The 115343-nt window shown below is 51.0% G+C and carries 109 protein-coding genes and 2 tRNA genes (1 of these 111 running past the window's edge); 23 read left to right on the top strand and 88 right to left on the bottom strand.

Going from position 1 to position 115343, the window contains the following annotated elements:
- A protein-coding gene (locus tag QWY82_RS18940; RefSeq protein WP_290265471.1) for a 2-hydroxyacid dehydrogenase crosses the window boundary here: on the top strand, nucleotides 1-11 show its 3' portion. Its footprint begins 976 nt before the window's first position; only the last 11 of its 987 coding nucleotides appear in the window; its start codon lies beyond the left edge, outside the window; the stop codon is at nucleotides 9-11.
- A 23-nt stretch (nucleotides 12-34) separates the two neighbouring features.
- Here QWY82_RS18940 and QWY82_RS18945 read toward each other — a convergent pair whose 3' ends face one another.
- The 16 genes from QWY82_RS18945 to ftsH form a co-directional block, all read right to left on the bottom strand.
- Nucleotides 35-574, bottom strand: coding sequence for a tRNA-uridine aminocarboxypropyltransferase (locus QWY82_RS18945; protein ID WP_290265472.1), 540 nt, complete (start codon nucleotides 572-574; stop codon nucleotides 35-37).
- A 400-nt stretch (nucleotides 575-974) separates the two neighbouring features.
- On the bottom strand, nucleotides 975-3113 hold the full coding sequence (gene pnp, locus QWY82_RS18950; RefSeq protein WP_290265473.1) for a polyribonucleotide nucleotidyltransferase: 2139 nt from the start codon (nucleotides 3111-3113) through the stop codon (nucleotides 975-977).
- A gap of 534 nt (nucleotides 3114-3647) precedes the next feature.
- Complete coding sequence (gene rpsO / locus QWY82_RS18955; protein WP_290265475.1) at nucleotides 3648-3917, bottom strand: 30S ribosomal protein S15; 270 nt, start codon at nucleotides 3915-3917, stop codon at nucleotides 3648-3650.
- A gap of 146 nt (nucleotides 3918-4063) precedes the next feature.
- A complete protein-coding gene (gene truB / locus QWY82_RS18960; RefSeq protein WP_290265476.1) occupies nucleotides 4064-5011 on the bottom strand; it encodes a tRNA pseudouridine(55) synthase TruB in 948 nt (315 codons plus the stop codon).
- 13 nt (nucleotides 5012-5024) lie between these two features.
- Entirely contained in the window at nucleotides 5025-5417 is a 393-nt protein-coding gene (gene rbfA / locus QWY82_RS18965) for a 30S ribosome-binding factor RbfA (protein WP_290265477.1), read from the bottom strand.
- Between the two features lie 27 nt (nucleotides 5418-5444).
- Entirely contained in the window at nucleotides 5445-8132 is a 2688-nt protein-coding gene (gene infB / locus QWY82_RS18970) for a translation initiation factor IF-2 (protein WP_290265478.1), read from the bottom strand.
- Nucleotides 8133-8147: 15 nt separating this feature from the next.
- Nucleotides 8148-9653 carry a transcription termination factor NusA gene (gene nusA / locus QWY82_RS18975; protein ID WP_290265738.1) on the bottom strand — a complete coding sequence of 502 codons (1506 nt, stop codon included), beginning with the start codon at nucleotides 9651-9653 and terminating at the stop codon, nucleotides 8148-8150.
- Between the two features lie 37 nt (nucleotides 9654-9690).
- A complete protein-coding gene (rimP, locus tag QWY82_RS18980; RefSeq protein WP_290265479.1) occupies nucleotides 9691-10146 on the bottom strand; it encodes a ribosome maturation factor RimP in 456 nt (151 codons plus the stop codon).
- Nucleotides 10147-10428: 282 nt separating this feature from the next.
- A tRNA-Met gene (locus QWY82_RS18985) sits at nucleotides 10429-10505 on the bottom strand.
- A 561-nt stretch (nucleotides 10506-11066) separates the two neighbouring features.
- Nucleotides 11067-11151, bottom strand: a tRNA-Leu gene (locus QWY82_RS18990).
- Between the two features lie 23 nt (nucleotides 11152-11174).
- Nucleotides 11175-11528 carry a preprotein translocase subunit SecG gene (gene secG / locus QWY82_RS18995; RefSeq protein WP_290265480.1) on the bottom strand — a complete coding sequence of 118 codons (354 nt, stop codon included), beginning with the start codon at nucleotides 11526-11528 and terminating at the stop codon, nucleotides 11175-11177.
- Nucleotides 11529-11563: 35 nt separating this feature from the next.
- On the bottom strand, nucleotides 11564-12307 hold the full coding sequence (gene tpiA, locus QWY82_RS19000) for a triose-phosphate isomerase (protein WP_290265481.1): 744 nt from the start codon (nucleotides 12305-12307) through the stop codon (nucleotides 11564-11566).
- A gap of 158 nt (nucleotides 12308-12465) precedes the next feature.
- Nucleotides 12466-13806, bottom strand: coding sequence for a phosphoglucosamine mutase (gene glmM / locus QWY82_RS19005; protein ID WP_290265482.1), 1341 nt, complete (start codon nucleotides 13804-13806; stop codon nucleotides 12466-12468).
- A 101-nt stretch (nucleotides 13807-13907) separates the two neighbouring features.
- Nucleotides 13908-14750 carry a dihydropteroate synthase gene (gene folP, locus QWY82_RS19010; RefSeq protein WP_290265483.1) on the bottom strand — a complete coding sequence of 281 codons (843 nt, stop codon included), beginning with the start codon at nucleotides 14748-14750 and terminating at the stop codon, nucleotides 13908-13910.
- Nucleotides 14751-14803: 53 nt separating this feature from the next.
- Nucleotides 14804-16135 (bottom strand): IS4 family transposase, encoded by a 1332-nt coding sequence (locus QWY82_RS19015; RefSeq protein WP_290259347.1) that lies wholly within the window; start codon nucleotides 16133-16135, stop codon nucleotides 14804-14806.
- Nucleotides 16136-16251: 116 nt separating this feature from the next.
- Nucleotides 16252-18159, bottom strand: coding sequence for an ATP-dependent zinc metalloprotease FtsH (ftsH, locus tag QWY82_RS19020; RefSeq protein WP_290265484.1), 1908 nt, complete (start codon nucleotides 18157-18159; stop codon nucleotides 16252-16254).
- A 323-nt stretch (nucleotides 18160-18482) separates the two neighbouring features.
- Here ftsH and yhbY point away from each other — a divergent pair, with 323 nt between their 5' ends.
- Entirely contained in the window at nucleotides 18483-18785 is a 303-nt protein-coding gene (yhbY, locus tag QWY82_RS19025; RefSeq protein ID WP_290265485.1) for a ribosome assembly RNA-binding protein YhbY, read from the top strand.
- A gap of 199 nt (nucleotides 18786-18984) precedes the next feature.
- Here yhbY and greA read toward each other — a convergent pair whose 3' ends face one another.
- The 9 genes from greA to grpE form a co-directional block, all read right to left on the bottom strand.
- Nucleotides 18985-19461: a transcription elongation factor GreA gene (greA, locus tag QWY82_RS19030; protein ID WP_290265486.1), complete on the bottom strand. Its 477-nt coding sequence runs from the start codon at nucleotides 19459-19461 to the stop codon at nucleotides 18985-18987.
- A complete protein-coding gene (gene carB / locus QWY82_RS19035) occupies nucleotides 19458-22679 on the bottom strand; it encodes a carbamoyl-phosphate synthase large subunit (RefSeq protein WP_290265487.1) in 3222 nt (1073 codons plus the stop codon). The genes greA and carB overlap by 4 nt, the downstream gene beginning before the upstream one ends.
- 55 nt (nucleotides 22680-22734) lie before the next feature.
- Nucleotides 22735-23871 carry a glutamine-hydrolyzing carbamoyl-phosphate synthase small subunit gene (gene carA, locus QWY82_RS19040; RefSeq protein ID WP_290265488.1) on the bottom strand — a complete coding sequence of 379 codons (1137 nt, stop codon included), beginning with the start codon at nucleotides 23869-23871 and terminating at the stop codon, nucleotides 22735-22737.
- A 307-nt stretch (nucleotides 23872-24178) separates the two neighbouring features.
- The gene (locus tag QWY82_RS19045; RefSeq protein ID WP_290265490.1) at nucleotides 24179-25729 is read right to left on the bottom strand and encodes a methyl-accepting chemotaxis protein; all 1551 of its coding nucleotides are present in this window, start codon (nucleotides 25727-25729) and stop codon (nucleotides 24179-24181) included.
- A gap of 65 nt (nucleotides 25730-25794) precedes the next feature.
- Nucleotides 25795-26367, bottom strand: a complete 573-nt coding sequence (locus QWY82_RS19050) for a YfiR family protein (protein ID WP_290265491.1) — start codon at nucleotides 26365-26367, stop codon at nucleotides 25795-25797.
- Between the two features lie 166 nt (nucleotides 26368-26533).
- Nucleotides 26534-27340 (bottom strand): 4-hydroxy-tetrahydrodipicolinate reductase, encoded by an 807-nt coding sequence (gene dapB, locus QWY82_RS19055; RefSeq protein WP_290265492.1) that lies wholly within the window; start codon nucleotides 27338-27340, stop codon nucleotides 26534-26536.
- An 86-nt stretch (nucleotides 27341-27426) separates the two neighbouring features.
- On the bottom strand, nucleotides 27427-28554 hold the full coding sequence (gene dnaJ / locus QWY82_RS19060) for a molecular chaperone DnaJ (RefSeq protein WP_290265493.1): 1128 nt from the start codon (nucleotides 28552-28554) through the stop codon (nucleotides 27427-27429).
- An 84-nt stretch (nucleotides 28555-28638) separates the two neighbouring features.
- Nucleotides 28639-30561, bottom strand: a complete 1923-nt coding sequence (gene dnaK / locus QWY82_RS19065) for a molecular chaperone DnaK (RefSeq protein WP_290265494.1) — start codon at nucleotides 30559-30561, stop codon at nucleotides 28639-28641.
- 181 nt (nucleotides 30562-30742) lie between these two features.
- Nucleotides 30743-31303 (bottom strand): nucleotide exchange factor GrpE, encoded by a 561-nt coding sequence (gene grpE / locus QWY82_RS19070; RefSeq protein ID WP_380736143.1) that lies wholly within the window; start codon nucleotides 31301-31303, stop codon nucleotides 30743-30745.
- 153 nt (nucleotides 31304-31456) lie between these two features.
- Here grpE and recN point away from each other — a divergent pair, with 153 nt between their 5' ends.
- Complete coding sequence (recN, locus tag QWY82_RS19075; protein ID WP_290265495.1) at nucleotides 31457-33118, top strand: DNA repair protein RecN; 1662 nt, start codon at nucleotides 31457-31459, stop codon at nucleotides 33116-33118.
- Nucleotides 33119-33308: 190 nt separating this feature from the next.
- Here the strand turns inward: recN and fur are convergent, their stop codons facing one another.
- Nucleotides 33309-33716 (bottom strand): ferric iron uptake transcriptional regulator, encoded by a 408-nt coding sequence (fur, locus tag QWY82_RS19080; protein ID WP_290265496.1) that lies wholly within the window; start codon nucleotides 33714-33716, stop codon nucleotides 33309-33311.
- Nucleotides 33717-33788: 72 nt separating this feature from the next.
- On the opposite strand from fur, the gene QWY82_RS19085 reads away from it, so the two are divergent.
- Nucleotides 33789-34184, top strand: a complete 396-nt coding sequence (locus QWY82_RS19085; RefSeq protein ID WP_290265497.1) for an outer membrane protein assembly factor BamE — start codon at nucleotides 33789-33791, stop codon at nucleotides 34182-34184.
- Nucleotides 34185-34216: 32 nt separating this feature from the next.
- On the opposite strand, the gene QWY82_RS19090 is transcribed toward QWY82_RS19085, so the two are convergent.
- Complete coding sequence (locus QWY82_RS19090) at nucleotides 34217-34537, bottom strand: RnfH family protein (RefSeq protein ID WP_290265498.1); 321 nt, start codon at nucleotides 34535-34537, stop codon at nucleotides 34217-34219.
- A gap of 12 nt (nucleotides 34538-34549) precedes the next feature.
- Entirely contained in the window at nucleotides 34550-35023 is a 474-nt protein-coding gene (locus QWY82_RS19095) for a type II toxin-antitoxin system RatA family toxin (protein ID WP_290265499.1), read from the bottom strand.
- Between the two features lie 153 nt (nucleotides 35024-35176).
- Here QWY82_RS19095 and QWY82_RS19100 point away from each other — a divergent pair, with 153 nt between their 5' ends.
- From QWY82_RS19100 to QWY82_RS19110, 3 genes are all read left to right on the top strand, one after another.
- Nucleotides 35177-36610 carry a sodium-dependent transporter gene (locus QWY82_RS19100; protein WP_290265500.1) on the top strand — a complete coding sequence of 478 codons (1434 nt, stop codon included), beginning with the start codon at nucleotides 35177-35179 and terminating at the stop codon, nucleotides 36608-36610.
- Nucleotides 36611-36751: 141 nt separating this feature from the next.
- Entirely contained in the window at nucleotides 36752-37228 is a 477-nt protein-coding gene (smpB, locus tag QWY82_RS19105) for an SsrA-binding protein SmpB (protein WP_290265501.1), read from the top strand.
- Between the two features lie 91 nt (nucleotides 37229-37319).
- Complete coding sequence (locus QWY82_RS19110; RefSeq protein ID WP_290265502.1) at nucleotides 37320-38669, top strand: sodium-dependent transporter; 1350 nt, start codon at nucleotides 37320-37322, stop codon at nucleotides 38667-38669.
- Between the two features lie 167 nt (nucleotides 38670-38836).
- Here QWY82_RS19110 and QWY82_RS19115 read toward each other — a convergent pair whose 3' ends face one another.
- The 11 genes from QWY82_RS19115 to QWY82_RS19165 all read right to left on the bottom strand — a co-directional run bounded on the left by QWY82_RS19115 (nucleotide 38837) and on the right by QWY82_RS19165 (nucleotide 49391).
- Nucleotides 38837-39247 (bottom strand): ExbD/TolR family protein, encoded by a 411-nt coding sequence (locus QWY82_RS19115; protein ID WP_290265503.1) that lies wholly within the window; start codon nucleotides 39245-39247, stop codon nucleotides 38837-38839.
- 341 nt (nucleotides 39248-39588) lie between these two features.
- Nucleotides 39589-39921, bottom strand: a complete 333-nt coding sequence (locus QWY82_RS19120; RefSeq protein ID WP_290265504.1) for a YajD family HNH nuclease — start codon at nucleotides 39919-39921, stop codon at nucleotides 39589-39591.
- A 109-nt stretch (nucleotides 39922-40030) separates the two neighbouring features.
- Nucleotides 40031-40270 carry a TIGR02647 family protein gene (locus QWY82_RS19125; RefSeq protein ID WP_290265505.1) on the bottom strand — a complete coding sequence of 80 codons (240 nt, stop codon included), beginning with the start codon at nucleotides 40268-40270 and terminating at the stop codon, nucleotides 40031-40033.
- Nucleotides 40271-40395: 125 nt separating this feature from the next.
- Nucleotides 40396-41649, bottom strand: a complete 1254-nt coding sequence (locus QWY82_RS19130; RefSeq protein ID WP_290265506.1) for a DEAD/DEAH box helicase — start codon at nucleotides 41647-41649, stop codon at nucleotides 40396-40398.
- Nucleotides 41650-41880: 231 nt separating this feature from the next.
- Nucleotides 41881-42936 carry a lipase secretion chaperone gene (locus tag QWY82_RS19135; RefSeq protein WP_290265507.1) on the bottom strand — a complete coding sequence of 352 codons (1056 nt, stop codon included), beginning with the start codon at nucleotides 42934-42936 and terminating at the stop codon, nucleotides 41881-41883.
- A gap of 84 nt (nucleotides 42937-43020) precedes the next feature.
- Nucleotides 43021-44007, bottom strand: a complete 987-nt coding sequence (locus QWY82_RS19140; RefSeq protein WP_290265508.1) for a lipase family alpha/beta hydrolase — start codon at nucleotides 44005-44007, stop codon at nucleotides 43021-43023.
- 540 nt (nucleotides 44008-44547) lie between these two features.
- Nucleotides 44548-45249 carry an esterase/lipase family protein gene (locus tag QWY82_RS19145; RefSeq protein ID WP_290265509.1) on the bottom strand — a complete coding sequence of 234 codons (702 nt, stop codon included), beginning with the start codon at nucleotides 45247-45249 and terminating at the stop codon, nucleotides 44548-44550.
- 234 nt (nucleotides 45250-45483) lie between these two features.
- Complete coding sequence (locus QWY82_RS19150; protein WP_290265510.1) at nucleotides 45484-46164, bottom strand: hypothetical protein; 681 nt, start codon at nucleotides 46162-46164, stop codon at nucleotides 45484-45486.
- 110 nt (nucleotides 46165-46274) lie between these two features.
- Nucleotides 46275-48062 (bottom strand): amidohydrolase, encoded by a 1788-nt coding sequence (locus tag QWY82_RS19155; RefSeq protein ID WP_290265511.1) that lies wholly within the window; start codon nucleotides 48060-48062, stop codon nucleotides 46275-46277.
- 38 nt (nucleotides 48063-48100) lie between these two features.
- Nucleotides 48101-48724, bottom strand: coding sequence for a 5'-deoxynucleotidase (yfbR, locus tag QWY82_RS19160; protein WP_290265512.1), 624 nt, complete (start codon nucleotides 48722-48724; stop codon nucleotides 48101-48103).
- A complete protein-coding gene (locus QWY82_RS19165; protein ID WP_290265513.1) occupies nucleotides 48708-49391 on the bottom strand; it encodes a class I SAM-dependent methyltransferase in 684 nt (227 codons plus the stop codon). The genes yfbR and QWY82_RS19165 overlap by 17 nt, the downstream gene beginning before the upstream one ends.
- Before the next feature lie 641 nt (nucleotides 49392-50032).
- Here QWY82_RS19165 and QWY82_RS19170 point away from each other — a divergent pair.
- The 3 genes from QWY82_RS19170 (at nucleotide 50033) to QWY82_RS19180 (ending at nucleotide 55051) form a co-directional block, all read left to right on the top strand.
- Nucleotides 50033-51856 carry a glycosyl hydrolase family 18 protein gene (locus QWY82_RS19170; RefSeq protein WP_290265514.1) on the top strand — a complete coding sequence of 608 codons (1824 nt, stop codon included), beginning with the start codon at nucleotides 50033-50035 and terminating at the stop codon, nucleotides 51854-51856.
- An 82-nt stretch (nucleotides 51857-51938) separates the two neighbouring features.
- The gene (locus QWY82_RS19175) at nucleotides 51939-53294 is read left to right on the top strand and encodes an isoprenylcysteine carboxylmethyltransferase family protein (RefSeq protein WP_290265515.1); all 1356 of its coding nucleotides are present in this window, start codon (nucleotides 51939-51941) and stop codon (nucleotides 53292-53294) included.
- Nucleotides 53295-53395: 101 nt separating this feature from the next.
- Nucleotides 53396-55051 (top strand): glycosyl hydrolase family 18 protein, encoded by a 1656-nt coding sequence (locus QWY82_RS19180; protein WP_290265516.1) that lies wholly within the window; start codon nucleotides 53396-53398, stop codon nucleotides 55049-55051.
- A 159-nt stretch (nucleotides 55052-55210) separates the two neighbouring features.
- Here the strand turns inward: QWY82_RS19180 and QWY82_RS19185 are convergent, their stop codons facing one another.
- A complete protein-coding gene (locus QWY82_RS19185; RefSeq protein ID WP_290265517.1) occupies nucleotides 55211-55882 on the bottom strand; it encodes a YceH family protein in 672 nt (223 codons plus the stop codon).
- A gap of 51 nt (nucleotides 55883-55933) precedes the next feature.
- Complete coding sequence (locus QWY82_RS19190; protein WP_290265518.1) at nucleotides 55934-56956, bottom strand: AraC family transcriptional regulator; 1023 nt, start codon at nucleotides 56954-56956, stop codon at nucleotides 55934-55936.
- A gap of 194 nt (nucleotides 56957-57150) precedes the next feature.
- On the opposite strand from QWY82_RS19190, the gene lpxC reads away from it, so the two are divergent.
- Nucleotides 57151-58095, top strand: coding sequence for a UDP-3-O-acyl-N-acetylglucosamine deacetylase (gene lpxC / locus QWY82_RS19195; protein WP_290265519.1), 945 nt, complete (start codon nucleotides 57151-57153; stop codon nucleotides 58093-58095).
- Nucleotides 58096-58233: 138 nt separating this feature from the next.
- Nucleotides 58234-58854 (top strand): hypothetical protein, encoded by a 621-nt coding sequence (locus tag QWY82_RS19200; protein WP_290265521.1) that lies wholly within the window; start codon nucleotides 58234-58236, stop codon nucleotides 58852-58854.
- A 267-nt stretch (nucleotides 58855-59121) separates the two neighbouring features.
- Here the strand turns inward: QWY82_RS19200 and QWY82_RS19205 are convergent, their stop codons facing one another.
- The 14 genes from QWY82_RS19205 to QWY82_RS19270 form a co-directional block, all read right to left on the bottom strand.
- On the bottom strand, nucleotides 59122-59673 hold the full coding sequence (locus QWY82_RS19205; protein WP_290265522.1) for a hypothetical protein: 552 nt from the start codon (nucleotides 59671-59673) through the stop codon (nucleotides 59122-59124).
- Between the two features lie 322 nt (nucleotides 59674-59995).
- Complete coding sequence (locus tag QWY82_RS19210; RefSeq protein ID WP_290265523.1) at nucleotides 59996-60652, bottom strand: DUF998 domain-containing protein; 657 nt, start codon at nucleotides 60650-60652, stop codon at nucleotides 59996-59998.
- Between the two features lie 74 nt (nucleotides 60653-60726).
- Nucleotides 60727-60960, bottom strand: coding sequence for a hypothetical protein (locus QWY82_RS19215; RefSeq protein WP_290265524.1), 234 nt, complete (start codon nucleotides 60958-60960; stop codon nucleotides 60727-60729).
- Nucleotides 60961-61405: 445 nt separating this feature from the next.
- Complete coding sequence (locus tag QWY82_RS19220; RefSeq protein WP_290265525.1) at nucleotides 61406-62269, bottom strand: extracellular medium-chain-length polyhydroxyalkanoate depolymerase; 864 nt, start codon at nucleotides 62267-62269, stop codon at nucleotides 61406-61408.
- A 19-nt stretch (nucleotides 62270-62288) separates the two neighbouring features.
- Nucleotides 62289-63893 carry a long-chain fatty acid--CoA ligase gene (locus tag QWY82_RS19225; RefSeq protein WP_290265526.1) on the bottom strand — a complete coding sequence of 535 codons (1605 nt, stop codon included), beginning with the start codon at nucleotides 63891-63893 and terminating at the stop codon, nucleotides 62289-62291.
- A gap of 60 nt (nucleotides 63894-63953) precedes the next feature.
- On the bottom strand, nucleotides 63954-66209 hold the full coding sequence (locus QWY82_RS19230) for a TonB-dependent receptor (RefSeq protein ID WP_290265527.1): 2256 nt from the start codon (nucleotides 66207-66209) through the stop codon (nucleotides 63954-63956).
- A gap of 23 nt (nucleotides 66210-66232) precedes the next feature.
- Nucleotides 66233-67039, bottom strand: a complete 807-nt coding sequence (locus QWY82_RS19235; protein WP_290265528.1) for an alpha/beta fold hydrolase — start codon at nucleotides 67037-67039, stop codon at nucleotides 66233-66235.
- Nucleotides 67040-67297: 258 nt separating this feature from the next.
- The gene (locus tag QWY82_RS19240; RefSeq protein WP_290265529.1) at nucleotides 67298-67954 is read right to left on the bottom strand and encodes a TetR/AcrR family transcriptional regulator; all 657 of its coding nucleotides are present in this window, start codon (nucleotides 67952-67954) and stop codon (nucleotides 67298-67300) included.
- A gap of 295 nt (nucleotides 67955-68249) precedes the next feature.
- On the bottom strand, nucleotides 68250-68924 hold the full coding sequence (locus tag QWY82_RS19245) for a class I SAM-dependent methyltransferase (protein ID WP_290265530.1): 675 nt from the start codon (nucleotides 68922-68924) through the stop codon (nucleotides 68250-68252).
- A 244-nt stretch (nucleotides 68925-69168) separates the two neighbouring features.
- Complete coding sequence (locus tag QWY82_RS19250; RefSeq protein ID WP_290265532.1) at nucleotides 69169-69594, bottom strand: LysE family translocator; 426 nt, start codon at nucleotides 69592-69594, stop codon at nucleotides 69169-69171.
- A 90-nt stretch (nucleotides 69595-69684) separates the two neighbouring features.
- Nucleotides 69685-70302 (bottom strand): LysE family translocator, encoded by a 618-nt coding sequence (locus QWY82_RS19255; RefSeq protein WP_290265533.1) that lies wholly within the window; start codon nucleotides 70300-70302, stop codon nucleotides 69685-69687.
- A gap of 92 nt (nucleotides 70303-70394) precedes the next feature.
- Nucleotides 70395-70784, bottom strand: a complete 390-nt coding sequence (locus QWY82_RS19260) for a hypothetical protein (protein ID WP_290265534.1) — start codon at nucleotides 70782-70784, stop codon at nucleotides 70395-70397.
- Between the two features lie 126 nt (nucleotides 70785-70910).
- Nucleotides 70911-71360: a hypothetical protein gene (locus QWY82_RS19265; protein WP_290265535.1), complete on the bottom strand. Its 450-nt coding sequence runs from the start codon at nucleotides 71358-71360 to the stop codon at nucleotides 70911-70913.
- Between the two features lie 21 nt (nucleotides 71361-71381).
- On the bottom strand, nucleotides 71382-71783 hold the full coding sequence (locus QWY82_RS19270) for a hypothetical protein (protein ID WP_290265537.1): 402 nt from the start codon (nucleotides 71781-71783) through the stop codon (nucleotides 71382-71384).
- Nucleotides 71784-72482: 699 nt separating this feature from the next.
- Here QWY82_RS19270 and QWY82_RS19275 point away from each other — a divergent pair.
- The 3 genes from QWY82_RS19275 (at nucleotide 72483) to QWY82_RS19285 (ending at nucleotide 76075) form a co-directional block, all read left to right on the top strand.
- Nucleotides 72483-73115, top strand: a complete 633-nt coding sequence (locus QWY82_RS19275; RefSeq protein WP_380736146.1) for a UPF0149 family protein — start codon at nucleotides 72483-72485, stop codon at nucleotides 73113-73115.
- 21 nt (nucleotides 73116-73136) lie between these two features.
- On the top strand, nucleotides 73137-74096 hold the full coding sequence (locus QWY82_RS19280; protein ID WP_290265539.1) for an AEC family transporter: 960 nt from the start codon (nucleotides 73137-73139) through the stop codon (nucleotides 74094-74096).
- A 464-nt stretch (nucleotides 74097-74560) separates the two neighbouring features.
- Entirely contained in the window at nucleotides 74561-76075 is a 1515-nt protein-coding gene (locus tag QWY82_RS19285) for a family 16 glycosylhydrolase (RefSeq protein ID WP_353958716.1), read from the top strand.
- Between the two features lie 107 nt (nucleotides 76076-76182).
- Here the strand turns inward: QWY82_RS19285 and QWY82_RS19290 are convergent, their stop codons facing one another.
- Together QWY82_RS19290 and yghU are read right to left on the bottom strand one after the other, a co-directional pair.
- Nucleotides 76183-76806, bottom strand: a complete 624-nt coding sequence (locus QWY82_RS19290) for a glutathione S-transferase family protein (RefSeq protein WP_290265540.1) — start codon at nucleotides 76804-76806, stop codon at nucleotides 76183-76185.
- Between the two features lie 307 nt (nucleotides 76807-77113).
- The gene (yghU, locus tag QWY82_RS19295; protein WP_290265542.1) at nucleotides 77114-77974 is read right to left on the bottom strand and encodes a glutathione-dependent disulfide-bond oxidoreductase; all 861 of its coding nucleotides are present in this window, start codon (nucleotides 77972-77974) and stop codon (nucleotides 77114-77116) included.
- A gap of 201 nt (nucleotides 77975-78175) precedes the next feature.
- On the opposite strand from yghU, the gene QWY82_RS19300 reads away from it, so the two are divergent.
- Both QWY82_RS19300 and QWY82_RS19305 read left to right on the top strand, forming a co-directional pair.
- Nucleotides 78176-79111: a TIGR01777 family oxidoreductase gene (locus QWY82_RS19300; protein ID WP_290265543.1), complete on the top strand. Its 936-nt coding sequence runs from the start codon at nucleotides 78176-78178 to the stop codon at nucleotides 79109-79111.
- A 126-nt stretch (nucleotides 79112-79237) separates the two neighbouring features.
- A complete protein-coding gene (locus QWY82_RS19305) occupies nucleotides 79238-79408 on the top strand; it encodes a DUF6435 family protein (RefSeq protein WP_290265544.1) in 171 nt (56 codons plus the stop codon).
- 172 nt (nucleotides 79409-79580) lie between these two features.
- On the opposite strand, the gene mmsB is transcribed toward QWY82_RS19305, so the two are convergent.
- The 5 genes from mmsB to QWY82_RS19330 all read right to left on the bottom strand — a co-directional run bounded on the left by mmsB (nucleotide 79581) and on the right by QWY82_RS19330 (nucleotide 85214).
- On the bottom strand, nucleotides 79581-80501 hold the full coding sequence (mmsB, locus tag QWY82_RS19310) for a 3-hydroxyisobutyrate dehydrogenase (protein ID WP_290265545.1): 921 nt from the start codon (nucleotides 80499-80501) through the stop codon (nucleotides 79581-79583).
- A 49-nt stretch (nucleotides 80502-80550) separates the two neighbouring features.
- Entirely contained in the window at nucleotides 80551-81657 is a 1107-nt protein-coding gene (locus tag QWY82_RS19315) for an enoyl-CoA hydratase/isomerase family protein (protein ID WP_290265546.1), read from the bottom strand.
- Complete coding sequence (locus QWY82_RS19320) at nucleotides 81657-82433, bottom strand: enoyl-CoA hydratase (RefSeq protein WP_290265547.1); 777 nt, start codon at nucleotides 82431-82433, stop codon at nucleotides 81657-81659. The genes QWY82_RS19315 and QWY82_RS19320 overlap by 1 nt, the downstream gene beginning before the upstream one ends.
- A gap of 44 nt (nucleotides 82434-82477) precedes the next feature.
- Nucleotides 82478-83644, bottom strand: coding sequence for an acyl-CoA dehydrogenase family protein (locus QWY82_RS19325; RefSeq protein ID WP_290265548.1), 1167 nt, complete (start codon nucleotides 83642-83644; stop codon nucleotides 82478-82480).
- Between the two features lie 157 nt (nucleotides 83645-83801).
- The gene (locus QWY82_RS19330) at nucleotides 83802-85214 is read right to left on the bottom strand and encodes an aldehyde dehydrogenase family protein (RefSeq protein WP_290265549.1); all 1413 of its coding nucleotides are present in this window, start codon (nucleotides 85212-85214) and stop codon (nucleotides 83802-83804) included.
- Nucleotides 85215-85443: 229 nt separating this feature from the next.
- Here QWY82_RS19330 and QWY82_RS19335 point away from each other — a divergent pair, with 229 nt between their 5' ends.
- Nucleotides 85444-86316, top strand: a complete 873-nt coding sequence (locus QWY82_RS19335; protein WP_290265550.1) for an AraC family transcriptional regulator — start codon at nucleotides 85444-85446, stop codon at nucleotides 86314-86316.
- A 174-nt stretch (nucleotides 86317-86490) separates the two neighbouring features.
- Here QWY82_RS19335 and QWY82_RS19340 read toward each other — a convergent pair whose 3' ends face one another.
- Nucleotides 86491-87336, bottom strand: a complete 846-nt coding sequence (locus QWY82_RS19340; RefSeq protein WP_290265551.1) for a S1 family peptidase — start codon at nucleotides 87334-87336, stop codon at nucleotides 86491-86493.
- 621 nt (nucleotides 87337-87957) lie between these two features.
- On the opposite strand from QWY82_RS19340, the gene QWY82_RS19345 reads away from it, so the two are divergent.
- On the top strand, nucleotides 87958-89922 hold the full coding sequence (locus QWY82_RS19345) for a TonB-dependent receptor plug domain-containing protein (RefSeq protein ID WP_290265553.1): 1965 nt from the start codon (nucleotides 87958-87960) through the stop codon (nucleotides 89920-89922).
- Nucleotides 89923-89977: 55 nt separating this feature from the next.
- Here the strand turns inward: QWY82_RS19345 and QWY82_RS19350 are convergent, their stop codons facing one another.
- From QWY82_RS19350 to QWY82_RS19400, 11 genes are all read right to left on the bottom strand, one after another.
- Nucleotides 89978-90703, bottom strand: coding sequence for a type 2 periplasmic-binding domain-containing protein (locus QWY82_RS19350; protein WP_290265554.1), 726 nt, complete (start codon nucleotides 90701-90703; stop codon nucleotides 89978-89980).
- Nucleotides 90704-90985: 282 nt separating this feature from the next.
- Nucleotides 90986-91471 carry a hypothetical protein gene (locus QWY82_RS19355; protein ID WP_290265555.1) on the bottom strand — a complete coding sequence of 162 codons (486 nt, stop codon included), beginning with the start codon at nucleotides 91469-91471 and terminating at the stop codon, nucleotides 90986-90988.
- A 6-nt stretch (nucleotides 91472-91477) separates the two neighbouring features.
- Nucleotides 91478-91993 (bottom strand): lipocalin family protein, encoded by a 516-nt coding sequence (locus tag QWY82_RS19360; RefSeq protein WP_290265556.1) that lies wholly within the window; start codon nucleotides 91991-91993, stop codon nucleotides 91478-91480.
- A 170-nt stretch (nucleotides 91994-92163) separates the two neighbouring features.
- Nucleotides 92164-92940, bottom strand: a complete 777-nt coding sequence (map, locus tag QWY82_RS19365) for a type I methionyl aminopeptidase (protein ID WP_290265557.1) — start codon at nucleotides 92938-92940, stop codon at nucleotides 92164-92166.
- On the bottom strand, nucleotides 92933-93139 hold the full coding sequence (locus tag QWY82_RS19370) for a ParD-like family protein (RefSeq protein ID WP_290265558.1): 207 nt from the start codon (nucleotides 93137-93139) through the stop codon (nucleotides 92933-92935). Before QWY82_RS19370 ends, map begins: the two co-directional genes overlap by 8 nt.
- Nucleotides 93140-93394: 255 nt before the next feature.
- Nucleotides 93395-93946, bottom strand: a complete 552-nt coding sequence (locus QWY82_RS19375; RefSeq protein ID WP_290265559.1) for a DUF2878 domain-containing protein — start codon at nucleotides 93944-93946, stop codon at nucleotides 93395-93397.
- On the bottom strand, nucleotides 93939-95258 hold the full coding sequence (locus QWY82_RS19380) for an SAM-dependent methyltransferase (protein ID WP_290265560.1): 1320 nt from the start codon (nucleotides 95256-95258) through the stop codon (nucleotides 93939-93941). Before QWY82_RS19380 ends, QWY82_RS19375 begins: the two co-directional genes overlap by 8 nt.
- A 10-nt stretch (nucleotides 95259-95268) precedes the next feature.
- Nucleotides 95269-96099: a DUF1365 domain-containing protein gene (locus QWY82_RS19385; RefSeq protein WP_290265561.1), complete on the bottom strand. Its 831-nt coding sequence runs from the start codon at nucleotides 96097-96099 to the stop codon at nucleotides 95269-95271.
- Complete coding sequence (locus QWY82_RS19390) at nucleotides 96099-97349, bottom strand: NAD(P)/FAD-dependent oxidoreductase (RefSeq protein WP_290265563.1); 1251 nt, start codon at nucleotides 97347-97349, stop codon at nucleotides 96099-96101. Before QWY82_RS19390 ends, QWY82_RS19385 begins: the two co-directional genes overlap by 1 nt.
- A gap of 53 nt (nucleotides 97350-97402) precedes the next feature.
- Complete coding sequence (locus QWY82_RS19395) at nucleotides 97403-98200, bottom strand: SDR family NAD(P)-dependent oxidoreductase (RefSeq protein ID WP_290265564.1); 798 nt, start codon at nucleotides 98198-98200, stop codon at nucleotides 97403-97405.
- On the bottom strand, nucleotides 98197-98661 hold the full coding sequence (locus QWY82_RS19400) for a nuclear transport factor 2 family protein (RefSeq protein WP_290265565.1): 465 nt from the start codon (nucleotides 98659-98661) through the stop codon (nucleotides 98197-98199). The genes QWY82_RS19395 and QWY82_RS19400 overlap by 4 nt, the downstream gene beginning before the upstream one ends.
- Nucleotides 98662-98932: 271 nt before the next feature.
- Between QWY82_RS19400 and QWY82_RS19405 the strand changes: the two genes are divergently transcribed.
- Both QWY82_RS19405 and QWY82_RS19410 read left to right on the top strand, forming a co-directional pair.
- On the top strand, nucleotides 98933-99511 hold the full coding sequence (locus QWY82_RS19405; protein ID WP_290265566.1) for a sigma-70 family RNA polymerase sigma factor: 579 nt from the start codon (nucleotides 98933-98935) through the stop codon (nucleotides 99509-99511).
- Nucleotides 99512-99539: 28 nt separating this feature from the next.
- Nucleotides 99540-100187, top strand: coding sequence for a ChrR family anti-sigma-E factor (locus tag QWY82_RS19410; protein ID WP_290265567.1), 648 nt, complete (start codon nucleotides 99540-99542; stop codon nucleotides 100185-100187).
- On the opposite strand, the gene QWY82_RS19415 is transcribed toward QWY82_RS19410, so the two are convergent.
- The 13 genes from QWY82_RS19415 to QWY82_RS19475 form a co-directional block, all read right to left on the bottom strand.
- Nucleotides 100174-100638 (bottom strand): PaaI family thioesterase, encoded by a 465-nt coding sequence (locus QWY82_RS19415; RefSeq protein WP_290265568.1) that lies wholly within the window; start codon nucleotides 100636-100638, stop codon nucleotides 100174-100176. The two genes, QWY82_RS19410 and QWY82_RS19415, sit on opposite strands and share 14 nt — an antisense overlap.
- Before the next feature lie 171 nt (nucleotides 100639-100809).
- Entirely contained in the window at nucleotides 100810-101406 is a 597-nt protein-coding gene (locus QWY82_RS19420; RefSeq protein WP_290265569.1) for a Yip1 family protein, read from the bottom strand.
- A 232-nt stretch (nucleotides 101407-101638) separates the two neighbouring features.
- Nucleotides 101639-102367, bottom strand: a complete 729-nt coding sequence (locus QWY82_RS19425; RefSeq protein WP_290265570.1) for a sulfite exporter TauE/SafE family protein — start codon at nucleotides 102365-102367, stop codon at nucleotides 101639-101641.
- 1 nt (nucleotide 102368) lies between these two features.
- Nucleotides 102369-102542, bottom strand: a complete 174-nt coding sequence (ccoS, locus tag QWY82_RS19430) for a cbb3-type cytochrome oxidase assembly protein CcoS (RefSeq protein WP_290265571.1) — start codon at nucleotides 102540-102542, stop codon at nucleotides 102369-102371.
- Nucleotides 102543-102573: 31 nt separating this feature from the next.
- A complete protein-coding gene (locus QWY82_RS19435; RefSeq protein ID WP_290265572.1) occupies nucleotides 102574-104982 on the bottom strand; it encodes a heavy metal translocating P-type ATPase in 2409 nt (802 codons plus the stop codon).
- Nucleotides 104983-104996: 14 nt separating this feature from the next.
- Complete coding sequence (locus QWY82_RS19440; protein ID WP_290265573.1) at nucleotides 104997-105545, bottom strand: FixH family protein; 549 nt, start codon at nucleotides 105543-105545, stop codon at nucleotides 104997-104999.
- Nucleotides 105546-105571: 26 nt separating this feature from the next.
- Nucleotides 105572-106993, bottom strand: coding sequence for a cytochrome c oxidase accessory protein CcoG (gene ccoG, locus QWY82_RS19445; protein ID WP_290265574.1), 1422 nt, complete (start codon nucleotides 106991-106993; stop codon nucleotides 105572-105574).
- A 90-nt stretch (nucleotides 106994-107083) separates the two neighbouring features.
- On the bottom strand, nucleotides 107084-108004 hold the full coding sequence (gene ccoP, locus QWY82_RS19450; protein ID WP_290265575.1) for a cytochrome-c oxidase, cbb3-type subunit III: 921 nt from the start codon (nucleotides 108002-108004) through the stop codon (nucleotides 107084-107086).
- 2 nt (nucleotides 108005-108006) lie between these two features.
- Nucleotides 108007-108201 (bottom strand): cbb3-type cytochrome oxidase subunit 3, encoded by a 195-nt coding sequence (locus QWY82_RS19455; protein WP_290265743.1) that lies wholly within the window; start codon nucleotides 108199-108201, stop codon nucleotides 108007-108009.
- 2 nt (nucleotides 108202-108203) lie between these two features.
- Nucleotides 108204-108815, bottom strand: a complete 612-nt coding sequence (gene ccoO, locus QWY82_RS19460) for a cytochrome-c oxidase, cbb3-type subunit II (RefSeq protein ID WP_290265576.1) — start codon at nucleotides 108813-108815, stop codon at nucleotides 108204-108206.
- A gap of 10 nt (nucleotides 108816-108825) precedes the next feature.
- Nucleotides 108826-110271: a cytochrome-c oxidase, cbb3-type subunit I gene (gene ccoN / locus QWY82_RS19465; protein WP_290265577.1), complete on the bottom strand. Its 1446-nt coding sequence runs from the start codon at nucleotides 110269-110271 to the stop codon at nucleotides 108826-108828.
- A gap of 220 nt (nucleotides 110272-110491) precedes the next feature.
- On the bottom strand, nucleotides 110492-111712 hold the full coding sequence (locus QWY82_RS19470) for an argininosuccinate synthase (protein WP_290265578.1): 1221 nt from the start codon (nucleotides 111710-111712) through the stop codon (nucleotides 110492-110494).
- 131 nt (nucleotides 111713-111843) lie between these two features.
- Nucleotides 111844-112740 carry a flagellar protein MotY gene (locus tag QWY82_RS19475; protein ID WP_290265579.1) on the bottom strand — a complete coding sequence of 299 codons (897 nt, stop codon included), beginning with the start codon at nucleotides 112738-112740 and terminating at the stop codon, nucleotides 111844-111846.
- A gap of 166 nt (nucleotides 112741-112906) precedes the next feature.
- Between QWY82_RS19475 and pyrC the strand changes: the two genes are divergently transcribed.
- Complete coding sequence (gene pyrC, locus QWY82_RS19480; RefSeq protein ID WP_290265580.1) at nucleotides 112907-113944, top strand: dihydroorotase; 1038 nt, start codon at nucleotides 112907-112909, stop codon at nucleotides 113942-113944.
- A gap of 56 nt (nucleotides 113945-114000) precedes the next feature.
- On the top strand, nucleotides 114001-114651 hold the full coding sequence (gene rnt, locus QWY82_RS19485; RefSeq protein WP_290265581.1) for a ribonuclease T: 651 nt from the start codon (nucleotides 114001-114003) through the stop codon (nucleotides 114649-114651).
- Nucleotides 114652-114727: 76 nt separating this feature from the next.
- Here rnt and QWY82_RS19490 read toward each other — a convergent pair whose 3' ends face one another.
- The gene (locus tag QWY82_RS19490; RefSeq protein WP_290265582.1) at nucleotides 114728-115174 is read right to left on the bottom strand and encodes an EF-hand domain-containing protein; all 447 of its coding nucleotides are present in this window, start codon (nucleotides 115172-115174) and stop codon (nucleotides 114728-114730) included.
- Between the last annotated feature and the right edge of the window lie 169 nt (nucleotides 115175-115343).

Here is a 115343-nt window from a genome sequence, read left to right on the forward strand (position 1 = left end):
ACCGTGTTTAACGGGCGAATGGGCCATTGCCTGATCAATCCGCCTGGCTGGCAATTCTAGGCAGGCTCATAAAGTGAATAAAGGTCGCCTCCAGTTGATCCGCCACGGATCGCTCACCGCATAGGCGTAACAGTTCAATAGCGCACTCTACCGTACAGAGCCCAGCCTTTTTTTGATTGCGGCGCAGGCGAAACAGCGACGGGCGCTCACGGCTTAGTTCCAAGCGAGGAATGTGCTGCAGATAGGGGCTTTGATTAAACATTTTTTGCGCTTGCTGCCAGGTGGCATCAATAAGCACTATCACAGGGTTTTCAACGAGTAATACAGACAACTTATTGTCTGTATTGCGCTGCTCGCTCTCTTCTAAACAGCGCAACTTCTGGCCAGAGGCACCCAGCAGCGGATATACCAAATAGGCTCGCGACGCGGCAATAGCCTCGAGCAACTCGAGATCTGGCGCTTTTCGTGCCCAGGTTACCGAACGTGCGCAGATACCACTGCACTGATGTAACAACTGACCGGTATTTGAGGGCTTCAGCAGCTCGCGCTCGTGACACAATAAGACAATATTCATCGCGGGATTCTAGCAACCATTCTGGGTTTCAAATAATAGCTTGTAGGGGAAGCCCCCGGCTTGTGGCTTGTGGCTTGTGGCTCGTAGGGGGCGGCCATCCGTCTTGTAGCTTTGTAGGGGGCGGCCATCCGTCTTGTAGCTTGTAGGGGACGGCCATCCGTCTTGTAGCTTGTAGGGGACGGCCATCCGTCTTGTAGCTTGTAGGGGGCGGCCATCCGTCTTGTAGCTTGTAGGGGACGGCCATCCGTCTTGTAGCTTGTAGCTTGTAGCTTGTAGCTTGTAGCTTGTAGCTTGTAGCTTGTAGCTTGTAGCTTGTAGCTTGTAGCTTGTAGCTTGTAGCTTAATAAATTTAGCCATAAAAAAACCCGGCAGCGCCGGGTTTTTCTACAACGCCTGAAACTTACTCAGGCTGCTGCTCTTCAGCGGCTGGCGCTTCGGCCGGCGCTGGGTTTTCATCGCGCTGGGCTTCTTTGATAGACAGCTTGATACGGCCACGCTGATCTACATCCAAGCACTTCACACGAATAACCTGGCCTTCTTTCAGGTACTCATTCACATCATTCACGCGCTCATCGGCGATTTGTGAAATGTGAACTAAACCGTCTTTGCCTGGCAGGAAGTTAACAAAGGCACCGAAGTCTACGATACGCACCACTGTGCCTTCGTAGATAGCGCCAATTTCTGCTTCGGCCGTGATTGCGCCGATGCGATCCAACACATCGCGAATCACCTCGCCGTTAGCACCAAAGATACGCACGGTGCCGTCGTCTTCGATATCGATAGACGCGCCAGTTTCTTCGGTCATAGAGCGGATTACAGCGCCGCCCTTACCGATGATGTCGCGAATCTTGTCTGGATCGATTTTGATAACTTCGAAGCGTGGTGCATTGTCAGAAATTTCACCGCGTGCGGTGGCAATCACTTTATTCATTTCGGCAAGAATATGCAGACGTGCATGTAGAGCTTGCTCTAGTGCAATGTCCATAATTTCTTCGGTGATGCCTTGGATTTTGATGTCCATTTGCAGTGCGGTAACACCGTTGGCTGTACCGGCTACTTTGAAATCCATATCGCCGAGGTGATCTTCGTCGCCGAGGATGTCGGTTAATACGGCAAAGCCATTTGGCTCTTTAACCAAGCCCATGGCAATACCAGCCACTGGCGCTTTCAAAGGCACACCCGCATCCATTAACGCAAGGCTAGTACCACACACAGAGGCCATAGAAGACGAACCGTTAGATTCGGTAATTTCGCTCACAACGCGCAGGCTGTAAGGGAAATCTGCCATGTTTGGCAATGCAGCGGCAACACCGCGACGCGCCAAGCGGCCGTGACCGATTTCGCGACGGCCAGTGGCACCCATACGACCACACTCACCCACTGAGTAGGGTGGGAAGTTGTAGTGCAACATGAAGGGGTCTTTGCGCTCGCCTTCGAGGGCGTCGATGATTTGTGCATCGCGCGCTGAACCAAGGGTGGCCACAACCAACGCCTGAGTTTCACCACGGGTGAACAACGCAGAGCCGTGAGCCTTACCTAACACACCCACTTCACAGCTAATGCCGCGAACGGTTTTGTTGTCGCGACCATCGATACGGGGCTCGCCAGCAACAACGCGAGTACGCACGATGTTCTTTTCAATTTTGCCGAACATTTCGCGCACGTCATCTTTGCTCACACCAGACTCTGCATCAACCAGCTCTGCGATTGCCTGGGTGCGCAATTCGTTTAAGCGATCGTAACGCTTGGCTTTATCGGTAATGCGGTAAGCAACACCAATAGAATCTTCAAAGCCTTTGGCTAAAGCCGCTTTCAGATCAGCATTTTCAACCGGTGCAGCCCAATCCCAAACGGGCTTGGCGGCATCGCGCGCTAATTCGTTGATGGCTTGAATAACCGCTTGCTGCTCTTGGTGGGCAAAAAGCACGGCGCCTAACATGATGTCTTCAGGCAGTTCGTTAGCTTCAGACTCAACCATCAATACGGCGTCGGCAGTACCGGCAACAACCATGTCTAACTCGGAGTTTTTCAACACACTGTAGTTAGGGTTCAACAGGTAGCCTTCCGCTTGGGTATAACCCACGCGTGCACAGCCGATAGGGCCAGCAAACGGAATACCAGAGATAGACAACGCTGCTGAGGTACCAATCATCGCGCAGATATCGGGATCGACATCTTTATCGGCAGAGATAACCGTACACACAACCTGAACTTCATTTTTGAAGCCTTTTGGAAACAGTGGACGGATGGGGCGATCGATTAGGCGCGAGGTTAAGGTTTCTTTCTCGCTTGGGCGACCTTCGCGCTTGAAAAACCCACCAGGAATTTTACCGGCAGCGTAGGCTTTTTCTACGTAGTGAACTGACAGCGGGAAAAAGTCGATGCCGTCTTTAGCATCTTTGGCACCCACAACAGTACACAATACTGAGGTATCGCCAATGCTAGCGATGACCGCACCGCTCGCTTGACGAGCAACACGACCGGTTTCTAAGGTTACAGTTTGATTTCCGTATTGGAAGGATTTGATTACAGGATTCACTTATTTCGTCCTTTTCTCTTTGCTTTCATTTTGATTCATTGATAATTCTTTCTGTAGGCCAATGCCCACTCTCTTTACTTACTTGAGACTACCCCGACATGCTTTACGTCCGACATGCCGATTGGCTTCGCTCTTTTCTAACTTGTTGAATGCTCATTTACAGTCAACATCATCTGACCCGCTCGATAGGTTCGAGCTAGCCCTATAATTTCTTAAATTTAAAATTGCTCGCGCAATTTTTGGCCCATTTGCCTTGGGTATTGTTGCTAGCGGCTTCTACCTTGGGCAACTGTTACCGCCAGTAAAACTTCGCTGTAGACTCCTGTCTCTCGAAGCTTTTACGTCCTGGACATCGTCGCTACCGGCGCCCTGCCTCTCGCGACATTAGTACATCCTGTACATCTCCACTACCGGCGTCCTGCCTCTCGTGGAATACGACCGCCACGGATGGCGGAAGTGCCTAAAATGCAGGAGCAATTTTAGGCCCGTACATCCTGTACATAAAAAAGCGCCCGCTTGCGCGGGCACTGGAAACTAGCGGCGTAGGCCTAGCTTCTGAATCAGAGCAATGTAACGCTGTGCGTCTTTGCCCTTCAGGTAATCCAGCAGCTTGCGACGCTGGTTTACCATGCGGATCAAACCACGACGTGAGTGGTGGTCTTTCTTGTTGTCAGCAAAGTGGCCTTGCAGTTTGTTGATGTTGTGCGTCAACAATGCAACCTGTACTTCTGGTGAACCAGTGTCACCTTCAGCTTGCTGAAACGATTTTACGATGTCCGCTTTTTCAATTGCACTTAGTGCCATGTCAATCACCTATTACTGAGAATATGCAAATTGCCAAAGTGCTCTTTAAGGGAGAACAATAACAACCGGTTATAAAAGGCCTGCCCGTGCATATTTACAGACAGGTCCTGTGCCCCATCGGGGCTACAGCGGTCTAAGGTATGACCTCAGTCCGCTGAATTCGTTGCAACGAGACGCTTGGGCGCTACCCGGCCGTCGTCGCTTAATTCGCCAATGCCTAAAAATTCACCAGCTTGATCAAAGACACGCACCTTATCACCTTCGCCCCCTAAGGCAAAGGCCTGCGCGTCCATCACGGGATTGCCCTGGCGGAAATAGTAGGCCGTAGCTTCCGGTAATGCCAACTTTGGCATGTTCGCCACAGGGGCGTCTACCGGTAACAATAAAGGGTCTAAAACCTCCGGCTCAGCCTCGGCCCGAAGTTCTTCCAATTTATCGATACTGACGCTTTGAGCAAGGGTAAAAGGCCCTGCTTGGGTACGGTGTAAGCGCGACACATGGCCGCCAACCTTGAGTGCCTGACCTAGGTCTTCGGCAATACTTCTAATATAAGTGCCTTTGGAGCAGCTGACGCGAACGTCAACCTCGGCCACGACGCCGGGCCTAAAGGCCAGCAGATCGAGTGCATAAACCGTGACTTGGCGGGCTTTGCGCTCAACTTCTATGCCTTGGCGCGCGAGCTTGTACAGTGGCTGACCATCCTTTTTTAGCGCCGAGAACATCGACGGCACTTGGCTAATCTCGCCTTTAAACGCCATTAAGCCCGCTAACACCATCGCTTCAGTGATATGCAACGCAGAATGAGTTTCAACGATTTCGCCGTCGGAATCACTGGTATCGGTGCGCTCACCCAAACGAAAGGTGCTTTCGTAGGTTTTATCGGCATCTAACAAGTATTGGGAAAATTTGGTGGAATCACCGAAACACAGCGGTAAAACACCGGTGGCCAGAGGGTCTAGACTACCGGTATGACCCGCCTTCGCAACATAAAACAGCCGCTTAGCAATTTGCAAAGCCCGGTTGGAAGTCATTCCGCCCGGTTTATTTAGCACCAAGACGCCGCTAATAGGGCGCCCTTTCGGTTTTCTCGCCATCCGCCGTTATAACCTACTGTTCGATATCGTCGTCGACATGCTTAGACTTATCATCAGCCACCGCACGCTCGATCAAATTGGCGAGCTGATTGCCTCGCACAGTGGTGGTATCGTAGACAAACTGCAAACGCGGCGTGGTGCGCAAATCTAAATCTTTGGCCACCAGTGTGCGCAGAAAGCCCGAGGCTTTATTAAGTACGGCTAACGCCGCCTTACATTCCTCATCGGTTTCACGCCCAACAAAGGTGACAAAAATTTTGGCGTAGGCAAAGTCGCGGGTCACGGTGACGTCGTTGACGTTCACCATGCCTATGCGCGGGTCGCGGATTTCCTGCTGGATAAATTGCGAAATTGATCGCTGCAGTGCATCGCCGACCCGGTCGGTACGTTTAAATTCACGTGCCATAAAATATCTACTCGCTAGAAGAGCTCCTTAGAGCTCTCTTGCAACCTCTTTGACGTCGAACACTTCGATCTGGTCACCGACCTTCACGTCGTAGTTCTTAACACCGATACCACACTCGGTACCGTTGCGAACTTCTTTAACGTCGTCTTTAAAGCGACGCAGAGATTCCAATTCACCTTCGAAAATAACCACGTTGTCACGCAGTACACGAATCGGCTTATTACGGAAGACGGTACCCTCGGTTACCATACAGCCAGCAACCTGACCGAACTTAGGCGAGCGGAACACTTCGCGTACATCGGCAATACCAACAATTTCTTCGATGCGCTCTGGCGACAACATACCCGCCAAGGCTGAACGAACTTCATCTAACAATTGGTAAATGATGCTGTAGTAACGAATCTCAACACCTTCGCCTTCGGCTAAACGGCGAGTGGTTGCATCGGCACGAACGTTAAAACCAATTACGATGGCGCCAGTGGCCATGGCCAAGTTAACGTCGCTCTCGGTAATTCCACCGACACCAGAAGACACAACATTCACTTCAACTTCTTCGTTGCCGATATCGGCAAGTGAACTCAAAATGGCTTCCAATGAACCGCGTACGTCTGCCTTGGCAACCACAGAGAGAACTTTCTTCTCTTCTGCGCCCATGTTGGCAAACATATTTTCGAGCTTAGCGGCCTGCTGACGCATCAGCTTTTCGCTACGCTCTTTTTCGGCACGGTGTTCGGCAACTTCACGGGCTTTACGCTCGTCCGGCACAACCGCGAAATCATCGCCAGCGCCCGGTGCATTGTTAAGACCTAAAATTTCAACCGGCGTAGACGGACCCGCTTCAGTAACTTGCTGGCCTTGCTCGTTGGTCATGGCGCGAACGCGACCGTAAGACTGGCCGGCGAGCAGCATGTCGCCACGCTTCAAGGTACCCTGCTGAACCAAGACGGTTGCAATGGCACCGCGGCCTTTATCAACGCGCGATTCAACCACGACACCTTTAGCCGGAACGTCGATCGGAGCCAACAGCTCTAACATTTCTGCCTGCAGAGAAATTGCCTCTAGCAATGCTTCAACGCCGTCACCGGTATGCGCCGACACTTCGATAAACTGTGTGTCGCCACCCCAATCTTCTGGAATAACTTCGTGCTGAACCAATTCGTTTTTAACGCGATCGGGATCGGCGGATTCTTTATCGCACTTGTTGATAGCAACAACAATTGGAACGCCTGCAGCCTTTGAATGCTGAACCGCTTCAATGGTTTGCGGCATAACGCCATCGTCGGCTGCAACCACGAGAATAACCACGTCAGTTGCCTGAGCACCACGAGCACGCATGGCGGTAAACGCAGCGTGACCTGGGGTATCCAAGAAGGTAATCTCACCCTTCGCTGTGCTTACACGGTAGGCGCCAATGTGCTGGGTAATACCACCGGCTTCACCGGCTGCAACCTTGGCTTTACGGATGTAATCGAGCAGCGATGTTTTACCGTGGTCAACGTGACCCATAACGGTAACAACCGGTGCACGGCTAACCATTTCACCATCGTGAGAGATAGACAGCTCCAACGCTTCTTCAAGCTCGTTGCCGCTCTTCAAGCGATAAGCGTGACCCAGCTCTTCAACAATCAACTGCGAAGTTTCCTGATCAAGCGGATCGTTCAAGGTAGCCATAACGCCCATCTTCATCATACGCTTGATGAGTTCGTTGGCCTTGATGTTCATTTTTGCAGCCAACTCACCTACGGTAATAAGCTGTGGCAGTTCAATTTCTAGCACTTGTTTCGCCGTCGGCTTCTTAAAACCGTGTTTGTTATTTAGCTTCAAAGAGCCGCGGGCGCGACGTGTTTTGTTGAGCTCGTCGTCGAGTTCATCCAAGCGCTTAAGGTCGATACGAGCACCTTTTTTCGGTGCCGCTGGCGCCGTAGCTTTCTTGGCGGCGCGATGACCAGCCTTTTTGTTGTGACGGCCAGCTTCGTCGCCTTCGTCAGCTTCAGAGTGACGAGGCTTCTTAGGCGCATGACCATGCTTGCCCTTAGACTCCTCTTCTTTCTTAGCTTTAGCTTCAGCATCCGCGCGCTTTTGACGCAGCTCTTCTTCAGCTTTGCGTTTTTCTTCCGCTTCTTCTGATTTGCGACGCTCATCTTCTTCTTGCTTGCGACGACCTTCTAGCGCGGCAATACGACGCTCTTCCATGTCATCAACACGGGTGCTCGCTACTTTAGGCGCAGCAGGCGCAGCTTCTTCCGCCGCAGGTACAGCTACTTTAGCTTTTGCAGCTTGCTCGGCAGCCTTGGCGGCTTCCTCAGCAGCTTTCGCCTCGGCGGCCGCTTTGGCTTTCGCTTCGGCTTCAGCTGCGACCTTAGCCGCTAGTTCCGCTTCATCGGAAACGTGAGTATCAACTTCTTCAACATCAGAAGGGTCTCGTTTCACGTAGGTGCGCTTTTTACGCACTTCCACGTTGACAGTTTTGCGTGAAGCGCCCGACCCGGTCTTTAACGTGGTTGTGGTTTTGCGCTTTAAGGTAATTTTGCGCGGTTCCGCCACTTCTTCGCCATGACTCGTCTTTAAAAAACGCAGCAACGTTTGTTTCTCATCATCAGAAACGGATTCGTCTGCTTTCTTGTGCTTCAAACCAGCTTCCTGCATCTGCTTTAACAGACGCTCAACGGGAGCACCGACTGATTCGGCGAGTTCGCTTACAGTTACTTCAGCCATTCTCTTTCCTCGGTTTTATTGCTCGCCTGCGCTGTCTGACTCATCAGCAAACCAGGGTTCACGTGCTTTCATAATCAACGCGGCAGCGCGCTCTTCATCCATACCTTCGATATCAAGCAAGTCATCCACGGCTTGCTCTGCTAGATCTTCCATGGTGATAACACCAGTGGCAGCCAGCAAATAAGCGAGATGTTTATCCATGCCTTCCATGTTTAACAAATCTTCGGCAGGCTCAGTATCAAGCTTTTCTTCAGTGGCCAAGGCTTGTGTCAACAATGCATCTTTTGCGCGCGCACGTAGTTCTTCAGCGATGGCCTCATCGAAGCCTTCAATCGCTAACATTTCTTCCAACGGTACATAGGCCACTTCTTCAAGTGTGGTGAAGCCCTCTTCAACCAGAACCTCTGCCACTTCTTGATCGACATCCAGTGCCGCCATGAAGTTTTCCACAAAGCTGCCAGATTCTTGCTGCTGCTTAGAGCTCCAATCTTCTTCGCTCATGACGTTGATAGTCCAGCCGGTAAGCTCGGAAGCCAAGCGTACGTTTTGACCGCCGCGACCAATGGCCTGCGCCAAATTATCATCGGCTACAGCAACATCCATGGAGCCGGCATCTTCATCAACAACGATGGATTCAATTTCAGCGGGCGACATGGCGTTGATAACAAATTGCGCTGGGTTATCGTCCCACAACACAATATCAACGCGCTCGTTACCTAATTCGTTAGATACCGCTTGCACACGCGAACCACGCATACCAACACAGGCGCCAACGGGATCAATGCGACCATCGTTAGTTTTCACGGCAATTTTCGCACGTGAACCTGGGTCGCGCGCGGCGCCTTTAATTTCAATAACTTCTTCGGATATTTCTGGCACTTCAATCTTAAACAGCTCTACCAACATTTCTGGGCAAGAGCGGCTCAAATAAAGCTGAGGGCCACGTGCATCTGGACGCACATCCAACAACAAGGAACGCACGCGGTCGTTCATTCTAAAAACTTCGCGGCCAACTAGCTGGTCGCGCGGCAACAAGCCTTCGGCGTTATTACCCAGATCGACGATCACCGCATCGCGCGTCACTTTCTTAACGGTACCGTTAATAAGCTCACCAATGCGATCGCGATATTCTTCAACAATTTGAGCGCGCTCGGCTTCGCGCACTTTCTGCACGATAACCTGCTTAGCCGTTTGCGCAGCAATGCGACCAAAGCCAACGTTCTCTACTGTTTCTTCAAACACATCGCCGGCTTTCAGAGTTGGGTCTTTTTCAGCCGCTTCTTCTAGAGTGAACTGGGTTCCAAGCTCAGCCAGAACATCATCGGCAACCACCAGCCAACGACGAAATGTTTCATAGCTACCATCTTTGCGATTAATCACAACACGAATGTCAGATTCTTCTTCATAGCGCTTTTTCGTGGCAGTAGCCAAAGCGATTTCTATGGCTTCAAAGATTACATCCCGATCGACGCCCTTTTCATTAGATACCGCTTCGGCGACCAGTAAAATCTCTTTGTTCATCATGGGTTAGCCTCTTAAATTCCACCTAATCGCTGCATTAAAATTGCGCGACGATGTTAGCCTTATCAATCGAATCAATTGTAAATAGATACTCTTCGTTATCTACACGCACAATAACTTCATCGGCTTCTACCCCGGCAATAACACCGGTAAATCTGCGACGCCCTTGAAATGGCACGCGCAAACGCAGCTCTACTTTTTCACCGGTAAAACGCTGGTAGTGATCCAATGTATACAGCGGGCGATCCACGCCGGGCGAGGACACTTCTAAGGTGTACTCTCCAGTAATGGGATCTTCAACGTCCATTACCGCACTCACCTGACGACTCACTTTTTCGCAGTCTTCAAGTTGCACGCCGTCTTCGCGCTCAATAAAAATACGCAGTGTGGTATGGCGACCTTGTGACAGGTATTCAATACCCCACAATTCGCAGTCTAATGCTTCGACAACAGGCGCAATGAGCGCCTGTATAGTTTCTTGCTTGGTAGCCATATCGCCTTTCGTAATCTAAAAAAACAAACAAAAAATGGGCACTAAGCCCATTCTTATTATCGCCGCCCGAAGGGCAGCTATTCTTTGCGCAGATGAGCTAAATCTACTTAGCCCAGGCAAACCGCACATACAAAAAAACCCCATTTAGGGGCTTCTCGGCACGCCGTAAGGCGCAGTTCGATAGCCAAAAGCCGATTCTGGTAATTCGGCCTTCGCCCGGCATTGCCGGCCATTTGTAGCACACTATAACCCAGTGACACTACGGGTACCAAACTTCAAAATTGGTAGCGGGGGCTGGATTTGAACCAACGACCTTCGGGTTATGAGCCCGACGAGCTACCAGGCTGCTCCACCCCGCATCAACAACTTGATTCCGCGTGACCGCTCAACCAAGGCCGCGAATTATAGGGACGCACCTATAGTCGGTCAAGGGGTATTTGAGTTTATTTTATAAAAACAGATACTTAGCGTAGTTTTCCAGCTTTATGGTCGAAATAGCAGCGCAAAGGGGGGCTGCAAGACGGGCCGCAAGAGAGATGGCTGGAAGCTGCAAGACGGAGGGCCGCCCCCTGCAAGCTGCAAGCTACAAGCTACAAGCTACAAGCTACAAGCTACAAGCTACAAGCTACAAGCTACAAGCTACAAGCTACAAGCTACAAGCTACAAGCTACAAGCTACAAGCTACAAGCAATTATGCTTGCGCTTAGATATTTATACCCGCAAGAACTATTTTTGTTTTTGCTTTTGCTTGAGGCTTGAAGCTTGCAGCTTGCAGCTTTTTTTACCCCACTCATTTGCCCGGAGCAAATGAGGACCGCAACGCGGCCCGAAGGGTGGCGCGCAGGACGCGCGCTATCCACCCGGATGTAATCCGGCCTAACAAAAAGCAAAAACCCGCGTAAACGCGGGTTTTTTCGTATTGGTGCCCAAGGCCGGATTTGAACCGGCACGACTTGCGTCACTACCCCCTCAAGATAGCGTGTCTACCAATTTCACCACTTGGGCTAAAACTCTAAGACTAAAGCTCCTTATTGCTCTGGAACTTCAGGTACATCAGAAGGTGCGTCATCAACCACGGGAACTTCTGCGCCCAAATCGGGTGACACTTGCTCAACTACCGCAGGAATTCCCACGTTAGCCTGAACTTCAGCCTTATTTTTAGCAACGATCGCCAAACCAAAGCTGGTAACAAAAAAGATCAAAGAGAAAATACCGGTTGCACGGGAGAAAAAGTTACCCGTGCCCTTGCTGCCAAATACCGTTTGCGCAGCACCGCCGCCGAAGGACGCGCCAGCCTCTGCACCTTTACCCTGCTGTAGCAGAATGAGACCAATGATGGCCAATGCAGCCAACACGTGTACGATAATAATCAACTGTTCCATAACGGTCTCTTACTTATTCACCACAGCAAAGCTAATTAAAAAGCGGCCTGGCAAATTTGAAAAAATTCTTCCGCATGTAATGCGGCTCCACCCACAAGGGCTCCATCTATATCCGCTTGCGCGAACAACTCTTCGGCATTAGACGCTTTTACGCTGCCACCATAGAGCAATCTAACCACAGCACCCTGCTCACCTAGGCGCGCCCGAATAAAATGGTGCACCGCTTGGGCTTGCTCAGGGCTCGCTGTCTTACCTGTACCTATTGCCCAAACCGGCTCATAGGCAATAACAATATTCTTTAGCTGGGCAGGTTCCAGTACATTCAGTACCGCGTCCAGCTGCGACCCTATTACCGCCAAGGTCTCGTCTGACTCGCGCTGCGCCAGCGATTCACCAACACAAATTACGGGGGTCAAACCTATGGCCAAGCAAGCCAAGGCTTTAGCCGCAACTTGCTGATCTGATTCACCATGATAAGCACGGCGTTCAGAGTGACCAACAATGGCGTATTGGCAACCAATATCCACCAACATTGCACCCGATAACTCACCGGTAAAGGCACCAGCATCAACATGCGCACTGACGTCTTGCGCCGCTAAAACCACCTTGCTGCTCGCCAGCAATGCCGCAACTTGGGGCAGGTAGACGGCCGGCGGTGCAAATGCAACCTCAAGCCCTTCAACACTTTGCCACAGGCTCAAAAAGGTCGACACTAACTGCTCGTTAGCGGCTCTCGAGCCATTCATCTTCCAGTTACCCATTACGAGCTGACGCCGCATAAAACCGTCCCGTACTGCTGTCCGATGTATTTTAGCGCGCTTATCGGGAGGCTTAAAAAGACCCTCGATTCAGCGGGCGCCAATGGTAGCGAAGTCGCCGCTCAAGTACAACGGCTTTTCGCCTTACATTTCAATCTCTTGCCAAGTTTAATTGGCAACTAAGCGCCAATTTCTTCCTGCACCAGCGCCGCCAGCTCAGTGGCTAACTTCTTGACGAGCGCGGCGTCGTCGCCCTCAATCATAACGCGAACCACTGGCTCGGTGCCGGAAGGCCTGAGCAGCACCCGCCCCTTTCCGGCCAAGGTCGACTCAACCTCCTGCACAGCGGTTTTAATTCGCACATTGCTGGCCAGCAACGACTTATCCTTCAAGCGCACGTTAATCATGGTTTGCGGGCATTTTGTCATGGCCGACTTAAGCTCGTGCAAGCCCTTGCCGGTGGACACCATCGCCAATAGCACCTGCAGCGCGGCTACAATCCCGTCGCCGGTGGTGGTCAAATCACCGCAGATAATATGGCCGGAGGATTCGCCACCGAGATCCCAGCCGTGTTTACGCATTGCCTCTATCACGTAGCGATCACCGACATCGGCACGGATTAGCTTGATACCAAGGTCTTTTAGACCCAGCTCAAAACCAAAGTTGCTCATCAAGGTACCGACCACACCGGGGCAGTCTTTGCCTTGCTCTAAGCGATGGGCGGCTATGATAAATAGTATTTCATCGCCATCGATGATCTGACCGCGATGATCAACAAAACACACGCGATCGCCATCACCATCGAAGGCAACACCCAAATCGGCGCCCAACTCCATCACCTTCTCACGCAACACATCGGGCTTGGTGGAGCCACAGGCGCGGTTGATGTTGGTGCCATTGGGGTCATTGGCAATGGGCACGACTTTGGCACCCAGCTCTCTAAACACATCGGGCGCAACATGGTAAGTGGCGCCATTGGCGCAGTCGACCACAATGGTTAAGCCTTGGAGGCTAAAGCCCCAGGGCAAGGTACCCTTACAGAATTCGATGTAGCGACCGGCGGCGTCAGCGATGCGACGCGCCTTGCCAAGCCGCTCCGAGGTAGTCATGGGCACGTCTAGCATCTGCTCAATTTTTAATTCGACGCTATCGGGCAACTTAGTGCCGGCGCCACTGAAGAACTTAATGCCGTTATCGCCAAAGGGATTGTGCGAGGCACTGATGACGATACCCGCTTGCGCCTGAAAGGTGCGAGTCAAATAGGCGATGGCAGGCGTTGGCATAGGCCCCAACAAACCCACATCCACACCGGCATTAATCAGGCCGGCCTGCAATGCAGACTCAAACATATAGCCGCTGATGCGCGTGTCCTTACCGATTAAAATCTGCTTGGGGCCATCGAAGCGCTCACCCAACACATGGCCCGCGGCCCAACCCAGCTTAAGCATAAAATCCGGGGTAATGGGGTATTCACCGACAGCGCCACGAATGCCATCGGTACCAAAATATTTGCGTGTCATAGGGAGAAAACCTCAATCAGCGTCCATGCGGTTAAGCGCAGCCTAACCAAATTCAAATTCACGGCATTTTAAACCAGTTTAGGCGGGCAGCGGTAACAATCTCAGTGCGAGCGCACCGCGTCGAGCACGCGCAATACGTCGGCAGTTTCCGCCACATCGTGCACGCGCAGGATCGACGCCCCAGACTGCGCCGCCAGCAAGGCCAAAGCCAAACTGCCAGGAAGACGCTGCTCAATACCGCGTTGGCAGATATCACCAACCATGGATTTACGGGACACACCCACCAGCACCAAGCTGTCTTTCGCGAATTCCGGCAGCGCTCTAAACAAGTCGATGTTATGCGCCAAGGTTTTACCGAAGCCAAAACCCGGATCGAGGATTAATTGATCGCGCGCAATGCCGGCCGCCGTGCATGCCTGAATACGCTGAGCTAAAAATGCCCGCACGTCGCTCACCACATCGCCATACTGAGGCCCATGCTGCATCACCTTTGGCTCGCCCCGCATATGCATCAAACACACCGGCAAACCCGTGGCCGCTGCGGCCTCGAGCGCACCTGGGCGCTGCAGCGCCCTCACATCATTAATTAATCCCGCACCAGCGGCGGCCGCAGCGGTCATGACGCTGGCCGTGCTGGTATCGACGGAAATCACCGTATCAAAGCGAGTGGCAATGGCCTGCACCACCGGCAACACGCGATCCATCTCCTGCTGCACACCGACCGATTCCGCCCCTGGGCGGGTCGACTCGCCGCCGATATCGAGCATGTTGGCGCCATCGGCAAGCATTTGCTCGGCGACCTGTAAGACTTTATCGAGATCTAGTTCACCGGCAAAAAAGCGCCCGCCATCACTGAAAGAGTCGGGCGTAATATTGAGAATACCCATGATCTGAGGCCGATTCAGATCGAGGCTTTTTTGCCCGAAGGCGACTAACTTACTCATAAAAACGTCTTTTAATTGATTAAAAAAAAAGACCGGTAAAACCGCAATGCTGTTCACTTAAGAGGAGCGGCATTGCGATTTACTGGGTATCGGGTCTTTGATATTTTAACGGTCCGAGGGGTTGTTGGCCTCGGACGCCTCTCTAAAAACAGGCTGCCAATACCTGACCTCAGCTCTGACAGTCGTCGACCCGTTCCAGATATAGGATTAGAAGCCGCCATCACAATCAACTGAACCGCTATATAATCACATACCGGTTTGAAGCGGATTTCAGACGGGGCGCGATCAAAACTTACCGCCGCCATCGAGGCTTCCCGCCTAATTATGTTGTAGCTCAGTAACAACCCCCAGAGCTCTTGGTACACCAGATCAACTTTCTTACTTCGCAACGTAATCGCATTGTTTTGCATAGCGCTTTTGATGTCTCGGAATCCAAGCTCTATTTCCCATCGCTCTTTGTAAAGCTCTGAGATGTGAGCCGCGCTGAATCTCTCAACAGGTAAAGAGGTCATCACCGATTTAACACCAGACTTGACCTTGTAAGTAACTCTTCGAGCCTGCCATGTTTCTGGCAGCTCGGGATTCTTCTTTCTAGCCTGTGGGGAAACCTTCATTTGAATAAGCTCATCACCATCGCCATAGGTTTCAATGACTTCATGTACGAGCCCTTTTCTCTCTGGTATTAGCCAGTGGCGGTCAGAGCCTTGCTGGCTGAGTGTTAGCATGAAGTTTGCACTCCAAAAACCTTTATCAAACAAGGTCACAGAGCTTTCCGGAATGCTTGATAAGAAGGTCTCAGCAAGTGGGATTTCGCCTCGACGATAAGGACTAATTTGAGCGTCAACCATGATATGAGAGCGCACGTTCATCAAGGCGACAAGTCTCAACATGGGAAACGGCGTTTGCCGCGTAGATGACGTATTACCCGAACCAAAGTGCTCTCGAAGCTCTGGTGTATCCTGGGTGCGAAATAGCGCCCCATCTACCGCCATCACCCTCAAACCGTTCCATTCATCTTCCGAATAGCGTTCGCGCCCCCAGTGCGTACCTGTTTGTCGAAACAACCACTCTACGGGCTCGGAGCCCAGTCGTTTCCGGGCATTAGTGACACCACTTCGAGCTAACAGACTGTCAGAGGCCAGGCCTTGTGCGCATATATTTAAACGTCTAGCCACTTCATGCACAGGTTCATTGCGAAACATCGCCATACCTAAGACAAGCCAGAGCACTTGGTCTGATGGTAGTCGGCGTCGTCTAATCGTCGCGGAGGCACTCAAGCGCAGTGCAGACTCAATCCACTCGATAGGTATGTTTTGCGTGAATGAGCTAACGTCAGAGAAGTTAAAGAGGTCACTTAGGTCGAGCAGATCTCTCTGAAAGTCCATAAAAAAATCCGATGATGTTCCCATCACCGGATTTTCTACAAAGCCCTGCTCTAATTCAATTGCTTAAGTGAACAGCATTGCGGTAAAACCGGCCTTTTTCTAGCATCGGAAGGAAATCAATGTTCCTTCGCAGGCCCACCGATAGGACTATCCGGCTTGCCCTCATCTTTCTTGTCGCCAGAACCACCCTTCATCCGGCCGATAAAGTCATTGTCATCCCACTCCTTCGGCGGTCGCACTTTACGGCGCTGCATCAGGTCGTCCACCTGCTCGGAGTCAATGGTTTCATACTCCATCAGCGCATCTTTCATGGCCTCAAGAATATCGCGATTGGCGAGCAAGGTGTCCATGGCGGTTTTATAGCAATCGTCGCTAATGCGCTTAATTTCTTCATCGATAATTAAGGCCGTAGCGGGTGAGTAATTGTTTGAACCCGTGCCGGGGTAAGAACCCTCTTCAATACCGTATAACAAGGGGCCGAGCTTATCTGACAAGCCCCAACGCATCACCATGTTACGAGCGTAGTGACTGGCCATGCGGATATCGCTAGAAGCACCGGTAGACACTTGATCCGGGCCGCCAACAATTTCTTCCGCTGCGCGACCGCCATAGGCCATGGCAATGCGGCTTAATAAGTAGCGACGGCTGGAGCTGTTCTTATCTTCCTCGGGCAAAATCATGGTAACGCCAAGCGCATTGCCGCGGGGAATGATGGTGACCTTATGCACAGGATCGTGCTCGGGCATCAGGTAACCAATGATGGCGTGACCCGCTTCGTGGTAGGCCGTCATTAACTTATCTTTCTCCGACATCACCATGGACTTGCGCTCGGCACCCATGGTGATTTTATCGCGCGCCTTTTCAAACTCTTCCATGGTAACCACGCGCTTATTGGCGCGAGCGGCAAACAGCGCGGCCTCGTTAACTAAATTAGCGAGATCGGCACCAGAAAAACCTGGGGTACCACGGGCGATAATTAATGCTTCCACCTTTTCATCGAGCGGCACTTTGCGCATATGCACTTTAAGGATCTGCTCGCGACCGCGAATGTCAGGTAAACCGACAAACACTTGGCGATCGAAGCGACCGGGACGCAACAACGCTTTATCGAGTACATCGGAGCGGTTGGTCGCCGCCATCACGATGATGCCTTCATTACCTTCGAAGCCATCCATCTCCACCAACAGCTGGTTCAAGGTTTGCTCGCGCTCGTCGTGACCACCGCCATGGCCGCCGCCACGGTGACGACCCACAGCATCGATTTCATCGATAAATATAATACAGGGCGCCTGCTTTTTGGCTTGATCGAACATATCGCGCACGCGCGAGGCGCCAACACCGACGAACATTTCGACGAAATCGGAACCTGAAATAGAGAAGAAAGGTACCTTGGCTTCACCGGCAATGGCTTTGGCCAAGAGAGTTTTACCAGTACCCGGCGGGCCAGACATCAACACGCCGCGAGGGATTTGACCGCCTAGACGCTGGAAGCGGCTCGGGTCGCGCAAAAACTCAACCAGCTCTTGCACTTCCTCTTTGGCTTCATCGACACCAGCCACATCGGCAAAAGTGGTCTTGATCTGATCTTCACCCAGCAAACGCGCCTTGCTCTTGCCAAAGCTCATCGGGCCGCCCTTACCACCGGCGCCACCCTGCATTTGGCGCATGAAAAACATGAACACGGCAATAATTAACAGAATGGGGAAGCTGGCGAAAAACAGCTGCTGCCAAAAGCCAGCTTGCTCGGGCTTTTGGCCTTCAACCACAACATTATGGTTGAGCAGGTCATCCATCAACTTGCCGTCCATCAGCTGCGGGCGCACCGTCTCGAAGCGGGTGCCATCGGAGCGCGTACCCTGAATGATCAAGCCATCAATATTGACCTCTTTCACCCGGTCAGCTTGAACTTCCATGACGAAGTTCGAATAAGGAAGTGTTTCCTTGGCGCTGGGGCTATTAAAGTTCTGGAACACCGACAACAGCACCACGGCGATGATGAGCCACAGAACTAGATTTTTTGCCATATCATTCAAAGGGTTACCCTCACATCTTAAAGTCAGCCATGAACTTTGGCGCCGCTCACAACCCGGATACACAGTCTATTACCAGCATGATACAGGTTCAGATCACTGTAAATGCCGGTTTGTCGTAAATTTTGTGCTGTTTCACTTATATTGGGCTCGAATGGTCAATTGCAAGCACCCTTAACATTTAGCACGCCAAGCGAGGCCCGAAAAACCTAACCTGCTCACGCAGGAAGACGAGGCTGAATGCCAAGACATGCGTTACAATAGACCATTGCGCTTGGCGCCCCACGATTCATCGCTCCGTTAGTTCAGGAATTTTTATGCCCATTAGTTCAGACCGCAAGAAACAATTTCGCCAAATTGGCCACAATTTAAAACCTATTGTCATGGTAGCTGAAAAGGGCCTGAGCGAAGGTTTACTGGGCGAAATAGAGCGCGCACTCGAAGACCATGAACTGATTAAGGTAAAAATTGCCATCAACGATCGTGAATCGCGCAAACTCGCCATCGCCGAGCTGTGCAAATTAGCACGAGCGGAAGTGGTGCAAGAGATCGGCAAGGTCGCCCTGATCTTTCGCGCAGCGCGCGAGCCCAATCCAAAACTGTCCAATATCATGCGCTAACCTAGCGCCATGATAATCTTTGGCGCACAAAAAAGCCGGCACTGGTGCCGGCTTTTTTTGTGCGGGCCTTTTTAAAGGCGCCTACTTATAAACGTCTACCTATAAACGTCTACCTATAAACGTCTACCTATAAACATCTACCTATAAACATCTACCTATAAACGTCTAGTTATAGCCGCCTACTTACCGATAACGAAGCTTAGCAATAACGCACCGCATCAATCTCGTACTCCACTTCACCGGCAGGCGTGCGCACGAGCACCACATCACCGACTTCTTTTCCGATTAACGCGCGCGCAATCGGCGAAGAGACAGAAATCATATTGGCTTTCACATCGGCTTCATCATCGCCAACAATTTTATAGGTCTGCAGCTGATCGGTATCCAAATTGAGAATATCAACCGTTGAGCCAAAGATGACTTTATCGCCAGCCGGCATTTTTGAAATATCGATAATCTGGGCATTACCCAATTTACCTTCGATCTCCTGAATACGGCCCTCGCAAAAACCTTGTTGTTCACGCGCGGCATGGTATTCGGCGTTTTCTTTTAAATCGCCGTGCTCGCGCGCTTCGGCAATGGCAGTCACAATGCGCGGGCGGTCAACTTTTTTCAGCTGTTCTAACTCGAGGCGCAATTTTTCTGCACCTTCAACGGTCATTGGAAATTTTGTCATGCCACAATCCTCTTGTGCAGATCCTGCAGGCGACGGACATCTGTATTAATACCAAACCGCAAGGCGACACATAGGGCTTCGGCAGCGGCCAAGGTAGTTGTGTAATAAACACGACGACCTTCGGCGCCTCGGCGAATGGAGGCGGAATCTTTAATCGCGCTCTTGCCTTCTGTGGTATTGATAATTAAATCGATTTCGTCATTTTTGATCATATCCACAATGTGCGGACGACCTTCGGTGACCTTATTGACGACTTGAACGGCTAATCCCGCAGCAGAAATTACCGCCGCCGTGCCGCGCGTTGCCACTAAGTCGAAACCCAAATCGGCAAGCTCTTTCGCCACGGTGATCATGGCGTCCTTATCGAAGTCGCGCACAGAGATAAAGGCGCGGCCCTCAGTTGGAATAACATCGCCAGCACCTAACTGCGCCTTGGCAAAGGCTTCGGCAAAAGTATCGCCTACACCCATTACTTCACCAGTCGAGCGCATTTCTGGGCCCAGGATTGGATCGACGGAAGGGAACTTGTTGAACGGGAAAACCGCTTCTTTAACACTGTAATAATTGGGCACGATTTCTTTCGTGAAGCCCTGATCCGCCAAGGAGCGACCAGCCTGACAGCGCGCCGCCACTTTTGCCAAAGACACACCGATGCACTTAGACACGAATGGCACAGTGCGCGAGGCGCGTGGGTTGACTTCTATCACATAAATCTCGCCGTCTTGGTAGGCCAGCTGAACATTCATCAAGCCAACCACGCCCAACTCGAGCGCCATTTTCTTCACTTGCTCGCGCATATCGTTCTGCACGTCTTTAGCCAGCGAGTAAGGTGGTAATGAACAGGCCGAGTCACCTGAGTGCACACCACACTGCTCAATGTGTTGCATGATGGCGCCTATGACCACTTCTTTGCCGTCGGATACCGCATCGATATCAACTTCGATAGCATTATTTAAGAAGTGATCTAACAACACCGGCGCATCATCAGAAGCCTGCACCGCATCGCGCATATATTGCTTGAGTTCGGCTTCGTTATAAACGATTTCCATGGCGCGACCACCCAACACATAGGACGGGCGAACCACCAACGGATAGCCAACACCTTCGGCGGCGCGCAAGGCCTCTTCGGTAGAGCGCACAATGGCATTTGAAGGTTGTTTCAAACCGAGACGGATAACCATTTGCTGGAAGCGCTCGCGATCTTCGGCGCGATCGATAGCATCAGGCGAGGTACCGATAATCGGCACGCCAGCTTCTTCCAGTGCACGGGCAAGTTTCAGTGGTGTTTGACCGCCGAATTGCACAATCACGCCCTTGGGTTTTTCCAGTTCGACGATTTCAAGCACATCTTCAAGGGTAACCGGTTCAAAAAACAGGCGATCACTGGTGTCGAAATCGGTGGACACTGTCTCGGGGTTACAGTTAACCATGATGGTTTCGTAGCCATCTTCGCGCATAGCTAAGGCCGCGTGTACGCAGCAGTAATCGAACTCGATACCCTGGCCAATTCTGTTTGGACCACCGCCTAAAACGAGAATTTTATCGCGATTGCTCGGCCGCGCCTCGCACTCTTCCTCGTAGGTTGAGTACATATAGGCGGTATCGGTGGCGAATTCCGCCGCGCAGGTATCGACGCGCTTATACACAGGGCGAATGTTCAAACTATGGCGATGCTTTCTAAAGGTTTTTTCACTCACGCCCAGTAAAACAGACAGGCGCTTATCGGAAAAGCCTTTGCGCTTTAAGGCAAACATTTTGTTTGCATCTATCGAGGTCAAAGCCGCTGATGACATCTCTTTCTCGGTGTTAACCAAGTCTTCAATCTGCACTAAAAACCATGGGTCGATAAACGATGCATCAAAAACTTCTTGCACCGACATACCGGCGCGGAAGGCGTCGGCCACGTACCAAATACGCTTGGCACCAGGCGTGGTTAAATCGCGGCGAATGTGAATCATCGCCTCGGGATCAGCCAGATCGACGATCGGCTCAAAACCGGCAGAGCCTACTTCTAAGCCGCGTAATGCTTTCTGCAAAGATTCTTGGAAGGTGCGGCCAATAGCCATCACTTCGCCCACAGATTTCATCTGCGTGGTCAAACGGGCATCGGCTTCGCCAAATTTTTCAAAGGTGAAGCGCGGCACCTTGGTAACCACGTAATCGATAGAGGGTTCGAACGAAGCCGGCGTCGTGCCGCCGGTAATTTCATTTTGCAACTCGTCGAGGGTGTAACCCACGGCCAACTTGGCGGCAATTTTTGCAATCGGGAAACCCGTTGCCTTCGATGCCAACGCCGATGAACGCGACACGCGCGGGTTCATTTCGATAACCACTAAGCGACCGGTTTTCGGATCAACCGCAAACTGTACGTTTGAGCCACCGGTTTCAACACCAATTTCACGCAGTACGGCCACCGAGGCATTACGCATGATTTGGTATTCTTTATCGGTCAAGGTTTGCGCCGGCGCTACGGTGATCGAGTCACCTGTATGCACCCCCATGGGGTCGAAGTTTTCAATAGAGCAAACAATAATGCAGTTGTCGTTTTTGTCGCGCACAACTTCCATTTCGTATTCTTTCCAGCCAATCAGCGACTCATCGATGAGCAGCTCATTGGTGGGCGAGAGATCCAAACCGCGGGTACAAATCTCTTCAAACTCTTCCCAGTTGTAGGCAATACCACCACCGGAACCACCCATGGTGAAGGACGGGCGAATGATACAGGGGAAGCCAAACTCTTTCGGCACTTCGCGCGCTTCGTCCATGGTGTGGACGATTTTTGCGCGCGCACATTCCAAGCCGATGCGCTTCATAGCCTGGTCAAACAGCTCGCGATCTTCCGCCATGTTAATGGCAGTTTCGTTGGCGCCAATCAGCTCCACATTGTACTTTTCTAAAACGCCGTGCTTGTGCAACGCCAGTGCGCAGTTCAACGCGGTTTGGCCACCCATGGTGGGCAACACCGCATCGGGGCGCTCTTTTTCAATGATGGCAGCAACAGTTTGCCACTCGATCGGCTCGATGTAGGTGGCGTCCGCCATGGACGGATCGGTCATGATGGTCGCGGGATTGGAGTTAACCAGGATGACTCGAAAGCCTTCTTCGCGCAGCGCTTTACAGGCCTGCGCACCTGAGTAGTCAAACTCACAGGCCTGGCCAATAACGATGGGGCCGGCACCGAGTATCAGGATACTTTTAATGTCAGTTCTTTTTGGCATTGTGGTTTCGCCTGAATCCTAAATATTTAAATACGTGGGTTACAGCGCGCTCGAATTAGGCGCGCGCGGTCATCAATTCTATAAAGTGATCAAATAAGGGCGCAGCATCGTGCGGGCCTGGGCTCGCCTCTGGGTGCCCTTGAAAACTAAAGGCCGGCTTATCGGTGCGGTGTATGCCCTGTAGCGAGCCATCAAACAAACTTTTGTGGGTCGCACGCAAGTTACTCGGCAAACTCGTTTCATCAACTGCAAAACCGTGGTTTTGTGCCGTGATCATCACGCGCTTATTGTCCAAGTCTTGCACTGGGTGGTTGCCACCGTGGTGGCCGAACTTCATTTTCAAGGTCTTGGCACCGCTGGCTAGGGCCAACAGCTGGTGACCGAGGCAAATGCCAAACACGGGAATGTCGGTTTCTAGCAGTGATTGAATCGCGCTAATGGCGTAGTCGCACGGCTCTGGATCGCCCGGGCCGTTAGACAAGAACACACCGTCTGGCTTGAGCGCTAACACGTCGGCGGCAGAGGTTTGCGCCGGCACCACGGTCAATTCACAACCCCGATCCACGAGCATACGCAGGATATTGCGCTTAACGCCGTAGTCATAGGCAACCACTTTGAACTTGGTGGTATCCGGTTTAGTAAAGCCCTGACCAAGCGCCCATGAACCCTCGGTCCAAGTGTAAGACTTAGCCACAGTCACTTCTTTGGCCAAATCTAGGCCTTTGAGCCCACCGAAGGCTTTGGCTTGCGCCAAGGCGGCATCTTCATCTATGTCGCCGGCCATGATGCAGCCATTCTGGGCACCCTTGTCGCGCAAGATACGAGTGAGACGGCGGGTATCGATGTCGGCGATGCCAACGATGTTTCGCGCGCTTAAGTAGTCTTCTAGTGACTGCTCGCTGCGGAAATTGCTGGCTAACATGGGCAGGTCGCGAATCACCAGGCCGGCGGCCCAAATGCGATCACACTCTTCATCCTCGGCGTTAGTGCCGGTATTGCCGATGTGCGGGTAAGTTAAGGTCACTATCTGACGTGCGTAGGAAGGGTCGGTTAGGATCTCCTGGTAGCCTGTCATGGCGGTGTTGAACACCACTTCACCTGAAGATGAACCGGAAGCGCCGATGGCTAAACCACGGAATATACTACCGTCTTCAAGAACGAGTATGGCGGGACGTTGGGCACCAGTAGACAAGTCGACCTCCTAAGCATTGGCTGGCATTTTGACTTTTTTCAGGCTGAGCAAAACAACCATGCTTTTCAGCATGTTGTGCGACGTTCGCATCATTTTCCGTTAAGGAGTGCACCGCAGGTCGTAAAAAAGCGAGATGAAGCAGCTGCTTCATCTCGCTTATTCACAGTGTCTATTCAGACAACATCTCTGCGGCCGATTAGGCGTCTTTTCGCCCAGCTCTGACCATAAGCAACTTAACCGCGCATTTTACGGAAAGCGGCCTGCGCTGTCCACGCGCAATTGCGCCAATTTACGCAAGCTCTACTCCTCAAACCTTAAACTGCTTCACGATCTTGGCCATGCTCGCTGCCATTTCTGCCAATCGTGCTGTACTGGTGGCAATTTCAATCGAGCCTTCCGATGCTTGGCGCGCCACGCCGGCAATATTTTCCATATTGCGCTCCATTTCGCGGGTTGCCGCCGACTGCTCCTCAGAGGCGCTAGCAATTTGATTGGTTTTATCTTTAATAGAACCAACACCAGCAGTAATGGCGTCCAGCGCACGGCTGGCCTCCTCCGCCTGAGTAACAGACTCACCGGCCTGACCAGTGCCCTTCTCCATTTTCGACACAGCTTCGCGCGCGCCGGCTTGCAAGCGTTCGATCATGACTTGAATTTCCTGGGTCGAGGTTTGCGTGCGCGACGCCAAGGTTCGGACCTCGTCGGCAACCACAGCAAAACCACGGCCTTGCTCACCGGCACGGGCGGCTTCAATGGCGGCATTGAGCGCCAGCAAGTTAGTTTGCTCGGCAATGCCACGGATCACGTCGAGTACGCTGCCGATGTTATCGGTTTCGGCGCGCAGCTTATCAATCACCTCGGCCGCGGCGTTAATATCGCTCGCCAATCCTTCAATTTTTATCACGGTGCTAGACACCACACTCTTGCCGTTATTCGCCTGCCGATCAGCTTCCTCGGCATTAGCCGCTGCCTGCGACACATTGCTGGCGACATCGCCCACAACCGTGGCCATTTCCCGCACCGCGGTAACCACTTGTTGAATTTCAGTTTGCTGCCGTACCACGCCGCGCTCGGTTTCTTTAGCTGTCGCTGATAGTGAGGTCGCTTGTGCGTTGAGATCCGTTGCCGTGACAGAGAAATCGGCGATGATGTTGTGAACCTTATCGACGAAAGTGTTGAATGCGGTCGAGAGCCGTCCCACTTCGTCATCGGAATTTATCGGCAGACGACGGGTCAAATCACCGCCACCGCCGGCAATATCTTCCAGTGCCTCGGCGACCGAGTTGATAGGGCCAACAATGCCCGCCTGCAGGAAAAAGGAGATGATCACGGCCAAAATACCAATGATTACGACCGTTGCCGTAGCACTCCAAACGGCATCGGCCACCGCTTGATTCAGCTCTTCCAAGCTGGCTACCAAGTAAATTGTGCCCACTTTATTGCCATCGGATTGAATGGCCACTGTGATATCAACACGATTATCCCGCGTATTAACACCTAAATTACCGGGCGATCGCGGCGCCATGGCAGGTAAATCTTCCGAACCTTTTCTGCCGCGCTCATACCAAACAAACGGCTGGCCATTATCGCCGTAAATAACGGCGCTCATGACTCGCGTTTGCAGCTCCAAGCTACTCAAAATATCTCTGGCTGACGCGGCATCGCCAAAGGCGATAGCGCCGACTGTGGCATTGCCAATAATCTTGGCAAGATCCCCCGTGTCTGATTGTATGGTGTGCTCAACTCGCCCAACCTCAGCCCTAACGGCCAAGGTGCTCGAGACGATAACCGCCAATAAGCTGGTGACAGTAATCCCTAAAAACACCTTCCATTTCAAAGACATGCTGAACATATTCATTAAGTAAGCACCTTCCAATAACTGTGTCATTCGGCCCATTTGGGCCGAACCTTTTCGCGCTGCTGCTAACGACCCAACCTTAACAGCGCCGGCGCAACTTCCAGCCCACTCGTGAGCAGCCTCGTTCTATTGATCTGCATAGCAATTAGATTGCCTGAACCCACAAATCCAATCATTCCTCCCGCCGCCGCAAAGCCTTCCATATCACTCAGCGATAGCACTGACAGGTTATCGAGCCGATGGAGAATTTCTTTAACCCTTGATTTTTCTCCGGCGGAAATAAATACCTGATGACAGCCCAAGCCTATAGCCTCGAGATCAGATCCCAGTTGCCTTACCGCCAACTGGCGCCTCGCCACATTTCTTTCTTTGAGTTTAGCTTCTAACCCACCGTTAAACGGATCTGCACCAAAAACACAAATGACAATCGGATCTTTTCCATCTCGAAAGGTCGAATCCGGCCAAGTAACATGTTTTGCCAAGCTCGCGATATAGCTCACTAACGCCTTGCGGCCACTGTAGTTATCACTCAGCCTATCAGCCTGCGCACTCAGCGGTAGAAAAATCACCGCCCAAGCGATACAGCACCGAACTAGCGCCATCAGAATCGTATTCGCCCACATGAATTGTCGCGTCAAAAGCTTCCCTTACTGAAATAGCACTAACTTTCAGCCACACGAAACTCAGCCGAACACCATTGAGCATAGTCAGGGCACGGGAAATAACCAAATAGAAGCGTACTTATGGACAGGGGAACACTAAAGCGAGGTGACGGGCGGCACGAGGGCTGCCGCCGTCGGGAAACTAGCGCAGAGACAGGACGTCTTGCATATCGAACAGGCCAACTTCTTTGCTTTTTATCCAAGCGGCAGCGCGCACGGCGCCACGAGCAAAAGACATACGCGACGAGGCCTTGTGGCTGATTTCCACCCGCTCGCCATCGGCCATAAACATCACCGTGTGATCGCCAACCACATCGCCGCCGCGAACCGTGGCAAAGCCAATGGTATCGCGCTCGCGCGCTCCGGTTTGGCCTTCGCGCCCATACACGGCTACTTTGCCCAAGTCGCGCCCGAGTGCACAAGCTAGGACTTCGCCCATGCGCAAGGCCGTGCCCGAGGGAGCATCAATTTTATGCCGATGATGAGCCTCATAGACCTCGACATCGTAATCGTCACCTAGAATTTTGGCGGCAGATTCAAGCAATTTGAAGCACAAATTCACACCGGAAGAATAATTTGCCGACATGCACATAGCCGTCGCGTCTTTAGCCTCTAACAAGTAAGCCTTTTGATCTTCGTTGAAACCGGTGGTGCCAATCACGATTTTTTTATGGGCATCGGCGCAAATTCTGGCGTTTTCAACGGTCGCAGCTGGCACAGTGAAGTCGATCAACACATCAAAATCTTCAACCACTTCGTGCAAGTCGCTAACCACCGCCACGCCATTCTTACCGATACCGGCAAGCTCGCCGGCATCGGCACCGATCAAGCTAGAACCGGCACGCTCAATAGCGGCGGTAAGCTCAACGCCAGGCGCGGCGGCAATGGCTTCAATTAACATTTTACCCATGCGCCCACCGGCGCCGGTTACGGCGAGTCTAACCGTCATATTCTGTCCTTATTACGCGGGTAATACCCCTGCAATCTATTGTGATGAATTCAATGCCGTTACGCCTAGCGCAAGCACTGACTCCATTAAATTTTCATGTCGCCAAAAAAGTTCTTCATGCCTTCAAACCAACTGGACTGCCGCGGCGAGTGCTTGCTACTACCCATGGTGTCGTGAAAGTTACGCAACAACTCTTTCTGCTTATTGCTCAAGTTAACCGGGGTTTCCACCACTACTTTGCACATCAAATCGCCAGCGGTGCCGCCGCGCACCGGTACCACACCTTTGCCGCGCAACCTGAACATTTTGCCGGTTTGGGTTTCAGCAGGCACTTTCAACTTCACCCGGCCATCCAAGGTGGGTACTTCGAGCTCGCCGCCAAGGGCCGCATCGACGAAGCTAATGGGCACTTCGCAATAGAGGTTGCGACCGTCGCGCTCAAAAATACTGTGCGCGCGCACGTTAACTTGCACGTAAAGATCGCCCGCTGGGCCACCGGCTTCGCCAGCCTCACCTTCGCCGGTTAAGCGAATACGGTCGCCAGTATCGACACCCGGCGGCACTTTGACCGACAGGGTGCGCGTCTCTTCCTTGCGACCTTGACCATGACAGCTGGTGCAAGGGTCGGTAATAATCGTGCCGCGGCCACGGCAATTAGGGCAAGTTTGCTGGACCGAGAAAAAGCCCTGCTGCATCCGCACTTGGCCGACGCCGCCGCACGTTGTACAGCTACTCGCCTTGGTGCCTTTTTTGGCGCCCGTACCATCGCAAGGTTCACACGCCACCAGCGACGGCACTTTAATTTTTACCGTGGTGCCTTTTACGGCATTTTCTAAATCGAGATCTAAGGTGTAGCGCAAATCCGAACCTCTGGCTGGCCCACCGCGACGACCGCCGCCGGCGCCGCCAAAGATATCGCCAAACACATCGCCAAAAATATCCGAGAAATTACCAAAACCTTGACCGCCACCACCGCCGCCAGCCATGCCCTCAACGCCGCGATGACCGTATTGATCATAGGCTGCGCGTTTCTGGCTATCGGACAAAACCTCGTAGGCCTCGCTGGCCTCTTTGAATTTATCCTCGGCATTTTTATCTTCGGAGTTGCGATCTGGGTGATACTTCATCGCAATGCGACGATAAGCCTTTTTCAGCTCTTTTTCATCAACGCCGCGCTCGACACCCAGGACTTCGTAATAATCACGTTTTGACATACGTTTAACTTCAATATTTAACTGAGTTCAGACAACAACGCGGCCTTGCGGCCGCGTCATGCTTTTAGCTACTAACAGATTCTCTTACTTCTGCTCGTCTTTCACTTCTTCAAACTCGGCATCGACAACACCGTCATCGGCTGCCTTGCCGGCGTCCGCTTGCTCGCCACCGGCCTGCTGCGCCTGTGCCTGCTCGGCGTAAAGTTTCTGCGCCAATGAGCCGGAAGCTTCGGTCAGTTTTTGAGTTGCCGCTTCCATCGCCGCTTTGTCATCGCCCTTCACCGCCACTTCGGCTTCCGCCAAGGCAGCTTCGATAGCGGTTTTTTCTTCCGCTGTGGCTTTGTCGCCGGCTTCGGTCAAGGTTTTCTTGGTGGCTGAAATCAGGCCATCCAAGGTGTTGCGCGCGGTCACAACCTCTTCGAATTTTTTATCGGCTTCGGCATTAGCCTCTGCATCTTGCACCATTTTTTCAATTTCTTCGTCAGACAAACCTGATGAAGCTTTGATGACAATGGACTGCTGCTTGCCGGTGGCTTTATCAGCCGCTTTCACATTCAAAATACCGTTGGCATCGATATCAAAGGTCACTTCAATTTGCGGCATGCCGCGCGGCGCTGGTGGAATATCCGCCAAGTCGAAACGACCCAGCGACTTATTCTGTGACGCCTGCTTGCGCTCGCCTTGAACCACGTGAATAGTTACAGCGGATTGGTTGTCATCCGCAGTGGAAAACACTTGCGACTTCTTGGTTGGAATCGTGGTGTTTTTGTCGATCAACGGCGTGGCAACACCACCCATGGTTTCAATACCCAAGGTCAAAGGTGTTACGTCCAGCAGCAGTACGTCTTTCACATCGCCAGACAACACCGCTCCTTGAATCGCAGCGCCCATGGCAACCGCTTCATCGGGGTTTACGTCTTTGCGTGGCTCTTTGCCGAAAAACTCGGTGACATACTTCTGCACCAGTGGCATACGGGTTTGACCGCCCACTAAAATCACATCTTGAATGTCGCTCACCGACAGATCCGCATCGGCAATTGCCTGCTTCACTGGCTCCATAGAGCGCTTCACTAACTCTTCAACCAAAGATTCCAGCTTGGCGCGAGTCAGCTTGATCACCAAGTGCTTAGGACCAGTGGCATCTGCCGTGATGTAAGGCAGGTTAACTTCGGTTTGCTGGCTTGAAGACAACTCAATTTTTGCTTTCTCGGCCGCTTCTTTCAAGCGCTGCAAGGCCATGGCGTCGTTGTGCAAATCGATGCCGTTGGTCTTCTTGAATTCTTCGGCGAAGTATTCGATCAAACGCGAGTCAAAATCTTCACCACCGAGGAAGGTGTCGCCGTTGGTAGCCAACACTTCAAACTGGTGCTCGCCATCCACATCGGCAATTTCGATGATGGAAATATCGAAGGTACCACCACCGAGGTCGTACACAGCAATAGTGCGGTCGCCCTTAACTTTATCCATACCGTAGGCCAAAGCCGCGGCAGTTGGTTCGTTAATGATGCGTTTAACTTCGAGACCGGCAATTTTACCGGCGTCTTTAGTGGCTTGACGCTGAGAGTCATTGAAGTAGGCCGGTACGGTAATGACCGCTTCGGTCACCGCTTCGCCCAAATAGTCTTCGGCGGTTTTCTTCATTTTCTTCAACACTTCCGCAGAAATTTGCGGCGGTGCTTTGCGATCGCCCTTAACTTCTACCCAAGCGTCGCCATTGTCGGCGCCAACAATTTTGTAGGGCACCATTTTGATATCTTTTTGAACCACATCGTCTTTAAACTTACGACCGATCAAACGCTTAACCGCGAACAGGGTATTGTTTGGGTTGGTGACCGCCTGACGCTTGGCGCTCTGGCCTACCAGCACTTCGCCATCGTCGGTAAAGGCAACGATAGACGGTGTTGTGCGATCGCCTTCAGCATTTTCGATAACCCGTGCTTTGTTACCTTCGAGCACAGATACACAGGAGTTTGTTGTGCCTAAATCGATACCGATGATCTTACCCATGGAAATTCTCCAATCTCTAAACTTGTACTGTTAATTTGCTGTCGCTGGATAGGGCGCTACCCAACCAACTTTGTCTGTTTACTCGAGGCCAAACTGAAACGTCCGACCTCAATGTCTTGTCATCTATATTGGCGCTTTTGGCGAAATTTCAACCCTTAAAGGTCGCATTTAGCCGCTATTTTTACGGCGCCTTGGAAACTACGACCATCGCAGGGCGCACTAAACGACCATGCAAGGTATAGCCCTTCTGAAACACGTCCATCACCGTATTGGGCTCCAGCTCCGGATTCGGCACTTGAGTCATAGCCTGATGAAATTGCGGATCAAAGGGCTCGCCCTTAGGATCTAACTGCATCACGTTGTGGCGCTTTAAGCCGTCAATCAAGGATTTCAGGGTTAGCTGTAAGCCTTCAACCACCGTGGCAAACTGCGCGTCGCTGGCATCCACCGAGGCCAGGGCGCGCTCGAGGTTATCCGCGACCACCACCATGTCCTGAACAATCTTTTCCTGGCCGAACTTATGCGCTTTCTCAACATCTTGCTCGGCCCGACGGCGGGTATTTTGCGCATCGGCTGCAGCGCGTAGCGCGGTCTCCTGCGCTTGCTGCAGCTCAACCTGTAGGCGCTCGATTTCAGCCTCTGGGCCAGTCGTCGATTCAAGCTCTACTTCCACATCCGGCGAGGCGGCGGGAATTTCGTCAGCTAAAGGTGGGTTTTGTTCGGTCGTCACTGTCTGCTCCATTCACTTTCTCGGCGGCCCATCGGCCGGCCCGCTTTTTAATACCTGCAGCCTATATGGGGCCTAGGCGCGCACATTCAAGGGATTTTTCGCAGGGGATTGCAAAGCAAAATAATTACTGTATAAATAGACAGCATTAATCGGAGGGCCTTTCCTATGCTAACCCACCTCAGCATTCATCACTTCACCCTTGTTGAGCATCTCGAACTGGAGCTAGAGCAAGGCCTCACCGCGCTCACTGGCGAAACCGGTGCGGGCAAGTCCCTTTTGCTTGACGCCCTCGGCATGACACTGGGCGACAAGGCCGATGCCGACAAGGTGCGCACCGGTGCAGAGCGCGCCGATATTAGCGCCACCTTCGATGTGGCCAAGCTACCCAAGGCGCGCAAATGGCTAAAAGCGCAGGAACTGGAGGCGGAAAGTGAGTGCATACTCAGGCGTACCATCAGTGCAGACGGGCGCTCGCGCGCTTATATCAACGGTCAGAGTGCAACCCTCAGCCAACTGCGCGCTCTGGGCGAACTGCTCATCGACATCCACAGCCAACACGCGCACCAAAGCCTACTGAAGAAAGATCACCACCGCGCCTTAATTGACCACTACGGCGGCCATACCAGCCTGTATCAAGCGGTGAAATCCGCTTGGCGCGAATGGCAGGCCTACGCCGAGCAACTGCAAAAAAGACAGTCTAACGACGCCGAAATTAGCGCCCGGGTGCAGCTACTGCGCTACCAGGTGGACGAGCTAGACCAGCTTGGCCTAGAACAAAATGAACTCGACGCACTGGAGGCCGAGCATCGAATTCAAGCCAATGCCGAAACCGTAATGGCCACCAGCTACCAGTTGGCCAGCCTGTGCCAGGGCGAAGACCAGAGCCTGCAAGACGGTATCAATAAAGGCCTACAGCTGCTGCGCGACCTGCCAGAGAAATCCGAGCCTCTGCTCGAGGCCGAGCAACTATTGATCAACGCGCAAATTCAAATTGAAGAGGCGGCTCGCGCCATAGATCACCATATCGACAGCTTCGACGCAGACCCAGAGCGGCTGCAATGGCTGGATGGACGCCTAGATGCGATCTACCAAATTGCCCGCAAACACCGCATCAGCCCACAGCAGCTGCACGAGTTACATCAAGCCTTAGCCAATGAACTAGAGTCTCTGGACGGAGGCGAGGCCGATCTCGATCTACTCGCCAAGCAATCGGCCAAGGCCGAGGCGCAGTACCGGCAACTGGCGCAGGAGCTAGGCCAGCAGCGCCGTCAAGTTGCTCTGCATCTGGGTAAAGCCATCAACCGACAATTACAACAACTGGCCATGGGCAATGCCAGTGTCGAGCTTTGTATCAGCGAGATCGCCCCCGCCGCCACAGGCCTAGAGGAAGTGGAAATATTGGTGAGCACCAACCCAGGCCAGCCGCACCGGCCACTGGGCAAGGTGGCCTCGGGCGGCGAACTGTCGCGCATCAGCCTCGCCATTCAGGTATGTATCGCCAACAAATCGACCATTCCCACACTTATTTTCGATGAAGTGGACGTTGGTATCGGCGGCGCCACAGCCGATATCGTCGGGCGCCTGCTCCGGCAACTAGGCAAAGACGGCCAAGTGCTCTGTGTCACCCATCTAGCGCAGGTGGCCAGCAAAGCCCATCAACACTTGCAAGTCAGCAAATCGGTGCGCAAAGGCGCCAGTGAATCCACCCTGATAGCACTAGAAGGTGAAGCCAAAGTGGAAGAGATTGCCCGGATGCTAGGGGGCCTAGAGCTGACCGAACAAACCCGCGCCCACGCCAAAGAAATGCTCACCATGGTGGGCAGCTAGAGGCACAAAAAACGGGCGAATTACAGTATCGAGTAAAGGCCAGCTTGCGGGGGCTGGCCATCCATCTTTCGGACTCTGAGCCTAGTTATCCGGCTTGCGACGCGTGCTTACGGGGTCCGGCCATCCGGCTTGCAGCTTGCAGCTTGGCCAGTATCTATGCCTCGCCGCAAGGGTTAAGCTCAGTCAAATCCTACTTCTTAGGCTTAACGTACAACACCAAATTGTGATCGGTTAGCTCGTAGCCATGCTCTTCGGCAATGCGCTTTTGCAGCTCTTCAATTTCATCGTTATGAAACTCGATAACCTTGCCGCTTTCCAAGCACACCATGTGGTCGTGGTGCTCACCGCGATCAATTTCAAACACCGAATGGCCGCCATCGAAGTTATGGCGCGTCACCAGGCCGGCTGATTCAAACTGGGTCAGAACGCGGTAAACCGTGGCTAAACCCACGTCTTCACCCTGCTCTAACAGCGTCTTATAAACCTCTTCAGCGCTGTAGTGGTGGGTGCCGTCCGATTCCAGAATCTGCAATATTTTCACTCTCGGCAAAGTGACCTTGAGTCCGGCCTTGCGAAGTTCTTGATTTTCCGATGTCATCTAGCATCCTCTATGCAGTGTCTGGCGAGTCCGGTATTATCCCCGTTCGCTCAAGTTTGTGGAACCCCTAAGATGTATTCGCCCAACCGCTTCAACCTTACCCTCAAAGCCAGCCTGTTAAGCGCTTTGCTGCTCCTTGGCGGCTGCGGCTACTTTCAATTTCCCGGGGTTTACCGAATCTACGTCCAACAGGGCAATATTGTTACCGACGAAATGGTCAATCAGCTAGAAGCTGGCATGACCAAGCGCCAAGTGCGCTTCGTATTGGGCACGCCCTTGATTGAAGACACCTTTCACGCCGAGCGCTGGGACTATATCTGGACCTTAAAAGATCCCCATGGCGACACCCAAAAACAGCTGTTCACCGTGTATTTCGACGGCGATAACCTTGCTCGCTTCGAGGGTGACTATAAGAAGGGCCAAGTGCAAGAAGGCACAGACGCGGCACCGGAAGTAAAACCTATCTAATTTTTATCGGCCCTTGCCTAGCCTAAAAACGGCTAGTCGGCATCTTTGGCCTTATCTGCCCGCTTGCGACGCGCCTCTTTCGGGTCGCATATCAGCGGGCGATATATCTCTACCCTATCGCCCTCCTGCAACTCGTGTTCGCGCGCTTGCTTCATGCCCTTGGTGCCTAAACTTTGGCCAAAAATACCCATTTTCGCGGTTTCGATATCTAAATCTCTGAACACGTCGGTAATTTTTGAGCGCACCACCGCCTGAAACGCGGTAGTGCCTGGCTCCACCAGCAACGCAATAATCTTCTGTTGATTAGGTAGCGCGTAGGCCACTTCCACCCGAATTAAATCTCTATCTGGCATGGCTGTTTACCCCTATTGGCCGTATAACTGTTGTGCGCGCAAGCACAGGCTATCCACCTGCTGCGACGCCACTTTTTCGAAGAGTTTACTGGCGGCGACGGCTAATAAGCGACTGTCAAATTCGAAACACAATTGAAAAGACACCTTGCAACCCAAATCGCCCAAGGCCTTAAAGCGCCAATAACCGTCAAAATGCTTAAACGGTCCTTCGACCAGCTGCATGTGCATTTCATGGGGCGGCTCCAGGCGGTTCCGGGTCACGAAGCTGTGCTGGAACCCAGCCTTGGAAAGACTCAAGCGCGCGGTCAATGTGTGCTCATCCTGCGCCAAAATTTCCGCACCCGAACAACCCGCCATAAATTCCGGGTAGCGCGCCACATCATTCACCAGTTCATACATTTGCGCACAACTAAAACCCACTAGCGCGCTGCGCTCAATCGTCACCATAAAATGCATTCTTGTAATTAAGCGGGGTATTTTAGCCATTGCGCTCGGCTCAAGCCAGTGCCGACTTGTGGCAAAGACTGTTAAGATCGTCTTTTAGCGTGACAGTGATAGCGTCTGCGGTGCGAATTTACGCGTGCTAACGCGATGCAGCGCAAATCACATCCAAAAATAATGATGAAGAAGTGACATATTATGGCGGCATCTAGAGAGCAGTTTGGTTCCCGTTTAGGGTTTGTGCTTGCGGCAGCGGGGTCTGCGGTAGGCATAGGCAACTTGGTGGGTTTTCCCGTCAACGCGGCAAAAAACGGCGGTGGGGCTTTCTTGCTTATGTACGCCATTTTTGTATTTACCATCTGCGTACCGGTGATGATGGCCGAGCTGGCCGCTGGCAGAAACAGCGCCAAAGGCCCCTTGGGCGCTTACGCGAGCCTAACCAACAACAACAAATTTTGGAGTATTGCCGGTTGGCTCTCCACCATTACCCCATTCATGATCGCCGTGTTCTACACCGTTATCACCGTATGGATATTTGAATACCTGTATAACGCTCTCACCGGCGATCTGGCCGAGCTAGCGAAACCCGAAACCTTTGGCTCCTTTATTAACGGCGGCAATATCTTCATTCACCTAGCCGTGGTTATTGGCATCGTCAATCTCATTTTGGTGGGCGGTGTTAAAGAAGGCATTGAGCGCAGCGCAAAAATTCTTATGCCGGCACTGTTTTTAATGCTCATCGGCATGGTGATTTTTGTACTGACGCAAGAAAACGCCATGGCTGGCGTGAAATTCTATCTCATTCCGGACTTCAGTAAGCTCACTGGCCCAGTGGTCAGCGGCGCGCTCGGCCAGGCGTTTTTCTCTTTGAGCCTCGGCATGGGCATCCTCATCACCTACGGCTCCTATATGGACAAACAGAGCTCCATTGCCAGCTCGGCCAAGATGGTCGCCATTGCCGACACCAGCGTCGCGTTTTTTGCCGGCCTCATGATTTTGCCGGCGATTTTCAGCTTCAACCCGCAAACAGACCCCACTGAGCTATCGGACTCGTCGGTTAGCCTAATCTTCTCTTTTCTACCAAAAATATTTTTAGCCCTGCAGGGCAGCATCGGCTACTTTGGCGCCAGTGTGGTGGCCAGTGTCTTTTTTCTATTGGTCTTTTTCGCGGCGCTCACTTCTCTTGTTTCGATCATCGAAGTCCCTGCCGCAAGTTTGGTTGACCAGAAGGGCTACAGCCGCAAGAAGTCACTGTTAGTTTTAAATTTGGGCATGATTTTGTTCACCATCGCCTGCACCGCCTCTTTCGGCATGGTCGGCTGGCTGACTGAATTTGTCGTCTACTCCGGTGCTAACAAATCCTTATTCGACGTGGTGTACGACGTGTTTTACGACACTATTCTGCCGCTCAACGGCTTGCTCATTTGCCTGTTCGTGATTTATCGCTGGCAAAAACACAACTTAGATGCCGAACTCGAAACCGGTGACGACGGCTTCAAAGGTTCGTTCCTAGAGCGCTATATGCACTTCTCTTTGGGTACCTTCATTCCCGTCATCTTGGCACTGATTTTCATCAATACCGTGGCGATCAAATTCTTCGGCGCGTCGCTCTTAGCCAGCATTGGCTTCTAGCTAAACACGCTTATCCCTCAGCAAGGTGCCGTCACCCTCAGAGCGGCGCCTTTACGCCACGCACAGCACCCACCACGACACTTTTATTATTAACCGATGACTCTGGCTCCCAGTCGCCAGCCTCTATATAATCGCGCCCCTATGGCAAAAGCAAAGAAACCCCTCGACAACACCATCGCGCAGAATAAAAAGGCGCGCTTCGACTATCACTTGGTAGACAAGTTTGAAGCCGGTATTGCCCTGCAAGGCTGGGAACTAAAAAGCCTGCGCGACGGCCGCATCCAGCTGGTGGATAGCTTTGTCGAACTACACCGAGGCGAGGCTTGGCTGCACGGCGCGCTGATAACACCGCTGAATACCGTATCCACCCATTTCGTGGTCGACGCCAAGCGCAAACGCAAGCTGCTGCTGAACCGGCGCGAGTTGGACAAACTACAAGAAGGCGTCAATCAAAAAGGCTACACCTGCGTCTGTACCGCGCTTTATTGGAAAGGCCACCTAGTCAAAGCCGCCATCGCGCTGGCCAAAGGTAAGGCCGAGCACGACAAGCGCAATGTGGAAAAAGAACGGGACTGGAACCGCGAAAAACAACGCGTGGTGCGAGATCACAACCGTTAACTTGTGGATTTTCCCCGCTGAGCCGTTCTATACCTAACTGAGTAGACCCATTACCTACTCACACAATAATAACGGATAGATGGACGCGTTCATGAGTGCACCTAGAGGTCAATTTACTACCCGCTTTGGTTTTATCATGGCTGCCGCTGGTTCAGCGGTAGGCTTGGGCAACATCTGGGGCTTCCCCACCCAAACCGCAAGCAATGGCGGCGCCGCCTTTGTTGTGGTTTATTTAGTGTTAGCGTTTTTACTCGCCTACCCAGCGCTCATGGCCGAACTGGTAATTGGTCGCCACGCCCGCGCCAACATCGTCACCGCCCTTAGTAGCCTGTCGGACAAACCCATCATCAACAGCATCGGCCGCGCCACCGGCTTTTACGGCGTGATTGTCGCCAGCCTGATTCTAAGCTTTTACACCATCGTTGCCGGCTGGATGATTTGCTACCTATTTGCCTCCGCCACCGACCTCGTCAGTGCCGATACCGCTACCCAATGGCTCACCACCGACTCCATCGACCGAAACTTATTTTCCAGTTTCATCTTCGCCGCACTCACCTTGTTCATTATTTCCAGTGGTGTGCAAAACGGTATTGAGAAATGGTCTAGCCGTTTGATGCCCGTGCTCATGGGCCTGCTCTGCCTGCTCATTGCCTACGTTGTCGCGCAACCCGGTGCCATGGAGGGTTTAAAAGTCTACTTGCTGCCCGACATGAGCCGGGTGTTCGAACCTTCGCTGATCATCAGTGCCATGGGCCAAGCGTTTTTCTCGCTGTCCCTCGGCGTGGGCACCATGTTGGTGTACGGTTCCTACCTTTCCAAGGACGACAGCCTGCCGCGTTTAGGCGCCATCGTCACCGTGGTGGACGTCGGTATCGCCTTTATTGCCGGGTTACTCATATTGCCCGCCATGTACGTGGCACAGCACGCAGGCGTCACAATATTGGATGAAGCGGGCAACCTCATCGGCGGCCCAGACATGATCTTCCAAGTGCTGCCCGCCCTATTTAACACCATGGGCGGCGCCGGCGGCTTCGTTGCGCTAGCCTTTTTCGCGCTCATGACCATCGCCGCGCTCACCTCCTCTATCAGCATGCTAGAAGTGCCTGTATCTCTGGCGGTCGAGCGTTTCAATATTCGCAGACCCGTGGCCGCGATCGCCATTGGCTCGAGCATCTTTGCCATCAGTGCGCTGATTATCTTCAACTTCGGCACTCTGTTTGGGTTTGTGATCGACCTCACCACCAAATACTCCGAACCGTTACTGGGCGTTGCTATTTGTCTTTACTGCGGCTGGATTTTTAAGCGCAACTTGCTGCTTAAAGAACTCAAAGAAGGTCATGAAGATATCGAAGACAGTTTGTTTTGGAAAGTTTGGCCGCTCTATGTAAAGGTGATTTGCCCACTGCTCATTTTGGCCACTTTTTGGCATTCGTTGAGCTAGAGGTCCGACACTTCGGGTCCCTGCAAGCTGCAAGGCGGGGGGCCTGGTCCGACACTTCGGCCCCCTGCAAGCTGCAAGCTGCAAGCTGCAAGCTGCAAGCTGCAAGCTGCAAAAGTTTAGCCATAAAAAAACCCGCAAGTGCGGGTTTTTTTATGGCTTTTCTTTATCTAAATAGAATCACTTACCGGCATTAACGCCACTGAGTTAACTTTCGCCTCGCGTGCGGCATCTGCTACGGCCACGTACATTTTGGCAGTCGACTTTACGTGCGCCTGGATAACCACGGGCGAATCTGCGTTCTCTGCATGCATGCGTTCGATATTGGCGCGCACTGCGCGAATGTCCACCCGCCGCTGCTCCATCCATATTTCATTGTTAGCACGTACTTCGACGATTATCGATGGCGTTTCAGTGATTTCAGTCACTGGCGGCTGGTCCGGAATATCTGTGTCAATCACCGATTCCTTTACGAAAGAGGCGGTGACAATAAAAAAGATCAACATGATAAACACCACATCCAACATGGGTGTTAGATCGATGTCGCCCGAATCTTCGGCTAGCGCGGCTTGTTTTCTCATAGAACACTCCTTTGATTAGACGCTTTAAGCATAGATCAGCAGAGACAAGATCGAGCGGGAAAAACAGAAAGAAAAAACAAACAAATGTTTACTTGTTACTTAAATAAGACAGGGATATTGAATCGGCTTCGCAGGCAGCAAGTAAATAGTTCTAATCGAAACTGCGTAAAAAACCTATTCTCTTGATCAACCACTGAAGGCGTTTCCGCGAGGTAATAATAGCAATTACTTGAACAAAAAATGGCCTCAACCTTTACATACAAGCTTCAAACACCCACAGCGGTCACCCTTGGCCTGGAGCTTGGGGCTTGAGGCTTGAGGCTTGAGGCTTTTCACTAAGCCTACTTCTTATCCATCAAGTCTTTCAAATTGGCAAAAGGGTTGTGGGTCGCCGGCGCTATTTCTTTGGGCTTGGTTGAGCCATAGAGAATATGCTCGTGAAATTTGGCGTGTTCCATGTCGTGGCAATAGATACACAACAATTCCCAGTTGCTGCCATCGGACGGGTTGTTGTCGTGATTGTGGTCGCGGTGATGTACGGTTAACTCGCGCAAGTTGGAGTAAACAAACTCGCGGGTACAGCGTCCACACACCCAAGGGTACATTTTTAAGGCGCGATCGCGATAGCCTTTTTCTTGCTGAAGATAACTCGATGGGGGTTTCTGAGAAGACATAACCTAAGGCCTGTTCAGTATCACTTTGCGAGGCTTGCTAGTAACAATTTGTTAACGCTAAGCACAACACCTAGCGTTAATAAAATCAGGGGTATTAAGACTATTTAGCTTACTTTACGTTCAATTTTCGACACGCAGCATGTAAGTGCTCGGCGGCTTCGCGCCCGAGCGCAGTGAGGTAGCCACCGTCCACATGATCAACCAAACCCTTATCAAACAGACGCTTTGCGGCAGCGACAGATTCAGCGCTCGCCGCATTACTGTGCACTTTCAGCCCCGCTTGAGCGCTGCTCATATCAAATTGCAGCAGCAAACTAATTTCATCGCGCAGTTCGTTAGTCAAAATCATAAACGCCTCACTGTACGTTTTTCAACCAAGAGGCGCCAATAACATTCGCCCCACAGAACTCTGACATTAGCAGCCTTACTCCCGCATTGCCAAGTGATTATTTGCGCCCCTGGCCCGAGCCCTTCCTAGCGCTTTTTATCTTTTACCGCGGTAATTTTAGTACGAATGATTTTTGTTTGACTGGTCTTATTGCTGCGCTGCTTAGCGGGGGCTTTGGCCACCTTATCCATGAGCTGATCGCGCCCAGTGACTTCAAAACCGGGCATGCTTATGCGTTTAACTTTAGCGCCAATAAGTCGCTCAATATTATTCAGTGCTCGCTCTTCTTCGCGACTGACAAATGAAATTGCCTGACCCTTTTTACCGGCGCGGCCAGTGCGGCCAATACGATGCACATAGTCTTCGGCCAGGTAGGGAAGATTGACATTAACCACATGCTCTAAGCCATCGATATCCAAGCCGCGCGCGGCAACCTCGGTGGCGATCAACACTTGAATTTTGCCCTCTTTGAAATCTGCCAGTGCACGCCGGCGCGCACCGTGGCTGATATCGCTATGACACAAAGCCGCGGTAATTTTTTCTGCTTTAAGGGCCAACATTAATTGGTCGGCCTGGGCTTTGGTGCTGGTGAACACCAATACCTGATACCAATTTTTTTCTTCAATTAAGGTGATCAGCAATTCCGCTTTGCGCCGCTCTTCAACCGGATAGGCAACATGCTCAACGGTATCGGCTGTGGCATTCTGTTTCGCCACGCTGACAATTTGTGGGCTCTTCAACAGCTTGTTGGCGAGATTGCGCACCGCCTGAGAGCTGGTGGCAGAAAACAGCAAGGTCTGGCGCTGCTTATTGGTATTTTGCAGCAGCGTGGTAACGTCGGTGATAAAGCCCATGTCTAACATGCGATCGGCTTCATCCATCACCAGAAATTCCACCTGCGCCAAACTCACGGTGCAGGCGACCAGATGTTCCAATAAGCGACCCGGTGTAGCAATTAAAATATCCACCCCGGCAGATAACTTTTTCTCTTGCGCACTGAGCTTGCCGCCACCATAAATTGCCAGCACCTTAAAGGGTAGAAATTGCGCGTAGGCCTTCACCGTTTCACCCAACTGCTCGGCCAACTCTCGCGTAGGCGTAAGGATAAGCGCGCGTGGGCTATTGGGCTGCGTGACTTTTGGCTTGTCGTGCATTTGCTGCAAGATCGGCAAGGTAAAAGCGGCAGTTTTTCCAGTGCCGGTTTGCGCATTGGCAAGCAGGTCTTTACCCCGGCGTGCAGGAATGATGGCCTGCTGCTGAATGGGCGTCATTTGCCGATAGCCACAAGCTTCAACTGCTTTTTGGAGATCAGGGGCTAAATCTAGGGAAGAAAACAACATAGGGCGTCCTCGGCAAAACCAATAGCTTCATATTCGGACGGGGATTATAGGGGGTTTTGCCCTGCGCCGTTAGGTAAAAGGCGAGGAGGACCGCAACCAACCTAAACTGGGTACTGGTTGCAGTGTTGGTTTAACTACTGGCGAAGCTGTTGACTGGTGCCTTAGCTGTGCCGCAAGCCCGGTGGCCGGTCCCCGCGCAGCATAAGCCCAACTCGGTTCGTGAGCCGTCAGCTAAAGCTCGGCGTCGCCATCGAGCGCAGCAATGCGCACCAGCTCTGGACCTTGAAAATGCGCCTGCCGCAAGGCCTGCAATAGATCGGCATCCACCGACCCGCCGCCGCCGCTGGCCAGCAGCGATTGCAACTCGATCTGATAACCGTCTACCCGCGCCTGCCACTGTTGGTTTTCTTGATCTACCAGCGCCAAGCGCTGCGCCGCGTCTTCGCCATAGGCTTTTACGCGTGTGCTGTAGAGGGTTTCTGGGTCAGCCCCTTGAGCAACAAGCGCCTTCTCCTCGGCTCTAACCCGCGCCACGAGACTAGCCTGTGTTTCAGAAGCGACTATCCAGTCCGGCGCCTGCTCATCGATATCCAACAGGGCAGTTTGTTGCTGCTCGGGCGTGAGCCGTGGGTCAGCAATAACCCGCGCTCGCTGCATTTGGTAGTCATCGTATTGATCGTCCTGAAGAAATAGTGCCGCGCTGTCTGCCTCGGAAAAAAAGCGCAGGCGCTCGGCTTGCACTAGCTGTTTCATTTGCGCGACTCGAGCCAACTCATACCCCTTGCCAGAGTTAGCGCTAATAAAATCATTTTTTACCTCGCCTAAATAATTTCGGTATTGTAAATAAGATTCCATTAACGCTAGCGCCTTATCCAAATTCGCGCCTGCCAATTGCGTCTGCAGCGCATGATGGATGCGCGCCACTATATTATCTAAGGACTCTTCGCCCAGTGCCGACAAGTAGTGTTCGAATAAAAATCTTATTTTTCCATCAACCACCAACTCGCCCTGGTCATTAACGGTCAAGGATTCGGGCGCTGGCTGCCCGGCCAAGGATGCGGGTAGGGTTTGAATAAAGGCCGCAAAGGCCAGATCGGGTTCAGAAGCCGTTTCAACCAGCGCCGTAATGGCTTCTGGCGCCAGTGTTTTTTCGCCCACGAAGACAATTTCAGCGGCATTAACAGAGGGTTGTTCGGCAACCGAAGGGCGGGCTCCCTGTTCGCTAAAAAACTGAACGACACCCAGACCAGTGATAACACAGGCGCTAAAAATGAGAGACTTTTTCATAATCTATTCGTTGCATTGAATAACATAGGTATTGGGGCCGCGGCGCAGCCCCGATACTTTTAAGAGGTTTTGCCGGTACAACGGCTACAGGCCGGCAGCCTTCAAACGCCGCGCGTGCTCGACATAAATTTGCACGGGATTAGACGACCAAAGCCCACGCAAGCCAAACATGCCATTGATTTCATCGGCGTGGTTAAGCGTGTAGTCATCGCGAATAACTTTGCCCATGTGAGATGAACAGCGCCCCACTAAGCCATCGTTAGATTCACCAATGGCGAGCCATGTAACACTCAACAACCCATCGGCTAAGTCGAGCACATTAGAGTCGAACAGCGGCGTGTAAATACCACTCCAGGAGTAATAGCGCACCCCATTCACCTGATGCGCACCGTCGTTCACCGAATAATTTTTAACATAGTTAGGCCACCACCAAGAACCGGCATTGTAAGTGGGCGTGGTTTTACAACTGCCAGTGCGCAAACCTTGCGGATGAATAGCATTGAAGGCCTTTGCGCCTTGGGTATTTAACGACTCTAACGAACCCATGGCATTTTGTTGTTGCGAAGTATCACCAGAAAGCGCAGCCAACAACACCCCTACGGCGTTACCAATGGCCAAGGTTGGCCCCTCCAAGGGCGAATCTTTAATTAGATCGGCCACTGGCGAACCAAAGTGCGGCGAGCCCACAGAGGTAACAGAGGCGACCAAATCCGGCCTTACGGAAGCCACATAGCGCGCCGTTGGCCCGCCTTGCGAGTGACCGATTAAATTCACCTTGGCGGCACCGGTTACGGCCAATAATTGCTGTACATAGGCCAGTAACTCTTCGCCTCTAGCGGCATTGCTTTCGTAACCCGTTACCTGTGGTGTATACACAGCGTTAGCGCCAACACCGCGCAAGGCGCCTTTAACACCGTAGAAATAATCGGCCAGAATGCTGTCAAAACCCGAAAGCCCATGCACTAACACGATGGGGTATTTTGTTTTTCCGGTGCTATCGGCACTGAATGCCTGGGGAATTGAAAAACTACAACCGAGAAGCACCAACACCAATACAAGTTTGATTTTCATTGCACGTCCTTACTTGAGGTTTATTTTTATATTTATTTTTCTGAGCGCATCTTTTACCCCATTGCGGAGCCTAAACGCCTCAACATCCTCAGAACAATTCAGTCACACGATCGACAACATCGCACTACCAAGTTGTTCGTGGCTACCTCTGTTACCGCCCACGCGAGCTGCTTGAATGTAAAAAAACAATAGTGAGGTTGTCTGGTAAAGACAATTTGGAGGTGCGCTTTTTTGTGACGGATCGGTCATCGTTACTGAAAGTAAAGAGTGACCAAGGAGTCCGGTAAAACCCCGGTAACTGACGGGCAATTGGTAACACTGGCTAACACGAACGTACCTACTGCAATAAGTACACGCGGTGTACTGCAGTCATCCACCGGTCGCCCGATTACCGCCACGCGAAGTCTTCAAATGAAAATTCAACCCTGCGCGGGATATAAACCAAACAGGGCAACTCTTCATGGCATCGAAAAGTAGCGAAAAAAAAGGCGACCGAAGGGCCGCCAAGAGGTCACTGAGATAACCGAGGTAAACACAGACTCACAGGAGATTAACTTGTTCGGTCGCGGTATAGCTCTGCAAACCGAAGTGGCCGTAATTAAAACTAAAGCTCTGCGTCTCGCCGGCGATTTGACTCGAATGGACACCATAAATTAGGCAGCTGCCGGTACCGCAGACAATTTGATCCACCCAACTTTTCATGGAATAAACACGAGCGCCCAACGTTTTTCCATAGAGCCAATCTAAAAACGGGCTAGACACCGAAAGACCCTGTGCACCACAAGTTGTACTGTACACATAGAAAGGATAAACACCGCAGGACATCAAGCCCCGGTAGGCACCGGCAATACCCACAAAAGCGTCGACCTTAGACGCCATATTGAGCTTAATAATCTGCTGCGCTACCAAGGTCACTCCCATTGAATGACCAATAACATCAACCTTGCCCGTGCAAGATTGCGCGAGCGCAGAACTTAACGCATTTTTTACCGGCGTTTCCTCGGAGCCGCTATGATTGTTACAAGCCGCGCAGGTTTTTGAGCCCCAATCGGGGCGAAATATCTGGTTGGCAGCCCAACCTCGCGCACGCAGTTCATTATAAGTGGCAGACCAGTCTGAGGGCGAGCCGGCGTTACCATGCACCAGCACCACATTATCTTTGCACGCGGCCTGGGCCAACACCGAGAAACTGAACAGAAGAATAGAAACTAAAGTAAACAGTGGGAATGGACGTTGCTTCATCTTAACTACCCTAACCAAGGCACGACTTTTTGCGTCTGCAAAATCTATCGTGCACCATGAAAAGAATCACAGATTCATCTACATCGTTACTAAAAATTAAGCTGTGAAATTATTGTTATATCAACGCCCTAAACGCTACACCCTGAAACAGGGCATGGCGACTAGACCAAAGTAGCATGCTGACTAGAATGTAAGGCTAGGGGGCTGAACTTGCGGTTTGCTAAGCAAAAAATCTCAGAATTTTTTTCCAACCGTTATAAAGTACTGCGGATGATTGAACTGCATCTCGCCGGCATCACCGAAATCCAGCTTAGCATTAAGCTGGCGCAGGCTAGCGCCAAGGGTAATATCACTGTCGAATAGGATATCGACACCTAGCTTGCCGTAAAAGCCCAACGCGCCCTTGGTGTGCCTGCCTGCGGAGGAAACCACGACAGTTCCAGATTGCGGCGTTGGCACCGGCTCGCTATCGTCTACATCTAATGAGCCGATAAGCAATGCCGGCCCGGCACTGGCATAAAATCGTAAGTGATCGCCCAGATGAATACCGGTGTAAGCGCCCATATAAAGATCAACCAGCCAAAACTCATTATCAATCTTCGCCGCAACAGCGCCGCCGTTATTACCCGCAGCCGCGACATAACTGGTATCGTTTTTAAACGACACTAAACCGCCAGTCTCGTAGCCGTACTCAAGCGCTGCGTCGCCAAAGTTCATCTGCACAGCACCGCCGCCATATAACAAATCACCTAAGTCTGCTGCCAAGGGTTCGCCACTGGTATCCTCGTCTATCTGCCAAACATCCTCAGCCTGTAACCAGCCAACCACGCCCTGTAAATAACGCTCATTAGGCTCAGCTTGACATAAACCTGCACACAACAATGCCGTGGAAAAAACAACGGATACTTTTACCATGATAAGGTTACACTCCCTGTAAAAATTAACAGTCAGAAATAAACAGTTTGCATTATAAACCTATAATAAGAGCCATATAGCAAGCCTATACAAATAAGCGTGTTAAATTTTTATTCGCCAAAAACCACTTGCCACCCAGCTTTCGCCAGTAAATTCAATTTTCTAACCGTAAAACCATCAGCCTGTACCGGTTCGCCATCGATGAAGGTACTCACTACGCTTAACTCAGTCCATTCACTTACAGGCTGCGCTAATGGGTTACCATTAAGCAAAGTGAAGTCTGCTTTTTTCCCAACCGCGATACTACCCAAATTATCTTCTTCAAAAATTTGCCAAGCCGCATCTAGGGTTAGCATCCTGATTACTTGCTCAGGACTGACTTGTTGATCGGCGCCAATCACAACATCACTTAATTGGCTCGTGCGCGTGACCGAAGTTTGCATTGCCTTGAATACATTCAACGGCGAGCTCGGGCTATCGGTGTGAAAGCTTACCTTGTGGCCAGCAGTTAAGGCCCAAGCCTGTGGCATAAACCGTTCGGATCGCTCAGGTCCAATAATGAAGTCACGGAGGGCTTCACCATAATAGCGAATATGTTCAATGTAAAACGAAGTGGTCACGCCTAGTTGCTTAGCGCGCGCTAGTTGCGATTGGGTGATAAGCGCAAGGTGCTCCATGCGATGGCGATGATCAATGCGCGGGTTCTTAACTGCTGCAAGCGCGACGGCATTCAAAAACTGATCCACCGCACGCTCACCCTGCGCATGCGCACTGATTTGCCAACCGGCATCGTGATAGTGCTGCACTAACGCATTCAGCTCGGCATCGCTGTAGGTTAAATGGCCGCGACTCGCAGTGGGAATACCCAAGCTTTTTTGGCTTAACTCTGTGTCGAGATAGGGCTCTGCCATTGCCATGCCACCGGCATAAGGCGAGCCATCAATCCATAACTTCACCCCCAGCACAGCAAATCTTTCACTGCCTTGATGAGGGCCATAGTCATTGCTTGTCGCATTCGCGGCATCAAGTGTGTGTGCGAGCGGGTAAGTCCGCAACCGAACCGGTGCACCGATATAGTCGGTGGCAAACTGAATTGCTTCAATGGTTTGAGGCATGAGAGGTTGCAGTCCCGGCGCGACAATTGTTGTGTAGCCTGCACGCGCATAAGCTTGGATCTGGTTTTCTAATAAATATTGATAGGCTGCCCGCGGATATCTGGGTGTAACCTTTTTAAAATACGCGATGGCGGGAATCTCAATCACGGTGCCGGTTAACTCGCCTTCTGCATCTTTTTCAAAGGCTCCGCCATTGGGGTCGGGCGTATTCTTGGTCACGCCCGCTAACGCAAACGCCTGACTATTGGCAAACGCCGTGTGCAGTGTTTGAGTAATAATGAGTAATGGGTTGTTTGGCGCTATCTCATCTAATTGCGCCATCGTCGGCGCCGCTAAGTCATTGAGCATGGCCGGGTCCCAGCCATAGGCAATCACCCAATCGCCTGCACTCGCACTCGCCACACCCTCGCGCAAACTACGCCACACGGCATCTGAATTCCGATGGTTAAAACCCGACACATCGACCGTTTGCCCCATCAATGCCGACAATATCGGGTGCGTATGCGCGTCGATAAAACCCGGTAATAAGGTATTGCCAGCAAGATCGACCCAATCAGTTTTGTCGTTCGCGTACGCTCTCGCCAGCACAAGATCACCGGCAAAGATTATCTTCCCTTCTTTAATCGCCACGGCTTGTACAAGGGGCTGCTCATCATTAACCGTAAGAATAGTGCCACCTGAAAAAATGCGATCCGCCACTAGGTCATGGTGATTGGAAGTTGCACCTAAACAAGTACTAAAAAATACGAGGGCAATGGCAAGGAATTTGAAATTATTCGGCATAATCACCTTAATTTACGGCGCATGACGGCCATCATTATTTATGGCACCGAGTGAGGTTTCGGGCTCAACAGTTCATCTAAGGTCAACTTATAACTGGGCGCAAAAACCTGTAGGAAATATTCTACTTCGGGCAATTGGTAACTCGCCAAGCGCCCCTGAATATCCTCGGCGGCTTTCCTGAACTCTTGATTACCGGTGGCCAACTCAGCTTGGCATTTTAGATAAGCCGATAGCGTGTCGGCGGCTTTAATCAATTTTTTGTGCTCGGTGGGCAATTGCGACTCAAGCATCACCGCGGCAAAATCTGCCTGCAATGCTTTTGGCAGCAAACTCACAAGTTCACTTTCTGCTTCGTGCTCAATAGCCTTATAGGCCGTCTGAATGGCAGACGAATGATATTTAATTGGCGACGGCATATCGCCAGTGATGACTTCGCTGCAATCGTGGTACAGAGACGCGGCAGCTAACGCATTGGCATCCACATGACCATTAAAAATGCGGTTGCGGATAATGCCCAGTGCGTGCGCGATGGTGGCCACCTCCCAACTGTGCTCCATGACATTTTCTGGAATAGCATTGCGCTTTAAGCCCCAGCGAATAATCCAGCGAATTTTACTGATGTAGGCAAAGAAGTGGCTCTTAATGTCAGCTGTTGCAGTCATGATGATTATCGCTATTGGTTGTAATGGCTTTAAAACAAGCGGTGTGCCAAGCCACCTGCTCGCGCCCGTAAATGTCATCTTGCTGCTGCTCGAACACGCAGGTCAAGCCATGCAGACAAGCACTCGCGTTTAATTCAGCAAAGCTAACCGGGAAAAAGTTGCGCCCGTCATCAGGGCCAGAACGCAAACTGATCACTAACAGGCCTTCGGGTTTCAATAGCGACCGAACAGAGGCCATCGCGGTGTGACGCTGTACCTGATTGAGGTGCATCCACACGGCGCTAATTAACACTAAATCACATTGCACCTCCATCTGCTTAAGGCGCGACAAATGCGGCAAGCTATCGTCGAGCCAACGAATAGTCGCGGGGCTCTGCGCGCTCGCCAGAGCCCGCAACCCGGGCGCAGGTTCAACCGCCGTCACGGTCCAACCCAAACGGCTTAACCAAGTCGCATCGCGACCGGCGCCAGCGCCGATATCGCAGGCTTGCCCCGGCACTGGCGGCAACAAATGCCGCCAGTGGGCATGCACGGCTTCGGCGCTTACCCCCCGATACTGGGCAAATAAGCGCAGACTGTGTTGGTCGTAATAATTCATCGCGTTATCGCCCACCGACAAATGCCCCCTTAACCCTGCAGCTTTATCAACTCGCGCTACAAGACTCACGTGAACGCCATTAAACCACAGACAACCAAGGCCAATGACTTGAGCGAGACAAGGACCACTGCATCGGCGCCTAAGTTAAGACGCGATATAACGCCAGCCACAATTCGGATAAGCGGTACGATAGAACCGCTTAGACCTCTAACCAAGTGTAAAGCCATCACACTTCCGCGAAATGCATACATCTATGCGCGCGCCCTGCGACCCCAATAAATTGCAGGTTATAAGATTTTAGAGAATTTTATCGACATATATTTAGAATTTTAACGATTTTAGCGGAAGACATTGAACTTCGCTGTGGCTCGACAAGCGCCTTGACAACGTTGTATCAAGGAGACTAGATTTGACAACGTTGTCCATCGGCATAGCTGCAAACGAGCAAGTAGTCGGGCAATCACCATAACAAAACTTGGATGCACTTAGCCTTACCGCAATCCAGGCACAGGGCGTGCCGGTCAGAAACGATCAAGCAATAACAATAAAACGAGAGGTACGGCTCAGCTTCGAGCCAATCAATAGGTAGATCTGCGAAGGATAGTCGCAGGCGTCGCGTTATGTGGTAACTGAGGTAATAACCCGGTGTCCTGAGTGGGTGCACACCCACCGGCTGTCTTCAAATCATTACAGTCACTAAGGATTTAACCATGAAAATAAGACTTTCGGCCCTTCTACTGCTCGGCGCTTTCGCCGCAGAAGGCCATGCCACAGACTGCTCCAATTTACCCCAATACAGCGACGGCGCCAGCTACGCCAACGGCGCGCAAGTACAAAATCTATCCAGCGCTTACAGCTGCAAAGTTAGCGGCTGGTGTACCGTGGGCGGGCCCTACGCACCGGGCCAAGGCTGGGCTTGGAGCGAGGCGTGGAATAATTTAGGCGTGTGCGACGGCAGCTCATCTAGCTCGTCCTCCTCATCAGGCGGCAGCACCTCGTCCGGCTCAACCTCTTCGGGCGGCAGCACCTCTTCGGGATCAACGTCTTCGGGCGGCAGCACCAGTTCTGGCTCATCGTCGGGCTCGTCTAGCGGCTCCTCCTCAGGCGGTAGCTGCGATGCCAGCATTCCCTTGTGGAACGCCACCGCTATCTACAACGGCGGCGCCAAAGTGCAGTATTTGGGCACCGGCTATAGCGCAAAATATTGGACTCAAGGCGACAACCCAAGCACCTCGGGCGAATGGGGCCCCTGGAAAAACGACGGCACCTGCAGCGGCTCTTCCAGCTCCGGCAGCTCTTCGGGCTCGACGTCGAGCAGCTCTGGCAGTTCAAGTGGTTCAACGTCTAGCTCTTCTGGCAGCTCAAGCGGCTCAACCTCTAGCTCATCGTCTGGCAGTTCAAGTTCCTCGGGCGGCAGCTCGTCCTCTGGTGGTGATAAAGTGATTGGCTACTTCGCCCAGTGGGGCGTTTACGGTCGCAATTACCATGTGAAAAATATCGACACCAGCGGCTCGGCCGCCAAGCTTAGCCATATCCTCTATGCTTTCGGCAACGTGCAAAACGGTAAGTGTGTGATTGGCGATGCCTACGCAGACTACGACCGTTTCTACAGCGCCGCCGATAGCGTTGACGGTGTAGCCGATAGCTGGGATGCCGGTTCACTGCGCGGCTCGTTTAACCAATTGCGCAAACTGAAAGCCAAATACCCACACATCAAAGTTATATGGTCTTTCGGTGGCTGGACTTGGTCAGGTGGCTTCGGTCAAGCGGCAGCAAATGCCGACAGCTTCGCCAACTCTTGCTACGACCTAGTGTTCGACCCACGTTGGGCCGGAGTGTTTGATGGCATCGACATCGACTGGGAATACCCTAACGAATGCGGTTTAAGCTGTGACAACAGTGGCTTCTACGGTTATTCCGATTTGATGCGCGCACTGCGCAATCGCTTCGGCAACGACAAGCTCGTCACCTCCGCAATTGGCGCTGGCGAAGCTAAAATTAACGCAGCCGATTACGGTGGCGCGGCACAGTATTTAGATTTCTACATGCTGATGACCTATGACTTCTTTGGCGCTTTTGCCAAAAATGGGCCAACCGCACCGCACTCTGCGCTAACCGACTACGCCGGCATTCCAACCCCTGGTTTCTATTCCGATAACGGCGTGCAAGTGCTGAAGAGCAAAGGCGTTCCGGCCGATAAAATTCTCTTAGGCATTGGTTTCTACGGTCGCGGTTGGACCGGTGTTACCCAAGCGGCGCCAGGCGGTTCAGCCACAGGTGCAGCACCAGGCACTTACGAGGCTGGCATTGAAGACTACAAAGTCTTGAAAAATACCTGCCCATCTAACGGCACAATCGCGGGCACGGCTTACGCCTACTGCGGTAACAACTGGTGGAGCTACGATACCCCAAGCACCATCGCCGGTAAGATGAACTACATTCGCAGCCAAGGTTTAGGCGGCGCTTTCTTCTGGGAATTAAGCGGCGACACCACCAACGGCGAATTGATTGAAGCCATAAAAACCAATCAGTAAAACCCACGGCGCGTGTTTCGGCACGCGCACTCGCTGATTAACCAGAGCGCTCGCGCTCTGGTTTCCTTTCGAGGAGTTTGCAATGGCAAACGCGACTGTCAAACCAGAATCACCCACACGGCTTTGGATCAATCTAATTGGGCTGCTGTGCTCACTGCTTGCCGTGGCCGCGATAAAATATTTCAACCTTGAATTACCTGTGCGAACCACAGTGGCGGTTTTAGTCTGCCTAGCCTTGGCCCTGCCGATTATTATTCTCGAAGCCTGGCGATTAAAACCGCAAACCAATAGCTCGGCCGGTTTACAGCTGGATAAACGCCGAGGCAATTGGCCGCGCACCCTTACCAAGCTCGTTGGTTTTTACGCTTGCTTAGGCTTGGTGGCCTTAGTCTATTGGATATTGCCCGAGTACCACGGCGATTTTTATCAGCATTACTTTTTCGTGTTATTTGCTTTTTTACCCTATTGGCTCTTACTCGCCATTCCCTATTTTTACTTTGTCGATAGCGCCATGCAGTCGCCAAAGGACGCCTACTGGCGACTCGGCCGTCTGGTCTTGGCCAAGCCCATTACCGATACTGATCGCGCCAATGCCGATCTCGGCCAGCTATTTTTAGGCTGGCTGGTTAAACTGTTTTTCTTACCGCTGATGTTTGTCTACCTCGGTAATAATCTAGAAACCCTGCTCAACAGCAATAGCCAACTCTTTAGCGGCGGCTTTCAGCAGTGGTTCGATTTTGCCTTTAATTTTTTGTACTACATTGACCTGCTTATCGTTACCGTCGGCTACGTATTTACCCTGCGTTTACTCGACAGCCACATCCGCTCCACCGAGCCAAGCCTGCTCGGCTGGGCTGTAGCACTGATGTGTTACCAACCGTTTTGGAGTTTATTTTCCGGCACATATATTCAATACGACCAAGGCCCGGCCTGGGGTCACTGGTTTTGGCAAACGCCCTGGGCCTACGGCTTATGGGGCGCCGGTATTTTAGCGCTGCTGATGATTTATGTGTGGGCCAGCATGGCCTTTGGCATTCGCTTTTCCAACCTCACCCACCGCGGCATTCTCACCAACGGTCCATTTCAATTCACCAAGCACCCCGCTTACGTGAGTAAAAATTTATCTTGGTGGATGATTTCTATGCCGTTCATGGTGTCCGCCAGCCTCGATCAAACCCTGCGCCAGTGCGCCATGCTTTTATTACTCAACGGCGTTTATTTTTTACGCGCGCGCACCGAAGAAAAACATCTGTCCTGTGACCCAGCGTACGTGGCTTACGCCAACTACATGGAGCAACACGGTTTATTTTCCGGGTTAGGTCGCGCGCTGCCGTGGTTGCGCTTCACACCGGGGAAACTTTTTTCCAGCGGTCAAAGGCCACCGCAGAAAATAAAAAGCAGCTTACAGTTTACAGCTGACAGGAAAAGCGTTGGATGAGCTGCTCGCTGTGAATTGTAAGCTGCAAGCTGTGAACTTCAAGCAGCAAGCCAGAAAGAGTAAAACAACTCAAGAATTAAAAACTAATAGAGGGTTAGGTCATGAGAAAAATTCCTTTAACGCTGACGCTTATTGGTGTCGGCTTTTTTTCCAGCACAGCGCTTGCAGTGGATTGCGCCAATGTCGATAGCTGGAGTAGCAGCGCCGTGTATTTGGGCGAAAGTAAAGTTCAGCATTTAAATAATGCTTACACCGCAAAATGGTGGACCCAAGCCGACGACCCAGCCACCCATTCCGGCACTTGGGATGTTTGGCGTTACGACGGCGCCTGCGACGGCAGCTCCTCATCTAGCAGTTCTTCCGGCAGCTCCTCTGGCAGTACGTCGTCGAGCTCATCGTCCGGTGGCTCAAGTTCTAGTGGTAGTTCCAGCGGTTCAAGCTCAAGCGGCAGTTCCAGTGGCTCGACATCGAGTGGCTCCTCCAGCGGTGGCGGCACCTGCAGTGCCAATGCCTACGTTGCGGGCACTAATTACGCGATAAGCGAATTAGTAAGCAATGTCGGTTACGAATTCCGCTGCGATATTCCGGGCTGGTGTTCTTCCAATGCCGCCTGGGCCTACGCGCCAGGCACCGGCGCACACTGGCAAGATGCCTGGACCCAAGTGAGTGATTGCGGTTCATCAAGCAGCTCGTCCAGCAGCGGTTCAAGCTCTGGTTCAACGTCTAGCGGCTCTTCATCTAGTGGGTCGGGCTCAAGCTCCAGTAGCTCGTCTAGCGGCGGTTCATCCTCGGGCGGCAACAGCGGCAAATTACCGGCCCATGCTTTGGTGGGTTACTGGCATAACTTCGACAATGGCTCTGGCCTGGTGCGCATCGCTCAAGTGTCCGACGTCTGGGATGTCATCGTGGTTGCCTTTGCCGACGATGCCGGTAATGGCTCGGTCGCGTTTAATTTAGATGTCGGTTTAAACAAACAACAATTTATCGACGACATAGCCGCCAAACGCGCCGCCGGCAAAATTGTTGTGCTCTCGTTCGGCGGCCAAAACGGCACAGTCACTTTAAACACCGCCACCAACGTCACCAATTTTGTTAACAGCACCGCCGCCATCATGGACGAATACGGTTTCGATGGTATCGATATCGATTTGGAATCTGGCGCCGGTGTAATGCACGGCGCACCGGTGATCAATAATTTGATTGCCGCCGTAAAACAACTGAAACAGCGCTACCCAAGCATGTACCTGTCTATGGCGCCCGAACACCCCTATGTGCAAGGAGGCTTTGTGGCCTACTCGGGCATTTGGGGCGCTTACTTGCCCATGATTGATCAACTGCGCAACGAGTTAGATTTGCTGCACGTGCAGCTGTACAACAATGGCGGTTTGTCCACGCCCTATCGCGGTCAAGCTTATCCGGCCGGCTCTGTGGACATGATGGTGTCATCGGCGTTAATGCTCATGGAAGGCTTCCCCCTCGCCGGCGGCTCCGCAGGAAATTTTGCGCCACTAAAACCGGAACAAATTGGCTTAGCCTTACCCTCCGGTTCGCGCGCAGCCTCGAGCGGTTTTGCCACTACCGCCGATATTAACCGGGCGTTGGATTGCCTCACCAAGCGCACACAATGCGGCACCTTAACGCCCGCTCAAGCCTACCCCGCCTTTAACGGCGTGATGACCTGGTCAATTAACTGGGACATGTTCGACAACGGCGCCTTCTCCGGCCCCGTGGGCAGCCATGTGCATAATTTGGAGTGAGGTGGGCGCAGCTGCAAGCAGGATGGCCCGGTCCGACGCTTCGGGCCCCTGCAAGCTGCAAGAATAATGTGACGAAAAGAATTTCGTTGCATTAAACGGTTTTTCTCGGGTGTGTCTTCTTCGGCGCCTTTTATAGGCGCCTTTTTTTATACGTTTTATTCAACCGTTGAGAGTCTGCCACTGCGCCTTAAGCCATTCTACTTCTTCTTGTAGCACACTCACCTGCTGTTCTAGTTCGGCCACTCGCTCTACGCAACTACAGTCACTAACAGCTTGGCTAACGCTTCTAGGCCCTTGTGCTATTTCAGCTATAGACTCAAATTCAACCTCGCCACTAAACAAATGCGCATAGCGGCACTCGCGCTTGCCCGGCTCGCGCGGCAATTTCACTACATAAGCAGTGGTGTCCGCGCCGGCCAAGCCGTCGAGTACGCGCTCTACATCTGCCACATCGGCAAACTCGCACAACCGCTGGGTACGCAAACGCAACTCGCCCGCTGTTTGTGGGCCGCGTAGAAACAGTACGCTCAACAGGCTCTGCTCCTTCAAGGTGAATTTGAAATCACCAAACTCCGTATTGCCAAAACGCTGACGGTATTTGGCCACCCGGCTGCCCACACTCACTGTGGTGACCAAGCCCTTTTTCAATAAGCTATCAACCGTGTCTTGCACCTCAACTTCAGACAGCTCCAGCACTGGCTCGCGGTTACTTTTCTGGTTGCAGCCGTTGGTTAACGCATTTAACGACAACGGGTATTGGTCTGGTGTAGTGTGCTCTTTTTCAAACAGAACACCGATTACACGGGTTTCGTATAAGGTTAATGCGATCATAGCGTTCACTTTTTATGTCATTGTTAAAATAAGTAGGGGCTCATCAATGTATCAACGAGATCCCAGCGCAGCTTGCCGACTGGCGGTTAAGACCTTGCGATAAACACTGGGCGCTTGACCGTACCAGCGTTTAAAAGCGCGGGTAAAATTTGCAGGATCAGAAAAACCAAGCAGGTAGGCTATTTCATTGAGCGACAATTTCCCAATCGCCAAGTATTGACTGGCCTTCTCCTTGCGCAGATTTTCATACAGCGCGCCAAAACTTGTCTTCTCGTCTGCTAACTTGCGCTGCAAATTACGCACGCTGGAATTTAAAGCCTCAGCTACGTTGGCCTCCGTGACTTTCCCTGCCGCCAGAGCGTCATCAATCACTTTAATTACCCGGGCACTCCACTGACTTTTATCCAAAGACGACAAATAAGCCAATGCCACGGCGTCATTCGCTTGGCCTAAAGCGGCATTTCCCGTGGGCAAACTTCGCATCACATCGGCGCGATCAAACAATACACAGTTACTAACGGCCTGGTAATGAATAGGGCACTGAACATAGTCAGCTAAAGCAGTGCTTTTTTCTGCGGTGACGCTGACGAGTTCAATTGCCAAGGGCGTAAAACCTTCCCCCACGAGTAATCGACACATTCGCACGAGCGCCGCCATTGCGGCATCAATCGCCGCTGGATGGGCGCGTCCATCGGCGTTTAATGTCATGCGAATAACGGCACCGGACTCGCTAACATCTATGGACAAAGCATCCGCAATCAATCGACCGTAACGGCCAAAGCGCGCCAAGCCATCTTGTAGCGAACTGCTCGCCAGCCAGGCCATACCCAAGGCATGAAAGGTGGTGGCATTCCAGCGCGCACCCACAGCGGCACCAAAACCAGCATCGCCCGTCTGCTCTATGCACAAAGTCCAGAGTTGGGTCATAGCCGCCGTTGGATAGCGCGCACCCGCTTCGCTCATTTTCGCACTATCCAGACCGCAGGCTCGAAAATAACGCCGCGCATCTAAACCACGCGACTCCAATTCCTGCCAAATTAAAACCGCCCAAGACGTCAGCGTCGTCGCGCTCATAAACCCCTCATGTTTCAACACCTATCCAGTTGGCTGCCAAAAAGTAAACCCGGGCTTAAGGATAAGCCCTTGGCGGGAAAAGACAAGCAACCAACAAGGCCTTGGCGCTAACAGACAAAACAACTGTAACCGCGATCCGTACAGTGAATGCATCAACCACAGCTTGTTTTAAGCCCTAATTAGGAGCGACCGAGATGACCAACCACCGTGATGAAGCTTTAACCAAACACGACTTGCAACACACACTCGCGGATGCCTTTAGCTGTATTGGCCCGGGTGTTCACACAGGCCTCTCAGCCGTGATGACGGTAATGCCAGCCGATGCCGATAGCGGGTACGTTTTCTTCCGTAAAGACGTGCACCCAGAAATGGGTTTAGTACCCGCCCGTTGGCACACAGTCACAGACACACAGCTATCAACCACCGTATCAAATCGCTTTGGCGTGCGGGTGAGCACCGTAGAACATTTATTGGCCGCTTTGCACGCGAGCGGTATTGATAACGCCCGCATTGTACTCGACGGCCCAGAAGTCCCCATTATGGATGGCAGCGCCAAATGCTTCGTGGATTTTATCGAACAGGTGGGTAAAAAAGCACAACAACGCCTACGTCAAGCCATCGTTATTACCCAGCCGATAAAAATAGAACTAAATGGCGCCAGTGCAATGCTAGAGCCACACCCAAGCCCATTATTTGAAATGCACATTGATTTCCCCAACACCCTCATAGGGCAACAGCATTACACAACCCAATTAGGTGAACACACCTTTAAACAAGAACTGGCACCAGCCCGAACCTTCGGTCTAACCAAGCATATAGAGGCCTTAAAAGCTAGTGGCCTAGCCAAAGGGGGCTCGCTGAAAAATGCCCTGGTGGTGGATGGCGAAAAACTGTTAAACCAAGAAGGATTAAGGTTTTCCGATGAGTTCGCGCGCCATAAAACACTCGATAGCATTGGCGATTTGGCGTTGGCGGGCGCAACGATTATCGGAAAATTTACCGGTTACAAAAGTGGCCATCACTTAAACAACTTACTGTTGAGAAAGCTCATGCATCAAAATCACAGCTCTGTCTACACTACTCTGCGCCAAGCTCAGCACAGGTGGCAGGCTATAGCGCACTATCCAGAAGCGATTTGAACAAAAGGGTGAACTGGAGATGAATGACGGCCTAACAAAAACGGTCCACGCTTAACCAAAAGCTGTTAACCTAGATCGCGATCATCTCGGTAAGCTCTGATCAGCCCTGAACACATTCTGTAAACGCAAGGTTCTGTTATGCATATCCAACGTCTAAAGCTCGCCGAACAGGATTTCCTCAGCCGCTACCCAGGCGGCTTTCAACACCCAGACATGTTAGCCATAGGTAAAAAACACAACGTCACCAAGCTTTCCGACTTCTGCCAGCAGGCCTTCGCCAAACGAAACTTCAGCAACACCAACCAAATCATCGAAGACTGGTTAAAAGTGATCAGCCGCTCGTCAATGATCTCGCTGTTTGAAAAGCCGAAATTCAAATCTTTTATCGGCACCCGCAACAGTGATGAACTCAGGGCGCTAGTACAAAGCGCAAAAATGATGCTACATGGAAAGGCAGAAAGCGGTTTTGAGTTGCAATTAGACCTGCTAAAAATGGACAAACTCGCCAAATGGTCGATCATATCCGCACTACCGGCCTATTATCGCCTGCAAGCTGAAATATTTATTAAACCCACAACAGCCAAGGGCGTGGTGAACTATTTCGAACTGGAAAACCTTGCTTATAAGCCCACACCCAGCTGGGACTTCTACGCCAACTACCGAGAACAACTGATGCTGATGAAAGAAAAAGTAGACGAATCCCTTAGCCCTAATAACCCAGCCTTTTCGGGGTTCCTGATGATGAGTTTACCGAAGTAAAGCCACATAAATAGCCATAAAAACCAAAAATCAGCCTCATTGACCTGCAATAATGCTAAGCGTTTAGAACACCAATAATGAATAGCCGCCTTAATGTCAGGCGCCTTTCTAATACCTCATAACGATCGAGAGTCAGCCTAATAGGTAACACCAAACCGATTTTAAAGTAAAACCTATCGAAAACGAAGAAAAGACAGAATAAACAAGGCAACACACCAGTAAGCCAGACATAGAACTCGCTATAAACAGGTAATGCCCCGCCTAACCTTAAGGCTGAATTTCATTTTTTATCGCACGTAAATCCTCTTGAATAACCAACATAAGCTCCATTTCCTTTTCATAATTAAGTGCCTGGCTGTCAATTTTCTCGTTAACCTTCGCAATATCGGAAAGCAAATCAGAAGACTTTATGAGTTGCGACTCAATTGATGTCAACTGCCTAGAAAGCGCGGACAGCTGGGTGGATGGCTGCAAACTAAAATATATGGAAGAGAAAGACCCAATAGCAGAGATCACAAGCGCCAGAACCGCAAACCTCGTTGCGCTTAACGCTGACTCACGAGCATGGTTTAGCTCTTCATGCTCAAGCAATCTGAATTTATCCTCAACACTAAAAAAACATTGTGGGTATGGCTCACTCTTGTATTTATTATAGAAGTTTGATGTGCTCTGAAAGAAAATTTGCTTGTGGTGAGCCTGCAATGCGATTTGATCAACGAGCTCATCGCTCAAACCCAATTCAAATTGAAGCTCCTGTAGTGTGAACTTCTTTTTTTCTTCCGCGTATCTCAAAGCTTTGATGTAAATATCATTATCCATATCATCACCTCTCGTTCACACATAATAGGTCGCTGAACACAGATCTTCTGCTAAATTAGTTTGGCGGCAACAACACAGCAGAAGCGAAGTATCGTGGCCGGTACTGATTACTTATAAAATCCAAGTCTTATCCAAAATTATGGCCCATTAGCGAGCTATTTAAGTCAATCACAAAATTAGCACGCTTAAGAGCGTCCAACTTTATTGTTGACGCAGTGGCGTGCCGGGTTAGAGCGCCAAAATCACATCTAAACATCTGCTCAAATAACTCGGACTTTGTGAGGACTAGGTTTCATAATTGCTGCGCTATTCCTTTTAAACATCATTCCTTTTTAACATCTGCACTAGGTAGCTTCACTTTGGGTTCTAGTAACAGCGCGGAAAATACCAAAACCCACAGGGCCTGCGAGCCATAACTTAACCGCTGATACAAACCAAAACCATCACCCGATGCCACCGCACTCGCCATTAACGGTAATAGAGCGATAGCAATAAGAGATATCGCGAGAGAAAACCAGCCAAACCACTTTACACCTAGGCAGCTCTTGGCAATAAACACCCACAGGAAGCTTGCTAGTAGAAGGCTTAAAAACATAACGAAACCGGCGAGGTTATGTAGATTTTGTTCGTCTGACGGCGCCGTTAAGTCGCAGCCCACATCACAGGAAAAGAAACCTGCCAGGCAACTGCTAAGGCCGTGAATGATGATCAAAACGCCGGAAAGGCGCGCTGATATCGAGGCGGGAAATGTGTAAACAAGCCCAAGGCCAAACAGTGTAAATAAAACACCCAAGGGGTAATTATTCATAAGTGGCGATAGTATATGGGTAGGCGCTCCCTTTGCCCCTAACTCACTCATGGCCTGCGTATAGTGGCTATAGCCAGGATAAAACATACCGGCAATCATTACCCCGACAACTAACCAAACTGGCGCCAATAGTCCCGCGAAATAACACCAACGCCTTACTCTTTCATTCACAATGAAAAGCCCTCAGCTAAATACAATTCCACAGAGCCCAGATAAAAAATTAATGGATACGTAAAGATGCGGCATCAATCGCCACCGCCGCAATCACCGCCACCAAAATCACCGAAGCCACCATCCGACCCACCACCGCTACCGCCTCCTTCAGGGCCAATCTTCATAGCGATTTTTATCACAGTGAAAATAAGGAAGAGGAAGAACACCATGGGTAGGAATAGATTGTAGAAGCGGCTATCTGAGTTGAGATCTAGAAAATGCCACGAGCTAATTAATCCGATGAGCAATATGAACCAAGCCTTCATGCTATCCCTTCCTAAAATCTCCGTCGAAATATAGAGCCTAGGTTAGCACACCCAACGAAACTAGGGTTGAGCATAACGTTAACATTTAAGGAGATCGTATATCCCCGCCCGCCTTCTCCCCAACAACTTAAAACAAATAAATTCACCCAGCTACTTTACTAATTACCTGCATTGAGCGTCCTGCCCATCAGGTGTAGCTACATCCTATAAACGCACTTTCATGGGGTGCGCGACTCATCGCTGGATAGTGACGCTTAAAAGCGCCTACTTTTGGTGCTGGAGCGGTGACGTGGCTGGGTGAAACGCCCTACGTCCAACCTCTGCAGCCATGCCTGAACCCGCGGGTTCAATCGCGCAACTAACCTAGCACCATCGAAGTGAGACAAAGCCCGTGCACCTTGCCAACAGGCATAGCAAGATACACGGGCACACAGCAGGGATCTATTTACGGGTGACGATTAAACCAATCGACCACAGCAGAAGGCGATTGCGGGAACCACTCGTGACCACCGGTGGCCAGGGTTAAGCGCTCGGTTTCAACACCTTCGTAAAGTAGCTTGTCGTAGTAACCATCCATGGTCCACCAAGGCACAATGGTATCGAGGAAACCGTGAATAAATTTTGTTGGCGGATGATCGGCTGGTAGTGAACCCGGCACAACGCAAACGGGACCAAGGCACGTTGCCCAAGAACCCGAATGTACAACTAGGGCTTTAAATTGTCCGGGAAAAGACTCGGCCATGCGCGACGTGTTATAGCCGCCACTTGAAATACCGGTGGCGTATTTTCGATTGCCATTTAACGGGCCGAAAACACCCTGATCTATTTTGTTAAACACATTGGTTAAAAACGTATAATCGGTGGTGATTTCGTAATTAGTTAAAGGGCCAGCGGAATTTGTTAGCCAAGCCAGCTCAGCAGGCGCTCTTGGTGCCAATACGGCATAGCCGGAATCCAGTAACTTTTTAATCGTTTTCAATTCATAGTAACCGCCAAAGGGCGCGGCAGAGTTACGGGAGAACTCCACAGGAAAAAGCGAACCCTGATACACGATTGCTACCGGCCAACCACCTGCGGGTGGCGTACCCAAGGGTAGCTCCCATACCACATCACGCTGAGTAATACTGCTAGATGCAACTTGGGTAACGCGCGAGGTGCAGGATATTTTATCCGGTAACAGAATGTAGTTCCTTTCGGTACAACGCGATGCGGCATTAGCTTGCTGGAAAGCCAGCAAGAACAACAGCGCCAATAACGCGGGCAAGTGGTAGGTTGATAAACGCTCTAGTTTTAACATTATTATTTTCATGCGAGTAACCTCGTGTGAGTTAGCTTTCGGGTATTGCGTATTGTTGCCGCAATACTTTTTTATCGACCTTGCCCGTTGCCGTTAACGGAAAAGTGTCAATCACTTTTACCGCGTCTGGCTGCCACCATTTGGCCACCTTGCCGTCAAACCAACGCAGTAAATTATCTTGGTCAATTGTTGCCTGCTCTAGCGCCGTTACTAATAACAGCGGTCGCTCATCCCAACGCGGGTGCGGCATGGCAATCACCGCGGCGGCAGCCACGCCTGGGTAACCACTCGCAACTTCCTCAAGGGCGAGAGAGCTAATCCATTCGCCGCCGGATTTGATAACGTCTTTGGCGCGATCGGTAATGTGCAAATGACCATCGCTAAATAAACAAGCAACATCGCCGGTGCTAAACCAACCGTCTTCTAGAAATTCATCCGCATCCTTTTTGCCGATATAACCGCGCGCAATCCACGGGCCGCGAATTTGCAGTTCGCCACTGCTTTCACCGTCGTTCGGTAACGTTTGCCCCAGCGCATCTACCACGCGCAATTCAACGCCAAATACCGGTTGCCCTGGGCTCAAACGGTGGCGCCCATGACCCGCTCGATTCACGGCGCCCACGGGTGAGGTTTCCGTCATACCCCAGGCTGGCCGCACTTGGCCACCAAGTTGCTCTAAATCTGCGCGCAGCTTTTCTGTACAGGCCGCACCGCCCACCATACATTTCAGCGGCCGAGAAAAAACTCTAGTGTGCTTTGTCATGTGCGCAATCAACGCCTGCCAAACCGTGGGCACGCCCGCGGCGATAGTGACGGCTTCGGTGTCGATAAGTTTGGCTAGGCAGGCGCCGTCGCCCATGAAACGGCCAGGTAAAATTAAGTTCGCACCCACCATTAAGGCGGCGTAAGGTAAACCCCAACCATTGACATGAAACATGGGCACAATAACCAGCGCCGCATCATCCGCCGATAAACCACCGGCATCGGGCAGCGCTAAGGCCATGCTATGTAAAACCGTGGAGCGATGACTGTACAACACGCCCTTAGGGTTACCGGTGGTACCCGAGGTATAACAACACCCACTGGGGGTATTTTCATTCAATGTTGGCCATTCAAAACTATCAGCTTGGCCGAGCAACAAGCTGTCGTAACAATGCCATTGCAAGGCTGGCGCGCTTTCCACCCAAACGCCCTGCATCTGCTCCGGTTCGGTTAATACAACCACGCCCTTTAGCGCGGTTAAGTTAGGCAATAAGGGTAATATTTGCGGCATAAATTGCGGATCGACAAATAGCCAGCGGCAGTTTGCATCGGCAAGAATATAACTGAGCTGTTCGCTAAACAGGCGGGGGTTGACCGTGTGGCAAATCAAACCCAGAGCCGGCACGGCAAAATACAGTTCCAAATGGCGCTGATCATTCCACGCCAACGTTGACACACACTCGCCCTGCTTAACACCTAAATCGGTTAGCGCTCGAGCCAGCTGTGCAACCCGGCCACCCAGCTCGCGATAACTACAGCGCTGCGTCTTGCCGTGCGCATCCACACTTACCACCTGCCGCTGGCCATGCACCGCAACCGCGTGACGCAAAATATCGACAATATTGAGCTGCCGATCGGGAACCAATCCATTCATTGTTTATGTCCGAATATGTTAAAAAGGGCGCGCCTCGCGGCGCGCCAACACTGGGTAAAATTAGAATTCGTAACTGGCGCGCAGGGTCACCGTGCGCGGGTCGCCGTAGTAGCCAGAAACAATGGGGAAACCGCTGTCGCGTAAATCGTAGCCAGTGGTGCGGTAGTGTTCATCAGCTAAATTTTTACCTTCTAGGGCCAAACGCCAACCGCTGTTAAGCGCCGCCAGTTGAATATTGGCATTCCACAAACCAAAAGCCGGTTGCAAAATTAAGTCGCTTTGATTCGTGGTTGGCTGCACCTCATCTCGCCAGCTGTAAATAATATTGGCGTTCAAGGTTGCAACATCGCCTAAATCGGTTTGCCATTGGGCATTGATGGAATAGGCTAATTCAGGCACATCGGTAAAGGTGCGCTGATCGGCAACATTCACCCCGCCAGATAGATACTCTTGATAGCTGGCATCCAAATAAGCGGCATTACCCGACACGGTGAAATATCTGCTGGGCGACCAGACATACTCGACTTCAACACCGCGAATCTCACCTTTACCGGCATTGGTAAAATCCCCGAAGAAGCTATCGTTAATGCCGTCGTTGTCGGTATCTACGCCGGTGAAAATACTCAACTGTATGTCGCGGTAATCACTGTGAAAAAACGCCACATTTAATTGCAGTTGATCGGCGAGAGTTGATTTCACACCCATTTCATAGGTCACCACCGTCTCCGGGTCGTAGGGGTCGCCGGAGCGCGGCACATTCACGGTATCAGCACGCACATTAAAACCGCCGCTTTTAAAGCCGCGGCCAACACTCGCGTAAACTAATGTATCGTCGCTATAGCGATAATCCAACGCTAACCTTGGCGACACATCGCGCCAGGTTTCATCATTGGTAAAATCTGCGGTTACCTGACCACTAGGCTGGGTAAAACTGTCATCGGTGAAGCCTTCATTTAAAACCGTCGCCTCTTTACGCTCTTGGCTAACACGAACGCCTGCGCTCAGGTTCCAGTTATCGCTTAACTGCCAACTGGCATCGCCATACAAGGCGATTGATTGAGTTTCCACTTCGCCGCCACTGGCGCCGTAAATATTTATGATAGGGCCAGGAATTAAATTCGGTGGCGCATAACCCAAGGCCGCGGCTGGCAAGCCAAAGCGGTTACGCACTTCGCCACCGGCTGTCGCGTCCAACAGATACACGCCCACCACGCCCTGCCACTGATCACCTTGATAGTTCAGCTGAAACTCTTGGCTCAGTTGTTCATCATCGTAGTTGGCATCCACATCGGCAATGGCATAAGGCCCCATGTCAAAATCTATCGCGCCCTCGGTTTCACCTTCGCGCCATGCGGTAATCGATTTCGCACTCCACGCCTCCGCTAGCTGCCAAGCCACGGTTAACGATGCGCCTTGAGTATCGGTGAAGTTCTCGTCGAGATCGAAACCGTTGTCCACATCGTATCTATCTGTGCTAACGGGCAATGGCGCTGCTCCGGCAAAGTAGGGTTCGAAGCCATTGACCAGCATGCGCTGCGCACCGCGCACATGGGAGCTATCTCGGGTTTTATCGGCACTCAATAGCACTGACCAATCTTCGCTCACCAACCACTCAAGGTTGACCCGCCCGGTGGTTAGTTTTTTATCACTCACTGCAGCGCCAGTTTGCAGATTCTCACCGAAACCGTCGCGATTAAAACTACCCAGCGCGACGCTAGCCAACAGCGTATCGTCGATTAAGGCACCTGATGCCGCAGCGCGCACATCTAATTGACCATAGGAGCCTGCCGCCAGATCCAACTTACCGCTAGTCTCCTCTGATGGTTTTTTAGTGATGTACTTGACCGCGCCACCGATGGTGTTGCGGCCATAGAGTGTGCCCTGCGGCCCGCGTAAAACTTCTACCCGCTCCACGTCCAGCATATCGAGCAGAGCGCCTTGGGGACGGGAAATATAAACATCATTCAGGTATATGCCCACGCCTGGCTCAACACCCCAGAGCGGATCGGATTGACCAATACCGCGAATATACACCGTGGCGGTGGAACTGGTGCCGCGCGCCGCATACACCGTTAACGACGGCACCTGCGCCTGTAAATCCGCTAAATTATTAATGGCATTTCGCTCTAGGCTTTGCTCGCTTAACGCAGAAATGGCCATGGGAATGTCCTGCAGGGTTTCCGAGCGCTTGCGCGCCGTCACCACAATCTCCTCTAGTAGTGAATCTCTGGCACGGGTATCGGCATAGGAAGTTGTAGCCAGCGGTAGCACACTGATAGCGGCCAAGTGCAGGCTAAGTAATTTTTTTGTTAACATGATGCTCTCCAATTTTTACGTTTTTATTGTTGTAGACTCAAAGCACCGCTTAGCTTTCGGAGGAAGTCGAAGACGGCACTATTGAATTTTTCTGGCTGATCCAGCGGCGTAGCGTGACGGGAATCTGAAATAACCACTAACTCAGCGCGTTTTAAATATTTCGCATAGGCTTCTTTTACCGCCACTGAGGTGTAGTCTTGATCGGCGGCTACAATCAAAATCGGCATTTGTAATTGGTCTAGGTAGGCACTCACCGACCAATCGCGGATGGCCAACAAAGTGTTGCGGTAACTGACGCTATCGTTATTAGCCATTTGGCTTTCAAATTTCTCTCGCAGCTGCGCCTGTTCCGGCTCGGGAAAAATACGCCGCGCTATTTGGCGGCCTAGCGCGCGCATGCCTAACAGCCGTATCGTCAACAAGCGCAGCCAAAAAACACACTTAATCGCCACAGAAAACGGCGCCACTTGTGGCCCTGAGTTGACAATCACCATGGCACTCACTCGCGCGGGGTTGCGCACCGCAAATTCAAACGCCACCATGCCGCCGAGCGAAAAGCCCACTAAGAAACAACGCGGAAGCTGTAAATGATTGAGCAGGGCCAACAGATCATCGGCCAAGGTAGCTATGGTTAACCCGGCTTCGGCCACATCACTTAAGCCATGGCCGCGTAAATCCAAGGCAATAACACGATAGTCGCCGCCCCAACTGGCCATTTGGACCTGCCAATCGTCGGCGCGCGAACCTAGGCCGTGCAGCAACACAAGCGGTTCGCCACTGCCCTGCTCCACGTAATGAAGTTTTCGCCCTGCAGACATAAAATACGGCATCAAATATTCCTTCAGCTGTTCTTTTTAATACTTTGTCGGCCGTCGTGTTAGCGGCCCCATCGCCGCCTTTGTCGACGGTTAAATATCGCCACCAACCACAACCCGCCACATAACGGTATCGGAATATCGATTCCGTTACAAAACGATAATACGGAACTTATATTCCGATTTCAATAGGTTTGATCGAAAACATAGTCAAGGCATCGCTATGACGGTGCAATATGACGCCAAGCTGTTGATAGATAAGTAAAAATTAAATTACTGGTGAACATCCAAATAAGACAAGGTCATTCGGGTTAACTCTTCAATTAACTCTTTGGCGCTAAGATGGCCCAAATTACCCGTCACGGTATGCTGGTTAAGGGCACCCAGTAAGATATGCACCGCGGCCTGCATGGCTTTACGCGGTTTCGGGTGATGCACTTCTTGCTGATGACTCTGAATCACTGCTACCACGCGCTGGGCGATATATTCGTTCAGCTTATGCACCCTGTCGCGAAAATCTGCGTCGCGCGAAGCGCGTAAAATCAACGCCCGCAACACACCGCGTCGACCGGCGTAAGTTGAAACCAGTGACTCAATCAGGGCGCTAATAAACGCATCAAGCGTTCGTGTTTGCCACTGATTCGCCTGGGTGATGGCATCAATACTTGCCACCTTTGCTTGAAAAAAACGTTGCAACAGAAGTAGCGACAAGGTGTCTTTGTCACCCAATACGCGGTAAAAAGTACCTACAGAAGACTCGGCACTCTGCGCTATATCGGTAACCGACGCCTCTTCGAAGGCATTGTTTGCCAACAAGGTCTCACCCGCCAATAAAAACCGATCCAAGGCTTCGCGACTGCGCTGCTGGGCCGGCAGCGGCACTGCCACAAACTCAGCAAACTCTATCGACTGTAATTCAGATTTTGCCATTAAGGGTTCCAGTTGGCGCTAGCTATAAAGCGGCATAGTACCAAATTTAGAGGGAGCGCCAATAGCCTCTTAGCCAGACGAATGCCTAGGAAAATAACGCCATTTTCGATTTTGCCAGAAATGAGTAAAACAGGTTTCTAGCATATGGAGATCTTTTACCGCAAAAAAGCACAGGTAATCGAAATTGCATCAACGCACCGCTTTCAGTGAGCACCAATCACCCCATTCCTTGTCTGCTGAAGAATTTTGTAGAAAACAGCGCGTCCTATTGTTATGAATATTAACCTTCATGGCATTAAATCAGCTCGGCGTCAAAGATAATGGATAAAGGTTGGCACGAATCTAACGCCCTAGGCTCGATAGTATTAACAATAGTAAACCCATTGTGAGCAAACAGCGCTTTCCAAGTCTCAAGGGTGCGGAAATACCAAGGCGCTGGAGCACAAAAATCAGAATTAAACCCCGCCCAAGAACCCTCGCGCCAACCATCCTTATAGGCAGCCGCGCCACAACCGGCAATGGGATGAAGGGTTTGAACAACCAATCGCCCCTTAGGGTTTAGCAACGAGGGGATGTGTTGAAATAAATGATGGACCGAGTTTTCACCCAGTAACGAAAAATTACAAACCACAAGATCAAAGGCTTCCTGCAAGGCCGTGAACGATGTCTGTTCATAGGACATCTCGCGGAAACGCCCGAGGCCATGTTTACTCGCTATTTCAATAAACGCGGGAATGACATCCACACCCAACGCGTCAATACCGTTCGCCGCCAAGGCCCGAACCAGCCAACCCTCGCCACAGCCAACATCGAGAAGGGTCTTTGGCTTGCAGGCATTGATTGCATCAACGATTGCTGTGTTTGTCACTAGCACTCGCGATTCAATTTCACCCTTAGCGATAGCCGCCACCCAAGGCTTAACATTCAACTGCCAAGACGTAATGATTTGCTGTTCAGGTGATATTTTCATGGAACGGCCCAGTAAAGATTAACGGCGGCACAGGAAACCACGGCCATTTGCTAACCGGCCTTTTGCATCGACGCCGTAACAACCCCGGCACCCATGAGCATCGAACCGCTCAGTCGGTTAAAGCCACGCTAGAATTTTTTCGACCTCACTTTACTGCGCAAATAACCGGAGAACTGGGCATAAAAAAACGCGCTCATCGCAGACGCGAGTAGAAAGGAAAGCGCTAAAATAGCCATTTGCGGCGTTACCGGCTCAGCGGTATTGATGAACAAAGGAAAAAGGCAATAAAGAAAATAATGCCCTTTGGGTTTAGAGCGGTAACAACTAACGCCTCCTTAAACACACTGCCGCTATTAGACATGGCCAGATCTGTATGCTCATCACTTAGCTGGGTACGCCAGGCTTTGATGCCGATATAAATCAAGTAGGCTGCGGCGACCCATTTAAAAATGCCAAATAAAACCGCATAGGTTGCCAACAAAGCCCCCAAACCCACGAAAGAGATAGCCATCGCTATAACATCGCCAGACAGTACACCGGCCACCAAAGGGATAACCGACCCCTTGCCGTGGTTCAAAGACTTCCCCAGCACAAGAAGCACTGTTGGCCCTGGAGAGAAACACAGCAATGCCGATGCCAGTAAAAACGAAATCCAAGCGTCGATAGCCATGCTTAAGCTCCTTCTAACTTAACTTTAACAAGCTCCCAGTGACTTTAGCACCGCGCATCATCCATAGACTATGGTGAAGCCGCAATTATTTTACGGCTTCACAATGAGATAGACACCGGCTCCTACCATAACGCCACCGGCGCTAGCATTTACGGCGCTCAGTGTTTTGGTGCCTTGAACGAGCGAGACAAGCTTCCCGGCTGCGTAAGCATAACCCAACTTTACGCCTCCAACTGTAACAATGGTTAAAGCCACAATTATTGCAATATCTGAAGCGGTTGCGCCGGCTGGATCGACAAAGGCAGGAAAGAAACTGGCATAAAATAATATAGCCTTAACATCACCCAAGGTGAGGAACAAACCAGAAAAGAAACTCGCCGCCAAGGTAGACGCTGGCCGAACTGAACCTACTCGCTGCAACGATGCACGCGACTTCATGAGACTGATACCGAACCAGATGAGATAGGCGCCGGCCAAACATTTTACGAGGACGAAAAAGCTTCCCATCACCTCTGCTAACGCGGCCACACCGAGCATTGCGAGAAGAACAAAAACAAGATCGCCAACAACAATGCCAGCCGCAACCGCACAGCCATTCAAAAAGCCGGCCGCAGATGACCGCGCAATGACCAATGCAACGCTGGTGCTCGGAACCAGAGCTAGCACTGTCATTGCTACGAACAACGTTACTATTTCGATGAGGTTCATAATTACCTCTAATATTTAAACCGTCACCTAACGTCCATGACAGCCGAGAGCACTAGCGAGTCGAGGCCGACAGGCAGGATTAGTTGCGTTTGTTAAACGCTGAACTGAATTCCAGCTCTGAGCCCAACATAGATTATACCTACAGCCAGAATTAATGAACAAAAAGCCAGCGGCAGATAAAGTCGATATTGGCCATACTTTACTCTACTTGCGGTAGCCACAACAAAAGAAAAAACAGAAAGCAATACCGCGGAGGCTAAAGCTATAGCGATCGCACGAACTTCAGTAACGCCATCATCACCTGGAACCATAGTAGGCTCGTGATATTCAACCCCTGCCTGAACAGTTGATGATATTGCTGCGATTTTTTGAGCTAATTGGAATTCACTTCCATCTAGCCTTAACCAATATCCCATTGATGCAAAAAGTATCGCTAGAGAGCTCGCAATAAGCACAAGACATATTTTCGGCACGATATTCATAGAACGTTTAACGCCTTTGTCAGTTACGTTTTGGTTGTAGTGGATTTTTGTGCAAAAATGGCCGAAGGCCATGCACAAAAAGGAGCGAAAACCAAAACGTCAACTGGACAAACTTGTTAGGAATTTTTAGTCCCATGTAGGCGGCCACCCATTAATTATGCCAATCACCACACCAGCAACAAATACAATAATTGTTACCCAGTACCCGATAACCATAGGTAACCTGAATAGACTACAGAAGCCAATACCAGGGCCACTACCAGATGATAGATAAGATTTACTTTGTAGGTATTTTACAGTTGGCCAAGCACTAATAAAGCTTTGATCACTCCAAATAGTCGGATTACCTGCATGATACCACTGATCTCTATATTTACTTTTTAGACGCAATAAAAAAATCCACTGTATAACGCTAGTAAAAAGCATTGTAGAGATTACAACAACAATCGCATGAGCAGTTGGATGGTTAGTTATTTCCATGCGTATTCCTAACGCCTGCATTTGCGGCTTGGATTTACTGGCGGCTTTTTTGCCGCGCAGCGCGAAAAAGGTGACAGTAAAACCAAGTCCTTGCAAGATGCACTTGTTATGTTTTGATTAGTTCTCACGTACCAAGCCTAAAAACATTTCTTCGACATCAACTTTACACCACTCTTCACCGGCATAATTATTTACGTAGATATTTAAACCCGACTTCTTAACTTGCTCTGAAATGTGATGATGTAGAAAAGCAACTATACCAATCTGAGCATCGATTGCTGTGAAGCCTTGGATAATATTTTTATCTGTAATTGCACCGGAGATTTCGATGCCCGTATAAATATATTGTATTTTCTTGAGAGCGCCATCGATTTCAGCTTCTTGGACTTTTTCAACGGTTTGCCATATTGAAATATCAATTGGAAAGAGCTTACGTTTAGTTTTACCAAGCATAACAGTGCTTACAGAGGCTGGCTCACCAATGAAATACTGTTCAGGGTTTTCATAGTCTATGTACATGCAAATTCCATTTTTGAAACATAACAGTTTATTCATAAGACGCCGACAATATATTTTCTTGAGCTGTTTTTCACTCTATATTTCGTAAGCGTTTGATTTAATTAATTTTATCAGTATACCCAGTAAACATTGAAAAAGTTTTTGAACCCATCAACTGAAAAACTGGCGCTATATATTTTCTAGAATGATTTCAAATATACATCACAAGCCTTTAATTTACATAGAATTTTCCTTACCAAACCAAGTTACCTAAAAAAGGAAAACTAAGCCATGGCTGCTGAAAAACGGGATTAACCGGCTGATATTATTGGGAAATCATTCTTGTGCCTAGCTAAATCGGCTATCGCTTCGGCTTTGAACTTACCCTAGCAGGCTGGCGAAGCCTAGCTATTAGAAGGCGCTTGTCGACATAAGTGCAGTTGCCAGAAATTCTGTATCAAGGTTGGGTAACAGAGGATAGATTTCCCAATTTGTAAGCAAACGGCGGCACTGACTCATATAAGTTTGCTCGCCCCTCTATATGGCCTGCTCCATCCACCTTCAAGCCCATTGCCAAGCCGCGTTACTGCACCCTATTCGCTTAACTCAATCAGTAACGGCTAATTCGAATTTCTGTACAATAGGCCAAAATTGACCTTCAGAGACAAACCCGTGCCAGACAATTACCTTACCGATGCCGATATCTCATTTATTGATGACATGCTAGAAAAGTATGGTGCCGAGGACTCCATAGGCAATTTTTCTGAACTTGATGGCTTTCTCACCGCGCTCGTTTCCGGCCCAGAGATGATCATGCCGAGCCAATGGATGCCTTGGATCTGGGGCGACGAGCAAGACCAGCCGACCTGGGAAACAGACGCCGAGGCAACGCGGTTCTTTGAGCTGTTACTGCGCGCCATGAATGACAACGCTACAAACCTCATGGACGCGCCCAGTAACTTTCAACCAATGTTCGAAAACTTTTCTACCCAAAGCCAAGAGCAGTGGTTTCTTGCCACTTGGTGCCTAGGCTATTTACGCGCGGTGTTTATTTGCGATTGGCCGGAAATACCCGAGGAGTTTAGCCACTGGTTAGCCCTTATAGAACAACAAAGTTTTGAAGAACAGGCCGATCAATTATTAGCCGATGGTTTAGATGCGCAGGAAGAGATGGCGAGTGAACTAACCATAGCCGCGCTTATGTTGCATCGTTATTGGCTAGAGCAACGGCTACCCGCTCCAGTGCCGCAGATAAGCCCGAGCCAGCCGCTACGCGCCGGGCCAAAGGTAGGCCGCAACGACCCCTGCCCCTGTGGCAGCGGCAAGAAATTTAAGCAATGCTGCCTCCATTAAAGCACGGACGATGATCGTTTTATGACTAGCCCCTACCTGCTCGCCATTGAATTTACCTTATCGGTAACAGCACCGATTTTTCTAATTGTCTTTCTCGGTTTATTTTTAAAGCGCACCGGGCGAATTAACGATGAATTTATTGGCATAGCGTCGAAGCTGGTGTTTAACCTTTGCCTGCCCTTATTGATGTTTTTTGCCATTATTCAAAGCGACATTGATTGGCAGCAACAACATAACCTAGCGCTGTTCTCAGCAACCGCCGCCACTCTGAGCTTCTTTATTTTTTGGTGGCTGGCACAAAAATTTATTGCCGCGCCGGAAGATAGGGGCGTAGCAGTACAAAGCGCCTTCCGCAGCAACTTAGGCATTATGGGTATTGCCCTTTGCGCCAAAGCCTTTGCCGAACCCGGCTTGGCAGTTGCAGCGCTGATACTCGCCGTGGTTACACCTATTTACAACGTGCTATCCATTTATGCACTTACTCGCAGCTTAACCGCGAACGCCAGCATGCACTGGGGAAAGTTGCTGCTCGGCATTTTAAAGAACCCTTTAATCCTTTCCATTGGCTTAGCCTTCGTTTTTGTGGCGTTCGATATAAAACTGCCGACGTTTCTCGAAGATACCGGCCGCTACCTCAGCCGCATGACCCTGCCATTGGCACTCATCACCATCGGCGGTAGCCTATCCCTTTCGGCACTGCGCAACGCTAGCGCCCTCTCGGCCTGGGTAGTGTTTGCGAAAATCGTGCTAGTGCCGGTATCCATCACCGGCTGCGCCTGGCTGTTAGGCTTTAGGGGCATCGAGCTGGGCTGTATTTTGCTGATGTTCGCAAGCCCTACGGCCGCCGCGGCATTTGTCATGACCCGCGCCATCGGCGGCAACCACCACCTGGCATCAAATACCATTGCCATCAGTACACTGGCCAGCGCCCTTACCATTAGTACGTTTCTTTACGGCCTAAACCTCGCCGGCATTTTTTAATTAATGGAGACTCATACTAAGTAAAACCGTTGCATTGTTTTAAATGATAGAAATTCAAACACGACCGATTAAGCACTAACCGCAGCGCTACAGGCCAAGCGGTAAAACCACCCGCACCCATCACCCATATAGCAACCCAAGACAAGCGTGCAACGCCGCCTGCCTCAAGCCAGCATTAGGTACCCTCGTCTAGGTTACATTTATTTTATTTGCCCTAGCCGCCAAGCCTTACACCATCAGATTTACACGCCATTTGGGCTTATGAAACAAACCATTTTCAAAATGTAAGCGCTTTACTTCGGGAAAAAGCTGCAAGATGATGACAACGTTGTCGGTTTTCGGTGCGCTTATGACTCGCTAACCCTGTGCGCTGCTGCCAACGCCCAAATAGGTTTGACCGCCCTAGGCTGCGGCCAGTTTGTGAAGGGAAGTCATCAATAATAATGTCACACAGGAATTTAACCATGATGTTTTCTAATGCAAAACACCTGTTGTCGCTGGTCATAGGCGCCTGCCTACTCGGCCCCCTTGGCGCACAAGCCGCCACTTTTCAAGCTGAAGATTACGACCTCTTTTTTGACACCTCGCCTGGTAACTCTGGCGGTGCTTACCGCGCCGACGATGTCGATATAGAAGCCAGCACCGATACCGGCGGTGGGCATAATGTGGGCTGGATTGAACAAGGCGAATGGCTGGTTTATCAAAACCTTAACATCCCTACTACCGGCGCTTATAAAATTCGCCTACGCGTAGCTAGCCCATCCGGCGCCACAGCCTCTACCGATTTAAACGGCGGCGGCATTGTTTTAGGTAACATAAACATTCCCGCCACGGGCGGCTGGCAAAGCTGGCAAACCGTGGAGATTACCAAAACAATTAACGCCGGCACCTACAACTTAGGCGTGTTCGCGCAAACCGGAAACTGGAATTTCAACTGGATAGAAGTGGTTGCCGTGGGCGGCAATGCATCAGGCAATGTGGTGATCAACCAACACTGCAACCACACCGGCTGGTCGGTAGGATTAGACGTGGGCTCTTACACCCTCGGCAATTTACAGGCGCGCGGTTTTGTTAACGATGACGCCTCATCGCTATTGGTGCAGCCAGGCTATGAGGCGGTACTGTTTCAAGACAACAACTTCACCGGCAGCTCATTGGTGGTGAAAGCCAGCGATGGTTGCTTGGTGAACGAAGGCTTCAACGATTTAGCCAGCTCCATTATCGTGCGCAAAACCGGCGCCAATAATAATTTAGCTTGGGCCGATGAATTCGACAGCATCAACACCAATAACTGGACCTTTGAAACCGGTGGTGGTGGCTGGGGTAACAATGAACTCCAGTACTACACCAACGGGCAAAATGCGTCTATCCAATACGACCCGGCAGCAGGCAGTAATGTACTGGTATTAGAAGCCAAAAAAGGCAACCCGGCCAATTATAATTGTTGGTACGGCAGCTGTACTTACACCTCCACCCGCATGATCACTCGGGATAAAAAATCCTTCAAATACGGGCGTATAGAAGCGCGACTTAAGTTGCCACAAACTCAGGGCATTTGGCCCGCCTTTTGGGCTTTAGGCAACGCCTTTGGCAGCCAGGGTTGGCCGCAGGGCGGTGAAATCGACATTATGGAACACGTCGGTTACGAGCCGACCTTAACCCACGGCGCGCTACACGGCCCCGGTTACTCGGGCAACACGCCCATTACCGGCACTCACAACTTAGGTGAAAATGTAAACGCCAACTATCACGTTTACGCGGTGGAATGGAGCACATCGGAAATTCGCTGGTTTGTAGACGGCCATAATTTCTATACCGCCAGCCGCGCGCAAGTTGAACAGTACGGCCAGTGGGTGTACGACCAACCTTTCTGGTTACTGCTGAACGTCGCCGTGGGTGGCAACTGGCCCGGCAGCCCAGACGGCAGCTCAACCTTTCCACAGAAAATGCTAGTGGATTATGTTCGGGTTTATCAGTAACAGCGTTAAGCAGTAACTAACGCATAAGAGAAAGGCCATTTTTTCAAATGGCCTTTTGAATTTATTGATCACGTCAAAAGCACGTTAACTCAACCTAAACAGCCTGCTTAAGCTGAGGCGCGCTGGTCGTAATAGGCCTTAATTTTAGGCTCGTTAACAATCTGTTGCGCATGTGCCAGTATGGTTGGCGCCAACTCTTGCACTAAATCCGTAGGAATATGATCGAGCTGACCGGAACACAACCAACGGGTGGTCACAAACACTTTTAAATCCGCAACGGAGAGTTGATTGCCGGCAAAATACTTTTTGCCCTGTTTTACCAAACGCGCTTCTAACCATTGAATGTAAGTAGTTAACGGGCCATTGACCAACGCTTCGCGCGTGGTTTTTAGTGCATCGCCAGTTAAGCCAAAGGTGGCCACCAGCTTATGGGTCATATCTTCGATCACATCCATCACTTCATCGCATAACAACGCTTGGTAATCATCAGCAGGGTAGAGACCGGCTTGCTTACCAAAATACCGGCACAAGGCGGTGGACTGGGTTAGGGTTTGGCCATCAATGTCTACTGTAGGCACCTGACCAAAGGGCGTGCTTTTACGGACTTCGGCAAACTCGGGAAAGGTAAAGCGATGATCTTCAAAGGGCAAACCCGCGCAGTGCAGCGCCAAGCGAATTGGCTCACCGCGGCCACCATCAACGTCGAAATAAGTCACTTTAATTTTTGGCATTTCAATCTCCATATTAACCAGGTTACGAACAGGGTTGAACGGTTTGATAAATTATTGCTAAACAAAAACCTATTGAATTAAAACGGCACAAGCTACAAGGCGGGGGGACTGGTCCGACACTTCGGCCCCCTACAAGCCACAAGCCACAAGCCACAAGCCACAAGCCACAAGCCACAAGCCACAAGCCACAAGCCACAAGCCACAAGCCACAAGCCACAAGCCACAAGCCACAAGCCAATATCTTGCGCGGCTATGGGGCTAGGAACAAGCTTGATTACCGCTAGTACAATACCTTTAGCAACTACTTTTATTGCGCGCTGAGAATTGCATCGATATCCGCCGCGCTATGTCGCTCGGCCAATTGACGCGATTCGTCGCCCCACACTTTATTGACGAGCTTCGCGCGCTTAACCGCGGGGCGCGCTCTCATTTCCTCTGCCCAACGACTTACATGTTGATATTCATGCACTGAGAGAAACTCACCAGCCTCATACAAACCACCTTGCACCAACGCGCCATACCAAGGGTAGATGGCCATATCGGCAATGGTGTAGTCAGCACCGGCAATAAAGTCGCGCTCAGCCAATTGCTTATCTAACACATCGAGTTGGCGCTTCACTTCCATGGCAAAGCGGTTAATAGGGTATTCGAATTTTTCCGGCGCGTAGGCATAAAAATGCCCGAAGCCACCGCCTAAATAGGGGCCTGCACCCATTTGCCAAAACAGCCAGTTGAGCACTTCTGCTTTTGCACTTGGCTCGGTCGGTAGAAACGCATCAAATTTTTCCGCCAAATACATCAATATTGAGCCGGACTCAAACACACGGGTTGGCGTTTCGGTGCTGTGATCCATCAAAGCCGGAATTTTTGAATTGGGATTAGCGCTAACAAAACCGGAGGTAAATTGTTCACCTTCGCCGATATGCACCAACCAAGCGTCGTACTCGGCATCTTTAATACCCATGGCCAACAGCTCTTCCAGCATGATAGTGACTTTCACGCCATTGGGCGTTGCCATAGAGTAGAGCTGCAAGGAATGCTTACCAACGGGTAAGGGCTTATCTTGCGTGGCACCAGAAATTGGGCGATTAATATTGGCGAACCTGCCGCCACTCTCCTGATCCCAGGTCCAGACTTTCGGTGGTGTATAAGTAGTAGATTGACTCACGCTTACCCTCTCGCCAGTTGCATTGACTAAATCGAAGAACACTTAGAGCTCATGCAAAGCACTTTGTTACTCTTGCGAGCCGCTAATTGAAGAAATATGCCGAAGCGTATCACAAATAATCCCCTTGGCTTGATGAGATCCACTAACCTAGTTTGAACGTACCTAAACTATCCTATCGCCGCTAACTTAAAGCAGGCCAACATGCATATTCTTATAACCGGCGCCACAGGCTTTATTGGCACTCAATATATACTGCGCCACAGCCACCATCGCTTTACCCTGTTGAGCCGTCAGCCGAAAAAGGCCCAGCAAACATTGGCTGCTTACCCTAAGGGCACGAGCAAAATACGCGTTATCCAGAACTTGGCTGAGTTGCCCACGCTGGATGGCATTGATGCGATTCTCAATTTAGCGGGTGAAGCCATTGCCGATAGACGTTGGACAGTAAAGCAAAAAGCCGAAATTTGTAATAGCCGTTGGCAGCTGACCCAGCAACTTGTAGACCTGATAAAGCAAAGTAAGCTACCGCCAAAGGTCTTTTTAAGCGGCTCTGCCATTGGTTATTACGGCGATGCCGGCAGCGAGCAAATGACTGAAAACACCAAGCCAGCCATGGTAACTGCAGCATCGCCAGACTTTGCCCAAACCCTATGTCAGCGTTGGGAGGATATCGCCCTTAGTGCGCAAGATCACTGCCGCGTTGTGCTGTTACGCACCGGTATTGTTCTAGGAAAAGAGGCTGGTGCTTTAGCGAAAATGTTAACGCCTTTTAAGCTTGGCTTGGGCGGCAAAATAGCCTCGGGTAAACAAATGATGTCGTGGATACACCAGCGCGACGCGGTCAATGCCATAGAGTTTCTTTTACATCAAACAACGGCAAGCGGCCCGTTTAATATAACGGCGCCAAAACCCGTAACCAACGAGGTATTTACGCAATCTCTCGCTCGGGCTTTAGGCAAGAAAGCCTTGATACCTGTTCCCGGCGCGCTATTAAAATTACTCATGGGCGAATCTGCGTCGCTGCTACTAGCTAGCCAACAGGTATACCCAGAAAAACTGCTACAGAGCGGCTTTAGGTTTGAATTTACCGATTTAGCGCCGGCCCTTAAAGCGCTGATTAGTGACAAAGACGTCTAGTTAGGCCATTTATAATCTACGCATTTTTAACGCCTATAATCTATTAATGCTTGAATCAATCGACCATGAAATGCGTGCCTAGCCTATCAAGCTAGGCTTAATGTTGTATTGTCCGGAGTTTATCCAATGTTCAAAATCTTCAGACCAGACCCCGCTCGAAAACTCAATCAACAATACCAGGCGCTGTTGCAGCAAGCCATGGAAGCCCAACGCTCAGGCAATATAAAGCTCTATTCAGAATTGACGGATAAAGCGGAAAAGATAGGTGACGAACTAGAGAAATTGAAAAAAGAATAGAGGGTAACGTGATCTAGGTCTAACCCATGTCAGTTTTCACTGACATGGGTTGGGGAGTGTACCAAACTGCAAGGCCGGGGGCTGGCACGACCCTTCGGGTCTATATACGAGCTGCAAGCTGCAAGCTGCAAGCTGCAAGCCAGTTAGCCTGGCCAGTACAAGCTTAAAAAGCCTAGGAGGATTTTTTATTGCCCGCATAAAATTTCTGGATGCTGGAGAAATCTTTTTTGCCCTGATCTTCACCGGCCGAGTGCTTATGTAAATTAAACAAGTTTCTCGCGGCGGCGCCCATGGGTATGGATGAACGGCTAGTTAAAGATGCCTCCATCGCCAAGCCCAAATCCTTTAACATCAGGTCTACCATAAAGCCGCCCTGATAATCTTTCGAGGCAGGAACACCTTCCATCACACCAGGCACCGGATTGTACTTTTGCAAGCTCCAATTACAGCCCGAGCTTTTCAACATGATGTTCGACAGCACCGACGGGTCTAAACCGTTATCCATACCCAGCTGCAAAGCTTCGGCGGTGCCAGTCATATGAATGGCGAGCAGCATGTTGTTACAAATTTTTGCCACCTGCCCGGCTCCTACATCGCCGGCACGAAAAATATTTGCGCCCATGGGTTGTAAAACGGTTTTGGCGGCCTCGAAACTCGATTCGACACCGCCCACCATAAACGCCAAGGTACCCGCTGCAGCGGCCGCTACGCCACCGGACACGGGTGCATCAACGAAGCGAATGCCGGCCTTTTCAGCGGCGGCACCAACGCGGCGGGCGCTATCTGGCGCGATGGTGGAGCAATCTAAAATCAACGCTGTTTTCGGAATAACATTAAGTAAGGCCTCAGTACCATCGCTGCCGATGTAAACACTTTCAACAATCGCGCCGTTCGGCAACATGCTCACCACATAATCGGCACCCACCACCGCTTCGGCGGCACTCGCGGCAATACGGCAACCCTCTTCCTTGGCATGGGCTTGCGCCGCTGGCGAAAGATCGAAAGCGCGCACCTCAAACCCGCCTTTAACAAGATTGGCAGCCATACCGCCGCCCATGTTACCTAAACCAATGAAAGCTACTTTCTGTGTCATTGCCCTGCCCTTTGCACTGTCGTGAATATTAATTTATGGCGACTATTATTTATAAATCGCGCAGCGGATTTTGCGGCCAAGGCGCTTGAAAAAATGGCGCTATAACGTCGTCCGTGACATCGCTGAGCTGCTTATATTGCCAGTTTGGTGCATGGTCTTTATCCACTAACAAGGCTCTAACGCCTTCGGCGAACTCGCTGTGTCGAACAATATTGGTGGCGAGTAAAATTTCTTTTTCAAACACCTCTTTTAAAGACAAGCCCTCGCATAACTGCAGCTGGCGGAAAATCCACTTGACCGCCAAAGGTGAGCCACCGGCCAAGCCCGACTGGGCGCGCTGCAGCCACCTGTCTTCTGTTTCAAGTTCTGCAAACCGCTGGGCGATAAGGTTGACATCATCACCTTGGCATAGCTTATCAATCATCGTTTGATGGGTTTCGAGATTACCCGGCGGAATGTCCGCACTCGACTGCCGCTGAAAGTTTTCGAACAGCGCTGTCAGCTCCGTGCTGATCAGACTCGACGACCAATCCAGCGCTTGTAACTGTTCGAGTAACTCAGGCTTATGGCTCTGGCTAATCGCAAAATTAGCAATGCAGGCATAGAGGCTATCGGCACCATTGATAGACGCCGCACTCAAGGCCAAAAAGCGCCCGCAGTGGCCCGGCATGCGATTCAAAAAATAACTGCCGCCCACATCGGGAAACAAGGCAATGGTGACTTCGGGCATAGCGATGCGGGTTCTTTCCGTGGCGATGCGATGTGAGCAACCGGCAAAAATACCCAGGCCACCACCCATCACGATACCGTGGCCCCAAACAATGGTTGGCTTGCCGTAGTTATGCAACAAATAATCTAACCGATATTCGCGAGCGAAAAATGTTTCGGCATAGTCACAGGGGCCGCCAGGGTTTTGCACCGATGACTGACGCAAGGCCTGCACATCGCCGCCGGCGCAAAAAGCTTTCTCACCAGCCCCTTGAATAAACACCGCGGCAATCTTGGCATCGGTTTGCCAGTGCAACAGTTTTTCCAGCATCAACTCAACCATCTCGAGGGTGAGTGAATTCAAAGTCTTTTCGCTATTTAAGGTGATAACGCCAAGGGCATGACCATCTTGGGTTGCGATTTGTTCGAATAGGACTGGGCTTGTCATTAGCTGTTTTTCCACTCTGGTTTACGCTTTTCAACAAAAGCACTCACGCCTTCTTTTTGATCTTGGGTATCCCACAGTTTGACAAACAACTCCCGCTCTTTGGCAAATACCGAGTTAATATCGCCGCTACGGGCCTGCATAATTAACTCTTTACAGTAACGCACAGAGGTGGGCGACTGGCCTTCAACTTTGGCCGCTAATTCTAGCGCACGGGTCAGCACGGTACCGGTGGCAACCACTTCAGACACCAAGCCAATTTTTTCCGCTTGCGGCGCTTTAATGCGTTCACCCAAGAGGATCATGCGCTTGGCCCAACCCTCGCCAATCAACCAAGACAGTTGCTGCGAACCCAGGCCACAGGGCAATAAACCAACCGACGCTTCCGGCAGCGCCATTTGCGCCTGCTCTTCACAAATACGCACATCGCAAGACAGGGCCACTTCTAAACCGCCGCCCATGGCGAAACCGGTAATGGCAGCAATGGAAACGCCTTGGTAATCCGCCAACGCCTCAAAGGCGCAACCAAAGGCGGCCGAAAACTCGAACGACAAACCTTTGTCATCGTGATTAAAGCGGTTCAGATCGGCACCGGCGCTGAAGAATTTTTCGCTATCGCTGGTAATAATCAGCGAGTAGTTTTCCTTGTCGGCATTCAACTCGCCCACAATAGTCTTTAAATAATTCAGGCTCTCCGGCGTCCAGGTGTTAGCCGGCGGATTATTGAGGGTAATAATGGCCACATGGCCGCGCTTTTCTAATTTCAATAAATCACTCATGTGAGATCCTTGTCATGTCTGATAGCGTTAAGTGCAGGCGCGATTTAACGAATAATTTGCGTTGCGCCTTCTTCTAAAATACGGCGCGCGGTAATCACGCGCATCACTTCGTTGGTGCCCTCTAAAATCTGGTGCACACGGGCATCGCGCATATAGCGCTCGATCGGGTATTCCTTAATATAGCCGTAGCCACCGTGTAACTGTAGCGCGTCGTTGCACACGTTAAAACCCACATCGGTGGCGAAGCGTTTCGCCATGGCGCAGTAAGTGGTTTTATCCGGGTCATCAATGTCAATTTTATTGGCCGCGAGGCGAATCATTTGCCGAGCAGCCACCAGCTCAGTCACCATATCCGCCAATTTAAACTGCAGCGCCTGAAACGCCGCTAAGGGCTTACCAAACTGCTTGCGCTCTTGCATGTAGGCTTGCGCTAAATTAACACAAGCCTGAGCTGCACCCATGGAGCAGCTAGCGATGTTGATACGACCGCCGTCTAGACCCTTCATGGCAATCTTAAAACCCTCGCCCTCGGCGCCGAGCAAACACGCCGCGGGCACGTTGACATTTTCAAAACTAATAGCCCGTGTGGGCTGTGAATTCCAACCCATTTTGTCTTCATTTTTGCCGTAGCTAATACCGGCCAGGTCAGCAGGAATGGCGAAGGCAGAAATACCTTTGGCACCGTCTTCTTGTGAACCCGTGCGCGCCATCACCACCAACACATCGGTTTCGCCGGCGCCACTGATAAACATCTTGCTGCCGTTCAGTCGATAAACATCGCCGGCTTTCTTCGCCGTGGTGCGCAGCGAGCCGGCGTCACTGCCAGCGCCGGGTTCGGTTAAACAGTAAGACGCGAGCTTTTCACCGCTGGCAAGATCAGTGCTCCACTGTTCCTGAACCGAAGGCTGCCCCCAAGTGGCGATCATCCAGCTGGCCATGTTGTGAATGGAAATAAACGCCGCCGTTGACGTGCATCCCACGGCCAGCTCTTCCAAAATAATGGCTGTGTCTAGGCGCGATAAATCCATGCCGCCAACGCGCTCGGGGCAGTACATGGCCATGAAACCCAACTCGCCCGCCTTTTTAAACATGGCTTTGGGGAAGATTTTTTTCTCATCCCACTCGGCGGCGAAGGGTGCCATTTCGCCCGCGGCAAAACTGCGCGCCGCCGCTTGAAAGGCCAATTGATCTTCGTTGAGGGAAAAATCCATTGCTGTATTCCTAAAGTGTATTGCTAAATTTTATGTCTCGGTTGCCATTCGAGATTATTGTCATTCTAGATTAATGGCGCTCTGGGCTTACGGGCACAACGGGCAAGCCCAGCGCCAGCATTTGCCGGCGCTGCACGGTGCAATGCCAGTGGTGCGATTAAAATTTATCCATCACTGTGCCGAACAACTGCTCGTCGCTGGGCACCACTTTGGTTTTCGCCAACGGCATTGAAATCCAGGTGACGTTAATTAGATCTTGCCAGGTGATGTTGTTATTGGTGCCGTTACCACCCCAAGAGCCGCAACCGAGAGAAAAGGTTTGGCGCATGCCATTCCACAGGTTACCGCTGTTGGAAGGCGCCTGAGGCTGGTTCACCATCACCCGCGAGGTTTTGGTTTCCATGCCAAACTTCATAATATTTTCCTGCGTGTGCGAATAGATACCACAGGAATGACCTTGGCCTTGGTAGGCCTGAATCTCATTGGTCAGCTTAATCGCCTCATCGATATTGGCGACTTTATAGAAGGCCATGGTGACCGACATTTTTTCACCGCTAAACGGATAATCGGCACCTGCACCAGTTTCCGGCACGATGAAGAAGCTTTTGCCCTCAGGCAAATCAAATCCCGCCATGCCGGCAATATTCGACGCCGGCTGAGCCACAATGCGCGTATTGATGTGGTCGTCTTCCCAAATCACTGCCTGCAACTTTTGCTTTTCCTCTTCATTAACGACATAGCCGCCTTGCGCCTGCAACTGATCTAACAACTCGTCATAAACAGACGCCAATGCAATCACAGAGTTGTCGGAAGAACAGGACGCCGCTAAATCCAGCGTTTTAGAGATGCGGATTTTTTCTGCGGCATCGGCAATATCGGCCGAATCATCTACTGTGATAACCGCGTTACCGGCACCCACACCCAAAGCCGGTTTACCCGAGGAGTAAGCGGCTTTCACCATGGCGGGGCCACCGGTGGCCAGCACGCGATCACACTGGGCCATCAGCGCTTCGGTCAACTCCAAAGATGGCACTTCAATGGCGATCACTAAATCTTCCGGCGCACCAAACTTTTTCAGTGCTTCGCGCATGATGTCGCAAATCATTTTATTGGTTTGCTTGGAGCGCGGGTGCGGCGCCAGAATAATAGAATTGCGCCCCTTCACCGCCGAAATAGCTTTAATCACCGGCGTGGCTTCTGGGTTAGTGCAAGGAATTAATGCACCAACCACACCCATGGGCTTGGCAATTTTAATAATATTGCGCACCTTATCTTCTTCGATGATGCCAACGGATTTATCGTCGATAATATCCATCAAGGTCGCGCGGGTTTTGCGGGCAATTTTTAAAAACTTACCTTCATAGTTACCCAACTGGGTTTCATCGACGGTGAACTGGGCGATTTTTTCGGCAACACCCGGGCGGCACACAGACCAAACCATGGCAGTGATCAATTCATTCACCTGCTCTTGGCTGTAGTGTTCTATTTGCGCCTGAGCAATTCTAGAGCGTTCAATTAAGCGGCTAATGTCTGCTACTGCGGCCTGCTGTGCGGGAGTCTTGTCACTCATGCTTGCGTCCTACCAATGGGGTTCAATGAACTTTATTGCGATACATTGCTGCTCGCGGTAAAGCGGATGCATCTATAGGAACATAGTAAAAAATAGGGGTAAATTGACAATATTATCGTACTGATGGACTATATTGCGGTCATTTAAGCCCTGCAGCCTCAAGGGAGCAGCCGCGCTGCAGCCACCGGGGCGCAATGACATCTTAGACCAACGTTGAGGACCATAAACCATGAGCATACCCTCGCGCTGGCCCCTACCCCCGGACGGGATTCGCTTTATCACGCCACGGGTGCTGATTCGGCGCCTGCAAGCCCAACCGCTAGCGCAAAGCCTGTACGTGACTGCCATGGGCTACTACCCGCGCGCCAGCGGCCACGCCATGAAACGGCGCGGCCACCCAGACCACATATTGATCTACTGCACAGCCGGAAGCGGCAGCCTAACCTTGGCCAACGAGACGCTCGCCGTCAACAGCGGCGACATACTGTACCTGCCGCGCGGCTCCCATCACCAATACCAAGCCAGTGCCGACACCCCTTGGACCATTTACTGGCTACATTTTGATGGCCTGCTGGCGGACGACTTTTGTGCCCATATCGGCAGCCCAGAGCGACCGATTAATATTGGCGTACAACCGAGGGTTATTCGCGTTTTTGATGGCATCGCCGAACTGCGCCACAGCAGCCACAACTTGGCGGAATTTATTCAAGGCGGCCATCAAGTGCAGGCACTGCTGAGTTATGTGGCGCTGCTCGTGCAACAGCGCCAGCCCTACGCGGGCAATAATTTTGACACGGAAAATATTCGCGCTTTGATGCAAGAACACATTCACGGCAAGCTCGATCTCGACACCCTAGCGCACGAGGCCAAGCTGTCGAAATTTCACTTTTCGAAAAAATTTAAGAAAGCCACCGGCGAATCGCCCATCAATTACTTTATCAGCATGAAAATGCAGCGCGCCTGTTATTTACTCGACAGCACCCCACGCTCGATCAAACACATAGCTTCTGAACTGGGCTACCCAGATACCTATTATTTTTCGCGGCTGTTCAAGAAAAACATCGGCATGGCGCCGGAAACTTACCGCAAGGCGAAGCTGTGAGGATTTGGTAACCATACTGCGAGTGTTTTTACTGATAGCGCATAGGATTCATTAGCTGAAAAGCGGTATCGATTCTTCCATGTGTTCATGGCCGAAAGCGGGAAGTAACCTAAAGGTCGTCATATGTATCACAGGTCGTTTTTCTGCCAGCTGAAGTATTAGAGACATGCGCTATCACTTCACTTCCAAAGACGCGCATAATTCATTCATGTTCATGGATTTCATACCGTCCTGAAGAAATGCGTTCTGAGTGGTTATTTTTTCTCTCGTCAATTCATCTTTCGCTGAAATAACCTGTTGTATCCAATCGCTGTAAGATGAAACTCTTGTGTATAGCTCCGTCACACCATACTCACCAACGTTATAAAACCATGAGTCGACACGTGAACTGACTCCGAGCAATACATATTTATCCCCTTCCTTAATAAAGGCAGGACCACCACTGTCTCCATTGCCCGAAACGCCCTCCAATGCCTCGCCCTTTGAGCCTCTCTCAAATTTAAAAACAATATCCGTATCCGTCACATTAACGACTTTATTTTGCGCTTTTCTCAATCGACCGTTATTTTCCTTATAGCTAACCGTTTGCCCTTGTTGACCAGTACCCGTCCCTCCCACGCCGATAAACCAAACCCCTGCACCCTTTTCGGCAATACCATCATACAGAGTTGCGGGTTTGATACTGGTGACAGGTTGGGCTAATTTAATCAGCGCTAGGTCGTGCACACCCCCCAATTGATATTCGGGATAACTATATCGTTGGGAAACGGATACTAGCTCGTTTCCAACGTGTATTTTCTGTCCAGGATTCATGCAAAAAACAGCATGAGCTGCGGTAACAACCCATTCGGGATCAATCAAGGTTCCATGTACACCAATACTATATAGCGTTGCTAGGGGAGGAAAGTCTGACCGAGCCGCATGATAACTTTCGTCAGGAACATCGTGTCGAATGACAATGGCGCTAGCTAAGGATGAGGAAAGACCCACTGTTAAAACTATGCATTGAGTAATGTTCAAATTTACACCTTATCTAAGTAACTCTATTAAGGCTATATATACGTACGTGCAGAAAAAACGCTTGGCCAAATCGAAAACGCACATTCTGGACGTTCATAACCAAGCTGATTATGACGTTTTTTCACTCAGTATTTTTTAGTTGGCTTCCTTTAGCTTTAGCGCCAGAAACATCTCCAAGATACCCGCCTTTGCAGGTTAAGGCACTAGCGTTTAACGTAAAATCATTTCCTAACAACGCTGAACCTTCTCCATTTCCAGATGCAACCCATTCTGATCTATTAGCGCATCACTACTCGCACTCACCAGCACCCCACTCTGCACCAAGCCAATTGCCTCTGAACCGGGCGATTCAGATGGCTGTTATTTTCTCGGCTATTTAAGAAGTACATCGGCATGGCAGTGAAAACTCTCCACAAGGCAATACTGAAATCGCGTGTATCACCCGTTAAACCAAGTAGATTTGTGCGGCGACAGGCCCGGGCACTAAAGCCACGCTAGCCGTGCTAAACGCTAGAACTTAACGATCGAGCAACCAGTTCGGAAAAATTGCGCCCAGCCCAAAAAAGCCACGACCCATCAGGTATAATCCTCGCCATTGTTTTACCACTGGAATACTCACCCATGCCACACGCTCGCGCCCGTCCATTGCGTCGATTAAAAAACCCGCTACTGGCCTTGATATCCCTGGCCTCGAGTCTGACCAGCGCGCCTGCGGTTCTGGCGCACGGCGACATGGAAGAGGTGATTGTCACCTCGGTGCGCAGCCATCGCACCTTGGATGACACACCATTGCGAGTAGAAATTTTAGGCGAAGAAGAGCTGCGCGAAAAATCCAACATGAAACCCGGTGACATACGCATGCTGCTAAATGAAAGCACCGGCATTCAAGTTCAACAATCCTCGGCCACCAGCTTAAACTCCAGCATTCGCATTCAAGGCCTAGACGGCCGCTACACCCAAATGCTGCGCGACGGCTTGCCAATTTACTCGGGCTTTTCCGGCAGCCTCAGCCTATTGCAGATTACGCCATTGGACTTGCAGCAAGTGGAAGTGGTTAAAGGCGCGTCTTCAACCCTGTACGGTGGCGGCGCCATTGCGGGGCTGGTCAACTTGGTGTCAAAAACACCGGGCGAAAGCCCAGAAACCGAGATGATGTTAAACGCCACCTCCGCCGGCGGCCAGGACCTTTCGGCTTTTCATTCGCGCGAGGCCGGCCAGCACGGGCTCACACTATTTGGCACCTACAACCGCAGCGATGCCTATGAGCCCGCCGACAATGGGCTAACCGCCATTCCAGAATTCGAGCGAGTCACTTTCACGCCGCGCTGGTTTTATACTTTCTCCGACGACACCAAGCTCGACCTAGGTGTTGGCTTGATCGACGAAAACCGCTTGGGTGGTAGCGTCAACTATATCAATGGCAATGCGCCGGACGAGTACTTTGAAGAGAACGATAGCCGCCGAGCTTATCTGCGCTTTGGCTTATCCCACCACTTCGACGCTGGCGCCGAAATTATGCTAAAGCATACCAACAGCCAATTTGAACGCAGCCTAAAAACTTCCGGCTACGCATTTTCTGGCACCCAAAATTCAAGCTTTACCGAGCTGAGTTTGGCCGATTATCGCGTCGACGGCGGTTGGGTTGTTGGGCTAAATGGCACAACGGAAGCCTTTGATCAAGATCCGGCAGTAGATGGCTTTAACCACGACTACTCGGAACAAACCCTCGGCGCCTTCGGCCAAGTCACCCGAGACTTATCCTCAAGTTTGGTACTGGAAGCTGGCTTGCGCGCAGACGCCCATTCAGACTACGGCAACTTTATTCTGCCCCGCGTATCAGTACTGTATTTACCCTCGCACGACCTCAGCGTGCGTTTCGGCGGCGGCTATGGCTACAAAACGCCCAGCCTTTTTGTGTCTGACGCCGAAGCCGTACAGTTTCAGGATATTATCCCCATAGACCCAGACCAATTCGACGCCGAAACCTCCAAAGGCCTAAACCTCGATATCAACTACCGGTTCGACCTTTCCGAGGCTTGGTCACTCACCAGCAACCTACTGCTGTTCCACACTCAAATCGATAAACCTTTGCAGCTTATTGAGCAAAACGGCTTATACAACTTCGACCAACAAAATTACGCCATCAACACACGCGGCGCAGAGGCCAACTTCATCTTCGGCTTTGGCGAGTTACGCTATTTCCTAGGCTACACCTATGTGGATGCCGAACAGGAAACAGCTAGCGGTAATGTGGAGCTAGCTCTGGTCTCACAACACCGGGTCAACCAAGTGTTAGTCTGGGAGCGAGAAGACAACTTTCGCATCGGCCTCGAAGCCTATTACTTCAGCCCACAGCGCCGAGACAACGACACCCGTGGCGAAGGCTATTGGATTTTCGGCTTGATGACAGAAAAGAAACTGGCAGAGTCCGTTACCGCCTTTTTCAACCTAGAAAACTTTACCGACACCCGGCAAACCAAGTTCGAAAACATTAATTCAGGGAATCTAGTAAACCCTGTATTCCGTGATGTTTACGCGCCGCTGGATGGCTTTGTGATTAATGGTGGGCTTAGGGTTAGTTGGTAAGAAAGAGGCTTCTTGGCTTTCGGATATCCACCTCAAGACAACTGGTTAAATTAACCTACGGCTGCTCGCTGCCACTAGTAGTGGCCGCCAAATTGGCGACGCACGCATCCCTAATGGATTTTGATCTAAATAGAAATCCGTTAGTATTTTTTCCAAACAGTGGGAATCTATCGACGCGAATGTCTTTACTAATTTCACCGTCCGCAATCATTTCCTGACGATAGTACTCGAATATATTGCCATCCAACTGAATGAAATCAACTCTATCTCTAAACAGCATTCTCAATTGGGTTTTTTGATTATGGGTTTCCCTATACTGCTTATTTTTTAGTGCCATCTCTGCATAAGCGCCGCCAATCTTTTCGATCGCTCCCTGCCATGATAGTAGTGAGTACGGAGATATATCCTCAACCTTTGTGATGTGAAAACCACGCGCTGAAAGTGAAATCAAGAAATTCTCATAAGAATAGAGATCTCCGGAATAAAAGCCTTTAAGGCCCCGCTCGTTAATTAGATTCTCATTCACATCCGTGACAATATCAACCTGATCAGCTTCATAGGCAAAAATGCGCCGTGCATAGGGTAGCAATTGAGGTTTTAGCTCATAGCCCGAGGGCTTTAAGCAGGCCTTCAACATATCTACCAATATGCCGCCAGAGCCATCTTCAAGCACCCAAGGTGGCAAGGAGGAACCAAAGGCAACCAACACCTCTTTAGGCTGGCAAACCGCCGGATAGGACAACACCAGTAATACACTTAGAGTTAATGCTGATTTTTTCACTCGAACTCAGCTCTGACATCAAAAATGAGGGTGATCGCAATCGATAACGATTGTTTATAACGCTTTCATTTAAGTGGTGTGACGAAGACTAGGAAAGGGCACTACCCTGCAATTTGTCAAGCCACGATAAATTAGCGCTCGACAAAGAATAGAACCGAATAACGGGTTGCGCTAGGTAGATATAGCTCAGAAGCCATCACAGACTGACCGGTCATTAAATCTCAATCAATATACGAACGGCAGCCGAGGATAAAATCCCTAACCGCGGGTCTGTAGAAACACTCAACGAGTCTGCCATGTTGTTAGCTGATGGATTGCTAACATTGCTTTTCCTATGGAATGACCATGCTTTTCTGATAAATATTCCAAAATATTTTCAAGACATTGCAGCTGACAATGCGAAAGCCAAAAATAGCGTGTTTTAGCCAGCTCATCGCCCTCAGAAGCAAGCTCTAAGTCGTAGATAATTGTCTCTGTGAGCGTATCAAAGCGATTGGTGCACAAAAGAGCCTTACGCAGAAGGTTAGGCAATAGCCAACACATGCCAGCAACCGACAAATTAGCCAGCTCCGAATGCATATACCTCACCCCTTCCATTGGAATTATCGGCTCTGGGTAATGACGCATGTGCTCCACGATATACCTACAAACACAATCTTCATCACCTCGATTCGTGAGCATAAACGCTTCAGGTTTACTCTGAAATGGAAAAGCTTTCTCCACGTCCAGAAAAATCTCTTCTTCAGTCTTGTAACCTTGGTACGCCATAGCGCTCTATGGGTGCTCAACATAAATCAGTTTATTGGTATCAAAACCATGCGCTGCCGACATTTTAAGAAACTTTTCCATCACCTCTGGCTTCACGGAAGGCGTTCGCGACAGCAACCAGAGATAGTCGGTATTAGGCCCTGACACAAAGGCATAGCTGTAGTTTTTATGGTCCAATTCAAAAACCACGTAAGAGCCGTAAAAAGGCCCGAGGAAAGACACCTTAAGATAGCCTTCGGTTTCGCTATCGACAAAGTAAGCCTTTCCCTCCGCTTCTTTCCACTCGCTCTTGGCCTCCAAATAACCACGGTTGAGCACCGATACACCACCATCATCACGCAGGCTATACTCAGCCGTGACTTGGCTCATGCCGCGCTCAAATGAGTGATCGAGGCGCGCCACCTCGTACCATTTACCCAGGTAATTATTCAGCTCAAAATTCGATACCGGCTTCACGGATTCCGGCATACCTAGGCAGCCATTTAGCAAAACCACACACATTGTCAGAAAAAACAATTTCATTTTGCCTCCTAAATCCAAATGTCTCAGCAATCAAAAACGTAGCAAATTGTATTCGTTGATTCTACGCTTACCGTGCTCAGACAGAGCGTTTTTCAATGTTTTTAGTAAAAACTTACCAGTACTAGCGGCATTTGAATTTTTACAAATGAGGACCTTCGCAACATCTTAAACTACTCAACACATTCATCAGCTCTGAGGGTAAGCACTTCATAGCCAGTTGATGTTACCGCAACTGTATGTTCCCACTGAGCCGATAACCTTTTATCACTAGTGACGACAGTCCAGCCATCTTTTTTCAACTTAACCTTGGCCTTACCTTGATTAATCATGGGCTCAATGGTGAATACCATTCCAGCCTGCAGAACCAAACCTTTTCCCAGCTGGCCATAATGTAAAACTTGAGGCTCTTCATGCATTTCCCGACCTATGCCATGGCCACAATACTCACGAACTACTGAATAGCCATTTTTCTCGGCATAACTCTGAATTGCGTGGCCAACATCGCCCAATGTTGCACCCGGTTTTACACTCTTAATACCCTTCCACATCGCCTCATAAGTTTTATCCACCAGCCTCTTAGCCAGGGGATTCACGTTGCCAACCAGATACATTTTGCTGGAGTCCGCAATGAAGCCGCCGCGCTCTAAGGTGATATCGATATTGATAATGTCACCGGATTTTAGCTTTTGATTATTTGACGGCACTCCATGACATACCACATTGTTTATCGAGCTATTCAGTACATATTGATAACCATACTGGCCCTTACTTGCTGGGCGAGCATCGAGCTCGTCGATTATATATCGCTCGGCCAGATGATTAATGGCCATGGTGGAAATACCGACTTGTACAAATTCGTCGAGATAGTCGAAAACCGATGCGAGAAGACGGCCTGACTCCCGCATTATTCTTAACTCTTCAACATTTTTTACATGTATATTAGCCACCAACAACTCTCTCGGCTTTGACATCAGCCAGTTTCATTTGCTCGCTCATAATGTCAGAAAAAGACATATTCGGATTAGCTTCGGCTAGCATGCCAATTTTTATCCAATACTCCGCCTGTGCATTTATAGAACGCACCATAACGACGCTTGCCTTACGAACGTCGTCATGCAGCTCATCGTTTATTTTGACAATACCCATAAGCATCCTTAGCATATGATACATATATAAAACATACATGAATCATATATAACGAAAATTATAGATGCAAGCGGTAACAACCACCGTTGATGCTGCAAAGTGAAAATCGCTAAATCGGGAAACCAAACAAGCATCATTAATCAAGAGACTTACATCTAGACCCCGACCAAGCAGAAGAGAGCGAGGGTAAATAGCCAAAGGCAAAAGTGCGCAAAGAAGTTAGATTCTATTAAATAGGAAGCGCCTGCGTGCTCGCTACCAGCCCATAAACCGATTGACGGGTTTTGAGTTTGACTCTAAGCGGTGCCAAAGGTGTAGAAAAGCCGGGAGGGCTAAGGCCCAGAAAAAGCCAAGGGCTAAGGCCCAAAGTACGGGGTTGGGAATACTCACCTCGGTAAACTGCGCCCCAGCCCAATAAGATAAAGGGCCGAATAGCGCGCCAAAAACCGCGGCGAGCATTTTGGATTTTGCCAACCACGATAAGCTGTGCGGTAGCGTAGTGGCGAAGGCAAGCCAGAGCGGAATTAACCAATGAGGAAAATGCCTCGCGCCCTCGTAGAGCATTAGCCCCTGCGAAAACCATAAAAGATCAACCGCAACGCCGATGCCTGTCACCAAGGCAACAAAGCCAACTTCCAAGCTTTTATGAGCGCTGATTAGCGCAATATGAAATACGCAATACAACACGATGAAAAGCCAGGCACTAGCATCGTGGGATAAAATAATGCCCCACCAAACGCACTGAAACAGCAATGCATTTAACAGCAGGGCAATATTGGGATTTAGCCTAAGCAGCGCATTAGCCAAGGGCAACTGGCGCCGGTAGTTGTTGCGCCCTGGGTTTGGCCATCAACAATTGCGAGGTACCAATAGCGCGTTCGCGGAAACCGCCTTCGCAATAACAGAGATAAAAATCCCACATGCGAATAAAGGTTTCGTCAAAGCCGCAGCCGCGCACTTTATCGATAGCAGCCCAAAAGCGGGTGCGCCAATCGGCCAGTGTGCGGGCATAGTGAATACCAATTTCTTCCAAACCTACCAACTGCATATCCGTATAGTCGCGCAGGCAATCGCCAATCACGCTTACCGACGGCAAGGCGCCACCGGGGAAAATATAGCGCTGAATAAAGTCGACATTGTTTTTTGCGAAGTTAAAACGTTGATCGGCAATGGTAATGGCTTGAATTAGCATCAATCCATCGTCTTTCAACAACTTGGAGCAGGTGGCAAAATACTGAGCGTAAAATTTATGGCCCACGGCTTCAATCATTTCAACAGACACTAGCTTATCGTAGCAGCCTGTGAGATCGCGATAATCTTCCAGTAACAGAGTGATTTTATCCTGCAGGCCCTCGCGCTCTACCCAGGCGCAGGCGTAGTCATATTGCTGTTGCGAGATAGTGGTGGTGGTTACTCGGCAGCCGTAATGTTTAGCGGCGTGAATTGCCATGCCGCCCCAGCCGGTACCAATTTCCAGCAGATGGTCTGTTGGCTGTAGGTTTAAGCGCTTACAAATTCTATCTAACTTGGCCTCGGCGGCTTGCTCTAAGCTGGCGCTTGGGCTTTCATACACAGCGGCCGAGTACATCATACTTTTATCGAGAAACAGCGAGAAAAAATCGTTGCCTAAATCATAATGGGCAGCAATATTTTTCTTCGAGCCTATTTTGGTATTGCTTCTTAAACTGTGATAAAGCTTCAGCGCCCAACCTTTGATGGCACTCCAGCTGGAGTCCATGTCGTTAGTGAGCGCAATATTGGTGCTCATTAAACGAACAACATCCACTAAGTTGTTCGAGCTCCACTCGCCGCGCATGTAAGACTCACCGGCACCAATGGTGCCGCCGGTGATAACCGCGCCATAAAACCCGGCATCATGCACCGCGATTTTTGCTTTCACGCCTTGGCTGGTGCTTTCGCCGAAATGAAATACTTCGCCGGCCTCGTGTAACTCTAGGCTGCCATGGCGCAATTTTTTCAATACGCTAAACAATAAGTTCCTAAACATCCGGCTTGGCTTAGACGCCGCCAGTTGATCGGCCACTGCTGTGGATGCACCGCTGATAAAATTATCCCTAAGATCTGACTGAGTTACACCGCTGGCTTGGGGTGGCGTCATGGAACTGTCCTCATAGTCTCTGTTCAACATCATTTACGAATTTTTCTTGCTGATTATTCTGTTTTGGGCTGTTATAAAACCTTGCGCCTTTTAACCACAGTTTTAAGGCTTGCCAATAAATGCCGCCCAATACCTTCGCGGTCATCCACGGAAAGCGCCACATCATACTATTCAACACAGCGCTGGTGCATTCCGCGCGCGATAGTTGCAATGTAGCTTCGAAGGTTTTTCTATCTTTACCCAGCTCTTCCCTCTGCATAGCGTCTGATACAGCTATGTTCTGTAGACGTATACGGAGGCCTTTATCGGGTAGATTGCTCTTTAGGCGATATTTTTGCTGCATCTGCATAAAGGGTGATACATGCAGCGCCTTGCTAAACTCTTGCGGCTGCTCCATAGCTTGCTGGCGATAATCAATGCTGTACACATGGCGGTTATCCCACGGGGTATTAGTGACTTCGGCGAGAATAGCATCGAGTTTGGTGCCGCTGGCATCGAACACATAAAACAACGTGATGGGGTTCATGCGCAAACCGAAACAGCGCGGGTTGGTTAACATGCGAATAGGCCCAGTGGGAACGAAGCCCAAGCTCTGTTGCACTTTTTCAATCACGGCCTGTTTTAGGCTGAGTTCCGGGTTGCCGAAATAATCTTGTCGGCGAATCCAAAAGGGCGCGAAGCCTTGGCAAGACCAAAACCTGGAGCGCGAGCACAAGGTAGGAATTTCATCCAGATCCACATAGGCCATAAACACCGAGTAAGAAAACTGGTGCAACGTTGGTTTCCAGCGCGCGTGCTGAAGTAGCCCAATGTAAATACCGCTCGCCAGCTGCACGTCCATTACCACTTTGCCCCTAAGGCTGTGGCGACGCGAATGCCGCTGTTAACGCCATCCTCGTGAAAACCATTGGCCCAGTAAGCGCCGCAAAACCAAGTGTTGTTGCGACCGTTAATATCGGCCCAACGGGCCTGAGCGGCAACACCGGGGACGGTAAATTCCGGGTGATCATAGTGATAGACGCCCAAAATTTTATCGGGATCAATCGCCGCCGTGTGGTTTAGGGTGACGCAAAAGGTATGTTGTGATTTAAGCCCCTGCAAAATATTCATATTGTAGGTCAACACCGGTTTTTCATGCTGTTGTTGCAGTAGGCGGCTATTCCAACTAGACCAAGCTAATTTTCGCTCTGGCAAGACACTTGTATCTGTGTGCAGTACCACTTCATTGGGCTGGTAAGGTATGGCACTTAAAGTTTCGATTTCCGCTTGACTCGCATCGCCCAACAGCTTTAACGCTTGATCGCTATGGGTACCAATAACAACCTGATCGAAACGCTCAACCTCGCCGCTGTCAAAACGAATGTTTACGCCCTGATCTTGGCGTTCAATGGCGGCAATACGGGTGTTTAATTTTATGTTTTGCGCAAAGCCCTTGGTTAATGGCTCGAGATAGGCCTGTGAGCCACCGACGAGCGTGCGCCACTGCGGCCGATTATTAACGCTGAGCAGGCCGTGGTTATTGAAGAAGCGAATAAAGAACTCAACCGGAAAATCTAACATCACCTGATCACCCGAGGACCAGATAGCCGCACCCATAGGTACTAAGTACTGATGGGTAAACAGTTTACCGTAACGATTTTCCACTAAATATTCGCGTAAGCTTTGCTGCGCGGGTATTTTACCCTGCCGCCAATGGGCCACAGACTCGCGATTAAACCGCATGATATCGCGCAACATCGACCAAAAACGCGGGCTGATTAAATTGCTGCGCTGGGCGAACAGAGAATTTAAGTTTGTACCACTGTATTCGAGTTTGGATAACTCATCGGTGACGCTGTAGCTCATTTCAGCGGGCCGTGACTGCACACCTAACTGGGTCATAAGACGAATAAAATTGGGATAAGTCCAATCATTGTAGACAATAAAACCGGTATCAATATTGTGCGATTCACCTTGGTAATTAATCTGCTTGGTGGCCGTGTGACCGCCGATGCGATCATCCGCTTCGAACACGGTAACCTCGTGCCTATCGTGCAGCAGATACGCCGCTGTTAAACTTGAAATACCGCTACCAATAATCGCAATCTTCACACAGGTTCCTTTTTTTAGTATTCAGGTGTCATTTCAAAATAATGCTTTGATGGTTAATACAGCGTCGGCGGTTTTCTTATTAATGCCGGTGCCACCCAGCGCTCCCACACGGGGCCAAGGCTGCGCAATAGCAGCAAGGGCCAGGCCAAGCGTCGAGGAAAGCGGTGCAGTTTCTTACGTTTTTCACTGGCCCAGATAATTTCATCGGCGGCGCGCTCACTGGAAATAAGCCCGGGCATGGGGAAATCATTTTTTTCCGTCAATGGCGTGGCTACAAAACCCGGCTGCACTAGGGTTACATCGACATTGAAGGCTTTGAGATCAAGGCGCAGTGTGGCAATAAAATAATCCAGCGCTGCCTTGGAGGCGCCATAAGCTTCGGCGCGAGGAAATGGCAAAACGGTGGAAAGGCTCGACACAGCAACCACTTGGGCTCGGCTTTGCACGTTGGCTTGGGCTTTACTGCGAGAATTAGCACGTAACAGCGGCAAAGCAATAGCCAAACAGTTCACTACACCCTGAAAGTTTGTGGCAAATACCCGCTCAAACAGTTGCGGCTCAAAGGCCGGTAAATCGACATATTCACAGCAGCCGGCATTGAGTATCACCATGTCGAGAGAATCGGTGATGGACTGCAATTTAGCCTTGGCAGTCGCCATGGATTCGGAACTACCCACATCGCAAGTCAGCGGCGTGAGCAAGTGCGGAAACTCGGCTTTAATCTCGGTAAAGGCATCGGCACTGCGGGCCGAGGCAATGACTTGGTTGCCGGCGCGCAACAGTTTAACCAACAAGTCGCGCCCAATACCGCTTGAGGCACCGGTGAGCCAAATGATTTTACCTGTAATCATTTGCTCGCACTCAACGGCTGGCTATTTAGGTCGTGACCGGCAGTAGCCAGTCGCTTGCGCAGCCAGCTAATCACACGGCCAAACAACGGAATTTTTTCGTACACCATGGCGCCCATGTCGTAAAAGTCTTCGTGCTCAACAATGAGATCGTCGGCCACTTTCAAACGAGTAACGCCGGGCACAACAACCTCTCGGCCACCGGCCAGGGTTTTATGCTGATACGCCATCTGCCATTGAATAAACACGCAGTCATTTTGCCGCGCTTGGTCTAAGTAGATAAAGCGGCAAGACACCAAGTTGGTACACATATCCGTGAAGTAGGCACTAATTTGGTTTAGCCCTACCACTTTATGGATAGGGTCAATAAAGACAGCATCGTTAGCATAGACGCTGCTCAGTTGACTTAAGCTGCGGCTATCAAAGGTTGCGTAGCAGGCTTTAAACCGCTCTATCACTGGCATTATCACATTCTCCTGTTTCGTGGCTGTTGATACGTCAGGCTGCTGCCAGTAGATCACCCTGACCAACCCCCTCTAAAACCTTAGCCTAAAGGTTGATCCATTGGATGATTTAACCCGTATAGGGTCAGTAACGATTGATCCTTCACCTTGGCAATTGACTTTTCACTAGTGGAACACTTGGATTTGACCAACTATGATGGCGATGAAAATGACTGAGCCGCGCCGACAGATGGGCGCCGCCACAAAGGGCACCGAGCCGCGGAGCACAACAGTGAACGATCCCTCTCACCGTGACGACGAGTGGAGCCAACTACTAGAAAGCGTCGCGCAGGAACGCTGTAAAAAGTCTTTTGCGCACTTCTTTACCCATTTCTCGCCGTTGCTCAAGGGCTTCCTTATTAAGGGCTCGCGCCTGAACCATGCGCAGGCAGAAGAGTTAGTGCAGGAGATTATGATCAAGGTTTGGCAGCGGGCAGAGCAGTTTGATGCAAAAAAATCTTCCGCTAGCACCTGGCTTTACACCATTGCGCGAAATAGCCGTATCGATTGGCTGCGCCGGCAAGGCAATGCGGTTACCGAAGAGCTAGTAGCGGACGATTTGTACGAGGACGAGACCAGCGAAACACCCTTCTCGCTGTTGCAGCATCATCGCCAGCATAGTCACGTGCACGACGCCCTTGCTGGCCTACCCGATGAGCAAGCCTTGGTGTTGCGCAAGGTCTACATGGAGGGGCTATCCCACTCTGAAGTATCCGAAGACTTAGCACTACCCCTGGGCACCGTGAAATCCCGCGTGCGCCTAGCCTTAAAGAAATTACAAGATGTTATTGGCCGCGAGGTCTTGGCATAACATGCGCGAGCATGAGCAGGTAAATACTATGATTAAACATCACCCAGACGATAATTTGTTAGTTGAATTCAGCGCCGGCACCCTCGCCTTTGCGCAGTCTATTGCGGTGTCTTCCCACTTACATTTTTGCCACCACTGCCGGCGCAGAGCCGAGCGCTTGAATAGCATTGGCGCCAATTTAATGAACGATTGCGACGCTGTGGCCGTGAGTGACGATTTACTCGACCAAGTCTTTAGCAAACTCGATCAGCCAATAAAAACCGAGGCGGCGGCGCCTACCGGGCACTCGAAAATGCCAAAAGTCATCGACAAGCTGCTAGCCCAACAAGGTCAACCGCGCTGGCAATTTTTAACCCCTTCGCTGGATATGGCCAGACTACAGACCGGGCAAAAAGAATTTGAAGTGGCCCTGCATCGCATCAAAGCCGGCGGCAGCGTGGCCGAACACGACCACCGAGGCACGGAAATCACGCTGGTGTTAGACGGCAGTTTTTCAGATGAGACCGGTATCTATCACGAGGGTGACTTTTTGCTGCGCGAGGCCGGCCAAGTTCACCGCCCGCTGGCCAGCCGCGATGCGCCGTGTATTTGTCTTTCAGTGGTAGCGGCGCCGGTGCGCATGACTGGCAAATTCACCCGCCTGCTAAACCCCTTCTTGAGTTTCAGGCCTCAATAGGCCTCTCCCGCACCATAGAGCTGGCGCGTGCTTGCGCCAGTTGCTTATCGCCGGCATAGACCACGGCATCGATAAACACCAAACGCCGAGTCTGCTCGGTGATCACCGCCTCCACTTCAAAGTGGCTTAAGTCCGGGGTGATCGGCCGAATGTAGGTGGTGGTCAGCTGCGTGGTCACCGATGGCGGGGCGACTAAAAATGTTAGCGGGCCAATGGTGTTATCGATGGCGCCAACAATCAAACCGCCCTGCATATAACCCATGGGGTTGGCAAATTCGGGCTTGACCGGAAAGCGCACCCTTAAGCGTTTAGCCTCTGGATCAAAATGTAAAAACTCGCCGCCCATGGTGATAAAGCAAGCGGGCGGAAAGGTCAGGGGCAAATCGGGAAACCTGGCCTTGAGGTGCTCAGTGATGGCGTCATTGGTACTTAGGATTTTGTTCGAATTCATCTACGCAGCTCCAGCTATGTGGGAATAGCGACATACTAGCGCCTATGCCTGCCAGTGGCAGTGACCAAAAAGGTCGAATCTAGAGGCGAAATACTGCGCACAGAGCCACGATACGCAAGCGGAAATAAAAATCGAGGGTATAGGGCGCCGTTTAACGCGGCACCGCAGGCTCTAAAGAAATACCGGTGGCGACACGAGATCCCAAAACAATACAGTACCGGCCATCATGGCAACGGCCACAACCATAGCCACACCCATCACAGCGCTGGAAAACAAAAAGCCGCGCTCCTCAGACATCTCAAACATAATGGGTAGCCCGATAAACAGCAGGTACACGGCGTAACTCAGCGCCGCCAAAACCAACAGCACGTGCAGCCATACCTGCGGGTAGATACCGGCAATGCCCACTAAATAAATGGGGGTAGCGATAAAACCTGCCACCACAAAACCCTTGAGTGGATCGGATTTAACGCCATAGGTTTTTGACATCCAGTGGATAAAGTAACCGATCACTGTAACCGCTAATAAGAGCGCAAAATAGAAACCACCCATCAACGACAGAGCGCTGTGTTCAGTCATATAAGTGGCTTCGCCCTGACCAATACGCCAGCCGAATTCGGTGCTGCCTATGTACCAAGCCAAGGCTGGCAATAGCGCTAACACAATGGTGTAAGGTGAGTTACGTTTTAGCGAGTCGTCGGATAAATCATGTAGGGCTTGCCACTGCTGACGTGGATGAACTAACAAACCAAAGGCGTGGTTTAACATCTTTACATATCCTTGCCGTTTCACTTATTTTTATTGTTAGTGAACCCAAACACGTCAAAACGCATGGGAACAACCAGCCCGATACCACTAGGGCTGGCTAAAGAGTGTTATAAGCATCTACCATCGTCAAGGAACTGGTAATAAAGCAGGCAGGTTGATCGTTTTTTGTTTCTTGATTACCCACCAAGAAATACCCGAGTGATACCGAGGTGCACAGACGCTTAAATTTTGATCAATGGTGCGGGTGTTGTTGGGGGCTTGCAGAGAAAGAGGCAGGTGAAGCAGCTGAATGATTGCCGTGGCTAGCGTGAGACAAGGCCACGAGCGAGGTCCACACCCCGAAGGCGATTAACAGTAGTGCCATCACCGTGCGTAGCGAGCTATTGGCCAGCAGCCTTTGCAGTTGCACAGACAAAGCGCCGGACACAATGATGGCCGGCAAGGTGCCTAAGCCGAACGCGAACATAACCAAGGCGCCGCTAATGCCATCGCCTTGGCTGGCCGCAAAGGCAAGCGCGGTATACACCAAGCCGCAAGGTAGAAAGCCCCACAACATACCCAAAGGCAAGGCCTGCCAAGCGGCATTAAGCGGTAATAACTTTCTTCCTAGGGGCTGTAAAAAACGCCATAGATAAGCGCCACCTTTTTCTAACCAGACCAACGCGCGCCACCAATTGGCGAGATACAGGCCCATCAAAATAAGTAGAATACCGGCCAGCACGCGCAGCCAAGGGCCGAGAAATTGCGCAAACACATAGCCTGTTAGGCCCACCGCCGCGCCTAACAGGCTATAGCTAAATAAGCGGCCAATATTATAGAGAAACAAGCGCTGCCAACGCTCGCGGCTGGAAGCTGCGGCCATAGACAAGGCGCCAACAATGCCGCCACACATACCTAAACAGTGGCCGGCGCCCATCAAACCCACCACAAAAACCGACAACGCGGCGAAGCCCAATTCCATACTATTCAGGCTGCTTGGGTTTTACGGATGGCTTAGTTTCGTCGTCAAATAAAATGCGCTGGCCTTCCGTGTTGAGGTCATCGTATTGACCATTTTTTACTGCCCAAAACAGCAACTTAATGGCCAGCCCAATAAAGACGAGCGCAAGGGGTACTAATAAAAAAAGAATTTCCATGACTGACTTATTCCAATAGCGCTAACAACATTTACTGTTTTAGCTTTCGGTCCAATCCCATGGCATTAATAACCACAATCAATGAACTCAAACTCATACCGGCGGCGGCTACATAGGGCGGCACCCAGCCCATAGCGGCAAAGGGCAAGGCGATCAGATTATACGCTATCGCCCAGGTTAAGTTTTGCTTGATGGTGCGTTTGCATTCAAGCGCTAACGCTAAGCTATCTATCAACACGCCCAACCGACCGTGAGTTAATAAGGTATCGGCGTTTACTTGCGCCAGATCGGTGGCGCCGGCCATGGCGACCGACACATCGGCGCCGGCTAACACCGGCACATCGTTAATGCCATCGCCTACCATTAAAACTGTGTGCCCCTGCTGTTGTAATTGCTGTACCCGCGCCAGCTTATCTTTGGGCAAGAGATCGCCTTGCGCCTCGTCGATAGCCAAGGTTTGCGCCAATTGGCTAACAACGGCCTGACGATCGCCACTGAGTAGCAACACACCTAGCCCGCGCTTTTTTAAACGCTCAATAGTGTCTATGGCATCCTCGCGCAATGCGTCGCGCAACTCAAACCACGCTAAAGGCTCAGCCTCGGAACCCAATAAATACCACTGCTGCTTTTCCTCGGGCACTGCGGGTAGATCATCACCGTACCAGGCGCGAAAAAAATCGGCGCGACCAAAGCGAATCACTTGCCCCTCAAGCCGGCCCTCAACCCCCTGCGATGGGTATTGCACCAAATCAGTAACACCCTTGTGAGCGGGGATTGATTCAAAGGCCTTGGCAATGGGGTGCCGCGACCCTGCTTCCAGTGCTGCAACGATGGCCTGCATGTCGGCACCATTCAGGGCTTCAGACAAAGGTTGAAGCTGAAGCAACGCCAGCTTGCCTTGGGTTAAAGTTCCGGTTTTATCGAACACCACAGTATCAACTCGGGCCAGCGCTTCCACCACATGACCACGAGTGACTAACAAACCCTTCTCTCGCAACCACAGCGTAGCGCGCGTTAACGCCACCGGCGTGGCCAACGACAGAGCACAAGGGCAGGTCACCACGAGTACCGACAGCGTTACCCAAAACGCTTGTTCGGGTTGATACCAAAGCCAAAAGCCGGCCACCAAGGCCGCGACAACCAAGAGCCGCGCGACAAAAAAACGCGCCAGTCTATCGGCCAAGTTCACTTGTTGTGGTTTATCGGACTCGGCACGTGCGACCAACTGTTCGATTGCAGAGAGTTGTGTTTGCCGCCCCACCGCCTCGGCGCGAATGCTCAACTGACTGTCTAAATTAATACTGCCAGCAATCACTTGCGAGCCGATGGTTTTTTTAACGGCGTCAGACTCACCGGTAATGAGCGCCTCATCCACATGGCTTGTACCGTCGACCACAACGCCGTCGCAGGGCAATGTCTCGCCGGCTAACACCCGCACCCTATCGCCAACAATTAATTGCTTAATGGAAATAACATCGTCGCTGTGTTCGTCACCCGCTCGCTGCCTACGGGCCGTGAGCGGTAGGCGCAAACCAACACTGCGTAAACTGCTGGCATTTTTATGGCGCAGCCGCAGCTCTAAATAACGCCCCAATAACAGAAAAAAAGTAAACATCGATACCGATTCAAAATACACTTCACCGGTTGCCGTGACCGTTGCGAAAGCGCTGGCCAAGTAGGCGCCACCAATGGCGAGCGCGACCGGTACATCCATCACTAATTGGTGCTGTTTTAAACTGTTGAAAGCGGCGCGGAAAAAAGGCTGGGCACTGAAAAGCACCACCGGCGTTGCAACAATCAAACTGACCCAGCGAAAAAAACTTTGCCAAATGCCCTCGAAGTCTTGCAGTGCGCCGGCGTAAAGAGCAATTGCCACCATCATCACCTGCATCATGCCAAAGCCAGCCACAGCCAGCCGCATTAATAAGGCATTTCGGGTTTTCTGCCAGAGGTCGCGCTGGTTTTCATCGTTCGCGGGCATAGGCCGATAACCGATGCGATCGAGTTCAAACATCAAGCTCGAGAGCTGAACCTTAGCGCTGTTAAACACTAAAGTTAGGCGATGGTTAGTGGCGTTAACGGAGACTTTTAATACACCGTCGATGGCGTACAGGTGTTTTTCAATCAACCAAACACAGGCGGCGCAGGTCAAACCATCTAACAACAAAAAGGCACTGCGCTGCGCCGTTTCACCGGTGACAAAGTCAGCCTGTAAGTCAGCTAAATCATAGGCACTGTAATCGGCAAGATGAGCTTCCGGGCGGGCGTTAGATTCAGTGCGATAGCGATAAAAACTCGACAAGCCACCGTCGACAATGGCGCTTGCTATCGCCTGACAGCCGGGGCAACACATGGGCCTAGACTCGCCCTCGATAAGGACAAAAAACTCGGCCGGCTCAGGTGTAGGTAAGTTGCAGTGATAGCAAGGGATATCGGCCACGGAGGATGTCTCGCCTATTGATCGGCGGCTTGCTTCTCAGTGGCCTGCAGGGTGACGGCGTGAGACGCTTGAAAATCAATTTTATCCTTCAAGCGCCACGGGGCTGTGCCTCGCTCACTCGCTGACGCACCGGGAAAGAGTAAAAGATAACGGGAAAAGTTGACGCCCAAGTTTAAATCACCGCGATAATTACCCTGGCCTGTGGCAGCCAAAATAACCGTTTGATCGAGGTCGGCCTCCGTTGGGTGCTGTAATACCAACACCAAGGACTCAGGTAGCTCGTCACCGCTCAACTGCAAAAAAACTTCGCCGGTTTCTAAATCAAAATCCAACTCTGCGCGCATGGCCAGCGCCGTGGCACGATGATCTTGTTCGAGGCGCTCGTTATACATACGCCCTTCGCGGTAGTAATTATCGATAACTACGTCATCGGACAGTTTCACAGCAACAGAAATATAGGCAGCCATCACCAACACAATTACAATTAATGGCGTCAGTAAAAACCAAGCCCAACCTTGGCGATACCAGGGGCCTTGATCGAGTGTTGAATCTTGAATAGCCATTTTCTACCGTTTCCACGCTCGTTACATTAATGGGTTGGGCCAATAAAACTCGCCGTTGCCGTGGTATTCAGTTCGGGATTGTCTTCACTTTCCACATAGAACTCGATCGTCGCTTTGGTGGTTGTTAACTCGCTGCGCGGCACCGAAACGCGAACCGGAAAGCTCAACAGTTCACCTTGCTCAATCACCGTGGGACGATAACCACCCAGCGTAAAGTGGTGTTCACCACGCACTTCGACTCGATAAACTTGATCGGCTGGATCGAGATTGAGAATTTTCAAGGTGTAGACGTTTTGAATATCATCGCCCACCACGCGATACATATTCGCTCCCCGGTCACGCAATACATCCACCTTAATGGGCACGCGATTACTTACTGTGTAGGCAAACACTGCAATCATTAAAAGAACCGCCACCGCATAGCCAATCAAGCGTGGCCGGAATACATGGGTGGTACCATTTTTGATGGCTTCTTCCGTGGTAAAACGGATCAAACCGCGGTCGTAGCCCATTTTATCCATCACGCTATTACAGGCGTCAACACAGAGCCCGCAGTCGATACATTCCAACTGCACGCCATCGCGAATATCGATATCAACCGGGCACACTTGTACGCACCAAGAACAGTCGATGCAATCGCCGAGGCCTTTGGCTTTTGCGTCTTCGTCGGGCTTGCGCGGGCCGCGCGCTTCGCCGCGCTTGTAATCGTAAAATACCGTTAAGGTATCTTGATCGTACATCACCGACTGAAAGCGCGCGTAGGGGCACATGTATTTACACACTTGCTCGCGCATGTAGCCGGCGTTCAAATAAGTTGCGCCGGCAAAAAACAGCACCCAAAACGCCGAAATTGGCTCGGCTGCAAAGGTAGCCAAGCCGGTTATTAATTCCCGTACCGGGGTAAAATATCCGATAAAGGTGATACCGGTTATCAGCGAAATCGTTACCCACATGGCGTGTTTGCCAAACTTGCGGGCAAACTTGCTCGGGCTCATGGGCTGCTGATCTAGTTTGATGCGCTTGTTGCGATCGCCTTCGAAAAAATGCTCGGCCCAAATAAACATCATGGTCCAAACCGTTTGCGGGCAGGTGAAACCACACCAAACTCGGCCCACCAAAACCGTGACCGTAAATAAGCTGAAAGCGGCAATAATCAACAGCCAAGACAGCAACATGGCGTCTTGCGGACCGAAGGTTAACCACAAAATATGAAACTGGCGGGTCGACAAATCAAACAACATGGCTGGACGATCATCGATAACAAACCACGGCATCAACAAAAAGCCGGCCAGCAGCGGCAGGCCCGTGTAGCGGCGGAGCTTTTGAAAAAAACCGGTAATCTTGCGGGTATAAATACGACCGGAAGATTCGTAGACATCGACGTAGCGAATTTTTTCTTGTTGTTGTTCTGAATCCTTACGTTGATCTTTCAACTCTTGATCAGACATGGGAAGCAACTCGTAAAAGCAAACAGGATTAAATCACCCACAGGTAATTTTCGCGCAATAAAAAGGGCAGCTTCGCTGCCCTTTTTATGTCTACTGGGCGTTTTGGTCTAAAGACAAGCTGTAGACATAAGCCGCTAACAAATGAATTTTATCTGCGCGCAATTTCTCTGCCTGGGCAGGCATTTGGTTGGCGCGACCTTCGCGAATCGAGTGACGAATACCTTTGCGCGAGCCATCATACAACCAAATATCATCGGTCAAATTGGGGGCACCCATGGCCTGAATACCCTTTCCATCTGCGCCATGGCAAGCCGCACAATTTCCTGCGAACACACTGGCACCCTGTTTGGCCAAATCGGCATCGTGCTCCATGCCGGACAAGCTCATCACGTACTCTGCAGAACTTTGTACCGCAGCTTCGCCAATAACAGGCCCCCAAGGTGGCATGTTGCCGTTACGACCGTAGGTAAGGGTTTGTAGAATGGTTTCTGGGCTGCCGCCGTAGAGCCAATCGTTGTCGATAAGGCTTGGGAAGCCATAGCTACCGCCACCATCGGCACCGTGACAAATCGCACAGTTATTGGCAAACAGGCGCATACCCATTTTCATAGCGCGCGGCTCATTGACCAACTCTTCGATAGACATTTTTTGGTACTTACCAAAGCTCTCTACGTAAGCCGCCTGCGCTTTCTGCTGCTCGCCTTCGAGCTGCTTGTGCGACGTCCAGCCATCTTGATAGCTCGGGTGAATACCTTTCCACGAACCTAAGCCTGGAAAAATAATCAAATAGATAGCGCTAAATATCAACGTCGCAACGAACAGCTGAAACCACCATTTCGGTAGTGGGTTATCATATTCTTCAATGCCGTCGTAAACATGGCCAGTGGTTCTGTTTTCCGGATCTTCGTCATCGTTTACCGCAACTTTACGGTTGGCAAACAGCACCCAAGTTATCAACGCTAAACAGGTTAGCGTCAGAACAATGATCCACAGGTTCCAAAAAATACTCATAATTAATCCTGCCTCTCTTCATCGGTTTCGGGATGAAGTTGTTGGGTTGGCTTGCGTGGCTCCTCATCTGCAAAAGGCAAATTGGCCGCCTCTTCAAAACGCTTTCTGCGGCTTGGCGCGAACGCCCACCAGCAGACGCCGATGAACGCCAAAGTCACAAATACCGTTCCGAGGGAACGCAAATCATTCATATCCATCATTAACGCTTCTGAGTTACTAAGGTGCCCAACTGCTGCAAGTAAGCCACCAAGGCATCAATTTCAGCCGTGCCTTTAACAGCCTCTTGCGCGCCTTCAATATCGGCATCGGTATAGGGCACGCCAACTGAGCGCAGTGCAGCCATTTTTCTACCGGTTAATTCGCCGGTTAGCACATTGTCAAATAGCCAAGGAAAAGCAGGCATATTGGATTTCGGCACGACGTTACGCGGGTTGTATAAATGCGCTTTCTGCCACTCATCCGAATAACGTTGACCGACGCGCGCCAAATCTGGCCCGGTGCGCTTCGAACCCCACAGGAACGGATGTTCGTAAACCGATTCACCGGCCACCGAATAGTGACCGTAGCGCTCCACTTCTGCTCGCAGCGGACGCACCATTTGCGTATGGCAAACGTGACAGCCTTCGCGGATATAAATATCGCGACCTTCAAGCTCCAACGCCGGCAGAGGCTTCAAACCCGCTACTGGTTCGGTGGTTTCTTTTAGATAAAACTGCGGAACGATTTCTACCAAGGTTCCGAAGCTGATGGCAACGATAGTTAGCACGGCCATGAGACCAATGTTCTTCTCTACTATGTCATGGTTTTTCATCTGCTAGTCCTCAAGCCGCCTGAGCATTGGTTAAAGCGACTTGCTGCTCTTCGCGCTCATCAGTCACTGTGCGGTAGGTGTTGTAGGCCATGATTAACATGCCTAGCAGGAAGAAAGCACCACCCATAAAACGGACGAAGTAGCCTGGGTAGCTCGCCTCAACCGATTCAGCAAAGCTATAGGTTAAGGTGCCGTCGGTGTTAAAGGCGCGCCACATCAAGCCCTGCATAATGCCATTTACCCACATAGCGGCGATGTACAAAACAGTACCGATAGTGGCCAACCAGAAATGGGTGTTAATCAACTTAACGCTGAACATTTCTTTCTTGCCAAACAGCACAGGGATCAAGTGATAAATGGCGCCAATGGAGATCATTGCAACCCAACCTAGGGCACCTGAATGTACGTGGCCAATGGTCCAGTCGGTGTTGTGCGACAGGGCATTCACCGTCTTAATGGACATCATGGGGCCTTCGAAGGTAGACATACCGTAGAAAGACAAAGACACCACCAAGAAGCGCAGGGTCGGATCGGTGCGCAATTTATGCCAAGCACCGGACAGCGTCATAATACCGTTAATCATACCGCCCCAGCTGGGCGCCAGCAGGATCAAAGACATCACCATACCTAAGCTCTGCGCCCAATCTGGCAAGGCGGAGTAGTGTAAATGGTGTGCACCGGCCCAAATGTATAGGGAAATCAGCGCCCAGAAATGTACGATAGACAGCTGATAAGAGTAGACCGGACGACCGGCCTGCTTAGGTACGAAGTAATACATCATGCCCAAGAAGCCTGCGGTTAAGAAGAAGCCTACCGCGTTGTGGCCGTACCACCACTGCACCATGGCATCCATGGCGCCAGCGTAAGCCGAGTAAGACTTAAACATAGACACAGGCACTGCAGCCGAATTCACCAAGTGCAGCACGGCAACCACGAGAATAAAACCGCCGTAGAACCAGTTGGCCACATAGATGTGCTCGACTTTGCGCTTCACAATGGTGCCGAAGAACACAATCGCATAAGACACCCAAACTAGGGTAATCAGAATGTCGATGGGCCACTCGAGTTCGGCGTATTCTTTGGAGGAGGTCAGCCCCATCGGTAGGGTAATAGCCGCAGCAACAATCACTAACTGCCAACCCCAGAAGGTAAAGGGTATTAACCAACCGCCCCACAATACTGCCTGACAGGTTCGCTGTACCACATAATAGGAAGTCGCAAACAGCGCGCAGCCACCGAATGCAAAAATAACGGCATTGGTATGCAGTGGACGCAAGCGACCAAAATGCGAATAGGGTTGGAACAGGTCATTCAGTTCTGGCCAGTAGAGCTGCGCTGCAATCAGCACCCCAACGGCCATCCCAACAATGCCCCAGACAATGGTCATGATCGCGAACTGGCGCACAACCTTGTAGTTATAAGCTGGATGATCTCCAGCAGCAGAATGGCTACCCATAGTGATTCCCAATATCTTTAAAGCTAATAATTCGTTAGCTAGCGGCGCTCCCCCTATTGAGCTGTTACTAACCCAAAAGAGGTAAAACCTTGCACCGCTGCATTGTAGGGCCTGAAAACTGGCTGGTATTGATCCGAATCAAGGTTTAAGCAGACCTACGCTAAACACGGCAAAGCATAAAGCCCCAAAGTTTAGGACAACTTAGGGGCTTTAGCCTGCTTTAGAACAGGTTGCGACCTTTGCCCGCTGCGATGCGCATACGCAAGGCATTGAGCTTAATGAAGCCCTCGGCATCTTTCTGGTTGTAGGCGCCGGCATCGTCTTCGAAGGTGGCTATCTTGCCGTCGAACAAGCTGTCTTCGCTGCGCCGACCCGCAACGCTGACGTTACCCTTATAGAGCTTGACCCGCACTTCACCGTTTACCACATGCTGCGACTCATCGATAGCCACCTGCAGCATCTTGCGCTCCGGACTCCACCAGTAACCGTTGTAAATCATCTCGGCATACTTGGGCATCAGCGCATCTTTCAGATGTGCAACTTCGCGATCGAGGGTCAAAGACTCAATAGCGCGGTGAGCTTTTAACAAGATAGTGCCGCCCGGGGTTTCGTAACAGCCGCGGGACTTCATGCCAACATAGCGGTTTTCAACGATATCTAAGCGGCCTACGCCGTTGGCACCGCCGACTTTGTTCAAGGTTTCCAACACGGTGGCAGGAGACATATCTACGCCATCAATGGCCACCACATCACCGGCTTTATAAGTCAGGGTAATGTAAGTAGGGGTATCCGGTGCCGCTTCAGGCGCTACCGACCAACGCCACATGCCCTCTTCGGCCTCTTCCCACGGATCTTCCAAAATACCGCCCTCGTAGGAGATGTGTAGTAAATTGGCGTCCATCGAGTAAGGTGACTTGGTTTTCTGCTTGGCAAAATCCACCGGAATATTGTGCTGCTTGCAGTAATCCATCAATTTTTCGCGCGAGTTCAAATCCCATTCGCGCCAAGGTGCAATCACTTTAATGCCCGGCTTCAGTGCGTAGGCACCCAGCTCAAAACGCACCTGATCATTACCTTTACCGGTGGCGCCGTGGGAGATGGCATCGGCACCGGTTTCGTTGGCAATTTCAACCAAGCGCTTGGCGATTAGTGGGCGCGCAATAGAGGTGCCGAGTAGGTATTCGCCTTCGTAAATGGTGTTGGCGCGAAACATGGGGAAGACATAATCGCGCACGAATTCTTCGCGCAAATCTTCAATATAGATTTCCTTGATACCCATAGCTTTGGCTTTCGCGCGCGCTGGCTCAACTTCTTCACCCTGACCAATATCGGCAGTGAAGGTCACCACTTCGACGTTGTAGGTTTCTTGCAACCACCGGGCAATCACTGATGTATCAAGCCCGCCAGAGTAAGCGAGTACCACCTTTTTTAGCGACGACATAGACAACTCCATTCACCTGCTGAGCGGACGCTAAACCCATAAAACTATGGTTTAGCCGGAAAATTAGGGCGCGAATTGTATAACCAATCACGCCTGATTCACAGGGTTAAGGCCGCGCAAAGGAAGGTTTTTTAAGGCGCGGATGCCATTTCTGGCGCGACGTCGCGATCGACGCGAACGGTGACACGTCTATTTTGAGCGCGTCCGGTTCGGCTTTGATTCGATACCACCGGATAGCGCTCGCCATGCCAGCGCACGGTAAATTTATTTTCCGGAATGCCTTCGCGCTTGAGAAATTCTGCCACGGCCTCGGCCCGCCGCTTGGACAACTCCAAATTTTCATCGCGAATACCTTTGCTGTCGGTATGGCCGTCAATATACAGGTGCGTCACTTTGGGGTCGGCCAAGGTATAGATCGCAATATTGCTGAGCTTGCGTTTTTCCGAAAGCGGAAAATCATCGCCAGAGGAGGGAAAGTACACGGAAGTTTTGGCAATTTGATCGTAATTAACCGGCAATAATCCGGCCAAACATTTTAAAAACTGTTGGTAAGCGGGCTGGAATTTAATCGGCGACAGAGCCACCTGCGAGGATTCAACGGCGCCATACCAAGGGTAGCGAGTAAACACTAACTCGCGCCCACCCTGCAATTCCGTTAAAGCGCGGTTCGACAATTGATCGTTTAGACTCACCGGCAACAGGCCTTGAGTAACAGGCACCAAGCCCAGCTCGATATTTTTCATGCGCGGTCGCCACACCGGTGCCCGCGCGGTGAGCCTTGCCTTGCCAGTTTTTAGCCGCGGCGTATCGGCCTGCAGCTGCAGTGCCAAGCGCTCGCCGGCCTTATGATAGAAACTGGCGGCGCCATAAAAAGGCACCTCTTGGCGCAATTCACAGAGAAAAATCGAACTATTGACCTGCCATTCACTTTTATCCATGGCCGGCGTGTACTGGGTGGCCGCCGCTGCGGGGCCAAACAAGCTCAGCCCGAACAGCCAAGCTATGGGTGATTTAGTGATATTTTTCATGAACATAACGCCATTTACCTCGCCTACCCCAGCATAATCGCCACCGCTGCAACTCCACGCCGGTAGCTAACTCTTAGGTTATCGGCTCGCTTGAGTCGAAATTAAGGTCTAATTTAGGTAGGATGCGCGCCATCACTCAGCAAGGCTGACCAGCACAGGATTTGGTATGACCCAAACACTTACCCTCACCCGCCCAGACGACTGGCACATTCATTTACGCGACGGCGAGCAGCTGGCCACCACGGTACCCGATGCCGCGCGCTATTTTGGCCGCGCCATTATCATGCCCAACCTAGTGCCGCCGGTAATGAATGCCGAGCAGGCCATAGCCTATCGCCAGCGCATTTTAGCCCAGCGCCCCAGCGGCAGTAACTTCGAGCCCTTGATGGTGCTGTACCTGACCGACAACACCAGCGCCGCCGACATTGTGGCCGCAAAAGCCGCCGGTGTTGTGGCCGCCAAGCTCTACCCAGCCGGCGCCACCACTAACTCGGACTCCGGCGTTACCAGCTTAGACAAGATTTACCCCGCGCTCGAAGCCATGGAAAAGGCCGGTATGCTGTTTTTGCTTCATGGCGAAGTGACCGATGCCAGCATTGATATTTTCGACCGGGAAAAGGTCTTTATCGACCAGATACTAAGCCCGCTGCGCCAGCGTTTGCCCAACCTTCGCATCGTGATGGAACACATCACCACTAGCGACGCAGCGCAATTTGTGGCCGAGAGTTCAAGCAACACCGCCGCCACCATCACCGCGCACCACCTACTCTACAACCGCAATCACATGTTGGCCGGCGGCATCAGGCCGCACTATTACTGCCTGCCCATTCTGAAGCGCAACACCCATCAGCAAGCACTGATTAAGGCGGCCACCAGCGGCAACCCGCGCTTTTTCCTCGGCACCGATTCCGCGCCCCACGCACGCGACAAGAAAGAGGCCGCCTGCGGTTGTGCCGGTAGCTACACCGCCCATGCCGCCATCGAGCTCTACGCCGAGGCCTTCGAAGCCGCCGGCGCGCTTACGGCACTGGAAGGTTTCGCCAGCCACTTTGGCCCAGACTTTTATGGTATTGCGCGCAATACTGATACCATCACGCTGGTCAAAGAGAGCTGGCGCGTACCCGACTCCCTACCTATGGCCGGCAGCCAACTGGTGCCATTGCGCGCCGGCGAAAGCCTGCAATGGCGCGTGGCACCGGCATAACCGACAGTAACTTGTTCAACCCGAAGACCTTCCCAATAGATTAAGGCGAAAGATTAGTGAACCCAGCGGAACCGCAAGACAGCCCAAAAACCCTTCTAGCTCAACGCTTTAGGGGCTTTTTACCCGTTGTGGTAGATGTGGAAACTGGCGGCTTTAACGCCGATACCGACGCGCTATTAGAAATTGCCGCTGTCACCCTGCGCATGGACGACGACGGCATACTGCACCGGCACGAGACCTTCGATTTCCACGTCGACCCCTTTGAAGGCGCCAACGTCGAACAGGCCGCGCTGGATTTTACTGGTATTGATATCGACAACCGCGACGCGGTGCCGGAGATGATGGCGATTCCTGATTTATTTCGCGCCATTCGCCGCGCCGTCAAAGAAAACGGCTGCTCGCGCGCCGTCATTGTCGGCCACAACGCCCACTTTGACCTGGGCTTCGTCAACGCCGCCGCCAACCGCTGCGATGCCAAGCGCAACCCTTTCCACCCGTTTTCCTGTTTTGATACTGCGACGCTCGCGGGGCTGGCGTACGGCCATACCGTGTTGGCCAAGTCTTGCCAGTTGGCAGGCATAGAGTTCAGCAATAGCGCCGCCCACTCGGCCGCCTACGACGCCGAAAAAACGGCCGATTTATTTTGCAAAATTGTCAACCGCTGGCGCGAGTTAGGTGGCTGGCTGGGCCAAGTAGTCGAGGAATAAGCCTCTGCGCAATATGTGCAGGCATAAAAAAAGCGGCTTTCGCCGCTTTTTTTATGCCTGCATCATCTGGTGCCGCTTAGTCGTTCTCAAGCCGTAAACAAAACCAGTAAAAACAATGGGTTTCGTATTCGTCGTCGAGAGGGGTTATCTCGGTGCTATCCAGCATGCCGTCGCCATTGGCGTCGATACTGGAAAACTGGCCGAGAAAACTGCTGTATTCAGCTTCGGTGACTTCGCCATTTTTATCGCCATCGAGCTTATTAAAACGCGCCTTGAGGATAAGGGTGCGGCGAGCCGAGTCGATTTGCTCATACTCATCGTAGCTAACGCCACCGGACACGTTTAGATCCATCAAGCGAAAAATATCGAGTTTTTTCGCGCTGATTTCTTCTTGCGAAATACGCGAATCACCGTTGAGATCGTATTTGGCTAACAACCAACCGTGGGAGCCATCCGCTGTCGTTTGTGCGCCGGCAAACATAGCCGTACTCAATAACACAAACGTAAAAAGTAATCGTTTCATAACCTACCCGCCTATTTATACTTGTTCTCGGGCAATCCGTCGCTGCTGCCGCCTACCAGTCCTTAGTATTAATACCAGAGTCTTAATACTACGTGGCAACGGCTCACCATAACGGATAATGGGTCACAAAACAGCCATATCAATAGAAGCATTTGGAATATAGAACGCT

Origin of the sequence: Simiduia curdlanivorans (genome assembly GCF_030409605.1) — a bacterium.
In the GTDB taxonomy this organism is placed as follows: domain Bacteria; phylum Pseudomonadota; class Gammaproteobacteria; order Pseudomonadales; family Cellvibrionaceae; genus Simiduia; species Simiduia curdlanivorans.

Coding starts and splice junctions, on each gene's coding strand:
- mmsB (WP_290265545.1), bottom strand. CDS start 80,501: ATGACACAGAAAGTAGCTTTCATTGGTTTAGGTAACATGGGCGGCGGT.
- ccoG (WP_290265574.1), bottom strand. CDS start 106,993: ATGTCTGATCAAGAGTTGAAAGATCAACGTAAGGATTCAGAACAACAA.
- QWY82_RS19290 (WP_290265540.1), bottom strand. CDS start 76,806: ATGCCAAAAATTAAAGTGACTTATTTCGACGTTGATGGTGGCCGCGGT.
- QWY82_RS19275 (WP_380736146.1), top strand. CDS start 72,483: ATGCTAGAAAAGTATGGTGCCGAGGACTCCATAGGCAATTTTTCTGAA.
- QWY82_RS19270 (WP_290265537.1), bottom strand. CDS start 71,783: ATGTACATAGACTATGAAAACCCTGAACAGTATTTCATTGGTGAGCCA.
- QWY82_RS19385 (WP_290265561.1), bottom strand. CDS start 96,099: ATGGACGTGCAGCTGGCGAGCGGTATTTACATTGGGCTACTTCAGCAC.
- truB (WP_290265476.1), bottom strand. CDS start 5,011: ATGGCGAGAAAACCGAAAGGGCGCCCTATTAGCGGCGTCTTGGTGCTA.
- infB (WP_290265478.1), bottom strand. CDS start 8,132: ATGGCTGAAGTAACTGTAAGCGAACTCGCCGAATCAGTCGGTGCTCCC.
- QWY82_RS19205 (WP_290265522.1), bottom strand. CDS start 59,673: ATGGATAATGATATTTACATCAAAGCTTTGAGATACGCGGAAGAAAAA.
- QWY82_RS19240 (WP_290265529.1), bottom strand. CDS start 67,954: ATGGCAAAATCTGAATTACAGTCGATAGAGTTTGCTGAGTTTGTGGCA.
- QWY82_RS19355 (WP_290265555.1), bottom strand. CDS start 91,471: ATGGCGTACCAAGGTTACAAGACTGAAGAAGAGATTTTTCTGGACGTG.
- grpE (WP_380736143.1), bottom strand. CDS start 31,303: ATGGAGCAGACAGTGACGACCGAACAAAACCCACCTTTAGCTGACGAA.
- QWY82_RS19130 (WP_290265506.1), bottom strand. CDS start 41,649: ATGTTGTTTTCTTCCCTAGATTTAGCCCCTGATCTCCAAAAAGCAGTT.
- yhbY (WP_290265485.1), top strand. CDS start 18,483: ATGCCCATTAGTTCAGACCGCAAGAAACAATTTCGCCAAATTGGCCAC.
- QWY82_RS19325 (WP_290265548.1), bottom strand. CDS start 83,644: ATGGATTTTTCCCTCAACGAAGATCAATTGGCCTTTCAAGCGGCGGCG.
- QWY82_RS19380 (WP_290265560.1), bottom strand. CDS start 95,258: ATGACGCCACCCCAAGCCAGCGGTGTAACTCAGTCAGATCTTAGGGAT.
- QWY82_RS19345 (WP_290265553.1), top strand. CDS start 87,958: ATGCCACACGCTCGCGCCCGTCCATTGCGTCGATTAAAAAACCCGCTA.
- QWY82_RS19475 (WP_290265579.1), bottom strand. CDS start 112,740: ATGAAAAATATCACTAAATCACCCATAGCTTGGCTGTTCGGGCTGAGC.
- QWY82_RS19015 (WP_290259347.1), bottom strand. CDS start 16,135: ATGGACTTTCAGAGAGATCTGCTCGACCTAAGTGACCTCTTTAACTTC.
- QWY82_RS19315 (WP_290265546.1), bottom strand. CDS start 81,657: ATGACAAGCCCAGTCCTATTCGAACAAATCGCAACCCAAGATGGTCAT.
- QWY82_RS19100 (WP_290265500.1), top strand. CDS start 35,177: ATGGCGGCATCTAGAGAGCAGTTTGGTTCCCGTTTAGGGTTTGTGCTT.
- QWY82_RS19150 (WP_290265510.1), bottom strand. CDS start 46,164: ATGGTAAAAGTATCCGTTGTTTTTTCCACGGCATTGTTGTGTGCAGGT.
- folP (WP_290265483.1), bottom strand. CDS start 14,750: ATGAGTAAGTTAGTCGCCTTCGGGCAAAAAAGCCTCGATCTGAATCGG.
- dapB (WP_290265492.1), bottom strand. CDS start 27,340: ATGACGGTTAGACTCGCCGTAACCGGCGCCGGTGGGCGCATGGGTAAA.
- rimP (WP_290265479.1), bottom strand. CDS start 10,146: ATGGCTACCAAGCAAGAAACTATACAGGCGCTCATTGCGCCTGTTGTC.
- QWY82_RS19045 (WP_290265490.1), bottom strand. CDS start 25,729: ATGAATATGTTCAGCATGTCTTTGAAATGGAAGGTGTTTTTAGGGATT.
- QWY82_RS19425 (WP_290265570.1), bottom strand. CDS start 102,367: ATGGAATTGGGCTTCGCCGCGTTGTCGGTTTTTGTGGTGGGTTTGATG.
- rpsO (WP_290265475.1), bottom strand. CDS start 3,917: ATGGCACTAAGTGCAATTGAAAAAGCGGACATCGTAAAATCGTTTCAG.
- QWY82_RS19145 (WP_290265509.1), bottom strand. CDS start 45,249: ATGAAGCAACGTCCATTCCCACTGTTTACTTTAGTTTCTATTCTTCTG.
- lpxC (WP_290265519.1), top strand. CDS start 57,151: ATGACCAACCACCGTGATGAAGCTTTAACCAAACACGACTTGCAACAC.
- QWY82_RS19190 (WP_290265518.1), bottom strand. CDS start 56,956: ATGAGCGCGACGACGCTGACGTCTTGGGCGGTTTTAATTTGGCAGGAA.
- QWY82_RS19400 (WP_290265565.1), bottom strand. CDS start 98,661: ATGCCAGTGATAGAGCGGTTTAAAGCCTGCTACGCAACCTTTGATAGC.
- secG (WP_290265480.1), bottom strand. CDS start 11,528: ATGGAACAGTTGATTATTATCGTACACGTGTTGGCTGCATTGGCCATC.
- QWY82_RS19200 (WP_290265521.1), top strand. CDS start 58,234: ATGCATATCCAACGTCTAAAGCTCGCCGAACAGGATTTCCTCAGCCGC.
- rbfA (WP_290265477.1), bottom strand. CDS start 5,417: ATGGCACGTGAATTTAAACGTACCGACCGGGTCGGCGATGCACTGCAG.
- QWY82_RS19260 (WP_290265534.1), bottom strand. CDS start 70,784: ATGAATATCGTGCCGAAAATATGTCTTGTGCTTATTGCGAGCTCTCTA.
- QWY82_RS19320 (WP_290265547.1), bottom strand. CDS start 82,433: ATGAGTGATTTATTGAAATTAGAAAAGCGCGGCCATGTGGCCATTATT.
- QWY82_RS19330 (WP_290265549.1), bottom strand. CDS start 85,214: ATGAGTGACAAGACTCCCGCACAGCAGGCCGCAGTAGCAGACATTAGC.
- QWY82_RS19395 (WP_290265564.1), bottom strand. CDS start 98,200: ATGATTACAGGTAAAATCATTTGGCTCACCGGTGCCTCAAGCGGTATT.
- QWY82_RS19220 (WP_290265525.1), bottom strand. CDS start 62,269: ATGAAAATAATAATGTTAAAACTAGAGCGTTTATCAACCTACCACTTG.
- QWY82_RS19115 (WP_290265503.1), bottom strand. CDS start 39,247: ATGAGAAAACAAGCCGCGCTAGCCGAAGATTCGGGCGACATCGATCTA.
- QWY82_RS19125 (WP_290265505.1), bottom strand. CDS start 40,270: ATGATTTTGACTAACGAACTGCGCGATGAAATTAGTTTGCTGCTGCAA.
- QWY82_RS19250 (WP_290265532.1), bottom strand. CDS start 69,594: ATGGCTATCGACGCTTGGATTTCGTTTTTACTGGCATCGGCATTGCTG.
- QWY82_RS19285 (WP_353958716.1), top strand. CDS start 74,561: ATGATGTTTTCTAATGCAAAACACCTGTTGTCGCTGGTCATAGGCGCC.
- QWY82_RS19490 (WP_290265582.1), bottom strand. CDS start 115,174: ATGAAACGATTACTTTTTACGTTTGTGTTATTGAGTACGGCTATGTTT.
- QWY82_RS19225 (WP_290265526.1), bottom strand. CDS start 63,893: ATGAATGGATTGGTTCCCGATCGGCAGCTCAATATTGTCGATATTTTG.
- greA (WP_290265486.1), bottom strand. CDS start 19,461: ATGACAAAATTTCCAATGACCGTTGAAGGTGCAGAAAAATTGCGCCTC.
- QWY82_RS19155 (WP_290265511.1), bottom strand. CDS start 48,062: ATGCCGAATAATTTCAAATTCCTTGCCATTGCCCTCGTATTTTTTAGT.
- QWY82_RS19180 (WP_290265516.1), top strand. CDS start 53,396: ATGAGAAAAATTCCTTTAACGCTGACGCTTATTGGTGTCGGCTTTTTT.
- QWY82_RS19135 (WP_290265507.1), bottom strand. CDS start 42,936: ATGAAAAAGTCTCTCATTTTTAGCGCCTGTGTTATCACTGGTCTGGGT.
- QWY82_RS19280 (WP_290265539.1), top strand. CDS start 73,137: ATGACTAGCCCCTACCTGCTCGCCATTGAATTTACCTTATCGGTAACA.
- QWY82_RS19370 (WP_290265558.1), bottom strand. CDS start 93,139: ATGGGTATTGTCAAAATAAACGATGAGCTGCATGACGACGTTCGTAAG.
- QWY82_RS19255 (WP_290265533.1), bottom strand. CDS start 70,302: ATGAACCTCATCGAAATAGTAACGTTGTTCGTAGCAATGACAGTGCTA.
- pyrC (WP_290265580.1), top strand. CDS start 112,907: ATGACCCAAACACTTACCCTCACCCGCCCAGACGACTGGCACATTCAT.
- nusA (WP_290265738.1), bottom strand. CDS start 9,653: ATGAACAAAGAGATTTTACTGGTCGCCGAAGCGGTATCTAATGAAAAG.
- QWY82_RS19245 (WP_290265530.1), bottom strand. CDS start 68,924: ATGAAAATATCACCTGAACAGCAAATCATTACGTCTTGGCAGTTGAAT.
- carB (WP_290265487.1), bottom strand. CDS start 22,679: ATGCCAAAAAGAACTGACATTAAAAGTATCCTGATACTCGGTGCCGGC.
- dnaK (WP_290265494.1), bottom strand. CDS start 30,561: ATGGGTAAGATCATCGGTATCGATTTAGGCACAACAAACTCCTGTGTA.
- tpiA (WP_290265481.1), bottom strand. CDS start 12,307: ATGCGGCGTCAGCTCGTAATGGGTAACTGGAAGATGAATGGCTCGAGA.
- yfbR (WP_290265512.1), bottom strand. CDS start 48,724: ATGACTGCAACAGCTGACATTAAGAGCCACTTCTTTGCCTACATCAGT.
- QWY82_RS19140 (WP_290265508.1), bottom strand. CDS start 44,007: ATGAAAATCAAACTTGTATTGGTGTTGGTGCTTCTCGGTTGTAGTTTT.
- recN (WP_290265495.1), top strand. CDS start 31,457: ATGCTAACCCACCTCAGCATTCATCACTTCACCCTTGTTGAGCATCTC.
- QWY82_RS19110 (WP_290265502.1), top strand. CDS start 37,320: ATGAGTGCACCTAGAGGTCAATTTACTACCCGCTTTGGTTTTATCATG.
- ftsH (WP_290265484.1), bottom strand. CDS start 18,159: ATGGCAAAAAATCTAGTTCTGTGGCTCATCATCGCCGTGGTGCTGTTG.
- QWY82_RS19440 (WP_290265573.1), bottom strand. CDS start 105,545: ATGGCTATTCAAGATTCAACACTCGATCAAGGCCCCTGGTATCGCCAA.
- ccoO (WP_290265576.1), bottom strand. CDS start 108,815: ATGAAAAACCATGACATAGTAGAGAAGAACATTGGTCTCATGGCCGTG.
- QWY82_RS19420 (WP_290265569.1), bottom strand. CDS start 101,406: ATGTTAAACCACGCCTTTGGTTTGTTAGTTCATCCACGTCAGCAGTGG.
- QWY82_RS19455 (WP_290265743.1), bottom strand. CDS start 108,201: ATGGATATGAATGATTTGCGTTCCCTCGGAACGGTATTTGTGACTTTG.
- QWY82_RS19085 (WP_290265497.1), top strand. CDS start 33,789: ATGTATTCGCCCAACCGCTTCAACCTTACCCTCAAAGCCAGCCTGTTA.
- QWY82_RS19360 (WP_290265556.1), bottom strand. CDS start 91,993: ATGAAATTGTTTTTTCTGACAATGTGTGTGGTTTTGCTAAATGGCTGC.
- QWY82_RS19300 (WP_290265543.1), top strand. CDS start 78,176: ATGCATATTCTTATAACCGGCGCCACAGGCTTTATTGGCACTCAATAT.
- QWY82_RS19470 (WP_290265578.1), bottom strand. CDS start 111,712: ATGTCGTCGCTAAAAAAGGTGGTACTCGCTTACTCTGGCGGGCTTGAT.
- ccoP (WP_290265575.1), bottom strand. CDS start 108,004: ATGAGTATTTTTTGGAACCTGTGGATCATTGTTCTGACGCTAACCTGT.
- QWY82_RS19175 (WP_290265515.1), top strand. CDS start 51,939: ATGGCAAACGCGACTGTCAAACCAGAATCACCCACACGGCTTTGGATC.
- ccoS (WP_290265571.1), bottom strand. CDS start 102,542: ATGGAAATTCTTTTTTTATTAGTACCCCTTGCGCTCGTCTTTATTGGG.
- QWY82_RS19305 (WP_290265544.1), top strand. CDS start 79,238: ATGTTCAAAATCTTCAGACCAGACCCCGCTCGAAAACTCAATCAACAA.
- QWY82_RS19230 (WP_290265527.1), bottom strand. CDS start 66,209: ATGTTAACAAAAAAATTACTTAGCCTGCACTTGGCCGCTATCAGTGTG.
- QWY82_RS19215 (WP_290265524.1), bottom strand. CDS start 60,960: ATGAAGGCTTGGTTCATATTGCTCATCGGATTAATTAGCTCGTGGCAT.
- dnaJ (WP_290265493.1), bottom strand. CDS start 28,554: ATGTCAAAACGTGATTATTACGAAGTCCTGGGTGTCGAGCGCGGCGTT.
- QWY82_RS18945 (WP_290265472.1), bottom strand. CDS start 574: ATGAATATTGTCTTATTGTGTCACGAGCGCGAGCTGCTGAAGCCCTCA.
- smpB (WP_290265501.1), top strand. CDS start 36,752: ATGGCAAAAGCAAAGAAACCCCTCGACAACACCATCGCGCAGAATAAA.
- QWY82_RS19185 (WP_290265517.1), bottom strand. CDS start 55,882: ATGATCGCATTAACCTTATACGAAACCCGTGTAATCGGTGTTCTGTTT.
- fur (WP_290265496.1), bottom strand. CDS start 33,716: ATGACATCGGAAAATCAAGAACTTCGCAAGGCCGGACTCAAGGTCACT.
- glmM (WP_290265482.1), bottom strand. CDS start 13,806: ATGACACGCAAATATTTTGGTACCGATGGCATTCGTGGCGCTGTCGGT.
- QWY82_RS19335 (WP_290265550.1), top strand. CDS start 85,444: ATGAGCATACCCTCGCGCTGGCCCCTACCCCCGGACGGGATTCGCTTT.
- QWY82_RS19170 (WP_290265514.1), top strand. CDS start 50,033: ATGAAAATAAGACTTTCGGCCCTTCTACTGCTCGGCGCTTTCGCCGCA.
- ccoN (WP_290265577.1), bottom strand. CDS start 110,271: ATGGGTAGCCATTCTGCTGCTGGAGATCATCCAGCTTATAACTACAAG.
- QWY82_RS19095 (WP_290265499.1), bottom strand. CDS start 35,023: ATGGCTAAAATACCCCGCTTAATTACAAGAATGCATTTTATGGTGACG.
- QWY82_RS19410 (WP_290265567.1), top strand. CDS start 99,540: ATGATTAAACATCACCCAGACGATAATTTGTTAGTTGAATTCAGCGCC.
- QWY82_RS19415 (WP_290265568.1), bottom strand. CDS start 100,638: ATGAATTCGAACAAAATCCTAAGTACCAATGACGCCATCACTGAGCAC.
- QWY82_RS19090 (WP_290265498.1), bottom strand. CDS start 34,537: ATGCCAGATAGAGATTTAATTCGGGTGGAAGTGGCCTACGCGCTACCT.
- QWY82_RS19235 (WP_290265528.1), bottom strand. CDS start 67,039: ATGCCGTATTTTATGTCTGCAGGGCGAAAACTTCATTACGTGGAGCAG.
- QWY82_RS19120 (WP_290265504.1), bottom strand. CDS start 39,921: ATGTCTTCTCAGAAACCCCCATCGAGTTATCTTCAGCAAGAAAAAGGC.